Origin of the sequence: Neorhizobium tunisiense, assembly GCF_039631515.1 — a bacterium.
Lineage (GTDB): Bacteria > Pseudomonadota > Alphaproteobacteria > Rhizobiales > Rhizobiaceae > Neorhizobium.
In genome coordinates, this window is sequence record NZ_JBDIUU010000002.1 from 897268 (window position 1) to 1009528 (window position 112261).

Genomic DNA, 112261 nt, shown 5'->3' on the forward strand with positions numbered 1-112261 from the left:
ATCGTCCAGGTGACGGCATGGACGGTCAGCCAGTAGCCGAACCGGACGCCGAGGGTCATGCGCTCGAACGTGCCGTAGGGGCCGGTGACGACGAAGATCAGAACGACGAGCGTAAACGTCGTCCAGAAGCGCCAGGAGCGGGTGAAGAGCTGCAATTCACGAAGCGTGGAGCTCAAAAACGGGTGATTCACGAAATTTATCCGTCGTCTGCGCCATTCCGGTGGAGGATGGACGAGTCATGGCGGAAACAGGCGGCTAATTCAATCGCCTCACGGTTTCTCGATGCTTTCGACAGGTATTTCTCATGAACCTTCAGCCGCTCCTCGATGCCCCGCTTGCCGTCCAGATCCATGTCGCGGCCGTCCTGCCGGCCTCCGTGCTCGGTGCCTATATTCTGCTCAATCGCAAGGGAACTCCGGTACATCGCCTGCTCGGCAAGATCTGGATGGCGCTGATGGTGATCAGCTCGCTCTCCAGCTTCTTCATCCACGAGCTCAACCTCGTCTACGGTTTCAGCCCGATCCATCTCCTGTCGGTTTTCGTGCTCGTCGCGGTGTGGCGGGCAATCAGTGCTGCCCGCGCCCATAATATCCGGGCACACAAGGCGGCCGTCATCGGCATGTATTTCGGCGGTATCGGGATCGCCGGCCTGTTCACGGTGATCCCGGGGCGGATCATGAACGCGGTCGTCTTCTCCGGCGGCCCGAGCTGGATCCTGATCGTGACGCTGCTCGGCATTGCCGGAACGCTGTTTCTGCAGCGCCGGCTGGCGAGGCGCCAGCCTTGATCATTACATCAAGAATTTCCTCAAAAGCGTACCGTTCGGCGCCATGCTGTCATGGACAGGCCCGGCTTACGGGGCTAGAGCTGCGCTCAAGAAACTTGCAGCAACGGCCATCCGCGATGACGACCGCTTGCGCGGAGGAAATTCCATGGCCGATGCAACGTCCAAGCCCGTTTCCGTAACTTCAGCCGAAGTGACGATCCTGCCGATCATCCTGGCGGTCAGCTTCTGCCACATGATCAACGACATTATGCAGTCGATGATTTCGGCGATCTATCCGATGCTGAAGACGGATTATGCGTTGGACTTCTGGCAGATCGGCATCCTGACGCTCGCCTTCCAGTGCACGGCCTCGCTGCTGCAGCCGGTGATCGGCATCATCACCGACAAGAAGCCTTTCCCCTATTCGCTGCCGGTCGGCATGGGCTCGACCTTCATCGGCCTGTTCATGCTGGCGAACGCGCATTCGTATGTGGTGCTGGTCATTTCCGCGTCGCTGATCGGCATCGGTTCGGCCGTCTTCCATCCGGAATCATCGCGTGTCGCGCGGCTGGCATCGGGTGGACGCTACGGGATGGCGCAGTCGGTCTTCCAGGTCGGCGGCAATTTCGGCCAGTCGATCGGCCCGCTGCTTGCAGCCTTCATCATCGTGCCGAACGGGCAGGGCAGCGTTGCCTGGGTCTCGGTCGGCGCGCTTGTCGGCATCGTCATGCTCGCGGGCGTGGCGCGCTGGTACAAGGCGCACATGCTTGCCAACCAGGGTCGCAAGCGCGTGCTGAAGGCCCATGACCTTTCAAGGCGCACGGTCGCCATCGCGCTCATCGTGCTGACCATCCTGACATTCTCCAAGAATGCCTACATGGCCTCGATCAGCAGTTATTATACCTTCTTCGTCATCGAGCGCTTCCAGGTGACGGTGCAGCAGTCGCAGGTCATGCTGTTCATCTTCCTCGGCGCCGTGGCGCTCGGCACGGTGATCGGCGGGCTGGTCGGCGACAGGTATGGCTCCAAGGTGGTGATCTGGTTCTCGATTCTCGGCGTGCTGCCCTTCACGCTCGCCATGCCGTTTGCCAACCTGCCGATGACGATCGCGCTTTCGGGCATCATCGGCTTCATCATGGCTTCCTCTTTCCCGGCAATCGTGGTGATGGCGCAGGAACTGGTGCCGGGCCGGGTCGGCATGATCGCCGGCATTTTCTTCGGGATCGCCTTTGGCATCGGCGGCATCGCGGCGGCGGTACTCGGCGTCTTCGCCGACAAGTACGGCATTGGCTTCGTCTACAACGTCTGCGCCTTCTTGCCAGTGCTCGGGCTGCTGACGGTTTTCCTGCCGGGGAAAAAGGCTCTGCGGGTCGCCTGAGGAGGAATCTTCGGCTATGTGATGCGGGACGGATCGCTTTTGCGTCCGTGAGCGTTATATCGGCCGAAGGTACGGTCGAACAGGAGGGCACGGCATGGAATGGAAAGGGCGGCGGCAATCCGACAATGTCGAGGACCAGCGTGGCGCTTCCATGGGCGGCAGCCCGATGGGCCGAGGCGGGTTCCGCATTCCGGTCGGCGGTGGTGGCCGACGCGGGGGCGGGCTCGGCATCGGCGGCATCATCGTTATCCTGATCATCTGCTGGATCACCGGCATCAACCCGCTTTCGCTGCTCTCCGGCGAGCTCGGCATGGACGGTTCGGGCTTCGAGCAGCAGCAGACGACCCAGGGCACGCCCGCCAACGATGAGACGACGGCGTTCGTGCGCACCGTGCTTGCCGAGACGGAAGATACCTGGAACGGCATATTCCAGGCCAACGGCCAGCAATACCAGGAGCCGGTGCTGGTGCTGTTTTCCGGCCAGGTGAACTCCGCCTGCGGATTTGCGTCTTCCGCGACCGGGCCGTTCTATTGCCCCGGTGATCACAAGCTTTATCTCGACACCAACTTCTTCAAGGAACTCGAACAGCGGTTTGACGCGGCCGGCGATTTTGCCGAGGCCTATGTGATTGCCCACGAGGTCGGCCATCACGTGCAGAACCTGCTCGGCATCCTGCCGAAGTTCAACCAGGCCCGCCAGCGGATGAGCGAGGCGGACGCCAACCGCATGTCGGTGCGCGTCGAGCTGCAGGCCGACTGCTTTGCCGGCGTCTGGGGCAAGTTCACCCAGCAGAAGGGCATTCTCAACACCGGCGATCTCGAAGAGGCGCTGAACGCCGCCCAGCAGATCGGCGACGATACGCTGCAGAAGCGCAGCAAGGGTTATGTCGTGCCTGAAAGCTTCAACCACGGAACGTCGGCGCAGCGCGCGCGCTGGTTCAAGCGCGGGTTCGACACGGGCGACATGAAGGCCTGCGATACGTTTTCGGGGAATGTGTAAGGGGCCGGCTTCGGCGTTTGCTGTCCTTTAGAGAGACAATGGAGGGGGCATCGCCGGGATGCCCCCTCCGCCCGGCAGGGCAGAGGGGGCGATCTGGCTCCGTCCCCTCGATGTTTACCGGTTTCGGGAGTAGCGTAACTCCCGAGCAACGATGAGCGGTCCCCAGGGCCTATTTATACATCCCCTCGCGCAGGTTGATGCCGTATTCCACATAGGCCTTCATGGCGCAGAGCATCTGCGACCAACCCTGGCAGTTGCCATAGGAGGCTTCGAGCCCGCCCTTCGTTTCCCGCCAACCTTCCTCAGCGATCGTCACCAGTGTGCGGTTTCCGTCAAGCGGCTCGAAGGTCATGGTGACCGTCGTCTTGTAATCGGCGAGGACGACGTTTTCCGGCCCTTGTTCGGCGGCATTGCCCTCCGTCGCATCCCAGCGCAGCACGATCTTCCTGTTCTTTTCCACCTCGACCACGTCGACCGGGAAGGCGCCCGGAAAGTCGTGGAAATCCCAGGTGACCGTCGCGCCGGGTTCGAGCCGTCCCTTGGCGCCGCCTGTGGTGAAATAACCCGACAGTTTCTTCGGGTCGGCGACGGCCTCGAACACTTCCTCGACCGGTTTTGAAATTCGGCCGGATACCTTGAATTTCAGTTCCATGATCTTTCTCCCTTGTTTCTCCCCCTATCATGTTATAAAAATATAACATGTCAAGCGGCGAAAAAAACGACCTTATTTTCAAGGCCCTGGCGGCTCCGGTTCGCAGGGAGATTCTGGACGAACTGAAGGATCGGCCGCAGACGACGGGCGATCTCTGCGCCCGTTTTCCGAACCTCGACCGCTGCACGGTCATGCAGCATCTGAAGGTTCTGGAAAGCGCCGACCTCGTGCTGGTGAAGCGTGAGGGCAGGGAGCGTTGGAACCACCTCAATCCGCTGCCGATCAAGGCTATCCATGACCGCTGGATCGGCGCCTATGCGGCGCGGGCGGTCGACATGCTCGACCGGATGAGGCGGGATCTGGAAGACTAGCGGATCAGCAGCGCGGTGCCGTAAAGCCCGAGCGCGAAAACGGTGTGGGCGGCGAAGTTGAGGAGACGCACCTTGTTCGGCTTCGGCGTTTTCGAAGCGGCCCAGCCAAGACCGAGGCCCGGCTGCATCAGAAACCAGCCGGCGCCGATGGTGACGATGCCGAAGATCCAGGCGGGAATGAAGGTCGGGACGGCGAACCAGTTCGGCCCCATGATCAGGGCGAGGATCACCCCGTAGAGAAGGCCAATGGCATAATGGCCGGCCCAGCCGAGCGCCAACTCATGTTCGTAGGGTTCAGCCGCCGCGATGCTGTCGTGAAAGACCTTTGCGCGGCGCAGGTGCCAGAACCAGCGACCGGCGGGCGCCCAGTTTGCCTTGGGCTGGGCGAAGACCTTGTTCAGGACGATCGCCCAGAGATCCATCAGGATGGTCGCGCCGAGGCCGATGAGAATGCCGCGCAAGAGAAGTTCGATCATGGGTGAGGTCTGCCGGAGAGAGGGAGGTCACCCAGTCTCTAAGGGCTCCGGTTCGGGCTGTCGAGATCTTCCGGACTTAAGGAAACATCTTGTCGGCGGTGGCGCTCGCCAGCGTCTTGCCGCCGGCATCGAGTGCCTTCACCGTGAAGCGGTATTTGTGCTTGCCGGACGGTGGGCAAGGGCCGGTATAGCTGAAGGCACCGTAGGCGAGCGATTTCTGGCCGGAAAAATCTACCTTGCCGCCGCCGTGGTTATAATCCGGCACGTCCATATCCTTCATACGGATATCGAGCGTCTTGGTGCCGGCGGGTACGCCCGAGAGCGAGATCGGCGGCGATTTCGAATCGAAACATTTCTTCGTCGGCCCCCAGTCGAAGGAGACCTTCATGTCCGCCATCGCGGCGGTACCCGATGCCAAGAGGAATGCGATCGCAATCAACCCGCGCATGATAATCCCCCAATCGATCATGACCGAAACAACCGGACGCCAGCCTATGTGTTTGCTTGCGGCTGTCAACGGAGATCGCGCAAAAATGGCGGAAGGGCAGGCGGCAGAGCTTTTCATCGCCGGCGCCATTGCGTGCATTCGTTGATTTTCTCGAAGCCAACTGGCGTGGAGCCGGCTGGCCGATGTGTAACGGTTGTGCCTTTCATCAAAAATTTTGAAATGTTCACGGATTGTTTCGGTTTTCTTTTGCCGTTATGTAAGCACCCGGCGAGTTGATCGTCTTTCCAGAAAACACCATTGCTAGAGAGACATTTTTAATGCTCGACCCGAAATTTGTGCGCCGCGGCCTTTTCCTCGTCTTCATGATCCTGTTCCTCGATATCATCGGGATCGCGATCATCATGCCGGTGCTGCCGGCCTTCCTGCGTGAACTGACCGGCGACGACCTGAGTGCGGCGGCGGTCGATGGTGGCTGGTTGCTGCTCATCTATTCCGCCATGCAATTCCTGTTTGCGCCGTTGCTCGGCAATCTCAGCGACCGTTTCGGCCGGCGGCCGATCCTGCTGGCTTCAGTCCTTACCTTCGCGCTCGACAACCTGATCTGCGCGGCCGCCACCAGCTTCTGGATGCTGTTCGTCGGTCGGGTGCTCGCCGGCATTTCCGGCGGTAGTTTCGCCACCTGCTCGGCTTACATTGCCGACATCAGCAATGACAATAACCGCGCCAAGAACTTTGGCCTGATCGGCATCGCCTTCGGCGTCGGTTTCACGGTCGGGCCCGTGATCGGCGGGCTGCTCGGCGAGCTCGGGCCGCGCGTGCCGTTCCTGGGAGCCGGGTTGCTGTCGCTCGCCAATTTCGCAGCCTCCTGGTTCCTGTTGCCGGAAACGCTCGACAAGGCGAACCGCCGCAAGTTCGAGCTGAAGCGCGCCAACCCGCTCGGGGCGTTGCGTCAGATGCGCCACTATCCGGGTGTCGGCTGGGTCATGCTGGTGATGTTCCTCTACTGGCTGGCGCATGCGGTCTATCCGTCGGTCTGGTCCTTCGTGTCGGCCTATCGCTACGGTTGGAGCGAAGGGCAGATCGGCCTTTCGCTCGGACTGTTCGGCATCTGCGCCGCATTTGTCATGGGGTTCATCCTGCCGAAACTGGTGCCGGTGCTCGGCGAGTGGAGGACCGCGGTGCTCGGGCTTTGTTTCTCCTGCCTCGGCCTTACCGGTTATGCCTTCGCGTGGCAGGGGTGGGTCGTCTATGCCGTCATCCTTGTCACGACGATCGAGAACGTCGCCGACCCGGCACTTCGCAGCATCGCCTCGGCGAAGGTGCCGCCGTCGGCCCAGGGGGAGCTGCAGGGCGCGATGACGAGCCTCACCAGCCTGACGACGATCGTCGGGCCGGCGATCTTCACGCAGCTGTTCAGCGCGTTTACCGGAGGGAATGCAACAATGGAGTTCGCGGGGGCGCCATACATGATGGCGGCGATTTTCATGGCCTGTGCCATTTTGGTGTTTTTAGCCCGGATTTCACGAAGAACGGCTGGGGTTCCGCTCGCAGCCGAGCTTGAGCATCAGATTTCTTGAAGAGTCGTCCAAAAATTCTGCTGAATCGCCTGTAAGTGTTGCCGCATGCTTGATGCTCCTCTATAGGCTGCACCTGCGCCGCTCACCAGTTTCTGGAAGCGGCTTTTTTCGTCTGAGGAGGAGTGTCATGTCGAGCCTTTCCACCACAATGGCAATGACGACGACGGACAATTCCTGGTCTGCGCATATGCGCGCGACGTTTGCGCTTGGGGTCCCCTTCGTCGGCGCACAGCTTGCCCAGATGGCGATCAACACGACCGACGTCATCATGGTCGGATGGCTCGGCACGACCGAACTTGCGGCCGTGGTTCTCGGAAGCCAGATGTTCTTCATCGTCTTCATCTTCGGCTCGGGATTTGCCGGCGCCGTCGTGCCGATGGTTGCCCAGGCGCTTGGCCGAGGTGATGGAGCCTCGGTGCGCCGCTCCGTGCGCATGGGGATGTGGGTGGTGATCGCCTATGGCATCCTCACCGCTCCGCTTCTATGGTTCTCGCAGCCGATCCTGATCGGACTTGGCCAGGATCCGGAGATCGCCGGAATGGCGCAAGGTTACCTGCGCGTCATCCAGTGGGGCATTTTCCCCAATCTGATCCTCATGGCGATGCGGGCGTTCCTGAGCGGTCTCGAGCGTGGCGGCATCATCCTCTATGTGACCCTTGGCATGTTCGTCACCAATGCGGTGATGAACTACGCCTTCATCTTCGGCAATTTCGGTGCCCCCGCATGGGGGCTGGAAGGGGCTGCGTTCGCTTCGATGTTGTCCGCAACTGTCGGCTGCCTGTTGTCTATCGCCTATATTGAAGCGAAGGGAGAAACGCGTGCCTACGAGCTTTTCGTCCGCTTCTGGCGAGCGGACTGGATTGCCTTCCGTGAGGTCATCGGCCTCGGGCTGCCGATCAGCTTCACCATCCTTGCCGAGACCAGCCTGTTTGCCGCGGCCTCGCTGCTGATGGGGATGATCGGCAAGGTGGAACTCGCCGCGCACGGCATAGCGTTGCAGCTTGCCGCGATCGCCTTCATGATCCCGCTCGGTCTCTCCCAGGTCGCGACCGTGCGCGTCGGGCTTGCCTATGGGCGAGGGGACCATCTCGGGGTCCGGCGGGCGGCCATGTCGATCCTGCTGATCAGCATCTGCTTCACATTGACCGGCAGCGTGCTCTTCGCGCTTTTCCCGCATGAACTCGGTTCGCTCTTCGTGGATATCCGCAAGCCCGATACGCAGATGCTGCTCGGCCTTGCCGCGCCGCTCGTGGTGATCGGCGGGGCGTTCCAGGTGGTCGACGGTCTGCAGGCGGTCGGCGCCGGCCTGTTGCGCGGGCTCAAGGATACGCGGGTGCCGATGGTGCTGGCGCTGATCGCCTACTGGCCAATCGGCTTTTCCTGCGCCTGGATCTTCGCCTTTCCGCTCGGGTTCGGTGGCGAGGGCGTCTGGTTCGGCTTCGTCACCGGCCTTGCGGCCGCCGCGGCTCTGCTTTGCGGCCGGTTCTTTCTGCTGGTGAGACGCCAGGCCAAAACGACCCGCTGAACTTCAATGGGCTGTCTGCGTTGATCAGGCCGGCAGGAGCTCCTGTAAAACCGCGCTGTGGTAGAAGCCGATATCGGTCTCTACGCCGAGACGCCGGCTCAGTGCCTGCCTGTCGATTCCCGCCTCCTCATCCGATTTCGCGACTGCGGCGATGACCGGCTGAAGGACGTGCTCGCCTTCGAACTGAAGGATGGAGAGGACGTTGAACGGTCCGGCGCTCGAATGCTGTTCCAGGATCAGGTCGTCGACGACGCCCGGTTGGGTACGGATCACCTCATGCGTCCTGTGGACCAGCATCATGAATTCTTGGCGCCCTTCGGCCGGGACTGCAAACCTGTTGACGCGAAAGATGCGTCGCTTCTGTATTTCGCTCATATGAAAAACCCCTGCTCGATCTTGAACAGGGGCGTTTATGGGACCTCAACCAAAGTTGAGGTCAATAGGGTCGCTGGATTTTTTCGAAGCGTCGAAATCAGCGTTCCGCAAGGGCAGGTTCGCCCTTCTTCTCGCGCACCATGTTGATGAAGCGACGGAAGAGGTAGTGGCTGTCCTGCGGGCCGGGCGAGGCTTCCGGGTGATGCTGCACCGAAAAGACCTGCTTGCCGGTGACGCGCAGGCCGCAATTGCTTCCGTCGAAGAGCGAAATGTGAGTCTCCTCAACGCCTTGCGGCAGAGACTTCGAATCGACCGCGAAGCCGTGGTTCATCGAGACGATCTCGACCTTGCCGGTGGTGTGGTCCTTGACCGGATGGTTTGCGCCGTGGTGGCCCTGGTGCATCTTCTCGGTCTTGGCACCGAGCGCGAGACCCAGCATCTGGTGGCCGAGGCAGATGCCGAAAGTCGGGATATCCGTCTTGATGACGTCTCTGATGACCGGCACGGCATATTCGCCGGTTGCGGCCGGGTCCCCGGGGCCGTTCGACAGGAAGATGCCGTCCGGCTTCAGCGCCATGATGTCCTCGGAGGAGGTCTGGGCCGGCACCACGGTCACCTTGCAGTCGAGGCCGGCGAACAGGCGCAGGATGTTGCGCTTGACGCCGTAATCGACGCAGACGATGTGATATTTCGCGTCTTCGGGCCGAAGTTCGCCGTAACCTTCGTTCCAGACCCAGGGCTTCTGGCTCCACTGCGACGACTGGCCGGAGGTTGCTTCCTTGGCGAGGTCAAGGCCTTCGAGGCCACTCCAGGCCCGAGCCTCGGCCTTCAGGGCTTCGATGTCGAAGACGCCGTTCGGATCATGGGCTATGACAGCGTTCGGGGCGCCGTTCTGGCGGATCCAGGCGGTCAGCGCGCGGGTGTCGATGCCGGACAGGCCGATGATGCCGCGGGCCTTCAACCAGCCGTCGAGATCCTTGGCAACGCGGTAGTTGGAGGGCTCGGTGATGTCGGCCTTGAAGATCGTGCCGACCGCGCCGCGCCTTGCCGCGGGCGTCAGGTCCTCGACGTCTTCCTCGTTGGTGCCGATGTTGCCGATATGCGGGAAGGTGAAGGTGACGATCTGGCCGAGATAGGAGGGGTCGGTGAGGATTTCCTGGTAGCCGGTCAGCGCGGTGTTGAACACCACTTCCGCCGGCACCTTGCCGGTCGCGCCGATGCCGGTTCCTTCGATCACGGTGCCGTCGGCCAGAACGAGCAATGCGGTGGGCTTCTTGATTGTCCAGGGGGCGGTCGCGGTCATATCCATCCTTCTGCCTCGCCGGTCCCGTCCCTTGAAGAGACAGGCTGCGGGGCCATCTATGGTCGTTGAGAGACGGGCGCGCGGAAATCCCGGCGCAAGCCCAAACCTCTAAATCTCGTGCAGGTGCCGGAAAATAGACAAAGCGGGCGAGGTGGTCAATCTCGCCGCTCAAGAATTCCACGAGGATTATAGTCCATGGGATTCAACGGTTTGGGTGATTTGATTTGATCGGCCCGGACCTGTCGTCTATGACAACGGTGTGAATGCCAAGGAAAAGCCACAATTCACCATGCCTGCGGCCGGCTTTTTCCCAAGGAGAAAAAAAGATGATGCGCGACAAGCTTTCCGATGCGCTCAAGGAATCCATGAAGGCCAAGGACACCCGCCGGCTTTCGACCGTGCGGCTGATCCAGACCGCGATCAAGGATCGCGACATCGCCAATCGTGGTCTCGGGAAGGATCCGGTCAGCGATGACGATATCCTGCAGATCCTGCAGAAGATGGTGAAGCAGCGCGAGGAATCGGCAAAGATTTACCAGGATGCCGGACGCGCCGAGCTTGCGACGCAGGAGCGCGATGAAATCGAGGTCATCAAGGGTTTCATGCCCGAACAGCTCTCGGACGATAAAGTCCAGGAACTCATCAAGGCGGCGATCGCGGAGTCAGGTGCCCAGGGTCTGCGCGACATGGGCAAGGTCATGGCGGTGCTGAAAGAGAAATATCCGGGCCAGATGGATTTCGCCAAGGCATCGGGGTTGGTGAAGGACCTGCTAAAATAGGTCTGACGACAAGTTGCCTGGCTGGGTGGGGTCGGTATCCGCCGGCCTCCTGCTTCATATCACCTGATCCTCATCATCCTGGTCCGCCCGCCTTTCCGCTATCTGGCGGCTTTCATGCTTGATCGGGCGAGCGACCGGACACACGTCCTGGACGAACCCGTTCAACGTATTGACCAGGTTGTTCGGCACGATCGAATAATGGATGAACTGTCCCCGACGTTTTTTTGCGATCAGCCCCGCGTTCTCCAGCACGCTCAGGTGCTGGGAGATCGACGGTTTCGACATATCGAAGCGACTGGCTATTTCGCCTGCGGTCATCGAGGTGTGGGCGAGATAGGCCAGAATACGCCGCCGTGGCGCCGACGCGAGCGCTTCGAAGACGCGCTGAAAAGAGCCGTCGGGGCTTAGCGCTTCTTCTAACAGATCGACTTTTTCGCTCTTCGTGGTTCGGTCCACAGTACTGCTCCCGCCGCATCGGTAAATAGGCTATTGCCTAATTACCTAAGTTCTGGATATAGATATTTAGCTTATTAACTAATAATTGCTTACCCAGTCGCGCGCAAGGCGGTGTGGATGATTTCCGGGAGATTTGCGATGACCCGTGCGAGCCTCATCCTCACTCTGTCCACGGAACGGATGAATTCCAGTCGGAAAAGCAATGCGACTGATGGCGATGTCGTATGGGTTCCGGCAAAGTCAATCTGGACAATGTCGCTCACTTTTATTGCCGTCTTATTCGGTCCGCTGACGTTTACCTGGGATGCGCTGCTGCTCTTCGTCGCGACGACCGCGATCACCATTTGCGCCGGTCATTCGGTGGGCATGCACAGGCTGCTCATCCATCGCTCTTTTACAACCAGCCAGATCGTCGAGCATATTCTGGTCTATCTCGGCGTTCTGGTTGGCATGGCAGGGCCTTTTGGAATGATATACGCGCATGACATCCGCGACTGGGCACAGCGCCAGCGGGAATGCCATCCGCTGCATGCGCATCGTCGCTGGTTTTTGGGCGATGCGTGGTGGCAGATGCATTGTGCTGTGAAGCTTCGCCATCCGCCCCGCTTCGTGATCGAGTCGCGCGTCCGGGAAGACCGCTTTTATCGGTTCCTGGAACGCACATGGATGGCACAGCAACTGCCATGGGCGCTGCTTTTCTTCGCGCTCGGCGGCTGGAGTTTGGTAGTCTGGGGGATCGCGGTGCGCGTCTCTGTCTCTCTCACGGGGCACTGGATGATTGGGCATTTCGCCCACCGTCGGGGGTATCAGGGTTGGAGCGTCGACCATGTCGCGGTGCAGGGTTACAATCTCCCGGCTTTCGGACTCGTGACCTTCGGCGAGGCTTTCCACGGCAATCATCACGCATTTCCGCAGTCTGCGCGCCTGGGGCTGGAGCCCGGCCAGATCGATCTCGGCTGGAGTTTCATCCGGGCTCTCGTGTGGCTCGGTTTGGCGAGCGAGTTGAAATTGCCGGAAAACACGCAACCGCGGGCAGGGCTGCGTCGCGAGCCGGGGGCTGGGCCTTACGTTCCGCGTACCTGTGGGCGCAGCTGCAAGGGCTGCCCGAGGTCCGCTGTCAGGGACGGTAATCGCCTTTCGGAAATGCCGCCTGGCGGCTCGAGGGCAGATTGAATTGTGCAAGTCTCGCGCGCTGCCGTGACAAAGCCAGGATGTCAGGCCTATATGTTAGAAATCCTGACAGAGGTGAAGATGCGCTTTTCCAACAGTTTCCTCGACGAGATCCGCGACCGCGTGCCGATATCGGCCGTCGTCGGCCGTCGGGTGACGTGGGATCGCAAGAAGACCAATGTGTCGCGCGGCGACTATTGGGCCTGTTGTCCCTTCCACGGCGAGAAGAGCCCAAGCTTCCATTGCGAGGACCGCAAGGGTCGATACCACTGCTTCGGCTGTGGCGTCACGGGCGATCATTTCCGCTTCCTCACCGAGCTCGAAGGGCAGAGCTTTCCGGAAGCCGTGCAGACGGTCGCCGACATGGCCGGCATCGCTATGCCGCAACCGGACCCGCAGGCCGAGAAGCGCGAGAAGGAACGCACGACGCTGCTCGACGTCATGGAGCTGGCGACGCAGTTCTTCCAGGATCAGCTCCAGAGCGCCGTCGGGGCCAAGGCGCGCGCTTACCTGCGCGACCGCGGGTTGACGGGCCGCACCATCGAGACCTTCCGTCTCGGTTACGCACCGGAAAGCCGGAATGCGCTGAAGGAACATCTGGCGGCCAAGGGCGTGCCGAAAGACCAGATCGAGGCCTGCGGCCTCGTCGTGCATGGGGAGGGGATCGCGGTCTCCTACGACCGTTTTCGCGACCGCGTGATGTTCCCGATCCTGTCGTCGCGGGAAAAGGTGATCGCGTTCGGTGGCCGCGCGATGGCGCCGGACGCGCCCGCGAAATACCTGAACTCCAATGAGACCGAGCTCTTCCACAAGGGACAGGTGCTCTACAATTTCGCCCGCGCCCGGCGCGCGGCGCAAGTCGGTCCTGGCCAAGGGGGAGCAAAGAGCGAAGGCGGCACGATCATCGCCGTCGAAGGTTACATGGATGTCATCGCGCTGCATCAGGCAGGCGTCGAGAATGCGGTGGCGCCGCTCGGCACCGCGCTTACCGAAAACCAGCTTGAGCTTCTCTGGCGGATGACCCCGCAGCCGGTGCTCTGCTTCGACGGCGACGGCGCGGGCCTGAGGGCCGCAAGCCGCGCGGCCGATCTGGCGCTTCCATTCCTGAAGCCTGGAAGATCGGTGCGTTTCGCGCTTTTGCCCGATGGCAAGGATCCGGACGATCTCGTCCGCCATGAGGGCCGCGCGCCGTTCGACAAGGTGCTCAACGATGCAAAGCCGCTGGTCGACATGATCTGGCAGCGCGAGGCGTCGTCGGCAAGTTTCGATACGCCGGAAAAACGCGCCGAGCTCGAGGCGCGGCTGAAGCAGATCGTTTCCGTCATCGCCGACGAAAACGTGCGCCGCCATTACCAGCAGGCCATCCGCGACCGGCTGAACAGCTTTTTCGCACCGGCACCGCGCGGCGGCGGCGACCGGCGCCAGAATTTTCAGCGCGGTTCGGGCGGCGGCAGGCCAGGCCAGGGCGGTCCGCCGCAGGGACCGCGCGCCGCGGGACGGGCTGCCGGCGTTTCGGATCGGCTCGCGCGCTCCGGCCTCGTGCGCGGTTACAGCGACCTGCCGGCGCTTCGCGAAAGCGTGCTGGCGCTCACCATCGTCAACCATCCCCAGCTTCTGCTGGAGGAATATGACGAGATCGCCGCGATCGATTTCGAGAACCGCGACCTGCAGCGCTTCTGGTCGGCGATGCTGCCGGCAGCGGCGACATCGGGCGCCAACCTTTCGCGCGAATACCTGATGCATCGGCTTGCCGGCGAGGGGTTCGACGTAATGCTGAAATCTCTCGACCAGCAGGTGCGCAACGCCCGGCTCTGGACAGCGACCGAGATCGCCGCGCTGGAAGACGCGCGCGAAGGCTATCGGCAGGCGCTGTCGCTGCACAAGCGCACCAAGGCACTCAGGCTGCAGAAGATCGAGCTGGAACGGGAGATCGCCGAAACCACGGAAGCGGGCGATGCGGGCGAGATCGAGCCGCTGCTGCGCGCGCTATCCGAAGTCCAGCTCGAAATCCTCCGGATGGAAAACCAGGAAGCGATCATCGACGGGTTCGGGGTGCTTTCGGGCCGGGTGAAGGGAGCCGCCGTCAGCCACGGCTGACAAGCGGCCGTCGTGAGACGCTGCCCTTGCGACGCGTGGCGTGGAGACGGCGGCGATCAATCTGAGATGCGTGCCGGAAATCGACATTGCCACGCTGACGGTAACCCAGTATGACGGTGCTTCCCGCTAGGGAATATGCCGGACGAAAAGCGTAGGCCTTTATGTCTACGCAAACCCTTGTCTTTCAGGGCCTACCGCCTACATATCGGTTAAATCTGGTGAGCGTACCCCTATTAGGGCCCCTCAAAGGGCATATTTTCGACTTTTCCTGGGTATCACCCATGGAAGGGCTTGACGGGGCGTTAATTTGTGGGAATCACCATTTCAAGGCAAAATAGGCGGAGTGGGTCAATAGCACCGAACATGACCGGTGATCCTCTTGTAGGACGGTCCTGAGTGAAAAACGGCCGCCGAATGGTAATCGGGAATTAAAGGTCATTCCGTTACGTGTTGGACAGTGATTCGCGACTAAGGCGGTCAACCCCGTCTTCAGCCGGTGGCCACGAAGCGCGGCGAAAGTAGCGTTCAGGGAAAGCGACTAAATACATGGCAACAAAAGTCAAAGAAAACGAAGAAGCAGAGAACGAACGCGAAGGCTCGCACGACGGTCCGCTTCTCGACCTTTCTGACGACGCCGTCAAGAAGATGATCAAAGCCGCAAAGAAGCGCGGCTATGTCACCATGGACGAGTTGAACTCGGTGCTGCCATCGGAGGAAGTCACCTCCGAGCAGATCGAAGACACGATGGCGATGCTGTCGGACATGGGCATCAATGTCGTTGAAGACGAAGAGGCGGAAGAAACCGCCGCCAGTGACGACGACGCCGACGGCGACAGCGACGACAATGAGAGCGAAGGCGGCGAAATCGCCACCACCTCCAGCACCGCGCTCGCGACTGCGAAGAAGAAAGAGCCGACCGACCGTACCGACGACCCGGTGCGCATGTATCTGCGCGAAATGGGCTCTGTCGAGCTTCTGTCGCGCGAGGGCGAAATTGCGATCGCCAAGCGCATCGAGGCCGGCCGCGAAACGATGATCGCCGGGCTCTGTGAGAGCCCGCTGACCTTCCAGGCGCTGATCATCTGGCGTGACGAGCTGAATGAAGGCACCACCCTGCTTCGCGAGATCATCGATCTCGAAACGACCTATTCCGGTCCTGAAGCCAAGGCGGCGCCGCAGTTCCAGAGCCCGGAAAAGATCGAGGCAGACCGCAAGGCCGCCGAGGAAAAGGAAAAGACCCGCAAGGCCCGCTTCTCCGCTGCCAATGACGACGACATCACGGCTGTCGGCGGCGATGGCATGAACCTCGAGGAAGAGGAAGAGGACGACGACGAGTCGAGCCTTTCTCTCGCCGCGATGGAAGCCGAGCTGCGTCCCCAGGTCATGGAGACGCTCGACACGATTGCCGACACCTACAAGAAGCTGCGCAAGTTGCAGGACCAGCAGGTCGAGCAGCGCCTGGCGGCGACCGGTACGCTGTCGTCGGCCCAGGAGCGCCGTTACAAGGAGCTCAAGGACGAGCTGATCACGGCGGTCAAGTCGCTGTCGCTCAACCAGAATCGCGTCGATTCGCTGGTCGAGCAGCTCTACGACATCTCCAAGCGCCTGATGCAGAACGAAGGCCGCCTGTTGCGTCTCGCCGAATCCTACGGCGTCAAGCGTGACTCGTTCCTCGAACAGTACCAGGGTGCGGAACTCGATCCGAACTGGATGAAGTCGATCGCCAATCTGGCCGCCCGCGGCTGGAAGGAATTCGCGCGCGCCGAGAACACGACGATCCGCGATATCCGCCAGGAGATCCAGAACCTTGCGACGGAAACCGGCATCTCGATCGCCGAATTCCGCCGGATCGTGTCGATGGTGCAGAAGGGCGAGCGCGAAGCGCGTATCGCCAAGAAGGAAATGGTCGAAGCGAACCTTCGCCTCGTCATTTCGATCGCCAAGAAGTACACGAACCGCGGCCTGCAGTTCCTCGACCTCATTCAGGAAGGCAATATCGGCCTGATGAAGGCGGTCGACAAGTTCGAATACCGCCGCGGTTACAAGTTCTCGACCTATGCGACCTGGTGGATCCGGCAGGCGATCACCCGTTCGATTGCCGACCAGGCCCGCACGATCCGTATTCCGGTGCACATGATCGAGACGATCAACAAGATCGTCCGCACATCGCGCCAGATGCTGCACGAGATCGGCCGCGAGCCGACCCCGGAAGAACTGGCCGAAAAGCTTGCGATGCCGCTCGAAAAGGTCCGCAAGGTCCTGAAGATCGCCAAGGAGCCGATCTCGCTCGAAACCCCGGTGGGCGACGAAGAGGATTCGCATCTCGGCGATTTCATCGAGGACAAGAACGCGCTTCTGCCGATCGATGCGGCCATCCAGGCGAACCTGCGCGAGACCACGACCCGCGTTCTCGCTTCGCTCACGCCGCGTGAAGAGCGCGTGCTGCGCATGCGCTTCGGCATCGGCATGAACACCGACCACACGCTCGAAGAAGTCGGCCAGCAGTTCTCGGTCACCCGCGAACGTATCCGCCAGATCGAAGCGAAGGCGCTCCGGAAACTCAAGCACCCGAGCCGCAGCCGCAAGCTGCGCTCGTTCCTGGATAGCTGAGCGGTTTCAGGTATGGAAACTACAGAACCCGGCCCGCGAAAGCGGGCCGGGTTTTCTGCTTCTGGTGATCAGATCGGCCGGATCATGGCCTGAACGATCCGTCGCGTCATCGGTAGAGCTCCGAGCAGGGTCGGGAATGCGATGAGCCACGAGACCAGCCAGGCGGACATCCAGCTCAGCAGGAATTCGGGAGCAAAGCCGAGGTTCTTGAGTGTCGCGACACCGGATACGACAAAAGTCATCAGGATGGACAGAACGAATGGCATGAGAAGAGCCGCATAGCGTGCGGGGAGGCGCGTAAGCTTCATGGAGAAGACTTTCCAGAGGAGGATCGTCGATCGATATCGAGCATATGCATCCGATCAAAATCGCCAGTACCGACGATCCGGGGTTGGGATGCGTTGCTTCACGTTAGACGCTTACGGCTGAGTTCAGATCCAGCGACCGCTTCCATAGCGAAAAGTGGACCGCCCTGCAATATCAGGCGGTCACCAGAACCCGGCATTCATTTTTCAATGTCCTACCGAACTCGAGAACACATTGACCACCACGACGCCGGAGATGATCAGGCCGAGGCCGATGATGGCGGCAGTGTCCAGGGTCTGGCGAAACAGGATCAGGCCAACGGCGGAGATCAGCACGATGCCGAGGCCGCTCCAGATCGCGTAGGCTATGCCGACCGGCAGGGTGCGCAAGGCGATCGACAGGAGATAGAAGGCCATCGCATAACACAGCCCCATCAGGATGGTCGGCAATGCGCGGGTGAACTGCTGGCTCTGCTGCAGGAAGGTCGTGCCGATGACTTCCAGCACAATTGCACAGGCGAGCGCGCCGTAGGTGAGGATTGCGGGGTTCATTTTCGTTACTCTTGTTTCGTGAGGCCTTGCAGCTGGTCGCGGAGTTCGGCAAGTTCCGTCGCCGGCAGACCATCCGCCTCCATGAGATTGGCAAGCCAGATGCCATCCGCCGCGTAGCGCGCGAGCTTGAGAGCCGGATGACTGTCGGTTTCAGCATGGCGTTCGAGCCGGTCACGCATCCATTCCGACCAGAGCTGCCTCAGCCGCGCATCGGTCATGCAGGAGATCGACAGCGCCGCCCAGGGGCTTTCGGCCCCATCGCGGGTCACCTGGAAAAAGGCGTCGACATAGGCGCGCGTGAACCGGCCCCGGTCGATTTCGTCCTCGCTCATCAGCCGGTCGATTTCCATATCAAGCTTGCCGAGCAGGTCTTCGAAGACGGCTTCGATCAGGGCCTGCTTGCTCGGGAAATGGTGCAGCAACCCACCCTTGGTGACGGAGGCCGCGTCGGCGACCGCCTGCAGGGTGAGGCTGCCGAGACCTTCGTCCACGGCGCATCGCGCCGCATGATCCAGAAGGGATCTCCGCACCTGTTCGGGTTGTTTTTCGCGCCTGTGAGCTTTCGACATGAATTTAAACATACCGTATAGTCGGTTTGTTTGCAAGCGGCAAGCTGTCTCCGAACCCCATCGGAGAGGGGCAGCCGCGCAACTCGCTGCCGGAAAGCTGGATTATGCGTTGTTTTGATCGCTCGGGGACTCGATCCGGCCGGCTTTCCATCTTACATCCGCTGCCATGACGGATTTATCTGGAAAGCCGCGCGGCGACATAAGATGGGGCATTCCTGCCTCCATCCTGGTGCATGTCGTTTTCGTGGCGGCCCTGTTCTTCCACCTGCCGGTCGATCAGTCCGAGCCGGAGAAGGAGGAGAGCGTCCAGGTCGAGATCGTGCCTCCGCCGGAAGAGCCGGAGAAGAAGCCGGAAGAGCAGAAGGCCCAAGAGAAGAAGCTGGTCGAAGAGGCGAAGCCGGAAGAGAAGAAACCTCCGGAACCTTCAAAACAGGAGGAGGCGAAAAAGCAGGAGCCGCCACCCCCGCCGCCCGAACCGCCGAAACAGGAGGAGGCTAAGAAGCAGGAGCCGCCTCCGCCCGCGCCTGAAGAAAAGCCCGCCGAGCCGCCTTCTGCCAAGGAGGCTAAGGGGCAGCCTTTGCCGGTTCTGCGCCCTGTCTTCGAATTCGGTGAGAAGGACAGCGGACCGAAGAAATCTCTGACCGGCAATGCATCGAGGGAAACGACCAACCCGCCGGCCGAAAGCAAGGCGGATGCGGAGGCCGTCGAGCCGGTAAAGCAGGCAAAGGAAGCGCCTGCCGTGGTGGAGGCACCACCGGCCAATCCGATGCCGGACGATATTAAACTGCCGGAGGTCGGCATTGCGGCGGCCAACGGATTGCAGGACGGTCCCATTGCCGGCACCTCGCCGGATGCGACCAAGACCGAGATCGTGACGGCGCCGCCAATCGCTTCGCCCAAGAACGACCCTTCCAAGACGCCGACCCCTGGCAAGCCGGTCGAGCTGACCGAGGCAAAGACGCTGTTTTCGCAGAGCGAGACGGGCGATGCGGCCGCCACGACGGCGATGGGCAATGTGCCGCGAGGGGTGCGTGCCGGACAACTCTGCTCGACGGAACTACAGGAGCAACTGCGCCATGCCTCGCCGCCTTTCCGAGCGGAATGGGTGCCGATGTACAATCTGCCAACCGGCAATGTCCTGGAAGCTAGGCGCTCTGCCTTTCCGGCGCAGGGCCAATGGTACAATCTCAGTTTCCGCTGCGAAATTGACGAAAATGCCACCAAAGTTCTGTCCTTCGCATTCGAAGTCGGCGCGCCGGTGCCGCGAAGCGAATGGCGCAAGCGCCGTTTTCCGGAATTGTGACGAGGCCTTTTCGGGCCCGATCTACAATAGCGGTGACCCGATACCTCTCGCCGAGATCCTGTAGAATACCTCCGTCAAAGATGGCATTTGGGGATTACTAAGACCACCGCATGGGTTGATTGACCCGCGAGCCGCATCGACTATGCTGCGGCCACATTCAAGATGAGACCTGCCATGAAAGCCATGTTCTACGATGCCTTTGAAAAGGCGCCGGAAATCCGAAATGTTCCCGATCCGGAGCCGACATTTGACGGCGTCGTGGTCAAGGTTGGCGCGAGTGGGCTCTGCCGCAGCGACTGGCATGGCTGGATGGGGCATGATCCGGATATAAAGCTGCCGCATGTGCCGGGCCACGAGCTGGCCGGCAAGGTGGTGGCGACCGGCAAGGGCGTCATGCGCTTCAAGATCGGCGACCGGGTGACGGTCCCGTTCGTTTCGGGTTGCGGTCATTGTTCGGAATGCCATTCCGGCAACCAGCAGGTCTGCCCGAACCAGTTCCAGCCGGGCTTTACCCATTGGGGCTCGTTCGCCGAATATGTGGCGATCGACTATGCCGATACCAACCTCGTGCACCTGCCCGAAGAGATCGACGACGCGACGGCGGCGAGCCTCGGCTGCCGGTTTGCCACCTCCTTCCGCGCGGTTGCCGACCAGGCCCGCACCGGGCCCGGCGACTGGGTTGCCGTGCATGGCTGCGGCGGCGTCGGCCTGTCGGCGATCATGATCGCTACCGCGCTTGGAGCCAACGCCATCGGCATCGATCTTTCCGAAGACAAGCTGGCGTTTGCCCGCCAATGCGGTGCGGTCGCAACCATCAATGCGAGCACGGTTGCCGATGTGGTCGAGGCGGTTCGCGAGATCACCGGGGGTGGCGCGCATGTGTCGATCGACGCGCTCGGCCATCCCGTCACCTGCTTCAATTCGATCAAGAACCTGCGCCGCCGCGGCCGGCACGTGCAGGTCGGGCTGATGCTCGGCGAACATGCAACGCCCTCGATCCCGATGGCGCAGGTGATCGGCCACGAGCTGGAGATCTACGGCAGCCACGGTATGCAGGCCTGGCGCTACGATGCGATGCTCGCCATGCTGAAGGCCGGCAGGATGAAGCCGCAGCAGTTGATCGCCAAGCGGATCACCCTCGAAGAAGCGGTGCCGGGCCTGATGACGCTCGACAAATCCGAAACGCCCGGAATCAGCGTCATCACGACGTTCTGACGGGTGTCCCCCGGATTGTTCGCCATCGATGGCCGGAGCATTCCGCTTCGGCCGCTTGGTGGCGTTTCGGGACGCCCTATATCGGGCGCATGCGTCGAACCCGAAAGGACGAACCATGAATGTCAGGGCACAGAAAATTCCAGGACCGGATCATCCAATCACCGTTGCGCACAATCCGGCGCGGGTGGTGGTGAAGCTCGGCGGCAAGGTGATTGCCAACAGCATCAATTCGCTCACCTTGCGCGAGTCCTCCTATCCGCCGGTCCATTATATCCCCCGCAAGGACGTGGATATGCCGCTCCTTGAGCGGACAGACCACCAGAGCTATTGCCCGTATAAGGGAGAGGCATCCTATTTCAGCATTCCGGCTGGCGGCGACCGTTCGAAGAATGCCGTCTGGTCCTACGAGAACCCCTACGAAGCCGTCTCCGGGATCAAGGAACATGTCGCCTTCTATCCCGACCGGGTCGATTCCATCGAGGAGTTCGGCGCGCCTGAAGCGGGTCAGTTCTGACAGGCGGATGGGCGGCCGAGGGTGCGTTTGCCGCCCTTTGGCGCTTTGCGGGTGAAAGCCCTGGAGGGCGAAGAAAAACCCGGTGCCCTTGTCGGCTTTGCTTTGCCTCCCACGTCCTTGGGGTATTGACACAACAAGGAGGAAAATCATGCCCTATGTCGACGGGTTTATTCTTGCCGTCCCCAAGGCCAATCTCGAACGCTACAAGGACATGGCGCGCCTTGCCGGCTCCGTATGGATGGAAAACGGCGCACTGTCCTATGTGGAATGCTTGGCCGACGACGTGCCCTATGGAGAGCTCACCTCCTTCCCGCGCGCGGTGCAGGCCAAGGAGGACGAGATCGTCATCTTCTCCTGGATCACCTATGAAAGCCGGGCCCGCCGGGACGAGATCAATGCCAGGGTGATGAAGGACGAGCGGTTTTCCGGAGACGAGTGGACGCAGGTCTTCGACGGCAAACGGATGATCTTCGGCGGCTTCGAGCCGTTCCTGACATTGTAGCCCGCCAGTGATAGGAGTGCCGTCTCCCTGCCGGTGCTTCCACTTTTGCTGCCGGCGCTTTTGTCGATGAGGACCCCATGCCCCAGACCGTGATCTCGATCTCCACAAGCGGCCAGGGCCTCTACGAATTCACCGACGCGGCGCAGGATTTTTTGCGCCGCACGCAGGTGGGCGAGGGGCTGCTCACCGTGTTCGTGCGCCATACGTCCTGCTCCCTGATCATCCAGGAAAATGCGGATCCGGATGTCCGCCGCGACCTGAAGACCTTCTTCTCCCGGCTGGTGCCGCCGACCACCGATCCCGACATGCGCTGGGTTACCCACACAACCGAAGGGCCTGACGACATGCCGGCCCATATCAAGGCGGCGCTGACCGCCGTCTCGCTCGGCATTCCCGTCAGGGACGGACGGTTGATGCTCGGCACCTGGCAGGGCATCTACCTCTTCGAACATCGCGACCAGCCGCATGTCCGCCAGGTCGTGCTGCATCTTTCGCCGTGACCTTTCGGCTCCGAGCGGCAGATGAATACCGGCTGAATGACCGGTTAGGATGTTGTTCAGACCCCTTGGGCTAGGGTCGCGCCAATCGCTCGGAAAGGCGAGAGCAACAACCTTTGGGGCCGCAGAACCTGGCCCGGATTTCGGAGAACATTCTATGACCAGCATGATCATCAAAGCCGGTGTGGCCGCCCTCATCGCGCTCACCGGCCTTTCCGCAGCGGCCCCGACGGCTGCTGCCGCCGGCCCGGAATTCGCTATCCAGGTGCAGTATCGCGACCGTGATGGCGATTGGCGTCCGGATCGCGGCGGTGACCGTGACTGGCGTCCGGATCGCGGTCCGCGCGGTTGCTCTCCCTGGCTGGCAGAAGAAAAGGCAAGCCGGATGGGCCTGCGCCGCGCTCGCGTCGTGGATGCCGGCCGCCGCGTCGTGATCGTTGCCGGTTTCGGCCGCCGCGGCCCCGACCGCATCGTGTTCGCCAACGAGCGCGGCTGCCCGGTCATCCGCCGCTAGGCTTCATTCCAAAGAACCCTTCCGTCTCCATCGCCCGTTGACGGAGGACAAGCGCCCCCGCCAAGTCTCACCGACCTGGCGGGGGCGTTTATTTTTACGTTACTGCTCGAGGGCAAACGTGACGTTGACGGTCACCGTATAGGTGTTTTCGCCGCCGGCGACGGGAACCGCTTCGGCGGCCATGTCCTTGGCCATCGCCATGCGCATCATCGGCTGCGGCACGGGGCGCATGGAGTTCTCGCTGATTTCCAGGATCCGGCCGAGCTTGACGCCGGCCGCTTCCGTCAGCGTCCTTGCCTTGGCGAGCGCCTCGGCGACCGCCTTCTTCCGCGCCTCGGTCATCACCTCGTCGGGCTTGTCGTTGGTGAAGGCGATCTGGCCGCCCTGGTTGACGCCGAGCTTCACCGAACGGTCGATGAGGCCGCCGAGTTTCTGGAGATCGCGGACCTTGAGGGTGAGCGTGTTGGAGACCTCATAGCCGATGACCTGCGGCGGCTCGATGACGCCTTCCTTCGGTTCGGGATGGCGATATTGCGGATAGATCGAGAAATTGCTGGTCTGAATATCGCGATCGGCGATGCCGTCGCTCTTTATGGCCGAAAGCACGTCCTTCATGGCGGCGCTGCTGGCCGAAAGTGCCGCTTCCGCGGTCTTGCCGTTGCGAACCACCGAGAGCGTCAGGATGGCCATATCGGGCGCCACGGAGGCCTGACCCTCACCGAGCACATTGATGACCGGCTCGCGGGGACGGATATCCTGGGCCAGAGCCTGGCCCGCGGAAGAGACGGCGACCGCTCCGGCAAATGCGGCTGCAAGGACGAGACGTGACGACGAAAGCGCAACGCGCATGGATGTTCTCTCCGATCTGTCAGGGCGAAGGGAATGCTGTTCCCGGTCCCGCCCGTGATGTTCCATCTGCCGCGCGAACCCGCCGAAACGGGAATCGGCTCGGCCTGTTCGCGCCAGACGAGCCTACCTGCCGGTTGATTGTGAAGCTATTGCGGCAACGGCTTGTAGCATCTCGTGAATTGCGTTAGAGCGGACCTCCAGGTGACGGCGGACCATTGCGCCCCACTTCTGCTGCATCGGCGGGCCTGTAGCTCAATGGTTAGAGCCGGCGGCTCATAACCGCTTGGTTGGGGGTTCGAGTCCCTCCGGGCCCACCAGCATTTCCAAGGTCTTCGGCTGTCGCCTGTCGTCGGATAGTGCAAAGGCTAAGTGAGTTTTTGCAACATTTTGACGAGGCGATCATGGCGACCGGTCTAACTCTGCTCCTCACGGCGATCGCAGCAACCATTGCGTTCATGCAATGGTTTGTAGCCAGACAGAAGTTCGTGCTCGATCTCTTCGACCGACGCTTCAAGGCTTATAATGATGTTCTATATGCAGTCCGCCCCATCATTAGTGCGGGCGCGGTAGCCAATAATCAGCTTTTCGAGCTTCAGCTTGCCATACAGAACGCCAAGTTCCTTTTTGGAAGCGACGTCAACGACTACCTGGAGGAGATCCGAAGAACGACGATCAGGCTTCAATATTGGAACGCAATCTACAACACCCAAAATCCTCAGGCTCCAGAGGCACCACAGGGGATGGCAACCTGTTTGATGGAGCTGAATGACTTTTTCACGAAGTACCCTAAGTTGTGCCAAGCATATATGATGATGCCGGAAAAGCGCGTCCGTACCCCGATTGAATGGTTCAATGATCGTAATGAGCTACGGAAGAGTTATGGCGCGGAGCCGCCCAAGATTGACACATAGTAGGCAGAATGGATCGAATAGCGCCGGACATCCCACGTCGTAAGTCATACGCCGACGATTTTGAGGGACAATGGAGCCTCTCTTCGAGACCAAGCGGAGATGCGTTCGCCGTATTACATGACGCGGATCGCCGACCTGCCGGTCGCCAAATCATAGGTATGCCAAATCTGGCTGCGTTGGCGATACGCGGATATGGAAGCCCGACAACTTGCTGATTTTGGTCACGCGTTCGCTGGATTGAAGGTTGCCAGCACGTCGCCAAATGGTGGTCCTCTTGCAAAGGCGGCCTCACTGGAGTATCCATGGTTCAATATTTCAAGGATTGTATGAATGTTGAATCAGCGGCAGGCTCTGGGAGCCTTTGGTGCTCTCTCGCAGGAAACGCGACTGCACATCGTCCGGATGCTGGTCGTCGCCGGGCCTGAGGGCATGGCCGCGGGTTTGATTGCCGAGCGGGCAGGGGTGTCGCCGTCCAATATTTCGTTTCATCTCAAGGAGCTCGAACACTCGGGCCTGGTCCTCCAGCAGCGTGAATCGCGCTCAATCGTCTACAGGGCGAATATCGAGGTGCTGGGCGATTTGGTGCGCTTCCTGATGGAGGACTGCTGTGGCGGCCATCCGGAAATTTGCGCCCCCGCCGCAGAGGTTGCCGCCTGCTGCGCTCCCGCAGCAGTGAAGGCATGACGGCTCGAAATCGCCGGTGCCGGCGTCCTCGGCGGTCGGTCCGGAGCATCTGAAGCGGAAAATAGAAACAAGCCAATCGGAACAACGTCACCAGGGACAATTGTCATGTCTGATCGCACCTACAACGTCCTCTTCCTCTGCACCGGGAACTCCGCCCGCTCCATCATCGCCGAGGCCATCCTGAACAGGGTCGGCCAGGGCAGGTTCAAGGCCTATTCGGCCGGCTCCCAGCCGAAAGGCGAGGTCCACCCTTACACGCTCCAGCTCCTGAAGACCCTGAACTACGACACCAGCTTCGCCCGCTCGAAGAACTGGGAGGAGTTCGCGGGTCCAGGCGCTCCGCAGATGGATTTCGTGTTTACCGTTTGCGACAACGCCGCCAACGAGGCGTGCCCGGTTTGGCCGGGACAGCCGATGACCGCCCACTGGGGCGTTCCCGATCCTGCCGCCGCCGAAGGGACTGAAGCCGAGAAGCACTTCGCTTTCGACGACACGTACAGGATGCTCAACAACCGCCTCTCCATCTTCACTAGTCTGCCGATGACAAGTCTCGACAAGCTGGCGCTCCAGAAGCGACTGGACGAGATCGGCCGCAGCTCCCAGAGGGCCGAATGAGCGTGACGGTCGATCTTCGACGCCGCCTGGTCGCGGAGGCCCTCGGCACAGCGATCCTCGTCGCAACCGTTGTCGGTTCGGGCATCATGGCGGATCGCCTCACCGACGACACGGCCATTTCCCTCTTGGGCAATACGATCCCGACTGGAGCAATCCTGTTCGTGCTGATCACGATCCTCGGCCCGATCTCGGGAGCGCACTTCAATCCCGTCGTGACAATGGTTTTCGCCGTGCGTCGGGAATTCAAGGTCTCTGCGGTCACTCCTTACATTATGGCGCAGATAGCGGGCGGTGTGTCCGGAACGATGGTCGCTCACGCGATGTTCGACCTTTCGCTCCTCCAGACGTCCGGAACGATCCGTACGGGATCGGCTCAGTGGATCGCGGAAGCGGTTGCGACTTTCGGCCTGCTACTCACCATTCTCGGCGGTTTGCGCTTTAGGGTCGATGCAATCCCTCTGCTGGTGGGCCTCTATATCACGGCGGCCTACTGGTTCACGGCATCGACATCCTTCGCCAATCCGGCGGTCGCCATTGCGCGGAGCATCACAGACACTTTCTCCGGCATTCGCCCAACCGACCTGCCGGGCTTCATTGTTGCCCAGATCCTCGGAGCGCTCGTCGCCGCCGCTTTGGCCGGATGGCTGTTTTCCGAACGAGGCAACGAAGTTCCCCCTATTACCGCTCAAGGAGCCGATTGATCATGGACGTCACCATCTATCACAACCCCGCCTGCGGGACCTCCCGAAACACTCTGGAGCTGATCCAGCACGCAGGCATCGAGCCAACTGTGATCGAATATCTGAAAACCCCACCGACCCGCGAGCAACTCGTCAGGATGATTGCCGACGCCGGACTGACCGTCCGCCAGGCGATCCGCGAAAAGGGCACACCCTATGCGGAGCTCGGCCTCGACAATCCCGAGCTGAGCGACGACCAGCTGCTCGACGCGATGCTGAAGGACCCGATCCTGATCAACCGGCCGTTCGTCGTCACGCCGATGGGTACGCGCCTGTCGCGGCCGTCCGAGCTGGTCCTGGATATCCTGCCTGCGGACGCGTTCAAGGGGCCGTTCACAAAGGAAGACGGCGAGCGCGTCCTCGACGACGAAGGAAAGCGTATTGCCTGAAACCTTTCCTGCGGCATCGCCCGACCACTTCCGCATGCCTGATCCGGGTGCGCTGCGCCCTGCTGTCTCGACGCACAAGCCGCGCATCCTGATTCTCTACGGCTCGGCGCGCGAGGTATCCTACAGCCGATTTCTCGCTCATGAGGCGCGGCGTCTTCTGGAGCATTTCGGATGCGAGGTCCGGATATACGACCCGAGAGGCCTGCCGCTTCCGGACGAAGCACCCGTCAGCCATCCCAAAGTCCAGGAACTGCGGGAGCTATCGCAGTGGTCGGAGGGCCAGGTCTGGGTCAGCCCGGAGCGCCACGGCGCGATGACCGGGATCATGAAGGCGCAGATCGACTGGATTCCTCTGGCTCTCGGTTCGATCCGGCCGACGCAGGGAAAGACGCTTGCAGTGATGGAAGTCTCTGGCGGGAGCCAGTCTTTCAACGCCGTGAATCAGATGCGCATCCTGGGGCGATGGATGCGGATGATCACCATTCCGAACCAGAGCAGCGTCGCCAAGGCCTACCAGGAGTTCGACGCCGATGGACGGATGAAGCCGTCCTCCTACTACGACCGTGTCGTGGATGTGTGTGAAGAACTGGTCAAGTTCACCCTGTTGACGAGGGATGCGTCGGACTACCTTACCGACCGCTACAGCGAGCGAAAGGAAGATGCCGAAAAACTTGAAGATAGGGTCAAGTTCAAATCAATCTGATGTATTTCGATGATTGTGGAAATAACCTTGACCACTCCAGCTTTCACCGCTATCTTATTTCCATGATCATCGAAAAAGCAGCCTCCCAGCTCGAAGCCCTTGGCAACGTCACCCGCCTCAAGATTTACCGTGTTCTGGTTCGCGCCGGTGAGGAGGGGCTTCCCGTCGGCCGACTTCAGGAAAAGCTGGATATCCCGGGATCGACGCTTTCGCACCATCTGAAGCGTCTGGTCGATACGGGGCTGGTCGTCCAGGACCGGCAGGCGACGACGCTCATCTGCACCGCGAACTACAAGCACATGAATGCACTCATCGGCTATCTCGTCGACGAGTGCTGCGCCGACCAGGGATGCGATAGGCCAGCGACCAGGATCGTTGCCTGACCGCATTTTTTTACATGCTAATTTCGAAATTTCCGGAAATACCGATGGAGATCAAAATGAAGTCGAATGACGCCTTTCCTGTTGCGGTAGTCGGTGCAGGTCCGGTCGGGCTGGCGGCGGCGGCAAGGCTGCTTGAAGCCGGCATGGCACCGATCGTTCTGGAGCGGGGAGTTTCTGTCGGGACGGCCCTGGCGGAATGGGGGCATGTCAGGGTGTTCTCGCCATGGAAGTACAATATCGATGACGCCGCCCGGCGACTGCTGGCGAGCAACGGCTGGGCCGCTCCTTCGCCTGACTACCTGCCGACCGGACGCGAGATCGTCGACGACTACCTGCTGCCTCTGTCGCGCGTTCCGGTCATCGAGCAGGCGACAAGGCTCGGTGCGACCGTCACGGCCATCGCCCGCCGGGGCCTGGACAAGGTTTCCTCCGGGGGGCGCTCGGACGCGCCTTTCGTGATCCGATACCGGGACGGGAACGGGGAGCATGAGGTCGTCGCGCGAGCAGTGATCGATGCCTCCGGCACATGGACGCAACCGAACCCAATGGGCGTAAACGGCATTCCAGTCCTTGGCGAGAGCGCAGGCGGACCGGTTTCCTACGGCATTCCAGACGTTACCGGGGCCAGGCGCTCCGACTTTGTGGGCAAGCGTACGCTGGTGGTGGGGAGCGGCCATTCGGCAATCAACGTCGCCCTTGCGTTGCTGGAGCTCCAGCAGGCCGATCCGTCTACCGAAATCCACTGGGCGCTTCGCAATCACGGCGTCGCCAAGCTGCTGGGCGGCGGTTTGAACGACCAGCTTCCGGAACGAGGCGCTCTCGGCCTTGCGGCGAAGAAGGCCATGGACGCAGGAAAGCTCAAGATGCTCACGTCCTTCTCGGCAAGCGGGATCGCCAGGAGAGATGACAAGGTCGCCGTGATCGCAACCGCCAATGGAGAGGCGATCGAACTTGAATTGGATCAGGTCGTCGTCGCCACCGGGTTTCGTCCGGACTTCTCGTTCTTGAGGGAACTGCGGCTGAGCGTGGATCCGGCTGTCGAAGCGCCACCGGCACTCGCCCCTCTCATCGACCCGAACCTTCATTCCTGTGGCTCCGTTCCCCCGCATGGGATCGATGAACTGTCGCATCCGGAGAAGGACTTCTACATCGTGGGATCGAAGTCTTACGGCCGAGCGCCGACCTTCCTGATGAGGACGGGTTACGAGCAGGTGCGGTCTGTCGTTGCTGAACTGGCTGGTGATCATGCCGCTGCGCGACGTGTCGAACTCGTGCTTCCCGAAACAGGTGTCTGCGCCGCTACTCCCCGGATCTCGACGTCTTCGGGATGTTGCGGAGGTCCGGCCCCTGCTACGGTAGATGCATGTTGTGTCGCTGACGCCGACGCTAAATCTGAAGGCAGGTCTGGCTGCGGCTGCGGCCAGACAAAGGTCGAGACCGAGCACGCATGATGCCCAACGAACAGAAGTTGCCGCTCTGGGCCCTGATTGGCCTCGGAGCCTCCCAGAACATCGGCTACGGCACACTTTATTATGCCTTCAGTATTCTGGTTCCGGAGATTGCCCGCGATGTCGGGCGATCGGAACAGTGGGTGTTCGGCGCGTTTTCGATCGCACTGCTGGCCGGCAGCCTCGCCGCTCCGCTGTCGGGAACCCTTGCCGACCGGATTGGCGCGGGGCGCCTGATGGCCATGGGGTCGCTGCTGGCCGCCGCCTGCTTGGTGATGATGTCCGTGTCGCCGGGGCCGCTGACCTTTGCCGTTTCGCTGGCGTTGACGGAAGTGGTTTCCGCTGCGGTTCTCTACGCGACGGCTTTCACCGCCATCGTGCAGGCGGGAGGAAGGAAGGCCCAGACCTCGATCGTTCACCTGACACTGATGGCCGGGTTCGCGTCGTCGATGTTCTGGCCCCTGACTTCCTGGATGCACGGTTTCCTGTCGTGGCGTGAAATCTACATGGTCTTCGCGGCCATGAACCTGGCGGTCTGCTTTCCCGTCCACCTCGCCCTGGCGCGTCTGACGACCAGTGCGGTATCTGCGTCCAAAGCGACACCTCCGACGGCTGCGCCGGTCCGCGCAGTTGCAAACAGGAACCTGCTGTTCTTCCTGATGCTGTTTGGCTTCGCCATCGAAGGATATGCCTTATCCGCCATCCTCGTTCACATGGTCCCGCTGACCCAGGCGCTCGGTATGGGAGCCGCGGGCCTCGTCGTCGCCTCTCTGTTCGGTCCTTCGCAGGTGGCCAGTCGCCTGATCAACCTCGTCTTCGGCCGCGAATTGCCGCAAAGATGGCTGGCGGTGATCGCCACGGCGCTGATCCCGTCCGGTCTGGCGATCCTCATGTTGACGACGCCGTCCGTCCCCGGTGCCATCCTGTTCGCGGTCTGCTTCGGACTTGGTTCCGGATTGACAAGCATCGTGAGCGGTACCCTGCCGCTGGAGTTGTTCGGCAAGGCCGGCTACGGCAGCCGCATGGGCTGGGTGACGTCGGCCAAGCAGATGATGTCCGCTGTCGCTCCGCTCGCAATGTCGATCTTGCTGGCGGGGATAGGTGTCGTGCCATCGATCTGGTGGACAGTGGCGATCGGGACGATTGCGACCTTGGCGTTTCTTGGAATTGTCATGACAATCCAGTTGCGCGCACGCGCGTCTATTCCGGAGGCCTCCAGCCGATGATGCCTGGCCCTGCGCCAAGGACCAGGAATTTCGGTTAGGCCCGTTCCGTTTTTACTCGGAACAAAGCCTTGGGTCGTGCGTTCCGGCCCAATGTCTGGCTGACGGCCGATGGCGCGATGGGTGCTTGCCGAATGGATGATGACCGCTTGACCGGCACTGGCCGGCCAATCCGATCAGGACGGGACATCGGGCGTGATGGGGTTTCGGGCAGCCATCGGCCGGCAATCCGGGGAGTCACGTTCTTCATTTTCTTTCCGCTGCTGTCGTCGTGTTCCGGCGTGCAGTCGGCACTCGATCCGGCCGGCCGTGAGGCGAGCGATGTCGCAAACCTCTTTTTCGTCATGCTGGTTGGCGGCGTGATCATCTGGGTGGGTGTCGTCGGATTGCTGTTCCACGCAGCGCGCAAGCCTAGACCCCACTCGGAAAAGGGGGCGGGGCAGCTCATCCTCTGGGGAGGGGCCGTTTTCCCGACGGTAATCCTCGCGGCCCTGCTTTCCTATGCCGTCTGGCTGATGCCTAACATCCGGCCCTGGTTCGGGGAGGATGTGGGCGTACGGCGCGTCGAGGTTACAGGCGAGCAGTTCTGGTGGCGGGTGCGCTATCTCGACGAACGCGGCGCGGTCGCCTTCGAAACGGCCAATGAAGTGCGCGTACCAACCGGAGAACGCGTCGTCTTTTTGCTGAAATCGCCCGACGTCATTCATTCCTTCTGGATACCCGTGCTCGGCGGCAAGATGGACATGATACCCGGGCGCGAGAACCGCCTGACGTTACAGGCGGAAAAGCCCGGTACCTATCGGGGCGTCTGCGCCGAGTTCTGCGGTGCAAGTCATGCGCTGATGGCTTTCACCGTCCATGCGATGGAACCGAAGGCCTACGAGGACTGGGTCGTTGCGCGTCGCACAGCGTCCGGCGGGCAGGATGCAGCGGGATTGGCGCTCTTCCTTCGCCAAGGTTGTGCCGCCTGCCATGCCATTTCCGGCACGGAGGCGAGGGGGACGATCGGTCCCGACCTCACGGCCTTCGGCGAGCGGGGTTCGGTGGGAGCGGGGACACTTCCCAATGCGCAAGAGCACATCGCCCGCTTCATACGTGATCCCGGCCGGGTCAAACCGGAGGCACGCATGCCGCACTTCTCCATGCTGGAAGCGGCGGAGATCGAGCGGATAGCGACCTACCTGAAAGGGCTCAGATGACCGTGGAGCTCGGCAGTTTTTCGCCGGAAGAGAGGGCGGCACAGGAGGAACGGCTCCGCAAGGTATGGGAGACGCCGAAGGGCATCCGCTACTGGACGTCTGTCAACAACAGCCAGATCGGGCTTTGGTACGGCGTCACCGCCTTTGCCTTCATGTTGTTCGCCGGCCTGCTGGGGCTCTTGATGCGCCTGCAACTGGCGGTGCCGCAGAACGATTTCATCTCCGCCGAACTCTTCAACCAGGCTTTCACGCTGCATGGCACGGTGATGATGTTCCTGTTCGCGGTGCCGATCTTCGAGGCCGTTGCGATCTTCCTGCTGCCGTCGATGCTTGGCGCCCGGGAGCTGCCGTTCCCGCGGCTGTCCGCCTTCGGCTTCTGGAGTTTCCTCATCGGCGGCGTCTTCGTCTGCGGGTCGATCTTCTTCAATGCCGCGCCGAACGCTGGCTGGTTCATGTATCCGCCGCTTGCCACCGACGACGAATATGCCGGCATCGGCGCGGATATCTGGCTGCTCGGCCTGTCCTTCATCGAGGTGGCGTCGATTGCCGCCGCCGTCGAGATCATCGTCGGTATCATGAAGTGCCGGGCACCGGGCATGCGCATCAACCTGATGCCGATGTTCGCCTGGTACCTCTTGATCGTCGCCGGCATGATCCTCTTCGCTTTCCCGCCGCTGATTGCCGGAGACATCCTGTTCGAGATGGAGCGGATGTTCGACTGGCCGTTCTTCGACGCGAGGCGCGGCGGCGATCCGCTGCTTTGGCAGCACCTGTTCTGGATCTTCGGCCACCCGGAAGTCTACATCATCTTCCTGCCCGCGATCGCGCTGATGGCGATGATCGTGCCGACTTTCTCGCAGCGGCCGATCGTCGGTTATTCCTGGATCGTGCTCGCCGCCGTCGGCACGGGGTTCCTGAGCTTCGGGCTCTGGGTGCACCACATGTTCGCGACCGGCCTGCCGCAGATTTCACTTGCCTTCTTCTCAGCGGCGTCGGAGGCGGTGGCGATCCCGACAGGGGTGCAGATCTTCGTGTTCATTGCCACCATGCTCGCCGGCCGGGTGATCTTCTCGGTACCGATGCTGTTCGGGGCAGGCGGGCTGATCATCTTCGTGATCGGCGGACTGACGGGGGTGATGGTGGCGCTGGTGCCGTTCGACTGGCAGGCGCATGATACGTATTTCGTCGTCGCCCACCTTCACTACGTGCTGATCGGCGGCATGCTGTTTCCGGTTGTCGCGGGCATCTATTACTACTTTCCGTTCGTGACAGGAAAGAAGCTCAGCGATCCCTGGGGCAGGACCGCTTTCTGGCTGATGTTTGCCGGTTTCAACGTCGCCTTCTTCCCCATGCACTTCTCCGGCCTGCGCGGGATGCCGCGGCGCGTCTTCACCTATCCGGAAGATATCGGCTGGGATTGGTTCAACCTCATATCGACCATCGGCGCATTCGTTTTCGCCGCCGGTGTCGCGGCCTTCGTCATCGACATTTTTCGCCCGAAACAGCAAACGGCAGGGCGCGATCTCAATCCCTGGAATTCGGGGACGCTCGAATGGACCAACGATCCGGCGGAAAGCTGGGGCATGCGCTCGGTGCCGATCATCACCAGCCGCTATCCGCTCTGGGATCAGCCGAACCTGCAGGCGGATATCGAGGCCGGGCGCTTCTATCTGCCGGACGCCAAATCCGGCAAGCGCGAGACGCTGGTGACCTCCGTTCTGGATGCAAAGCCGATCCAGTGCCTGCGGGTGGGAGGCGTATCCTACGTGACGATCATCGCGGCAATCGCGCTCGGCGGCGTGTTCATCGCGCTGACCTTCAAATTGTGGATCACCACGATCGTCTTCGCCATCATCACCTTCATCGCCATCATCCATTGGCTCTGGAATGGAACCGCGCCGATACCGGAAGCGCCGGAAATCGATGTGGGGCTAGGCGAGACGCTGCCGATCTATGTCTCCGGCCCGGCCTCTGTCGGATGGTGGGCGATGTTCATCACCATGGTCGGCGATGGCACGGCGTTCGCGAGCCTGATCTTCGGCTATTTCTTCTACTGGACCATCCATGACGACTTCACCACGATCGCCAATGGGCCGGGCGTCCTGTGGCCGATGGCGGCGCTGCTGCTCTACGTCATCGCCTGGGCGCTGACGCTGCTGGCGCGCGAACTCAACGAGAAGGGTTCAACGGGCGCGCGGTTGGCGCTCACCGTGGCCATCGCCGTTTCGATCGCGGCCTCGCTTGCGGGCCTTGCCGGTCCGTACCTGCACGACATGGACCCTACCTCCCATGTCTATCCGGCCGTCGTCTGGATTGTCGTTATCTGGACGGTGACGCATGGCATGGTCGGCGCGATCATGCAGGGCTATTGTCTCGCGCGCAGCATCGCGGGCCGGATGACTGCGGAATACGACCAGGATATTCGCAACGTCGCGCTCTACTGGCACTTCATGGCCTTTACCGCCGTCGTCACCTTCGCGGTCCTCGGCCTGTTTCCTTTGGTGAGCACATGAAGAGCTTCATTCCGCGCGAGGTTGAGACCCTCTGGACCCTGTTCACCGCCCCGACCGTCTGGGCACTGCATTTCCTTGTCTGTTACGCGACGGTGGCGGTCTTCTGCGCCAAGGGCCTCGCCTCCGAGATATCGTTCGATACGGTGCGGATCGGGCTCGGCGTGGTGACGGTGCTGGCGCTGGCGATGATCGTGCTGTCGGCCTGGCTTGCCTGGCGGCAATGGGGTTTCGGCTCCGACGATCCGCCGCACGACGAGGCTACCCGCAACGCCCGGACATTGTTCCAGGGATTCGCGACGCTGCTGCTGTCAGGCCTCAGCTTTGCCGCCGTCCTCTACATGGCCATTCCGATGATCTTCATCGCGGGGTGCCAGCCATGAGAAAGACGGTGCTGATGATCGGCCTTGTTCTGCTGTTCGCCCTGTGGACCGTGCTCCCGCTTGCCGACCAGGCGTCCTTCACGGTGCACATGATCGCCCATATGGGCGTCGTGGCGGGTGCGGCGCCACTGATTGCAATCGGCCTTTCCGGAACGCGTTTCGATTTTCTGTCCAGTCCGCCCTGGCTTACGCCAATCATGGCCTCGCTGATCGAACTGTTCGCCGTGTGGACCTGGCATATTCCTGCCCTCCGCGCCCTGTCCGAGACATCGTCCATCCTTGCGGCGCTGGAGCAGCTCGTCTTTCTCGGCGCCGGTCTCGTTCTCTGGCTCTCCTGCCTCGGCGGAGCGGCGGCGGGCCGGGAGGAGCGGCGGCTCGCCGGCACATTCGGTCTGCTCTTTACCTCCATGCACATGACGCTACTCGGCGCGTTGTTGGCGCTTTCGCCGCGTCCGCTCTACGGTGAGGGCGACGTGAGCTGCCTCGGGGTGATCTTGTCCGCTGCTGTGGACCAACAGGCGGGAGGCGTTGTCATGCTTCTGGTGGGCGCCGCGGTCTATTTGGCCGGAGGCGTGGCGCTACTGGCCCGCACGCTGAATGCGCCACTGCCGGATCGGTGATTCGGCAGGTTCAAGAGGACACCTTCCGCCCAGGCAAGGAACGGTGGGCGATCGATATTGCCGTGTGCATGACGCCGATCGGTGCAGTCTCCCCAGCTATTCGGCACGGCTCCGGCCCTCCTGCCCAAGTTGGCGTTGCAACTTTCCGACTCTGGCTTATTTGATGGAGTGTGAACAACAGATATCGGGGTGTCAGTTGAATCAAACCCGGCCAGCGCTCCTCCTCATCACGGCGTCGCTGATACCGCTCATCATTCTCGCCGCCGTGATGGGCAGGTTCTTTATTCAGGAGCAGCAGAACGCGCTCGACGCCGACGTTCGCAGCAAAGCGACCGCCATGGCTGCGACGCTTCAACGTGAGCTTAAAAGCCAGGTTCAGCTTCTGTCGGTCGTTGCGGATTCGCCCCGGCTCGATCCGCCGATCCCCCGGTCCGCCTTCGCAGAGACTGCTCGGCGTCTGCGTGAGAGAGTGCCTGAATGGGAGCAGATCCGGATATCGGATGAGAAAGGCGAGATCGTGCTGTCCTCGCCGGTTCTGGACGGTTCGGCTGAGAAACAGGTCGTGGACATGGAGAGCCACCGGACCGTGGTTCGCACGGGCGAAGCTGTGATCGGCAACGTTTCCTTGGGGCCCCGGGGGCAGGCTGCCTTTGCAGTGAGGGTTCCGATCGAGAGGAATGACAAGCTGCGAGCCATCCTGTCGGTTGTCATCCGCCCGACGATTGTCACAAACCTCCTCTACGCCAATGGGCTCCCGGAAACTTGGGCGGCCTGGATCGTCGACGGTCAGGATCGCCTTGTCGCTTCGACCGGTGCTCCTGCTCTCGCCGGCAATGCGGCAAGCGAGTTCGCAAGTTTTTCCGGAACGGATTTTGGCATAGCAACGCTCAAAAATGGGCTGGAGCTGCGGGTGGCCGAAGTCGCGCTTGGGGAAACGCCGTGGCGGGTGAGGGTAGGCCTGCCGGTTGCTGAATACGATAGGCTGGCACGCAAGGCGACATTGCTGCTCGCCGCAGCCAGCTGCTTCACGTTGCTGCTCTCAGGTTCGGCTGCGTTTCTCTTTCACCGGGAGGTTCGCGCAAGGAACCGCGAGCGCGAAAGCATGGCCAACTGGCAGCGGATGGACGCGCTTGGAAAGCTGACGGGCCAGGCAGCGCATGATTTCAATAACCTCCTCATGGTGTTTCAATCGGGCGTCGAGGGCATCAAGAGGAGGCGGAATGACGAGCAGCGGGTGACGCAACTCCTTTCGCACATGAGCGAGGGAGTGACGAGGGGAAAGGCGATCACCCAACGGCTATTGTCGTTCTCGAGGCGTTCCAATCAGGGTGCCGGACATGTGGAGCTGGACATCAAGCTCGCCGAATTGAGACCGCTGCTGCGACAGGCCATCGATGACACGATCGTCATGGACATCAATGTTCCGAACGATATCTGGCCCATTCATGTCGATCCCGCGGGTCTGGAAAACGCGCTGATCAATTTCCTTACCAATGCGCGCGAGGCAATGGGCAACGGTGGTCAAGTGACGATTTCTGCCAGAAATGTCCTCGACGGCGCTGCGGAAGACCCGACGCTTCAAGGACAATTTGTTGCCTTGACGATCACAGACACCGGAACGGGCGTCGCATCCGAGCATCTGGGACGGGTGTTCGAGCCGTTTTTCTCCACAAAGAAGAATGGCGGCCCGGGCCTTGGGCTGACCCAGGTTCACAGCTTCGCCAAGGGCAGCAGCGGTGCTGTGAAGGTCGCGAGCGTGGCCGGTCATGGCAGCGCCTTCACGCTGCTCCTTCCCCGGTCAAACGAACAGAGCGTCGCCCGCGAGCCGGTAACGCCGGCGGTAAGCCTTCCGGGCAGGCTTTTGATCGTTGACGATACCCCATCATCACTGGAATCGGTGCGCCTGGCCCTGGAAGGGCTCGTTTCGACGATCTTTGTGGCGACAGGCGGCAGCGAGGCAATTGAGGTTCTGGAGCGTCACCCCGAAATCGAGGCGGTGATCAGCGACATCATGATGCCGGGGATGTCCGGTATTGAGCTTGCCGAGGAAATACGTCGGAAGAATTCGCGGCTGCCTGTCGTGCTGATGACCGGCTATAGCGACAAGCTGGAGGCCGGCACAGAGGTCGGCTGTCCGGTTGTGGCGAAGCCGTTTAAGATCGAAGACCTGGCCGCTTCGCTGGAGGCTGCAAAAACATCGACGGAACAGTCGACAAACGTCGTACGCTTGGAGATCCCGGCGAAAAGCTGACCGGCTCGACGGCGCTTCAGCCTAGCCGACCAAACTGAGCGGCTTATGGACCTGCGGCGGAACGGGAACTTCCAGAAGTCCGGTTAGATATTGTCCATAGGCACTCTTCCCATATTGCCTGGCGAGACATTCGAGCTGGCGGGCGTCGATAAAGTTCTGGCGATAGGCAATTTCCTCGGGGCAGGAGATCTTGACGCCTTGCCGGCGTTCGAGCGTCGACACGAACTCGGATGCTTCAAGGAGACTATCGGGCGTGCCTGTGTCGAGCCAGGCATAACCGCGTCCCATCATCTCGACATGGAGCGTTCCACGATCGAGATAGGCCCGGTTGACGTCGGTGATCTCCAGTTCACCTCTGGCGGACGGCCTCAGGTTGGCCGCAATGTCGATGACGTCCTTGTCATAGAAATAGAGGCCTGTAACAGCCCAGCTGGAACGAGGATGTTCCGGCTTCTCTTCGATCGACGCTGCCCTCATCTGCTCGTCGAACTCGACCACGCCGTAACGCTGCGGGTCGTTGACATGGTAGGCAAAAACCGTGGCGCCGCCTTCCCGCGACATGGCGCTTTTGAAAAGATCGGTAATGCCATGGCCGAAAAAGATGTTGTCGCCCAGGACCAGGCAGGACGAGCTGGAACCGATGAAGTCGGCCCCGATGATATAGGCCTGCGCCAGTCCGTCAGGAGAGGGCTGTTCCGCATAGGACAGCGAGAGGCCCCATTTGGAACCGTCGCCGAGCAGCTGCTGGAAATGCGGCATATCCTTTGGCGTCGATATGATCAGGATGTCGCGAATCCCCGCGAGCATCAGCGTCGACAGTGGATAGTAGATCATCGGCTTGTCATAGATCGGCATCAGCTGTTTCGACAGCACCTGGGTCATCGGGTGTAGCCGCGTGCCGCTGCCTCCGGCGAGAATAATCCCTTTCATCAACTCACCTCCCATATTGTCTGTTTTCAAGGTCGACCGGCTGCAGAAGACGCCTGACGACGTGCCCCGCCGAGCCCCGCCAGTCGGGCATCACGACGCCGTGGCGCCTGTAGAGTTTTGAACAGTCCAGTTGCGAATTGGCCGGTCGCCGGGCCGGCGTCGGATAGGCGCTGGTTGGGATGCGGACGACCCGTGCCGAAGGCCCGCCGTTCGCTCCCGAAATTCTGAAGATCTCTTCTGCGAAATCCGCCCAGCTCGCCGCGCCCGTTCCCGCCACATGGAAGACACCACGCAAGGCTGGATCGTTCGAAGCCAGCAGGTTCTGCCCGACCACCATGATGGCTTCGGCAATATCGATTGCCGAAGTGGGGTTGCCGATCTGATCGTCGACGACCTGCACCTCTTCCCTTGTCTCAGCGGCCTTCAACATCGTACGCAGGAAGTTCCGGCTGAACGGGCTGTAGACCCAGGCGGTGCGAAGGACGGCATGATTTTCGGTTGCCGCAGCCACGTTCCGCTCGCCCACCAACTTGTCGCGGCCATAGACGCCAAGCGGTGCGACCGGATCGGATTCGACATAAGGGGAGGGCTTGCTGCCGTCGAAGACATAGTCCGTGGACAGATGAATGATCGGGACCTGCAGCGTTTCCGCTACCCGAGCCAGTTCCGCCGGGCCTGCAGCGTTGACGGCGAAAGCCGTTGCCCTGTCGATTTCGGCTTGATCGACACCTGTGAAGGCTGCTGCGGAGACGATCAGATCGGGCCTGGCGGCCTCGACCGTCGCCGCGATAGTCTCCGGCTTGGCCAGATCGAGTTCAGGACGGCCGAGCGGAATAATCTCGACCTCGCTTTGCCCGATCGCGGTTTCGATGAGGGATCGGACGACCTGTCCACTAAGCCCGGTTACCACGTATCGCCTGGGTTCGCGCATCATCCGGCCCCGACCTTGAGGAGCCCGAGGCGGCTGCCGTCATATCCTTGCCGGAGCGGCGCCCACCACCATTCGTTGTTGAGATACCAGCGTACCGTCTTTTCGATCCCCGTCTCGAAGCTCTCCTTTGCCCTCCAGCCCAGTTCCGTTTCGAGCTTGGTCGCGTCGATCGCATAACGCACATCATGCCCCGGCCGGTCGGCCACGAATTGGATCAGGTTTTCATGGGAGCGCCCGATCGCATGCAGATCGTCGAGGATCTCGCAGATCCGCTTGACGACATCGATATTGCTGCGCTCGTTGCGGCCTCCAACATTGTAGGTTTCGCCGACCCTGCCTCGCTCGGCGACAAGATCCAGCGCCCGGGCGTGATCCTCCACGTAAAGCCAGTCGCGGATGTTGGCCCCGTTTCCATAAACCGGCAGGGGTTTGCCCTCCAGCGCGTTCAGGATAGTCAGCGGAATGAGCTTTTCCGGGAAATGGTACGGGCCGTAGTTGTTCGAGCAGTTGGAGACGATGACCGGCATGCCGTAGGTTCGGACCCATGCCTTGGCGAGATGGTCGGACGCTGCCTTCGATGCCGAATAGGGCGAGCTCGGATCGTAGGGCGTTGCTTCCGAGAATAGTCCCTCCGCTCCCAGGGAGCCGTAGACCTCGTCGGTCGAGACATGCAGGAAGCGAAAGCGGCTTCGGTCTCGGGGAGGAAGTGCCTGCCAATAGGCTCGCGCGCATTCGAGCATGGTGAAGGAGCCGAGTATGTTGGTTTCAACGAATTGCCGCGCACCGAGGATGGAGCGGTCGACATGGCTTTCGGCAGCCAGATGCATCACCCGGTCCGGTCTGAACGCCGACATCGCGGAAGCAATCGCGGCGGCATCGCATATATCGATCTTGAGAAACCGGTAGGACGGCTTGTCCTCAACCGACTTGAGCGAGCTCAACGTGCCGGCATAGGTCAGTTTGTCGACGTTCAGGACCTCGTACCCCTTGTCGAGCACGAGGTGGCGGACGACCGCCGAGCCGATGAAACCTGCCCCACCCGTTACAAGCACGCGCATGCGTTCGATTACCCCCCAAAAGTTCTCGTCACCGGCTCCGACTGCGTCTGCCGAGTTCATCGTTGACGGCATAAATAAAGTTGGATTGAAGCTCGGAGAGCCTAGGCTGCCCCCGATCTTTCTCCGACAGGATTGCCTTGTCTGCAGCGACTGGCCATTCGATCCCAAGCGCCGGATCGCTCCAAAGCAGGCCGCGTTCGTGTTCGGCGCTGTAATAGTCAGTCACTTTGTAGGTGATGATCGTATCTGCCATCAGCGTGCAAAACCCATGCGCGAAACCTGGCGGCAGCCAAAGCTGAAAAGCATTTTCGGCCGATAGCTCCACCGCGACGAATTTCCCGTAGGTCGGCGATCCGGTCCGGATATCAACCGCCACATCCAGAAGTGCGCCGCTCGAACATGACACCAGTTTCCCTTGTGAGTGAGGGGGGATTTGAAAGTGGAGACCACGAACAGTCCCCGCCTGTGCCGAGTAAGACCGGTTATCCTGAACGAACGTGAAGGAACCAACTTCTGACTCAAAGAGGTTCTTTCGAAACGTCTCCATGAAATAGCCTCGAGGATCGCCGAATTTCTTCGACACTAAAAGAAGTACATCCTCAATGTTCGTATCTTCGAAGCGCACAAATTCCTCATGATCCTGAAGTTCGGGCTGTTTAGTTATAAAGCCATACGGATATTCTGAGCGCAATTCTGATGCGGCTCATCAGATGGGCGATGGGATAGTCAATAAGCGGTAGACTGAACCCTACGCCCGTTCTCTGGTTACCCAAGCGACTATGCTGCTCTCACCAGAACAACGCCGTTCGCCGCCAGCACAGGACCTGGCCGGGCGTCACGGAATCGGGCGGGCAAATGGGCACGGCCGCAAATCAATGCGTGGCGTTCAAACGAGATCAGGATCGCTACCTGGCTACGGCAAACAGGTGGCCTGCGGAGTTACGATTTGCCGGTTCAAGCACCAATGAATGATTGAACGGACCCATCAAAAATTGGCTGGGGCGCCTGGATTCGAACCAGGGATGACGGTACCAAAAACCGTTGCCTTACCGCTTGGCGACGCCCCACCATGATGGCGGCGATGACGCCGCTCAGGGAATGCGAGTTGCTCTAGCAAAGCTTCATTCGGCGGGCAATCACGGAGCGGTCGTTTTTTGTTAAATGTCGTAGTTTCATTCGGCTTTGGAAGTTTACTCAGGGCTGGTGTGCTCCCGCTGCCCGCCCCGGCTGCCAGCGTTCACCTTTCACAAAGCCTGCGCTCGCCGCGAAAAGGTTGATAGGTGCAGTCGGAGGCCCGGAAAGATCGGTAGCTGCGGGAGCAGGCAGTGATATTGCAGGAGGGCGCGGTCCCCGGCTCACCTGCCGCCTGACCCTTGTCCAGATCGAAGTCGGGAGCGGGCTCGGCCATCGCCGCGCGGATGAAGTCCCGCCAGATCCGGGCCGGAAGCGAGCCACCCGTCACGCCTTTCATCGGCGTGTCGTCGTCATTGCCGACCCAGACGCCGACGACCAGCGGCTCGGTGAAGCCGACAAACCAGGCATCGCGATTGTTCTGGCTGGTGCCGGTCTTGCCGGCGGCAAACGTGCCGGGATCCGCATCGCGGCCGGTGCCGCGTTCGACGACGAGCTGCAGCAGGCCAAGGAGGTCGGACTGATAGGGTGAGAGATCGATGGAAGGCGATGTCTTTTCGCCCACTCTGAAGGCCTGGGATTGGCCCGCCGCCTGAAAATCGATGATCCCCCAGGGCTCGACCGGTGCCTTCCCCAGACGAACCGATGCATAGGCGCTGGTGAGATCGAGCAGATTGACCTCCGAAGTGCCGAGCGCGAGGGACGGCGTCGGCGCAAGCGGCGTGTCGATGCCGAGTTCCTTGGCGGCCGCGATGACGTTATCGAGCCCGACTTCCTGCGCGAGGGCGACGGTTGCGGCATTCAACGAACGGGCGAAAGCTTCCGCCAATGTGACCCAGCCCCTGTAACCGCCGCCGGAATTTTCGGGCGACCAGCCGTCAATCTCGATCGGAGCGTCGAGGACGCGGTCGAAAAGGGTCAGTCCTTTTTTCAAGGCCGCGTAATAAACGAACAGCTTGAACGTGGAGCCGGGCTGCCGCATTGCCGTAACGGCGCGGTTGAACTGGCTCGTCTTGTAGTCGTGCCCCCCGACCATGGCGACGACCGCGCCTTCGGGTGTCATCGCCACCAGCGCCGCCTGGCTTGCTCCGAGCGTCTTCCCGTCTTCATCCAGAGCCTGTGCAACAACCCTTTCGGCAATGCGCTGCAGGCGCGGCACGAGCGTCGTGCGCACCGTCGTCGACCCCGGCGAGGTGCCGGCGATCTCGCTTGCCTGCGGCGATATCCAGTCGGCGAACCAGCTTCCCGAGCGAGGCGTCGGTGTTGTGGGGCGAAGTTTGCCGAACTCCGCCTTTGCGGCCGCGGCTTCGTCGGGCGTCAGCTTGCCGTTGGCGACCATTGCGGCGAGCACCGTCGCCGTTCGCTGACGGGCGCCTTCGAAATTGGCGATGGGGTTCAGTTGGCTCGGCGCCTTCAGGAGACCGGCGAGCATTGCAGACTCCGAGACGTTGAGGTCCCCGATGTCCTTGTTGAAATAGACCCGCGCGGCGGCCGGCATTCCGGTAGCACCCGAGCCGAGATAGGTGGCGTTCAGATACCGGGTCAGGATTTCCTGCTTGCCCAGCTTCCATTCGAGCCAGAATGCGATGACCACTTCCTGGATCTTCCGCTTCAGCGTCCGGTCGCTTTCCAGATATTGCACCTTGATCAATTGCTGCGTGATCGTGCTGCCGCCCTGGGCGACCGAGCCTGCCTGAAAGTTGCGGATCAGGGCACGGCCGATACCCTGTGGATCGATACCGTAATGGTCCATGAACCGCCTGTCCTCGATCGACAGGACGGCGTCGATCAGGGACTGCGGAAACTGGCCGTAAGCCGCATACGGTCCCTGATAGGGTCCTTGCCGGACCAGCGGCGCTCCGTCCGCCGTTTCCAGCACGATGACCGGCTTCAGCGTGCCAGCGGCAATCTCCCGCCATGGCACGTCCTTCAATGCCCATGTCAGAACGCCCGCCAGGACGAGGACGCCGGCGAATGATGCGAGTGCGGCCACGGTTATCCACGACCATCGCCCGGATGGCCGGTCCTGTCGTGAAAAGCGCCGCCGATGCCGCAAGGCTTTTATTTGGAAAAGGGCTTTGCCGCGGAAGGCTGAAAAGCGTTCCGCCGCCGATCCGGATGTCGGGTTTGGTTCTTGCTCTTTCGGCCCTGTGTATCTCTCCCGAAGAGCGGCAGCGGCTTTCCTTATCAGGAGGGAACCCGATTGCCACGAGGTTCCGAGATCATGCCGGAGCGCGGCCAGCAATTCACGGACAGCCCGTCCGCTTTGCCCAAAAGCCGGAGCAGAATTGTCGCTCGCTTTCGGCTCGCCCGAACTGGAGCGTTCTTCGCGACGCCCGCCAGTCTCCGGCGCGCCTTCTGGTGCTGCCTCTACCTCAGTCACGCGCCCAGGGTCGCTGGGGGCATGTTCATCCGGGTTCTTGGAGCGGTCCTCAGGGCGGGTCATTCACTGCGTAGCGGTTGGATTTTGAAAAGGGAACTAGAGCATCTTAGCGCAAAAGGAAGATGCCGTGGCACCTGTCGGTAATCACAGGCAGCGATGCCCTACTCCCAATGGGGTAAGTCAGGTCAAATAGATAGACGGCGGAAGCCGTGCCACACTCCGATCCGCAAGTTTTTATCTGCAGGCGGAGGAAATGCATGAAAAAACGGGTGAAAAGCGATCCGAACTGGCCGGAGCCGGTGGTCGTGGCAGTGGGGCGGCGATCTCCGGAGATTATTCGAACTCCCGCAGAGGCCTTGATCTATCTCACCAACAAATGGCCGGCGGCGCGCAACGAACGCTACAAGGTGGCGACCGAGGTCTGCTCCGCCGCGCTACGCAGACAGATAGACGCGGCAGCTGCACGTGAGACGTTTCTATCCGCCGCACTCGAGGCGGGAATGCTCCAATAAGCCTGCCGGGAGTGAACGGCATGAAATCCGGAGCACCCATGCTGCGGTTGTGTCATCCGTTCGGAATCGATTTCCACATCGTGGCTTTCCGGGAGGCTTCGCGCCGGAGCAGCATGCCGAAGAGGTCGCGCGGCTCGTCGGGGTCTGCGAGGAGATCGAGATTTTCGTAAAGCCCAGTGCCGGCGAGCTTGTCGCGGATATAACGAAGCGCCGAAAAATCCTCGGTCGCAAACCCGACGCTGTCGAACAGCGTCACCTGAGCGCTGCTCGTCCTGCCCGTCGCAAGGCCGGAGATCACCTTCCATAGCTCGGTGACAGGATAATCCGCCGGCATCTGCTGGATCTCGCCTTCGACACGGGTCTGCGGCGGATATTCGACAAAGATGTCCGAGCGCAGCAGGATATCCTTGTGAAGCTCGGTCTTGCCGGGGCAGTCGCCTCCGACGGCATTGATGTGGACACCGGGTCCGACCATGTTGTCGGTGAGGATTGTGGCGTTCTGCTTGTCTGCCGTCGCAGTGGTGATCACATGGGCACCCTCGACGGCCTCCTGGGAGGAGTGGCATCGGATGATTTCAAAGCCCATCCCGGAAAGATTCTTGGCGCATCGTTCGGTCGCATGGGGATCGATGTCGTAGAGCCGCAGTTTCTCGATACCGACCACTGCCTTGAACGCGATCGCCTGGAACTCGCTCTGCGCGCCGTTGCCGATGATCGCCATGCAATCGGCACGTTCCGGCGCCAGATATTTGGCCGCCACGGCCGAGGTCGCCGCGGTGCGCAGTGCTGTCAGGATGGTCATTTCGGAAATGAGGAGCGGGTAGCCGCTGTCGACATCGGAGAGCACCCCGAAGGCGGTAACGGTCTGGCGGCCGGTGCGGGTATTCTTGGGGTGGCCGTTGACGTATTTGAAGCCATAGAGCTTACCGTCGCTGGTCGGCATCAACTCGATCACGCCTTCCTGCGAGTGGGAGGCGATACGCGCCACCTTGTCGAATGCCTCCCAACGGCGGAAATCCGCCTCGATATAGGCTGAAAGCTCCGTGAGGAAGTTCTCCACGCCGACGTTCAGGACGAGATCCATCATGTTCTCGACGCTGATGAACGGCACGATGTTCAGGTTTGGCAAAGCTGGCATGGTCGTCTCCTTGGGGAGATCATATCCTTTTCAGGCAACGCACGCCATGCATGCCATAGCTGCTCCCGTCATTCACCCCCTGTCACTCACCCCTTGTCGTTCATCGCGTCACGGAGCGCATCGTTGATGCGATCCTGCCAGCCGGGGCCGTCCTCCTGAAAATAGGCGAGCACATCGCTGTCGAGCTTCAGGGACACAAGTTCCTTGGCGTTCGGCGGCGCGCGCCGCTCGACGGCAGGAGCCGGGGCGGTCTTCTTGGCCGGCGCGAACAGAGCCTCTGCGGCCTCGAGCGGATTGACGGGCCTGCGCGGGGGACGTGTCATGATCATCTCCATATAAAGGGAAGGGGGCTGTCGCAGGTCCGGCCTGCAGAGGCGGCTCCCGTCCCGAACTATCAGCAAGCATGGGGAAATAGCAATCGCCGCACCGGAACGACCCGATGACTGCTCGATCCGGATGCCCGTCGAGACACCTTGGTGATCGAACCGGAAGACGTCTTATTCACTCGGGAAGCTCATTCTCGTCATTCGAAAACGCGGGGAGGACACGGCTTCATATCCTGATCTTATCCGATCAGGGCAGCCTCAGGACGACAAATGGTGTGCGCTGCGGCATCGGCCGAGGCGTAGTCTCGGGATCAATGCGCATGATGCATGGGTGGCCTGAGGTATTGTTGCTTTTCAGGGCAGTTCCGGGCCTCTATATGACTGTCATCGAACGACGCCGGAGCCAAGAACGGTCGCTGACGTCAGACAGTCTCAAGAAAGGGACCCGATCATGAACGTAGCACGCTCTTTCAACAACTGGCGCAAGTATCGTCAGACCGTCTCCGAACTCGGCCGCATGACCAGCCGCGAGTTGCAGGACCTCGGCATCGACCGCGCCGACATCCGCAACGTCGCCCGCGCAGCCATCGGTCGCTGACCGCAGTATCCCTGCCTGGAATTTGCATGACGCCCGCCATTGCCGCGGGCGTTTTCGTGTCGGAAGCCCTGCCACGGCCCGGACCTCTTCGGCTTTATATTCCGGTATGCATTTTACGTATAGCTGCACTGCAACATAATGGGTATCAATCGAGCCGGATGGCTGTATAGTCATACTTATCGAAGCGATGCACCTCCTCCCGCAGAGCTTCGTGTTATCAGGCGGCCCACTCCTCCTCCCAGGGACGTCTGTAGGAATAGCGGCACTCCTCCTCCCAGCCGCTGTTCGGTTCTTTTCGGAAAGCCTGCCGCACCTCCTCCCGCGGCAGGCTTTTTCGTTTTGGGGCTGAGGGTTTCTGAGAATCAAGTTGCGCGTGTTCGGTCGTGTCCGCCCGGTGCGGTATCCGGCGATCTCTATCCGTGCCTGAAAGTCGGCTGGGCCAGGGAGGCGATTCATCGCCTCGGAAGGCGGCGCCTGGCGAAAGCGTCCTTCGAGTCGCAGGAAGCTGCCTGCGGATACTCATGGAGAGACCGAATCCCCTGTAACGCGACAGAATCGCAACCGCCAGACGAGAGGGTTCGTGCGCTGCGGGCGGTCGTTTTGGCGTACCTTTTTCTCCTTGCGCCTGTCATTTTCTTCATCGCGAAGCCAATGTCCGCCGAGGCGAGCTCGATGGAGAGGAAGATCGTAACGATCGGTTAAAACCAGGCTCTTTGCGGGGCCTTTGTTTACCATTTGTTAACCATGTCGGCGCTAGAAATTAGTCAACGATTTCTTTACGCAGATGACCAAAATGCTAACAGACGCTCGCTCTATCCGCATCAAGGGCCGCTCTTTTCTGGCGGTTGTCCTTGCCCCTGATCTTCCCTTCGATGACTGGCTCATCCGGCTGGACGATCTTGCGGCACGTTCCGCGGGTTTCTTTCTGGGTCGGCCTGTCGTGCTCGACGTGACCGATCTGCCGATCGACCGCGCCCAACTGAAGGATCTCATCACCGAACTGGCCGGGCGCAACGTCAACATCATGGGCATCGAAGGCGGTCGTCCCTCGATCCTCGGTCCCGGCATGCCTCCGGCGCTTAAAGGCGGTCGTCCGGTCTCCGACGAGGCCGTCGCCAAGGAGCCGATCATCGAGCTGCGCAACGGCGAGCCGAAGCCGGTCGCGCCGGAGGTTCGTTCCGCGTTGCAGTCGATGGTCATCCGCGAGCCGGTCCGCTCCGGCCAGTCGGTCATCTTTCCGGAAGGCGACGTGACGATCATCGGCTCGGTCGCTTCAGGGGCCGAAATCATCGCCGGTGGATCGGTGCATATCTACGGGGCGCTACGTGGCCGGGCCATGGCGGGATCGCTTGGAAACGCGTCGGCGCGCATCTTCTGCCGCAAGCTCGAAGCCGAGCTGGTGGCAATCGACGGCATCTACAAGATGGCGGAAGACATGGCCCCGGGCCTTCGCGGACAGTCAGTCCAGCTTTGGCTCGAAGGGGATTCGATCATTGCAGAGAAACTTATTTGAGCCGAAGCCGGCCAGCAAACAGGAGAGCAAGATGGGGAAAGTCATCGTAGTCACTTCAGGCAAGGGCGGGGTTGGCAAGACGACTTCGACTGCCGCATTGGGAGCGGCTCTGGCGCAGCGAAACGAACGGGTGGTCGTCGTCGATTTTGACGTCGGGCTGCGCAATCTCGACCTGGTGATGGGCGCGGAGCGCCGGGTCGTCTACGACCTGATCAACGTCATTCAGGGAGAAGCCAAGCTTTCGCAGGCGCTGATCCGCGACAAGCGGCTGGAGACGCTGTTCCTGCTGCCGGCTTCGCAGACCCGCGACAAGGACAACCTGACACCCGAAGGCGTCGAGCGGGTCATTACCGAACTGAAGCGGGTCTTTGACTGGGTCATCTGCGACAGCCCTGCCGGGATCGAAAGCGGCGCCACGCTCGCCATGCGCCATGCCGACATGGCGGTGGTGGTGACCAATCCGGAAGTTTCGTCGGTTCGCGATTCGGACCGGATCATCGGCTTGCTCGACTCGAAGACGATGAAAGCCGAGCGCGGCGAGCGCATGGAAAAGCACCTGCTTCTGACGCGCTACGACGCCAACCGCGCTGAGCGGGGCGACATGCTGAAGGTCGAGGACGTGCTGGAGATCCTCTCCATCCCGCTCATCGGCATCATCCCGGAAAGCATGGATGTCCTGCGGGCATCGAACATCGGCGCACCGGTCACTCTGGCCGACGCACGCAGCGCACCGGCCATGGCATATTTCGATGCCGCCCGCCGGCTTGCAGGAGAGGTTCTGCCGATCACGATCCCCGGGGAAAAGCGGGGGATATTCGGCAAGATCTTCGCACGGAGGGCCGCATGACTATATTCAACCTTTTCCGCAAACAGCGTTCCGCACCCACGGCCCGCGAACGCCTGCAGGTGCTCCTCGCCCACGAACGCTCGTCGAACGGTTCAGACCTCGTATCCCTGCTTCGGGAAGAGATTCTTGCCGTGATTGCCAAACACGTACAGGTCGATAGCGACAAGGTGCAGGTCAAGATGGATCGCGACGAGAACGTCACGATCCTCGAGATCGACGTTGAGATCCCGTTGGATGCCGTCAGCCAGGCCGCTTGAGGTCATAGGCTGTCCTGAGCTTCGGTTCGAAACGCGGATAACCCTGTTGTCCGCGTTTTCTCTTGAGTGACGAAGCCAGCGTGTCTGGCACGTCGCTTGCTTCGTTAAACGGTTGTCCCTGCAAGAGGAAACGGCCGTGTACGCGAACATAAATCCCTCCATCGACGTCAGGTTGCTGCGCACCACCTATCTGCTGCTCAAGGAGCGCAATGTCTCCAAAGTCGCGGTGCTGCTCGGACACAGCCAGCCGGCGGTGAGCGCCTGCCTCAAGAAGGCGAGGGAAATCTTTGCCGATCCGCTTCTCGTGCGCAGCGGCCAGAAGCTGGTGCTCACCGAGCGTGGCGAAGAGGTGATGACCTCGATCGCGGCCATGCTCGAAGGCCTGCTGGACACACTCAACCGCAGCAGCCAGTTCGATCCCGGCATGGTCCACAGCCGGATGCGGATCGCTGCGGTCAACTGCTTCGGAACCTTCCTCATCCCGCCGATCGCCACGAGCATCCGAAACGAGGCGCCCGGCATTTCGGTCGATTTCTTCGCGCCCTCCGAACAGAGCGACTTGATCGAGGACCTGGGTTCCGGCCGGGTCGACATGGTGATCGGCAACTGGCCGGCGCCGCAGCAGAGCCTGAAGTCGAGCACACTCCTGCATTGTGATATCGCCTGCGTGGTGCAGAAAGCCAATCCGCTGGCGCGGCGCGGACGCCTGCCGCTCGATGCCTATCTCGACGCGGATCATGTCTCCCCGACGCCCGGCTCGAATGCCGTCTACAGCCCGATCGACGGCCGGCTGGCGCAGCTCGGGCATCGTCGGCGCATCGCCATGTCGGTGCCGGAATATGCTTTGATTCCAGCGATTCTCGCGGAAACGGATCTGATCTTCACCACCGCGCGGCCCTATGCTGAATATATCGTAGCCAACGCGCCGGCCAATCACCTGCAGCTCGTCGAAGCGCCGCGGGAGTTCGACCAGATGAATCTCTACCTCCTGTGGCATGAACGGGCCCATAACAGCGGCGCCAACCGCTGGCTGCGGAACGTCATCCGCACCGTGGCACGCCGGTTCGACCAGACGCTGCATCCCGTGCCATCCGCAATTCCGCTGCGGGCGGTCTCCTGAGGTCTTTCGGTATAAGCAAACGGATATACCCGCTATCGACGACCATGGCATTCACCCGGGGAATAAATTTGCCCATGCTGCAGGCAGGATTTACATCTGCCAAACAATTGAGCAGGCAGATTTAGCGCCGGGGAATTTCGAATGTTGATGCACACCCTTCTCGTGGATGGCGCCAATCGCGATCCGGATCATGCATGTTTCCACTGGGTCGATCGCGACAAGAGCCTGACATATGCCGAGGCCGTCGATGCGATGGAACGAGCTGCGGGCGCCCTGTATAGTTTCGGCGTCAAGCCGGGCGACCGGGTGACGATCTTTGCCCATAACGGCATGGATTATCTGACGACGATGCTGGGCTGCTGGCGGCTCGGCGCGATTTCAGCCCTCGTGAACGTCAAATTTGCAGACGAACTTGCCTATTATTTCGGCGATCACCAGCCAAGTGTGGTCGTTTATACCCATGACAAGCATGAGCAGGTGAGTGCGGCGGCTGCGGGCGTGCCGACAATCCGGGCATTGATCTGTATGGATGGCCCGCAACCGGGCGCTCATTCCCTGCCGGACCTGATGGCTTCTGCCCTGCAGGCGCCTGCCGATCCGGGCAATGAAGACGCCATCGCGCATCTTTCCTACACCTCCGGGACCACCGGCAAGCCGAAGGGCGCCTGCCTCAAGCATGAGCCGACGGTTCGTGCAGCGCGCTGCATCGCCGAGCGCCTGCAGATCACGGCGGATGACGTTTCGTTCGGCCCGAGCGCGCTGTCGAGCTCCTACCAGCTGGTCGGCAATCTTCTGCCGCAGCTTTCGCGTGGTGCTGCGATCAACGTCATGGGCCGCTGGACGCAGGCGACCGGTTTCGATGCGCTCGAAGCACGCTGCGCCACCATGCTGATCGCCAATCCGCCTATTCTAACCGATGTGCTCAACGAGGTTGCCATTCGCGGCCATGCGCCGCCGACACTGCGCATGAGTATGTCCGGCGGCGGTCCGGTTCCGCCGGTTCTCAAGGCCGGCTGGCAGGAGAAGCTGAAGCTGCCGCTGGTCGAAAGCTACGGCCAGTCCGAACTCGGCGGATTCGTGGCGCTCGGTTTCCCGAAGCTCGATGCGGCCGATATCGAGACCCGCCGCGCCGGCATGCCGCTGCCGGACAAGGAAGTGCGCATCCTCAATTCCGACGGCACCGAACTGCCATGCGGCTCGGTTGGCGAGATCGCCCTTCGCGGCGGCTTCATGTGGGGTTACTGGGGCAAGCCCGAAAAGACCGCCGAGACGCTGCGCGACGGATGGCTGTGGACCGGCGATATAGGCACGATGGACAGGCACGGCTTTGTCACCATGATGGGACGTCGCTCCGAGCTTCTCGAAGTCGGCGGCAAGACCTGGTATCCGCGCGATGTGGAAGAGGCGCTTTCGACGGTGGCCGGTATCGAGCAGGCGGCCGTCGTCGGCGTACCTGACGCGACGATGAAGACCCGGCCGGTCGCTTTCGTGCAGGCCGCCGCACCCGTCGACGGCGAGGCCGCCAAGGCTGAGATCGCCGCCACGCTTCCCTATGACCTCTCCGTCATGACGGTCATTTCCCTGACCGAACTGCCCATGACCCCCACCGGCAAGATCGCCAAGGCGGAGCTGGCGGCACGCGCCGCCGCGGCCTGACTTGAAATCGAGGACACGTCCATGAAGCTGAAATCGCATTGGTGGTGGGATCATACCGCAAAGGATTTCTCCGAATTCGAGATGGAGAAGTTCGTCGCGATCCTGCCGATCGCCGCCGTCGAGCAGCACGGGCCGCATCTGCCGGTTCGCGTCGATGCCGCGATCAATGCCGGCGTCGTCGCCCGCACCGTCGAGCTGATGGAAGACGACCTGCCGGTTCTGGTCCTGCCGATGATGCCGGTCGGCAAGTCGGTCGAGCACACCGCCTATCCGGGCACGCTGACCTTCAACTACGACACGCTGGCAAAGATGTGGTTCGAACTCGGCGAAAGCGTCAACCGGGCCGGCTGCCGCAAGATCATCTTCGTCAATTCGCATGGCGGCCAGCCGCAGGTGATGGACATCGTCTGCCGCGAGCTGCGCATCAAGCTCGACATGTTCGCCGTCAGCGCTTGGGCGAGTGCCGGCGCCGATTTCTCCGACCTGTTCAGCGCCCACGAGATGAAACATGGCATTCACGGCGGCGAGGCGGAGACCAGCGTCATGCTGCATCTGCATCGCGAGCTGATCGACATGCAATATGCCGAGGATTTCGTGCCGGTCTCCGTCGAGCTCGAAGCGGCCGGTGGCTTGCTGATGCCGGAAGGCCGGATCGGCTACGGATGGCAGACACAGGACGTGCAGCCCTCCGGCGCCTGCGGCAATGCGGCGGCCGGCGATGCCGAGCGCGGTCGGCTTTATGTCGAGCGCAGCGCCGCCAACCTCCTGAAGCTGATCAAGGAAGTGCTTGATTTCCCGCTTGACCGGATCACCTCCAAAACCATGTACAGGGGCTGATCAGTTGACGACACCCCGCGCACCATACGGCGTTGCCGGCCCCGAAAGGGGCGAGCTTCTGCTCGATGACGGCGTCGTGCTGGTGTCCGATATCTATCGTCCGCAAGGTGAGGGTACATTCCCGGTCCTCTTGATGCGCCAGCCTTATGGACGTGCCATAGCCTCCACTTTGGTGCTGGCGCACCCCTCCTGGTACGCCTCGCATGGCTACATCGTCGTCATCCAGGACGTGCGGGGTTGCGGCGATTCCGGCGGTGTCTTCGAGGCCTTCGTCAGCGAGATCGCGGACGGGGCGCGAACGCTGGAATGGGCAGCCGCATTGCCGGGAAGCAACGGCAAGCTCGGCCTCTACGGCTTCAGTTACCAGGCGGTGACACAGTATTTCGCCATTGCCGGCAAGGGGAGTGTGCGGCCGGATGCGATTGCGCCTGCCATGGGCTCGTGGATGCCGCGTGACGACTGGGCTTATGAAGGCAATGCCTTCCGGCTCGGACTCAATGCCGGCTGGGCGGCGCAGATGGCGCAGTTGACCGCGGTACGGCGGGAGGATGCCCAGACCTATGCTGCGATTGGCGCGGCCAGAGACGACGCTGATCTTCGCGACCTGCTCGTCTCAAGGCCCGACATATCGCATCTCGGCAAATGGATGGCGGACGAAAAGGACTATTGGGACGCGGTTTCGCCCGGCGTGCTGCTGGCCGATGATCCGCTCGACATTCCGGTCCTCCACACCGGTGGCTGGGCCGATTTCCTGCTCCAGGGCACCTGGGCCGCCGACACGGCTTTCCGGCGCAAACATCGGGACAGCACCCATCTGGTGATCGGCCCCTGGGCGCATGCGCCCTGGAACCGCGCCGGCGGCGGCACCGACATGGGGCCGGATGCGGAATTTTCGATCGACCGCGCGCAACTCGCCTTCTTCGATTTCTATCTCAAGGGTTTTGGCGAACGGCCGCAGCCGGTCCGGTTCTTCGACATGGGGCGGCAACGCTGGCTCAGTCTTTCCGGCCGATCAGAGGTTTCGGAGGCCGATTTTTTCCTCTCTTCCTCCGGGCTCGGCGCGGCAATGGTCAGCGACGGCAGGCTGCTTGGCGAAACCGGCGGCGAGATGCGGGATACGTTCGTTCACGATCCGACGCGGCCGACGCCGCTCGTCGGCGGCCATCTGGGGGTGCCGCAAGGCTTTGCCGACCGTAGTAGCCACGATAACCGCGCCGACGTTACCGTCTACACAACCCTGCCTTTCGAGGTGGCACGGTTCTTCGTCGGCGAAGCCGCGGCCGAGATCGAGGTGGATACACGCTCCGAGGGCTTCGATCTCTGTGCGACGCTGTCGCTCGTCGCGCCGTCCGGGGAGGCGAGGGTGCTGAGCACCGGTTATGCCCGCTTGAAAGGCGGCCGGCGGTTGTCAGTGCGCATCAGCCTGCGCCCTATCTGCGTCACTGTGTCGGAAGGGTTCGCCTTGCGGCTTTCGCTGCAGGGCGCCGGCGCGGCGGCCTTTGAAGTTCATCCCGGCAACGGGCCGTTCGCTTCCGTGCCCGAGATGGCGCGGCGCCCCATCACGATTTCCATCTGCCATGGCGGGGCGACGCGCTCCCGCCTGATCATGCCCGAGGCTCCCGAAAATGTCGCATAAGCACTACCTGACGCTCGACAACATCACGGCCATTTACGGCGATTCCGTCGCCGTTAGCGGCCTTACGATCGAGGTCGCGAAGGGAGAACTCCTGTCGCTGCTGGGGCCTTCCGGCTGCGGCAAGACGACGACGCTCCGGATGATCGCCGGTTTCGTGCAGCCATCCGAAGGCCGCGTCATCCTCAACGGCGAAGACATCAGCAAGCGCCCGGTGCATACCCGCAATATCGGTGTCGTTTTCCAGTCCTACGCACTGTTCCCGCATCTGACGGCGCTCGACAATGTCGGTTTCGGCCTGCGCATGCGCCATGTCGGCAAGGCGGAATGCCGCGCGCGTGCTGCCGCAGCTCTCGATACCGTTGGTCTCGGCGCCTATTACGACCGATATCCGGGCCAGCTTTCCGGGGGGCAGCAGCAACGCGTGGCGCTTGCGCGCGCTTTGGTGATCGAGCCGGACGTGCTGCTGCTCGACGAGCCGCTTTCCAACCTCGATGCCCATCTTCGCGCCGACATGCGCACCGAAATCCGCACGCTGCAGCAGCGGCTCGGCATCACAACCGTGTTCGTTACCCATGACCAGCAGGAGGCGCTTGCGATGTCGGACCGCGTCGCCGTGATGAACAAGGGGCTGCTCGCCGAGATCGGCACGCCCGTCGCGCTCTGCGACCGGCCGCATTCGCCGTTCACCGCCTCCTTCCTCGGCGCCCGCACGGTGATCGAGGGGCGGACCGAGAATGGATTGTTCAGCGCGCCTGGGCTCACCTGCGAAGGCGCGCCTTCCGGTGCGACCCGCCTCGTGCTGCGCGCCTCGCGCCTCAGGCTTTCCGACGAACCGGGGCCGTTGCATCTCTCCGGCACACTCGTCAACGCAGCTTTCCTCGGCGACACATACGAAGCCGATATCCAATCCGCATGCGGCACGATCCGCCTGATCGTGCCTTCGGATATGCCGCCTCCGCCCCTCGGGACGCCGTGCAGCATCCAGACCCAGCCGGGTGGCGCCACATTCATCTGACCGAAAAAGGGGAACCAAGACATGAACGTCTCGCGTCGTACATTCAACAAGCTGATTGCCGGTGCCGGCCTAGCCGCACCGTTCCACATCATCCGTCCCGCCTCCGCGCAGGAGCCCAAGAAGGGCGACGAACTCGTCGTCGGCATCTGGGGTGGCGCGCAGGAAAAGATCGTCAAGGAACATGTCGAGAAGCCGCTGGTCGAGAAATACGGCTGTAAGGTCAGCTACGTCCTCGGCGGCACCGGCGATCGGCGCGCCCGCGCCTATGCGGAGCGCGGCCGCCCGAGCTTCGACGTTCTCTACCTCAACATCTTCGAAAGCCGCCAGGCCGTGAAGGACGGCGTGACCCAGGCGCCGACGCCGGCCGTCAAGAACTTCGAAGCGCTTTACCCGAGCGCCCGCAAGGGTGGTTATGGCGTTGCCTTCAACCCCTGCACGATCGTCTACGACAAGACCAAGGCGTCGAAGCCGATCACCTCCTGGAAGGACATGTGGAACCCGGAGTGGAAGGGCCGCATCGCCTGGCCGGACGGTCTCGGCGCCGAAGGCATTTCCGCGCTGATGATGGCGGCCCGCGTCTGGGGCGGTGATGAAAAGAACGCCGACATCGCCTTCGAAAAGGTCAAGCAACTGAAGCCGTTTGCGGCGATCCAGGGCAGCCAAGCGCAGCTTTTCGAAATGTTCGACCAGAAGCTCGCCGACCTTTCCGTCGAGTTCGGCAGCTTCACGCAGTCCTATGTCGAAACTCGCAATCCCAATATAGCGATCGCCAAGCCGGTCGAGGGGCAGGCGCTTTCGATGAACGTCGCCTGCATCACCGAAGGCACGAAGAACCAGAAGCTCGCGGAAGAGTGGATCAACCTGCATCTCTCCGAGCCCTGCATGCTCGCCTATGCACGCCAGATCTATTACTCGCCGACCGTCAGCAACATCACTGTCCCGGACGACCTCAAGTCGAAGCTCGTGCTCGGCGACGAGCAGGTCAGCAAGCTCGTCGATTTCGATTGGGACGTGATCAACGCCAGCCGCGCCAAGTGGCAGGCGAAATACGATCGGGAGATCGCGGGATGAACCGTTGGATCGGGCCGGCGCTTGCAGCGCCGGTCACCCTTTGGCTGCTTCTGTCCTTTGCGGCGCCGATGTTCGTGGTCCTCGTGCTCTCCCTGCACGAGTATCCCGATCCTTTCGGCCCGCTGTTCCTGGCGCCGTCGATCGCCCAGTTCCGGGATATCGTCTCCGACAGTTTCTATTTCGGCGTCGTTTCCGAAACCATCCTGCTCGGCCTCGGCGTCACCGTCATCACCGCGCTTCTCGGTTATCCGCTCGCCCACTGGCTGGCGCGCATGCCGGTGAAATACCGCGCGGCCGCGTTCGCGGTCATCCTCATTCCGCTGCTCACCAATGTGGTGGTGCGCTCGCTCGGCATCATCCTGCTGCTCGCGCCGGAGGGGCTGATCAATTCGGTCACCGGCCTCGTCGGCATTCCGCCGGCCCGGTTCATGCTGTTCACGCATGGCGCGGTTGCAGTCGCGCTGGCGCAGGTCTTCCTGCCGTTCATGGTGCTGGCGCTTTACGACAACCTGCAGAACACGTCTCCGCGCGTGCACGAGGCGGCTCAGAGCCTTGGGGCGTCTCCGGCGGTCCGGTTCCTCACCGTCGACCTGCCGCTCTCGCTGCCCGGCCTGCGCTCCGGCGCCGTCATCGTTTTCCTGATGGCGACCACGGCCTATGTCTCCGCGTCGCTGCTCGGCGGCAAGAAGGTCTGGACGACCGGCATGCTGGTGCTGCAGGAGGCGATCAAGAACCTCAACGCGCCGCTTGCCGCAGCCCTTGCGATCATCATGACCGTCACCGGTCTCGCCTTCGCGGCGCTTTGCGCGTATTCGCTCAACCGCCTGATGCCGTGGCTGAAGGGCAAGCCCAGCAATCCGTGGAGCATTCCGCGCTGGATCGTGCCTGTCATCAATATCCTCGGCCCGATTGTTTCGAAACTGCTGCTCGCCACCTCGCTGCTGCTCCTGCTGCTGCCGCTGGTGCTCGTCTGCATCCAGAGCTTCAACGACGTGCCGCAGGCGACGGCTTCCGGTTTTCGTGGCTTCACGCTGAAATGGTACGAGGCCGTATTCTTCGCGGGCACCTATGCGGATGCCTTCTGGGTGTCGGTGCGGCTCGCCGTCAGCTCCATGCTGGTGGCGCTGGCGCTCTCGCTGCCGGCAGCCTTCGCGCTTGCCCGCTATCCCTTCAAGGGCCGGTCCGCGCTGCTGACCTTCTGGCTGCTGCCGATGTCGCTGCCGCATGTGGCTATCGGCGTCGGCATGCTGCGGCTCTTGCAGATCTATCTGATCGTGCCGCCGTTCCTCGGCCTCGTGGCGATCCATGTGATCGTCATCCTGCCCTTCGCGATCACGCTGCTGACCACCTCGGTCATGGGCCTCGACCGGGCGCAGGAGGAAGCGGCCGCAAGCCTCGGGGCAAGCCCCGCGCGGCGGTTCTTCCTGGTCATCATGCCGGGACTGGCGCCAGGGCTGTTTGCGGCCGGCATCGTCGGCTTCCTCCTGAGCTTCGGCGAGGTGACCGTCACGAGCTTCCTCACCACCGCCCGACTGACGACCCTGCCGGTGCGCATCTACTCGGAATCGACCTTCAGCCTTGAGCCGACCGCGCATGCGATCTCGGCGGTGCTGATCGTCTTCACCGTCATCGCGCTGGTCCTGGTCGGCAGGGTGGTTCGCCTCGACCGTCTCTACGCACGATAAATGGGAAACGACAGCGGGCCGGTCGTCCGGCCTGCTTGACAGGCATACTGAAAACCGACAGTTATCGTCTCAATTCCGAGGGGGGCATCTTGACGATGCTGAGATGGCGGTGAGCCGGACCCTTGAACCTGATCCGGGTCATGCCGGCGTAGGAACGGAAATAGGCGTCGCCCGACGATTTTTTCTCTTCTCCGCTTCACCTGGATCTCCGTGATTGAGCTGATCTGGAGATCGACCGATGACATCCATTCTTTCCGTATCCCCCCGCGCGTCTGTGGTCGTCACGCGTAGGTCCGGCGCCTAGCATCATGCGCGCGTCTCACGCGGTGATCGGCCTCGTCCTGCTTGTCGCTCTCTGGCAGGCCGGCGTCTGGCTGTTTACTCCACCCCGCTACATCCTGCCGTCTCCGATTGCGGTGGTCTCCGCATTCTCGCGGCAGCCGGGTTTCCTGCTGCAGAATAGCGCCGTGACGCTGACGGAAATCGCGCTCGGCTTGGTGATCGGTGCTGGCCTCGGTGCCGCCACCGCCTTCGGCGTTGCGGCGCTGCCGCGGCTGGGTCGTCTCGTCTGGCCGATGGTGCTAATCCTGCAGGCTTTTCCGGTCTTCGTGCTGGCGCCGATCCTGGTTCTTTGGCTCGGTTTCGGGCTTGCCTCGAAAGTAGCGATGACGACGATCATCATCTTCTTTCCCGTTGCGTCGGCCTTTGCCGATGGTCTTCGCCGCACCGATCAGGAAATCCTCGACGCCGTCTCCCTGGAGGGTGCAAGCCACTGGCAGACGCTGGTCTCGATGCGGGTGCCGCTGGCGATCCCGAGCCTCGTCTCGGGCCTCAGGGTCGCGGCCCCGCTGGCCCCGCTCGGTGCGGTTGTCGGCGAGTGGGTCGGCGCCTCTGGCGGGCTCGGTTTCGTCATGATCCAGGCCAATGCCCGCATGCAGACCGACACGGTGTTTGCGGCGATGGTCATACTCGCCATACTCACCCTAACCTTAAGGCTTCTCATCGACCGGCTGACCGCCGGTCTCGCCCCCTGGGCCAGCGAAGCCGATCCAGCACCCTCATCCGCATCAAGGAGTTCCGTCCGATCATGATCCGTATCCTCACCGCGTCCTTCATCGCGCTCGCCAGTCTGGCCGCGCCCGCTTCCGCGCAGGCGGCCGACAAGCTCAGCGTGCTGCTCGAATGGTTCGTCAATCCGGACCATGCGCCGATGGTGATCGCCCAGCAGCGCGGCCTGTTTGCCGATGCCAATCTGGACGTCGAGCTCATCCCGCCGTCCGACCCTTCCGCGGTACCGCGTCTTGTCTCGGCCGGTCAGGCGGATATCGGCATCCATTACCAGCCTAATCTCTATCTCGACCACGAGGCTGGCCTGCCGCTGGTGCGGTTCGGCACCCTGGTCGAAACTCCGCTGAATACCGTCACGGCTCTGGCGGACGGTCCGATCAAGAGCCTCAAAGACCTCAAGGGCAAGAAGGTGGGCTTTTCCGTCACCGGCTTCGAGGATGCCATGCTGAAGCGCATGCTGGCTTCGGAAGGCCTTTCCAACGACGATGTGGAACTGATCAACGTCAATTTCTCGCTGTCGCCCTCGCTGATCGGCGGAAAGGTGGACGCGACGCTCGGCGGGTTCCGCAATTTCGAACTGACCCAGATGAAGCTGGAAGGCCATGCCGGCCGCGCGTTCTTCCCGGAGGAGCATGGCGTTCCGGCCTATGACGAGCTGATCTTCGTCACCCGTCGTGATTTGGCCGCCGACAACCGGCTGCCGCGTTTCCTGCACGCCGTCGAACAGGCCTCGATCTTCATCACCAATCATCCGCAGGAAGCCTGGCAGCTTTTCATCAAGGCCTATCCGAACCTCGACGACGAGCTGAACCGCACGGCCTTCTTCGATACGCTGCCGCGTTTTGCCAAGCGCCCGGCCGCACTTGACCAGGGCCGTTACCAGCGTTTCGCCGCCTTCATGCAGGAAATGGGGTTGATCAAGGCCGTGCCTCCAATCGCAGACGTCGCGGTCGAAATCAAATAGGCCAAGTCGCTGATATCGTTTGATTTGAACTTCGGGGTTCGCGTAACGTGATTTCCATGCCAGATAGGCTTTCAACGTTACGTACCCCGGAGTTTTCTTGGCCATCGGACTTGCTCATGCGGAACTGATCGCGGTTTTGTCCGCCGTCACCGGCGACGAGCCGCGTGTCATGACGGTTCGCTCCGGAGATGCGCTGCCGTCGGGGCCTTTCGAGCTCGGCCACAGGAGCCTGCAGGCCGGGCTTCGCGAATGGGTGGGGGACCAGACGGGCCATCCGCTCGGTTATCTCGAACAGCTCTACACCTTTGCCGACCGCGACCGGACCCATGAGGATGCCGAGGGGCGGACGATCTCGATCAGCTATCTCGGCCTCGTCCGCGAACAGGCGGCACCCGGCGCCGGAAAACCCGGCTGGCATGGCTGGTACGAATATTTCCCCTGGGAGGATCATCGCGGCGGGACGCCGGAGATCCTCACAGCCATCACCGGCCGTCTGCAGGATTGGGTTGCGGCCGAACCGGCGCGACGCGAGCACCGCCGGCGCCGCGTCGATTTCGCCTTCGGCCTCGACGGTGCCGCCTGGAACGAGGATCTCGGCCTGCAGCGCTACGAGTTGATGTACGAAGCCGGGCTCGTCACCGAAGCGGGCTGCGCGCCGGCCAAAAGTTTCGGCCGTTCGATGTTTGCCGATCACCGCCGCATCCTGGCGACCGGGATCGCGCGGCTGCGCGCCAAGATCAAATACCGCCCGGTCGTCTTCGAATTGATGCCGGAGAGTTTTACGCTGTCTCAATTGCAGCACACCGTCGAGGCGCTTGCCGGCCTTACCCTGCACAAGCCGAATTTCCGCCGGCTGATCGACCAGCAGGAGCTGATCGAGGAAACCGGCGAGACCACCAGCGAGACTGGCGGCCGGCCAGCCAAGCTTTTCCGCTACCGCCATGCCGTGCTCGAAGAGCGCGCGCTTTCGGGTTCGAAACTTCCGCTTTCACGCAATTGACATAAACTCGAATCGAGAATATCTCTTTGCGCCGGATATACTCACTTCGAGTATAAAAGGAGCAGATCATGAATTCTCCGCTTTCGGTTTCCTCGCTTTACGATCGTGTCAGCCGCGTCATCCCGAAAGCCGAGTGGATGAGCTACGAGGCGGATGTCGCGGCGATCCTTGAACTCAAGCGCACCCGCAATGCCGTCATCCTTGCCCACAATTACCAGACGCCGGAAATCTTTCATGGCGTCGCGGATATCGTCGGCGACAGCCTGGCGCTCGCCCGCAAGGCGATCGACGTGGATGCGGATGTCATCGTGCTCGCCGGGGTGCACTTCATGGCGGAGACGGCAAAGCTGCTCAACCCCGGAAAGACGGTGCTGATCCCGGACATGGGGGCGGGCTGTTCGCTGGCGGATTCGATCACGCCGGAAGATATTGCCCTGCTGCGGCAGGCGCATCCCGGAGTGCCGATCATCACCTACGTAAATACGTCTGCGGCGGTGAAGGCCGCATCCGACATCTGCTGCACCTCCGGCAATGCCAAGCAGGTGGTGGAGTCGCTTGGCGTTCCGAAAGTGCTGATGATCCCGGACGAATACCTGGCCCAGAACGTGGCGCGGGAGACGAATGTCGAGATCATTGCCTGGCATGGCCATTGCGAGGTGCACGAGCTGTTCAACGCGCAGGACGTTCGCGATCTGCGCGAGGCACATCCGGGCGTCGTGGTTCTGGCGCATCCCGAATGCCCGCCGGAAGTGGTGGCCGAGGCCGACTTTGCCGGTTCGACCGCCGTCATGTCGGACTATGTCGGACAGAAAAAGCCGGCCCGAGTCGTGCTTCTGACGGAATGTTCGATGAGCGATAATGTCGCCGTGCATCATCCGGATGTGGAATTCGTGCGGCCCTGCAATCTCTGCCCGCACATGAAGCGGATCACGCTCGGCAATATCCGCAAGGCGCTGGAAGAGAACCAGCACGAGGTAATGGTCGATCCGTCGATCGCCGTTGCTGCCCGCCGTGCGGTCGAGAGGATGCTCGCCATATGACCGAGATCCTCGACCATCTCTCCGGCCGCGTCGCGATCGTCGGCAGCGGTCTGGCGGGGCTGGTGACGGCGTTGACGCTCGCCCCGCAGCCCGTCGTCCTGATCACCCGCGCGGCGCTGGGCGCAGAAACCTCCAGCGCCTGGGCGCAGGGCGGCATCGCCGCAAGCCTCGGTGCCGACGACAGCGCGGACCTGCATCTTGCCGATACGCTCGCAGCGGGTGATGGACTTTGCGATCCGGCTGCGGCGGCATCGATCCTGAGGCAAGCTCCAAATGCCATCGCCATTCTGGAAAAATTCGGCGTGCGTTTCGACCGGGCCGCCGACGGCTCGCTTTCGCTCGGGCTGGAGGCGGCCCATTCGCGCCGCCGCATCGTGCATGTGGCAGGCGACGGTTCGGGTGCGGCGATTGTCCGGGCTCTGGTCGAGGCCGTTTCCGGGACACCGTCGATCACGGTCTTGGCAGGCGTCGAGGTGCGGCGGCTTCTGACGAACGACGGTGCTGTGTCCGGCCTGCTTTGCGCGACGGCCAGCGGTGCGGTCACCCTCCCGACCTCGCAGGTGGTTCTCGCGACCGGCGGCGTCGGTGGCCTTTATGATGCGACCACCAATCCCACCGGCAATTTCGGCCAGGGCGTAATGCTTGCGGCGCGTGCCGGAGCGATGCTTGCCGACATGGAATTCGTGCAGTTCCACCCGACGGCGCTCGATTCCCCAAGACGGCCGCTGGCGCTGGTGAGCGAAGCCGTGCGGGGGGAAGGGGCGGTGCTCGTCAACGAAAAGGGCGAGCGTTTTCTTGCCCGCGAACCGGGCGCCGAACTGGCTGCGCGGGATATCGTGGCACGTGCCATCAGTGCCGAGATCGCCCGGGGCGGGCGCGTTTTCCTCGATGCCCGGCCGGCGCTTGGAAGCGGCTTTTCCAGCCGGTTCCCGTTGATCGACGCACTCTGCCGGGAGGCAAGTGTCGATCCCAATTCGGATCTCATCCCGGTCCGGCCTGCCGTTCACTATCACATGGGTGGTGTTGCGACGGACGGGAGCGGCCGCAGCTCGGTGCCCGGCCTCTGGGTGGTTGGGGAGGCGGCCTCGACCGGCCTCCACGGCGCCAACCGGCTGGCCAGCAACTCCCTGCTCGAAGCGGCGGTCATGGGCATGCGGGCAGCGCAGGATCTCTCGGCAACCTCCGCTGAAACGCCTCACCGGGCCGCTGGTGCCGAGCTGCCGGCGCCGGCGGATATTTCCGCCGTACGGCCGATCGTGTCGCGGCATCTCGGCGTTCTGAGAAACGCCGGCGCCATTCATGGTGCGATCACGAGCCTGCTGCCGCTCGTCGAGGGCGAAGGATCCGCCGCCGATCCGGCGATCGTCGCTTTGCTGATCGCAGTCTTCGCCTCGCTGCGCAAGGAATCCCGCGGAGCCCATGCCCGCACCGATTTCCCATTGAAGCTCGCCTATGCGGAGCGGCGGCAGATGTGCCTTGCCGACGCGCTGGACATTGCCCGCGCGACCGCCTCCCATCCCCTTGCCTGGAGTGCCTGACATGACCCTTGCCGCCCTTCCGCGACTGCTCGTCGAACCGCCGGTGCGCGCAGCACTTATGGAAGACCTCGGCCTTGCCGGCGACGTCACCTCGACGGCGGTCATTCCCGCAGGCCATCGCTCGACGGTGGTGATGGCGGCCCGCAAGACGGGTGTCATCGCCGGTCTGGACGCGGCAGAACTTGCCTTCCAGCTCGTCGATCCGAAGATTGTCATGACCCGCCACATCGAGGACGGGGGGGCGGTGGAGCCGGGGGACGTGATCGCGACGATCGAAGGTCCTTCGCGTAGCCTTCTGACTGGGGAACGAACCGCACTCAATTTCCTCGGCCACCTCTCCGGCATCGCTAGCGTCACGGCCGGCATCGTCGCGGCGATCGAAGGCACGAAAGCTTCCGTTGTCTGCACCCGCAAGACAACGCCGGGGCTCCGCGCGCTCGAAAAATATGCCGTTCGCGCCGGCGGCGGCATGAACCACCGCTTTGCGCTCTATGATGCAGTGCTGATCAAGGACAATCACGTGGCGATCGCCGGCTCTATTGTCGAAGCGATCCGCCGCGCCAAGGCGGGCGTCGGCCATATGGTGAAGATCGAGGTGGAGGTGGATACGCTCGACCAGCTTCACGAGGCCATGGAGGTCGGTGTCGACGCGGTGCTGCTCGACAACATGACGCCGGGTGAGCTGCGAGAGGCTGTCGGCATCGTCGCGGGCCGGGCGATCACCGAGGCGTCGGGCGGGATCACGCCGGCGACTGCCGCGGCCGTGGCTGCCTCTGGCGTCGATCTGCTCTCCGTCGGCTGGATCACCCACAGTGCGCCGACGCTGGATATCGGGCTCGATTTCCGCTCTGCAAATTAGCGGCGCCCGAGTGCTTTCGGAGCCGTTGAAAACAGTGCTACATCCTTGATCCGAAATAGCGAACGGGCAAGGAGTGCGAGATGCCGACCATATCCAAGGACCAGATCGATACGGTGTTGGCGCTTGTCGATGCCGATATCGAAGCGAGCCTTGAGCGTCTCTTCGACCTGATCCGTATTCCGAGCATCTCCACTGATCCCGGCTATCGCGACCAGTGCAAGGCGGCCGCCGATTGGCTGAGCCGCGATCTCGCCTCGATCGGCTTTGATGCCTCCGTCCGGCCGACGACGGGCCATCCGATGGTCGTCGCTCATCAGAAGGATGCGGCCGGGCCGCACCTGCTGTTTTACGGTCATTACGACGTCCAGCCTGTCGATCCGCTGGCACTGTGGACGAGCGATCCGTTCGAGCCGCGGCTGGAGCCGCTGCCGAACGGCGATACCGCGATCGTCGCGCGTGGTGCCTCGGACGACAAGGGGCAGATGATGACCTTCGTCGAGGCCTGCCGCGCCTGGAAGGCGGTGACCGGCAAGCTGCCGGTGCAGGTCAGCATCCTTTTCGAAGGCGAGGAGGAGGCGGGCAGCCCAAGCCTTGCGCCGTTCCTCGATGCGACCGCCGCCGAGCTGAAGGCCGACATGGTCTATGTCTGCGACACCGACATGTGGGACCGTGAGACGCCGGCCATAACCACCATGCTGCGCGGGCTCTACAGTACCGAGATCGAGATCACCTGCGCCGACCGCGACCTGCATTCCGGCATGTTCGGCAATGCTGCCCGCAATGCGCTGCAGGTCCTGTCGGATGTCGTCGCGAGCCTGAGGACCCCGGATGGCGGGGTGGCCGTCGAGGGTTTTTACGACGGCGTCAAGGAACTGCCGGAAGCCATCAAGGCGCAGTGGCAGCGGCTGCCGTTCAACGAAAAGGGTTTTCTCGCCGATATCGGGCTCACCATACCGGCTGGCGAAGCGGGGCGGTCCATCCTCGAACAGGTCTGGGCGCGGCCGAGCTGCGAGATCAACGGCATGAGTGGCGGCTATACCGGTGAGGGCTTCAAGACCGTCATCCCGTCCAAGGCGACCGCCAAGATCTCGTTCCGGCTGGTCGAGGGCCAAGTGCCGGAAAAGATCCGCGATGCCTTCAAGGCGCATGTTGAGGCGCGCATCCCCGCCGACTGCTCGGTGACGTTCAAGGATTTCGGCCTGGCGCCGGCGACCGTCATGCCGATCGAGAGCCCGTTCCTGACGAAGACGCTCGCAGCGCTTTCCACAGAATGGGGCCGCGAGGCAGCGCTTGCCGGAACCGGCGGCTCGATCCCGATCATCGGAGAGTTCAAGCGCCGGCTCGGCTGCGATGCCCTGCTGGTCGGCTTTGCCCGCTTCGACAACCGCGTTCACAGCCCGAACGAAAAATACGACCTGTCGAGCTTCCACAAGGGCATCCGCTCCTGGGTTCGTATTCTCGCTGAGCTTGCCGAGTGATCCAGTCGCCGTTCAGGCTTTTTCGAAGAGCGGCGAGATCACCATTTCCGGCACCAGGACAAGTCCCTTGTCGGTGATGCGGATTTCCGGAATGACCGACAGCGGGATGAGGTTGAAGCCCATATAGGCGATGGTGCAGCCGGCCTTTTCCCATTCGAGCTTGAGGGCCTTCACCTCGTCTGCGACCTCGTGGACGCGCTTGTCGGAAAGCAGGCCCGCGATCGGCAGCGGCACCATGGCGGTCACCTTGCCATCCATCACGACGCAGACGCCGCCCTGCGTTTCCTCGATCGCGTCCAGCGCCACCTGCATGTCCGTCTCGTTGGTGCCGGCGACGATGATATTGTGGCTGTCATGGCCGACAGAGGAGGCGACGGCGCCCTTTTTCAGGCTGAAACCGTTCAGCAGCCCGTGCGCCACGTTTCCGGCCGATTTGCCGTGCCGCTCGACGACGGTGACGAAGCAGAGGTCGTGGCGGTCGAAATGCGCCTGCCAGTCGTTGGCGGGTTCGAGCGTCACCGTCACGTGGCCGAGCGTGATGCCGGGGAGCTCGGTGCGGATCGTATGGGCGACCACGGTGTCGGTCGGAAGAGCGGGCGACAGTTTCAGGTTCTTCGGCAGCTTGACGGTGTGATAGGCGGCCTGCGGATAACGATAGGGTTTCGAAAGCGCCTCATCGAGGATCGGCGTGATTTTGCGGTTATCGACCACCAGTTCGCCGCCATACCAAGTGCTGACCGGTTTCAGGTCGTCGTTCAGGAGCACGAGATCGGCGCGGCGGCCTCCGCCCATGCCGCCGATCTCGCCTTCCATGCCGAAACGGGTCGCGCCATGCAGCGAGCCCATCGCCCAGGCCTGTTCCGGCGTCATGCCGGCCTTGACGGCTTCGCGCGTCACCCAGTCGAGGCCGAAGGCGAGCAGGTCCTCGGCATCCCGGTCATCGGTGCAGACCGCAACGCGCTTGTGCGATGCGCCGAGTTCGGTGATCGTCTTGATCGCATGCGGCAGCGAATGCCACGGCGTCGTCGGTGGGCCGCCGCGCAGGAAAAGCCAGACGCCGGCCTCTAACAGGTCGTCGGCGATGTCGCGGTCGATTGCCTCGTGGGTATCGGTAACGCCTGACGCGGCATAGGCCGCGACGAATTCTCGGCCATACACATGCCCTGAGACCGGCCGGCCGCGCTGCAGCGCTGCGGCCAGGATCGCGTGGCTGCGCTCGTCGCCCATGGCGACGGGGACGAAATCCATCTTCTCGCCGAGCGCCACCGCTTCCGGCCATTTGTCGAAAAGCGCGGCGATCTTCTCCGGCGTCAGGTCGCCGCCAGCGGTTTCGAGTTGCGGGGAGGTCGCCGGCACGGTGCTGGGGACGGTGAGGAAGATCGATAACGGCGCCTGGCGTGCGTCTTCGAGCATCGCTTCGACGCCCGCGACATCCATGACATTGCCGATCTCGTGACTGTCGCAAAAGATTGTCGTGGTGCCGTTGAGGAGTGCTGCCTCGGCATAGGCGCAGGCCGTGACCATCGAGGATTCGATGTGAATATGCGGATCGACGAGGCCGGGCGCGATGATGCCGCCTTTGGCGTCGTAGAGCTTTGCGGAACCACTCCTGTAGCTGCCGGCCGGCTTTACGGCTGCGATACGGCCGCCGGAAACCCAGACTTCGCGACCGTCGAGAATGCGTTCCGAATAGGTGGACAGCACGCGTGCACCCTGGATGACCAGATCGGGATCGCGACGGGCGGAGGCGACATCGGCGAGACGGCGGGTCATGGTCGAAAGCGGCTGAACGGAGAAGCGGGTGAGGGTGCTCATGAAAATCTCATTTTCAGGACTCGGAAGGACAGGTGAGATTGTAAGGAAAGCCGCCGAGGCAAGGAAGCGCCAATAGGGCGGGAAGATTGTTGCAGCGTTGCCGAAATTCGAACTCTTGCGGCGAAATATGCTGCTTTTCAGCAACGCCCCGGTCTGGGATAGTGCGGTAGAGGCAATGAGAGGCAGACAATCCGATGGCCTATATCATCACCGAACCCTGTATCGACGTGAAGGACGGTGCATGCACCGCAGCCTGCCCCGTCGACTGCATCTACGAGGGCGGGCGGATGTTCTATATCCATCCGGACGAGTGCATCAATTGCGGCCTCTGTCTCTCCATCTGTCCGGTCGACGCCATCGCCTATGACGAGGAGGCGACCGAGGCGCAGATGGCGTTCATTCCCGTCAACCGGGATTATTTCGGGCCTGAGGTCACCGGGTTGGGGTCGCCCGGCGGTTGGGACAAGAGCAGGACGCGATCTGTCGATCACCCGGTGGTGACATCGGCGCCGGTGCGCGAGGCGGCTCACTAGGCGTTGGGCCAGCTTCCATAGTAGGCGCGGGTGGCAGTGATCAGCTTGCCGCATCTTTCCCGCTCGATCGTGAGCCGCGGCAAGTCGGCCCGGGCCTGCGCCAGCAGTTCCTTGCGGGCCGCATCGAAATCGGCATTCACGAGCCTGCCGTCCCGCATGACCGGGCGGCCGGCGACATAGACCGCCTTGGCATGCGCGGCGGACATGCGGTTCAGCAGCACCTCGGCTTCGTCGAGATCGTCGAACACGCTGTCGGCGATCAGGGCGTCGTAATCGATGACCGTGAAATCTTCGCCGAGCGGGGCGTTGACGACGGCGGCACCGGTGCGGATCGCGGCGCCGAAGATGTCGGCTGCCGTGAAGCTTCGTTCCAGTTCGCGTCCGCCATGCAGGAAATAGAGGAGCCGCATTTCGCGCCATAGGTCCTGGTCGTCGTCGAAGGCGCTGCCGTCCAGCCCGATGCCGAAGCGGAGGCCGCGTTTGACGGCGTTCGCCAAGGGCGCAACGCCGGAGCGCAGGCGCAGGTTGGCGGATGGATTGGAGACGAGCTGGACGCCGCGTTCGGCCAGCAATTCGTATTCGTCCGGCCGGAGTTGCACGCCATGCGCTACCGCGAGGCGCGGAGAGAGGAAGCCGATCTCGTCGAGATAACGGACGATGCCCTGTGGGAAACGCCGGTCCAGCCATGCCCGCTGCCTTGGGCTTTCGAGCAGGTGCATATGGATGCGGCGGTTGTTTGCGGCCGATGCCTCGGCAATCGCTTCGAGCAGGGCATTCGAGCACCATTGCGGGCCGATCGGGCCGTATTGGACATCGACCAGCGGATTGGAATTCGCGGCAGCGACGGCCTCGGCGGCGGCAAGCTGGTCTTTGAAGGGCGCGTAGCGCGGCGCAAGGGGTGAAAGGGCCTCCCAGTCCACCGCGCTCAGAAACGGCTTCAATCGCTCCGGGCCGCCGTCATAGGCCCAGGCGTCGTGATCGAGCAGGGGGCAGGAGAGGCCGAGACGTATGCCAACATCCGTGGCCGCGCGGATCACCTCCAGGGCCTCGTCGACCATGCGAGCCGCATTGAGGGAGTTGTGGCAGTGGATGGTCGCGGCGACGCCGGTCTTGGCCAGGCGGCCGAAGGCGACCAGGGCTTCGAGATAGGCGTCGGTGCGGGGGCGGAGCCGCATGGTCGGAATCCAGGCCTCCAGCGCGTCGTCCAGGCTGCCGAAATCCAGAGTGCGGATGCCGTAGCCGTGGTCATGGGCGTTCACCGGCATCGGCAGAAGAAGGTCGCCGGCCGCAAGTGGGATGGCCGCGGCCGACGGGGGGAGGGCGGTGCATGCCGCCTCGCCGCGCAGGGCCTTTTCGCGGCCGGGAGCCTCAAGAAAACGCCAGTCCTTGTTCGATGTCACCGCCTGATGACCTCCGCGATCTGATTGCTGAATTTTTCGAGATCGACGCTGAGTGCCTCGATCACGGCTTCGGTGGCGTGGGTGAGCTGCCGGTTATGAGGGGCAACGATGCCGACCTCCATGTTCTGCAGGCGGGAGCCGGCGATCGGCAGGGCCACCACGTCGCCGGCCGTCAGTTCCTTCAGCAAGCCGAGCGGGGTGAAGAAGGCGACGCCTTCACCGGACAGGATCAGCGGCTTCAGCATCATCTGGTTGTTGGTCGCGACAAGGGTGCGGCCGACCCGATCGAGCGAGGCGAGTTCGACGGCGATCATCGAGCTCATCACCTCATTGTCGAGCTGCAACAGTAGCTTGAACTGGGCACATTCCTGAAGGGTGGCGCTTTTCTGGCGGGCGAGCGGATGATGTCTGGCGACCATCACCATCAACGGCATCCGCACGCCATGTACCAGCTTGATATCGTGCGGCCGGGCAAGGTCGAAGGTGATGCCGATATCGCAGTCACCGTCGGCGACGAAATGAAAAATGTTGTTGAAGTTGTCGGCGCGGATGCGGAAATCGACGGCGGGATTCTTGTGATGAAATCCCATCACGAATTCCGGCATGAACTGGACGGCCAGACTGTCGAGGCAGGCGATGTGGACGCGGCCGGTGCGCTTGCCCTGGAGGTCGCCGAGATCGGATTTCATGATCTCGTAGTGATGGATCGTCTCCTTGGCGTGCTTCAGCACCACCTTGCCGGCGGAGGTGAGGCGCAGGCCATCGGAGAACCTTTCGAACAGCGGCGTGCCGAGCTCGTCCTCGAGCTTGCGGATCTGGCGGCTGACGGCGGAGGTCGCGACATGCAGTTCTTCGGAGGCCTTGCGGATCGAGCCCGAGCGCGCGACTTCGACGAAATATTTCAGGATACTGGCGTGCATACTCATCCCCCAAGCTCCTGAAATTCATAGCATGCCTACCGGCCCTGCCAAACCGGCGCGCGTTTTTCGCGGAAGGCCGTGACACCTTCGACGGCGTCCTCGCTCTGCAGCGCACGGATCAGCGCGGGGGTGCGCAACCCTTGGGCTTCCGAGGGGCTGAGATGACCGGTGCGATTGACCGTCTGCTTGATCGCCTTCAGCGACAGTGGCGCGCAGGCGACGATGTCCTTCACCCATTTGTCGACGGCTGCATCCAGCTGATCGAAGGGGACGGTTTCGTTGACGATGCCGAAGCCCTGCATTTCGGCGGCTGTGAATTGCCGGCCGGTCAGCATCACGGCCATGGCAAGGTTGTGGGGGATTTTCCGCTGCAGGAGCACCATGCCGCCATCGAGCGGCATGCGTCCGACGCGGGCTTCCGGCAGGCCGAACTTGGCGGTATCGGCGGCAATCACGATGTCGCAGCCGAGCACCATTTCGAAACCGCCGCCGAGTGCATAACCGTTGACGCGGGCGATGACCGGCACGTCGAGCGTCTTGCGAAAGGCGAGGCCGCCGAAGCCGTTGGTGCGGCTCTCCGCCCAGTATTCGAGGCCGGATTTGGTGGCGCCACCCTTGAGGTCGGCGCCGGTGCAGAAGGCCTTGCTGCCGCTACCGGTGAGGACCACGCAGGAAATATCGTCGCGGGCCTCGATCTCCGACCAGATGGCTTCGAGTTCCTTTTCGGTCGCGGCATCGACGGCGTTCATGCGGTCCGGGCGGTCGAGCGTCACCCGCGCGACGCGGTTCTCGACGGAAAATCCGACGGTCATGCCGCGTCTCCGCGACGAGCGTCCAGCGAATCGAGGATCTCGTCATTGTGCTGGCCGAGGCTCGGCGGGGGGATGCGAACCGAAACCGGGGCCGCCGACATGTCGATCGGCGAACCGATCAGGCGGATCGGGCCTGCTGCTGTCTCGCCGGCTTCGAGGATCATCTTGTTGATGACCGTCTGCGGGTCCTGCAGCGCTTCGGCGAGGTTGCGGACCGGGGCGCAGAGGATATCGACCTCCTCCAGGCGCTTCAGCCAGTGGGCGTTGCTGTTCCTGGCAAAGTTTGCGCGGAAAATCTCCTGCAGTTCGGGGCGATGCGCCATCTGGGAATCGAAGTCCTTGTAGCGCGGCTGGGCGGACAGGTCGTCGATTTCGAGCGCATTGCAGATGTCCTGCAAGGGGTTCTGCTTGAAGGCACCGACCATGACGATCGCGCCGTCCGTGGTGTCGAACACGCCGGTCAGCGGGAAGGCGCCCCAGTTCAGGTCCTTCTCGCGCATCATGTGGGCGGCACCTTCCTGCATCTGCATGGCGAGCATGGAATTGTAGAGGCTGACGGCCACGTGCTGGCCTTCGCCGGTCTTTTCCCGCTGCAGGAGCGCCAGAAGGATGCCCTGCACGAGGTGCATGCCTGCGGAATAGTCGGCGAGCGGAGTGGCATAGATCGAGGTCGGGTGGGCGCTGTCCGACTTGCGGCGCATGACGCCCGAGAGCGCTTGGGCGAGGATGTCCTGGCCGCCCTTGTGCTGGTAGGGGCCGGTGAGGCCGAAGCCGGTGCCGACCGCATAGATCAGCCGTTTGTTGATCTTCTTCAGGTCCTCGTAACCGAAGCCCATGCGCTCCATGACGCCGGGGCGGAAGTTGTTGACGACCACATCTGCGCCAGCGATCAGGGCGAGCACGGCGTCGCGGGCTTCGGTGAGCTTCAGGTCGAGCGCCAGGCTCTTCTTGTTGCGGTTCAGCGAGCAGAAGACCGGGTTGTTGAGGCCGTCCGGATCGGAGCCGAGCGACCAGCGGGAGAGGTCGCCGATCTTCGCCTTCTCGATCTTGATGACTTCGGCGCCGTAGTCGGCAAGCGTCTGGGTGCAGCAGGGGCCGAGCATGACCTGCGTGAAATCGATCACGCGGATGCCGTCGAGGGGTAGAGAATTCATTCCGCAGCCTCCAGGAATGTTGCATTGTCGGACGGGATATCGCCGGGATCGGCGCCCTGGGCCCGCATCTGTTTCTGGATTTTGCCGATATCGGCTTTCCGAACGGTGGTTCCGGCATTGAGCGCCACGACGGCGGCGACGCCTGCGGCCTCACCCATGGCCATGCAGGGCGGGATCTCGCGGCTCGATTTCTGGGCCTGCGGTGTCGCCGAGTAGTGACGTCCGGCGACGATCAGCTGGTCCACTTCGCGCGGCAGCATCGACCGGTAGGGCGTGTAATAGTCGCGGCCGCGGCAGACGGTGTCGGAGAAGTGGATGCGGTTCATCACGTCGTCCTTGGTGACGACGTATTCGCCTTCCAGCAACCGCGTCTGGCGCACGCCGGTCTGCGGCGCGAAGTCCACCACATAGGCCTTTTCGAAGCCGGGCATCTTTTCGCGGGTGAAATCGAGCAGGCGGGCGATGCGGTTGCGGCCTTCGAGCTCGGCCTTGGTGAGGTCCTCGGTCTTGAGGCCGGAGAGGTTCGGCATATGCGGGCAGTTGAGCCAGACGACGCCGGGCAGCGGCGTCTTCAGCCACCAGAAGGACCAGCAGCCGCCGATCAGGCGTTTCGCCTCATGGTCGATCTTCTTGAAGGCTTCCGGCTCCTCGAACTCGAAACGTTCGGCAGCATCCGTATCGACGCCGCCCCAGCGGGAGACGGTGGTCAGGATGAAGTTGGATTCCACATGCGAGGCGCCGGCCGATGCCGCGACATCGAGGTCGCCGGTCGTGTCGATGACGACGTCGCCGAGGATCGCTTCCATACCCGATTTGGTCTGGCAGATGACGCCCTTGATGGCCTTGCCTTCCATGATGGCGGAGGAGAACCAGCTATGGGTCCGCAGTTTTACGCCCGCTTCAGTCAGCACGTCATACGAGGCGCGCTTGAAACCGTCCGGATCGAAGGCGGCGGAAAAGCAGATCGGGTGCGGCATGGACTGGGTATGGAAATCGAACAGGCCCCAGCGCGCCCAGCGCCGCCAGGCTTCCGGTGTCTCGCGGATGTCGAGTTCGCGGTCGCGGCCGGTCGGGGTGACGCAGAGGTCCCATTTCTTCATCCGCTCGATCATCTCCATGCAGATGCCCTGCACGGTGATTTCGAGGTTGTTGATCATGTCGTCGAGCACCAGCACCATGCCGCCGGCGGCGAGCCCGCCAACGTAAGGGTAGCGTTCGAGGAGGGTCACCTTGGCGCCGTTGCGGGCAGCGGAAACGGCTGCGGAAATGCCCGCCGGTCCCCCGCCGACCACGACCACATCGGAACGGTCGACCACTGCGACGTTGCGCGCCGCCTGAAGAATTGTCTGTTGCATTGGTTCAAACTCCCAAAGAACCGGTCTGAGGACTGTTGGCTCAGTGTGTAGGGCTCAGTGCGATCCGGCCGGCTTCCAGCGGATCATCCTTGCTTCGATCACCGAGACGATGAAGAAGAGGACGACGGCCAGGACCGCGGCGATCACGACGGTTGCGTAGAGCAGGGGCGATCTGAAATTATAGGTCGCCTCGATAATGAGGGCGCCGAGACCGAAGCTCGAGCCGATCCATTCGGCGACGATGGCGCCCATGACGCTGCTGGTCGCGGCAATCTTGAGGGCCGCAAACAGGAACGGCATGGAACTCGGCAGCCGCACCTTCCAGAGGATCTCGGTGTTGCTGGCCGAAAGCACGCGCATCAGGTCGAGCATGGCGGGGCTCGCGGATTTCAGGCCCTGGACCATGTTGACCAGCGTCGGGAAGAAGCAGATCAGCCCGGCGATGATGATTTTTGGCGCAAGCCCGTTGCCGAAGATCAGGACGAGGATCGGGGCGAGCGCGATGATCGGGATCGCCTTGATGAACACGGCGATCGGGTAGAAGGCTTTTTCCGCCGTCGAACTGTGGACGAACCAGATCGCCAGCAAGATGGCGACGAGATTGCCGAAGACGAAGCCGAGGAAAGCCTCGAGGATGGTCGGCAGCATGTTGGTCCAGAGTATGCCGGCATTCTGCTGGAAGGCGTAGGCGACATCGACCGGGCTCGGGGCCATGAAGGTCGGGATCTTGAAGGCCCAGACGACGAACTGCCAGAGGACGACGAGCCCGACGGCGGCTGCGATCGCCGGCATGTGTTTGGCGAGCACGCCGGCGGTGGCATCGAGAAGCGCGATCTTGCGATCGGCCTCGGTCTTGCGGGAAGAGGAAACGACGTGGCTCACAGGCATTCCTCCAGAAGGCGGCGCAGATGCGCGGTGACCCCGATGAATTCGACCGTGTCGCGGACGGCAAGCGAACGCGGGAAGGGCAGGTCTACCTTCATGAACTCCTTGACGCGGCCCGGATGGGCCTGGAGCATCAGCACGTTCTGGCCGAGGAAGGCCGCTTCCGGGATGGAATGGGTGACGAACAGGATCGTCGTTCCCGTCTCCTGCCAGACGCGCAGCAGTTCCTCGTTCAGCCGGTCGCGGGTGATCTCGTCGAGCGCTCCGAAAGGCTCGTCCATCAGCAGGATGCGCGGCCGCGTGATCAGCGCGCGGGCGATCGCCACGCGCTGGCGCATGCCACCGGAGAGCTCGTGAGGGAGCGCATTTTCGCGCCCCTTCAATCCGACCATGGCCAGCAGTTCATGCGGGTCCGCATGGTCGCCGGTTTGGGCGTGTTTTCCGACTTCCAGCGGCAGGCGGACATTGTCGATCACGTTCCGCCAGGGGAGCAGTGTGGCGTCCTGGAAGACGAAGGCGAAGTCGCGGGCCTCACGGGCCTGCTGCGGGCTGCGGCCAAAGACGGAAATCGAACCGTCGCTGATGTGGACGAGATCCGCCACGCATCTGAGCAGGGTCGATTTTCCGCAGCCGGAAGGCCCGAGCATGGTGACGAAGGCGCCTTCCGGTATGTCGACGGAAACGTCGGAAAGGGCCGTGAATTCGTTGTTCCTGTCGCCGAACCGGACGGAGAGGTTTCGGATCGAAACCGCCGTGGCCGCCGGTTCTGCCTGGGGAACGCTCGGCATCAACTTCGCCGCTCCTGACATGGCCATCACCCCACCTGTTTGCGGATGTCGCTGGTGGCTTCGAGGATGGAGAAGTTCGCGACGTCGTCGACCGTCGGAACGGTACCCTTGAACTGCTTGAGATCGGCATAGGCCTTGATCTGCGCCGTCCAGTTCTCACGCGACATGGTACCCCAGCCGGATGCCTTGGTAGTGGGGCCGAAGGAGAAGTCGACGCAGGGGGCAACGGCCTTCATTTCGCTTGCCTTGTCGAGGATCGGGTAGGCCTCACAGAGCATCTCGACCGCTTCCTTCTGGTTGCTGCGAACGTAACCCCAGCCCTTGGCGGCGGCGCGGGTGAAGCGTTCCAGAACATCGGAATGTTTGGCGATCTGGTCGTCGGTCGTGTAGTAGACGTTGGCGTAGAGCTGCAGGCCGCTGTCCCAGAGCATCATGTCGACGCGGTTGTCGCCGAGCACGTCGAGAGCGTTGACGTTGGTAAGCCAGCCTGTGACCGCATCGGCTTGGCCGGTGATCAACTGGTTCATGTCCGATCCCATGTTGACCATCTTCACCTGGTCCTCGGCGATGCCGTTCTGGGCGAGAAGCGCGCGCAGCAGGATGAAGGCGGTCGGCTGGGTGGCGATCGTCTTGCCGATCATGTCCTTCGGGGTCTTGATCGCCTTGCTCTTCAGCGAGAAGTAGGTGAACGGGTGTTTCTGGTAGCCGGACAGGAAAGCCTTGACCGGCAGGCCGGCCGAACGCGCCAGCATCACGGACGGGCTGGACGAAATCTGGCCGGTTGCGGACTGGCCGGATGCGACGCCCGCGACGCCGTCGACGCTTGGTCCGCCAGGGACGATTTCAAGCTCGATGCCCTGTTCCTGGAAGAAACCCTTCTTCATGGCGGCGACTTCGCCGAGCACGCCGTTCGAGACGAGCCAGCCGAGCTGCATGCGCACTTTGGCCACATCCTTGGCATTGCCGGCCCGGATGCCGAGGAAGCTGGAAGTGGCGGCAAGGCCGCCCAAGGCCGCGGCATTGGAGATGAAGCGGCGGCGATTCAGTGTGAAATGAGACATAGCGTTCCCCTGTTGGCCTTTTGGCCTGATACATTTTCGCTTGACTTAGCCGGTCTCAACTGCCGGATTAAGGAGAGGATGGCGCAATGTCGCGTTCTAATAAAGAACAATAATTCGCATATTTCGTTGCCGAAAAGGCAACGCCAACGCGTCGCCGACTTCCGCGAGCTGACAAGTGGAAGGCGACTTCGCGCACCACAGCCTCAGTCGCGATACCGGAAACGCCGCGGGGACCGGCGTTCATGGTGGACGATCTATTTATTTATCCACTCAAGATAGAAAATGCTTAAAGGGTACTCGGCAACCTATCGATGATAGGATACAAATAACACCTATGTATCCTAGCCCCGGAGAGATGGTCCTGCAGTGAGCAAAGCACCGAATGCCGCCGACAGAGAGGTTGGAAAGCGGATCCGCCTCTACAGGCGGGAGAAAAAACTAACCCAGCCGCAACTCGCCCACCATGTGGGCATCACGTCTCAGCAGCTTCAGAAATATGAAAACGGCATCAATCGGATTGCCGTCGGCAAGCTCGTGGAGATCGCAACCGCGCTGAGGGTCGAGATGGTGGCGTTCTTCGACCGCATCCCAACGGTCGAACCGTCGAACGACAATCAGGCCGAAGACCCGCAATTCGACTTCACGCATGAAGCGCTGCTGATGAGCACGGCATTCATGAGCATTTCGAAGCCAGTTCTTCGCAGACGCATCCTGGAATTGGTTCAGGCGGTTGCCGCCAAGGAATTCGAGGCGGAAGCGCTTTTTGCCGAGATCGAAAGACAACCGGCCCAGTGAGCGGTCCCTGACGGTTTAAGGCCTGGGACCATCCTCATCGAGGGCCAGCTTGGTCTTGTGGCGGAATATCGCATTCAGTTTCACGCTCCTCTCGTTTTCGGGGCTGACGCCCTCCCAATCGAGCGAGAGTTGAAGAAGTGCCATGTTCGTCAGGTGGACGACCGTGGAGAGACGAAGCGATTCCGCCTCCTTGTTGACCGCGGAAAGCATACGGAACAGGCGGGCGTATTCGTCGCTGGCGACGTCATTTGCGAGATCAATCATTTCATGGATCCTTGCGCCGAGTCGACTTCGTCGCGCAGTTTTTCCCAATGGGCGGTCTGCGCGAACGTCCACTTGGAGTGTTTGTTGGAACTGCTGATACCGTTTAGCCAGACGAGAACGGCTCTCGCATCCTCACGCTTCAATTCTACCTTGTTGCGTTTGATGTCGTGAAGGATCACTGCACTGCGCTGGGGATCGCTGAAATCGCATCGTTCGAGAATGGCCTGGTAGGTCCGCTCGGTGTAGTGCATGAAATTGGCGGCGAGGAAAAATCTCTCCCGCTCGGCAGCGGAGATCAGCCCCATCCGCCCAAGCTTGCGGATCGTCGCCTCGTAGTCGACGCGCGGCACCGAGAGAGGCATCCAGCCGAGTTCCTCGGGGCCGTGGATCAGAGCGACAGCTTCGTCGTCGATCAACCGGCCGGCGGCATAGTCCGAATAGATCCTGCCGATGCCGACCATCCCGAATGCCTCGCATTCGGCAGCGCGCAATGCTCCCATGCTTGATCCACCGCCGACGGAAACATCGCAGCTCAGCGCGTAAAGTATCTCCTTGTGCCATACGGAGGCGGACTCGCCGAAATAGCCGTCGATCAGGGCGATCGCTTTGGCGCCGTCCTCGACCGCCTTCAGGATGTCGCCACGCGCCGCAGGCCCGCGAAAGGTCAGCGAGGGAAACCGTTGCTTCATCTGGTGGGTCGAGGACCCGAGACTTGGCCCGACAAAAACGACTTTCAATGCCGTGACCTCCTTATGGAGTTTGCAGCGCGGATACCGAGCTGCAAATATTGGCCTGAAAGTTCGACTTCCAAGCCGGGAACCACGACGCGGACGACCGACACAGGAAGTCCGGCATCCTGCATGGGAACCGCAATGACCTGCCTGATGCCGGCAAGCTTCAGGCGACCGAGGATATGATCGATCGTGCCGTTGATGGAGTGGCGGGTTGCGTCAAGTTCGCGATACTGGACCGGGCGCCTGTCCAGCGACGACAGGGCGACCAGGCGGCTGAGAGCGTTGTCCGCCCGTATGTGCTGGTAGATTCGGGGCGAAAAGTCGTCGCGGCTGCCGGCAATCGCAGTCAGGCGGCTCTGGGCGGCCTCGGTGATGGCGCGCAGCATTGCGCGTACCGGATCGGGATGGCAGCCGCAGCCCCCGCAAACCTGGCTCCAGCGCGAGTCTGATCGGTTTGCCGTGGAGTCCGGGATAAGTACCGCCAGGAATGCCGGAACCTGGAGATCCGTCGTCATGTCGAGGAGGAGGAGCTGCATGCCCGCATTGCGAAGGCGGCTCACCATGAGGTCGAGCACGGCATCCTCGACGCTGGCTGGATCGACGAGGCAGGCATTCAGCTCCTGCTCGGATTTGAGCTGGACAAGGGTCCAGGCATCACGCTCGACGAGTTCGCACAACCCGTGGAGGAGTGCCTCGGCGTGGGTGTTTCCAGATGCGAGGCCATCGCTGGACTGCTCGAACCCGGCCGGCCGTTCGCCTCGGTGATCCATCCCGGCGAGCCACCAGGGCACCATGACCTGATTGCCGGAGAGGATGTCGAGACCCGTGACCCAGGGTATCTGGCGGTCGCCGATTTCGGATGGCACGCATCGTGCGGTCGAATGCAGGTCGATCATCCCCGCTGCGGAGCCCGCAACGTCGTTGACGGTCGCCCAGGTGAGCGATGCTGGTTCGACTTCCGCGACCCGCGTCTCCAAGGCCTCCATGGCGGCCGACGTGCGTGCCGCATCGGCATCGACGCCTTTGCCTTGGAAGACGGAAAGAGTGTAGCTGTTCGGCCGCGTCGCAAAGGCGACGGGAATGCCAACCCGGTCGAGGCCGGTCAGGAAGCCAACCCGGGTGATGCCGAGATCTCTGAAAAACGGGCTGATCGCGTCGAAGGTTTCCGCCGGCGAAATGCGCCGATCGTGATACGTGCTGAAACCCTGTTCCCGCTGCGTAAGGGAGGCTGCGAACGTCTGGATCGTCTGTGTCGATGACTGGATCCGCATCATCATTTCCGGCTGCCGAATTTCAACGGACCCTGACCTGGAACGGGCGGGTGACTGCCGGGTCTGCAAAAGTGGTTGCGATGCCGAACTCATCTCGTCGAATCGTCCTCTCTAAGGGTCTCTATGGGAGAAGAGACCAAAGGCACCGTGACTTGGGCGTGACAGGCATGTTTAGAGGGCTCGTCTGGCTGCTTGAACGTTCTTTTGCTTGGCGGCATGGTTAAGCCCAAGGCAGCCGTCGGCACCTTGGGCTTCCAGGCTCATTATTGATATCTCATGGCATGCGTGACCTGAGAGAGCGCATTCGGCGCAATTTCGGTCCGGCGGCCGAGCACGGCTTCGGCCGCGGCGGAAAACCGCAGGGTCGGGGCCGAGGCAGTGGCTTCAACAGGCTTGGAGGTCTTGAACTTCGTTTCCATGCTTTCTCTCCGCGAATAGGCAGCGTGTGCTGCGTTGCGTCGAGAAAGGACCACACCGGGTGTTATTCCGGCGTGACAGGCATTTTCACGCCTGTTTACGGCAGCCCGGCGAGCCGGAGGCCATGAATGAGAAGCTCGGCATGGGCCGGATTGCGATCCGGCACGAAGTAACGGATATCCTCGCTGCGGAAGTCCGGGAAATTTTCCCTGACGATTGCCGCATATTGACGCGCGGCGGACATGTCTCCGGCCATCGCGTGACTGGCGGCGAGCAGCCGCGCGGTGGCGTGCTGGGTCTTGACCGGGTCGATCGTATCGATCGCTTTCGAATATTCCTGGCGGACGTAATAGGTGGAGCCCAGGATCCAGTAGTAATAATCCGGCGGCAGCGGGTTCAGCTTGAAGGCCGCGAGCCCGAGATCGAGAGCCTTGTCCAGGTCGCCGGCATGCGACAGCGCGTCCGAATAATCGACCAACACGTCCGCATCGCTCGGATTGAGGTTCTGAGCCTCCTGAAAAAGATCCAGGCTTTCATCGAAACGTCGGCGGTAGAGGGAGATGAAGCCGAGCTCGCGGAAGGCGCGGCCGCTGCCGGGATCGAGATCGCGGGATGCGCGGGCGGATTGATTGGCCACATCCAGCAGCTCATTGTCCTTCATGCCGCGAACCAGCCATTCCATGCCGAGCGAGCGTGAAATTCCGGCATGCGCCGGAGAAAAGCTGTCACACCGCTTGACCGACGATTTGAACCACTTGCGCGCCTGGCGCAGATGCTGCAGGTCCGTGCCGGACAGATAGCGCTTCCCTTCGAGGTATAGTCGGTAGGCGGAGGGATCGACGTCGTCGAGGGACTTGGCAATTTCATGCCGCTCGATGACATCGGTCAGCGACATCGAAATGCGCCGCGCCAACTGGCCGAAAGACGCCCTCATCTGCTGGACGTCGAGCGGCAGGTTGATGGCCCAGAGCACTTCGCCGGTGCCGACCCTCGTCAGCCTGCAGGTCGCAAAAATCTCGTCGCCTTCGCCCTGGATCGTCACGAACACGGAATAGTCGAACTGAAGGTCGCTAAGGGCCGACTGGCCCTGATTGGGATCGGCCGAGCGATTGAGCAGTTCAAAACTCGTATGGGCGGCTATGATCTTGAAAACACGCTGATGGCTGAGGCCGATCGTGACATCTTCCAGCAGAGCTCTGCCGAGGCGCTGGACCAGCGCATCCTGGACGATCGTTTCGGGCGGCAGGATCACCACGCGCGGCTGAGCCGGCATGACGTCCCTCGGGCGTACCTCCGCCGGTGGCGTGCGGTCCGAACCGGGCCTGCTCAGGATGCCGAGTTCGTGGGCGAGCGCAACCGTCTCCGGTGTCGGCGGCGTGCCGTAATCGGCCCTGAGCTGGTCCCGGCATCGGCTATAGGCCTGGCGAGCGGCGGCGAAGTCACGATGGCCGACGTGATACTTCATCAACGCTCGCGCGGCGCCCTCGTGAGAGGCATCCAACTCGATCAGGCGATTGGCAAGCAAGGGCAATGACGGGGACTGCTGGTGGGACGATATCGCCAGCAGGCTTTCGATGTGGCTCGATCGCCAGTCCCCAACCTTGCGCCGTGCGTCCAATAACCAGTCTTCCGCGCCGCCGGTCGGAGCCTCCACGGCTTCGAGCAGTTCGCCTCGAACAAGGTCCCAGTCCTCTTCCCTTAGGAGGCCTGGCGCCATCAAGGCGAGGAGATCGATCTCGGACGGATCGCAATCGAGCCTCAGCGCTTCTTCGTCGGTGACAAGGATGGCCGGGGCATCCGGGCCGACAGCCTTGGCTATGCGTGCCAAAAGCTGACGCAGGCTGTTTGCACGCTTCTCCGAGTCATGGGAAGGCCAGAGAAGCCGCCGTATCGTTTCGCGGTCGACCGTCAGTCTCGGCGCCATCGCAACGACAGCAAATAGAAAATACGCTTTTTCCGGCAGAGCGATGCTCACGCCGTCCAACTCCAGCGAGGGGCGACCGAGCAACCGGATTTTGAGCGTCGTATTTTCGAGCATTGTACTGTTGTTCGGAACTACGCGTTGTTGTCGGAAATATGTATCGTTATGGCGACTGCCTGTACATGCATTTCTTCAGACTTTGGTCCAGTAAGATACAGCTATCGCGCGCTTCGTCAAACCGGCTTTTATCGCAATGGTCGAAATTCGTTCCTATTACCATCTTTGGATTGAAGGTAATACGCCGAAAGCAACAGGGCGATCCGCGTGTCCAGAATGCCGGTGCCGGTTCAACCAAAAATCCAGGCTTACGTCGGGTTTCCGAGGAACTGGAAATACGCCCAGGCGAGAACAAGGCACACGATCACGGCTGCAACAACCGCCAGCTTGCGCAGCAGCGGGTTCGGCTCCCGCGGCGGCGGTTCCGGGCGTCGGAATTTGATGACGTTGTCGTTCATGGATCTGCTTTTACCGCTGAACTTCTTGAACCGCCATGGGGTTGCGATTGTTTTGTGGTGTTGCGGGTGCGAGCGGCATCCGAGACGTGCATAACAGCACATCGATCGGCATTCAACGTGCCATATTCGCGGCAATCCCTCCGTTCGCCTGCCATTGCCAGCGCGCTTCTCTACCGCTTTACTTCACCGCTCCCGCCGTCATGCCGTTGATGAACTGGCGTGACAGGATGATGTAGACGACGATGACCGGAGCCGAGGACAGCAAGAGTCCGGCAAACAGCACGCCCCAGTCGGTCGTGTACTCGCCCATGAAGGTCGTCAGCCCCTGCGGCAGGGTCTTCAGGTTATCCTTCTGGATGAAGATCAGCGGAAAGAAGAAGTCGTTCCAGATCGGCACGACGTTCTGGATACCGGCGATCACCATCGCGGGCCTGACCAGAGGCAACATGATAGACCACATGATCCGTGGCTCGCTAGCGCCGTCCATGCGGGCCGCGTCCTCCAGTTCGTTCGGAAGCGTGGCGATGAAGCCGGTCATGATGAAGACGGTGGTCGGCAGGCCCATGGCCACATAGATGACGATCAGCGACAGCTGGGTGTTCAGGATGCCGAGGTCGCGCATCAGGATGAAGAGCGGGATGATCGCGAGCTTCAGGGGAAGCGTCAGGCCGGCCAGGAAGAACATCAGCACGAAGCTCGAGCCCCGAAACTTGTAGCGCCCAACGGCATAGGCAGCCATCGTCCCGAGCGTCAGGATCACCACGATCGACGCACCGGTGACGATCACCGAATTCAGGAGATAGCGCAGGAAGTTGGTCTGGCTCCAGATCTTGGTGATGTTGGCGAAGTTGGAAAAATCCGGCAAACCGAACGGCGACTGGAAGATCTGCGCATTGGTCTTGAACGCGGCAAACAGCATGATGACGATGGGAGCGAGCATCACCACGGTATTCAGGATCAGGATGATCTGGATCAGCCCATCCTTGCCGAGCGTGGCGAGCATGCCGCGCCGATCGTAATAGCTTTGCGAAGCAGTGTTCATATCTGAATTTCCCTGGCCCGCAGCTTGAAGGTGATGACGCCGGCGATAAGGGCGATGAAGACGAAGATCAGTACGGCAAGCGCGCTGCCGGCGCCGAAATCCTGGCCGGAGCCCGACATGTTGCCGAAGGCGGTGCGGTAGAAATAAAGCCCGAGCACGTCTGTCGCGCCGTGCGGAGAGCCTTCAAGGCCGACCATGACGTAAGGGATCTCGAACCAATTGAAGCTGCCGACGAAAAGAAGCGTGAAGACGACCGTGGCGCTTGGCGCAACCAGCGGCCAGACGATCTTGGTGATCTTCGTCCATTCGCTTTCGGTTTCCATTCGTACGGCATCGAGGATCTCGCCCGGAATCCGCTGCATGCCGGCGAGGAAGACCAGTGTCGGGAAGCCGACCATGTGCCAGGCGTTGGCGACGATCAACGACCAGAGCGCGGTGGAATCCTGTCCCAGCCATGGCTGGGCAAGCCCGCCAAGGCCCAGGCCGCGGAACGAGATGTTGACCACGCCGAAGAGCGGATGGAGGAAGAGCTTCCAGAGAAAACCGACGATGATGGTCGACAGCACGACCGGCAGGAAGACGGAAATCCGATGGAAGGCCGCACCCGGCAATTCGCGCCAGAGGCAGTATGCAAGCAGGAAACCAAGACCGTTCTGCAGCACCATCAGCGCGAAGAAGACCCAGACGTTGTGAAGGAACGCGTTGACGGTCCAGTCGGCATAAGGCTGGGTGAACAGAACCTTGTAGAAGTTTGCGAAACCCACGAATTCCCCGCGCGCCAGCCCGTTCCAATGGAAAAAGGCATAGGCGAAGGCGGAAATGATCGGGTAGACGACAAACAGCGCCACGAAGGCAAGTGGCGGCACGATCAGGGCCGAAATCCAGAGCCTTCGCGAAACAAGGGGCGATCCGGGCATCACAACTCTCTTGAGGTTGGAAGCGGGGCAGCTTCCACGCCGCCCCGCCGCTTCAGGTCACTTCTTGAACGGGGCGTACCAGGCCGCAAGGCCGGTCGTCAGGTTCTTGCCAACCTCTTCCGGGGTCGCCTTGCCGCCGAGCAGCTTCTGGATCTCGCTCTGCAGCAGGACCGAACCGGACGGCTCGCCGTAACGGAAATGGACCAGCATCAGGTAGGGGATCGAGTGCTTGTTGAGGTCGGCGACTTCGCCGAGCAGCGGGTCCTTGAACGTGACGCCCGGCACGGCCGAGATGTTGTTCAAGTCGTTGGCGAACATCTGGCCGAATTCCTGGCTGGCGAGGAAGTTCAGGAACTTGACCGCGGCTGCCTGGTTCTTGCCCTTGGCATTTGCCGCATAACCGCCGTCGAAATAGAGGGCGACGAGCTTTTCGTCCTCGGGCTTCAGGCCGGGAGCGGCGAAGATGCCCATCTTCATGTTGGGATTCTGCTTCTTGAAGTTGGCAAGCTCGTAGGAGCCGCCGACGAACATGCCGGCCATGCCGGAGGAGAAGAGCTGCTGGGCGGAAGCGTAATCAAGGCCGATGAAGCCGTCTGGGAAATATTTGGTGATTTCCTTGAGCTTCGTGAGGGCGCCGACATAACGCTTGTCGGTGAAGTCTGCCTTGCCGGCCATCAGGTCGTCGTAGAAGCTGCGGCCCATGATCGAGGAGACGAGGCCGCCGACCACGACTTCGTTCTGCCAGGCGGTCGCCGTGCCGTTGGCAAACGGCATGACGCCGGCAGCCTTCAGCTTTTCGGATGCCTTGATGAAGTCGTCCCAGCTCTGCGGCTCGCTCAAGCCGTTCTTGTCGAAGATGTCCTTGTTGTAGATGACCAGCATGGTCTGGCTGGCGAAGGGAACGGCATAGGTGGTCTTGTTCGAGCGCATCGTTTCCGAGGCAAGGGCCGGCGCGGTGAAGGTCGAGAGGGCAGGGACATTGGTCTTGTCCAGAGCCAGAAGATAACCGCCGCTCGCGACTGTTTCCATACCGCCATAGGTGCGGGTGAACATCAGGTCCGGTCCCGAACCGCCGGCAAGCGCGGTCGACAGGATGGTGTTGTAGTTCGTCGCTTCGAACGTCTCGAACTTCACCGTGATGCCCGGGTTCTTCGCCTCGAAAACGTCGATGAACTTTTCGTACTGGGCCTTGTCTTCCTGGCGCCAGCTCCAGAAGGTCAATTCCTGCGCCATTGCCGGCAAAGCCGTCGCCAGGGCTCCCAGGGCTATTATCGTGCTGCTAACTAGCTTTTTCATCCGGTTCCATCCTCTTGGTATTTATAGGAGACGAAAAGTGCTCTCAGGCCGCCAACCTCTCCCTTGTTGCGCGGCTGAAATAGTGGATTTGCTCTGATGCGACGGTGATGACGACCGGCGTGTCCGGGGGCAGGTCGACCGAGGCGGAGGACCGGATGCCGACCAGCGTGCCGTCGCCGAGGCGCACATATACATAGGTGTTCTCGCCCAGGTATTCCGTGTAGACGACGCTGCCTTTGAAACCCTCTGTGTCCTTGTCCGTGGAGACCGTCATCGCATCCGGCCGGACGCCGATGACCAGGTCCCGTTCGTCGGAATGGGGGAGGCGGGAGGCGCTGACCGCGCCTGATCCGGCAAGCGCCAGATGATTGCCGTTTCGCTCGACATCGAGAAGCGACATGCGCGGCGAGCCGATGAAGGTCGCGACGAACGTGTTCGCAGGTCGCTCATAGAGTTCGCGCGGGCTGCCGAACTGCTCCACCTTGCCATTGTTCATGACGACGATCCGGTCGGCAAGCGTCATCGCCTCGACCTGATCGTGGGTGACGTAGATGGTGGTGCCGCCGATCTCCCGGTGAAGCCTTGCAATTTCCAGGCGCACGTCGGAGCGGAGCGCCGCGTCGAGGTTGGAAAGCGGCTCGTCGAGAAGCAGGACCTTCGGTTTCCTGACCAGCGCGCGGCCGATCGCCACACGCTGGCGCTGGCCGCCGGAAAGCTCTCGCGGCTTGCGCTTCAACAGCGGATCGAGCCGCAGCATCTTGGAGGCTTCGTCGATGCGCTTTTCGACCTCGTCCTTCTCAAGGCCCATCAGCCGCGCGCCGAATGCCATGTTTTCGTAGACATCCATATGCGGATAGAGCGCGTAGGACTGGAAAACCATGGCGATACCGCGGCGCGACGGAGCGACCTCGTTCATCCAGCGGTCGTCCAGGTGAAACTCACCCGAGCTGATCGTGTCGAGGCCGGCGATCAATCGCAGCAGCGTGGATTTTCCGCATCCCGACGGGCCGACGAAAACGACGAACTCCCTGTCGGAAATTTGGAGGTCGATCCCGTGCAGTACATCGACAGATTTGAAGCTTTTCTTGATGCCGCTGAGGGTCATTCGAGCCATGCCGAAACTCCGTACTCGTCAATTCAAAGTCTGCTCGGCGACGAGCGCCATGAGCAATTTTGCCGTTTCAACCGAATCGTGATGGACGATGCAATGCTGCCATCCGACTTCGCGAGCCGACAGAACGTTTTCCTCTATGTCGTCGATGAAGAAGACGTCCTTTTGCGAACATCCCTCCGCCTGCGACACGGCCTCGAAGATCATGCGGTCCGGTTTCTCAAGGCCCATTTCATGGGAAAGGTATTCGCGGTCGAAATAACCGGCGCCCAGAAGGTTCTTGCTGATATGGCGCCAATGGATCGCCTGATTGTTGCTGAGGCAAACGACGCGATGGTTTTCCCGGAGCTTGCGGACAAACTTGATGAACTCGTGAAAACCTTCGGCGACATACGCATGTTCGGCCGCGTAGATACTTTCGGACGGGACATCGAATATGCTGGTCAGCGCCTGCACGTAGTCGGGTTCGGTCGATCGCCCCAGCCGGAAATCCCGGAAGACCGCTTCCGGGACGTCACCGTAACGCAGGGAGGGGCCTGCACCGCCAGCCTTGGATACCGCTTGGTCACGGGAAGCCGGATCGAGCTTCACGAATACTCCGCCAATATCAAAAATGAAGAGTTTTTCGCGTTTCTTCATGAGCCGGTTCCAGCGCCACTCCCTCACCCCTCGAGCGTTAACAACCTATTAGATAATTCCGCCCTGTCAATTAAGTATGGAATTTTTTATTCGTACCGAATGTTTTCAACAGGCCGGTGTGGCCTTGGCTTAATTTCGATGTCGAGTCTGCTATGGGCATCGGTAAGGGATGTCGTAAGCCGCAAGCGGTAAGGTCTTAGAAATGCGCCTTATTTGGGAACGCGCCGGGCATGCCGCAGTGGCAATGCCGCGAAGCGGATTGGAATATAAAATTCGTCGTATGGTTTGCGCTGGGAATTTTCTATCGGAACTGTTCGGCGACTGGGACTGCGAAAACCGAACGATTGAGGGGAAACCCCATATCTTCCGGGCGACCGATATCATCGTGGCAGGCGATTGATTGTGTTCGAGTACGCGCGGCCACTCGGATCTTCCCGGTAGCACGGTTGCCTGTGGTATTCGCCCGCAGACGTCGCGGTAGAGATGGCATGTAGGATGCCCGGACCGGTACAGTCGAGCCTCAAAGGGGAAACGCTGCTTCTCTGCAAGGTCGGCAGCATCAACGCCGCGGTCTCTGCCGCAGGCGTCACGGTAGGGCAGGGCGGAGATACCCTGAGCTACCCGATCGCCTGTATCTCCAGGCGATCGGAAGGCGGCTTTGACAGCGGCTTTATCGAGGGGCTGTTACGCCGCGACCGGCTGGGCAGGCGCCTTGGCGCCGGTCATGAAGGCGACCGCGTCGGACATCGTGTATTCCTTGGGATCGATCACGGTCAGCCGTCGTCCAAGCCGATGAATATGGATGCGGTCGGCCACTTCGAACACATGCGGCATGTTGTGCGAGATGAGCACGATCGGGATGCCGCGCGAACGCACGTCGAGGATCAGCTCCAGAACTTTCCGGCTTTCCTTGACGCCGAGTGCGGCGGTTGGTTCGTCGAGAATGATAACCTTGGAGCCGAACGCTGCAGCACGCGCCACCGCGACGCCCTGGCGCTGGCCGCCGGACAGGGTTTCCACTGCCTGGTTGATGTTCTGGATCGTCATCAGCCCGAGTTCGGTGAGCTTGTCTCGCGCCTGCTTTTCCATCGTCGGGCGGTCGAGCATGCGGAACCACTGTCCGAGCACGCCCCGCTTGCGGATTTCGCGGCCGAGAAACATGTTGTCGGCGATCGACAGGGCGGGGGAGAGCGCGAGGTTCTGGTAGACGGTTTCGATGCCCGCGTCGCGGGCTTCGAGCGGCGACTTGAAATGCACCGGCCGGCCTTCCAGCGTGATTTCGCCTTCGTCGGGCCGCACCGCGCCGGAGATCGCCTTGATCAGCGAGGACTTGCCGGCGCCGTTGTCGCCAATGACGGCGAGAATTTCGCCGGGGTAGAGATCAAAGTCGGCGTTGTCGAGAGCGGTCACGCGTCCGTAACGCTTGACCAGGCCGCGGGCTGTGAGAATGGGTTCGACGCTCATGATTACACCGAGACCTTTCTGATCCACTGATCGATTGCGACGGCGGCGATGATGAGCCAGCCGGTCAGCATGACTTTCCATTGGGGATCGGCGCCGAGCATGTTGAGCCCCATCGACATGACGCCGACAAGCATGGCGCCGAACAGCGTGCCGAGGATGGAGCCGCGTCCGCCGAACAGCGAGATACCGCCGATCACCGTCGCGGTGATCGCCTGCAGGTTGAAGTCGGTCACTGCCGAGGAAGGCGAGATCGAGCCATTGCGGCCGATCGACACCCAGGCTGCGAAGGCGGCGATGACCCCCGCGATCGTGTAGACGCTGAGCAGAACCTTGCGGGTCTGAATGCCGGAGAGTTTTGCAGCTTCCGGGTCGTCGCCTACGGCGTAGACATGCCTTCCCCAGGCCGTATGGTTGAGAATGTACCAGAGCACCGCCACCAGCAGGACCATGGCGATGACGCCAAGCGTCAGGATGGCGCTGCCGATCTTGAAATTGAGCGCGAAGAGATGGAGAAGCGGTGCCTTTTCATCCACGTCGCTGTCGCGGATCGTCTCGTTGGCGGAATAGATAAAATTCGTCGCCATGATGATGTTCCAGGAGCCGAGCGTCACGATGAACGGCGGCAACCGCATGACCGCAACGAGGAACCCGTTGAAAAAGCCGCAGGCGCCGCCGGTGATCAGGCCGACGAGGATCGCGATGCCGGTGGGCATGCCGTAGGTCACGGCGAAATTGCCCATGATGACGGCCGATATCACCATCACCACCCCGATCGAGAGGTCGATGCCGGCGGTGAGGATGATCAGCGTCTGGGCTGCGCCGAGAATGCCGACCACTGCGATCTGCTGGAGGATCAGCGTCAGCGTGTAGGACGAGAAGAACCGCCCGCCTATGGCCACGCCGAAGATGATGATGGACAGGATCAGCACGATCAGCGGCACGGCAGCGGGTGTCGAGTGCAGAAAATGCTGCGCGCGTTTTAAGAGAGAGACGTCCTGGCTCTCGAACGAGGCAACGTTTTTGTCGCTGCCGTCGAGAACACGCTCGAATTCCTGGGTTTCGCTCATGTTTCCTCCTCCGCGCGCCGAATGCGCAGGAACCGTCCGCTGAGTTTGACCGGTCTTCGCCGGTTGTTCCCCAGCGGCGCATCATTGGTCGAGAATGGCCGGGGATCTCAGCCCCCGGCCGGGATTGGCTATAGGGTGGGGATCAACCCCAGCACTTGGCCGTACCTTCCTTGACGTCGATCGACTTGACGCCGGGGACCGGCTTGTCGGTGACGAGCGCGACGCCGGTGTCGAAGAAGGACTTGCCTTCGGTCGGCTTCGGCTTTTCCTTGGTGTCGGCGAACTTCTTGATCGCTTCGATGCCGAGCGAGGCCATCAGCAGCGGATATTGCTGCGAGGTGGCGCCGATCACGCCTTCCTTGACCGACTTGACGCCTGGGCAACCGCCGTCCACCGAGACGATCAACACGTTCTTTTCCATGCCGACGGCCTTCAGGGCCTGATAGGCGCCGACGGCGGAGGGCTCGTTGATCGTGTGGATGACGTTGATGCCGGAATCCTTCTGGAGGAGGTTTTCCATGGCCTTGCGGCCGCCTTCCTCATTGCCGTTGGTCACGTCGTGGCCGACAATGCGCTTGTCGGTTTCGTCACCGATCTTGTCCGGGTTCTTGGGGTCTATGCCAAAGCCGATCATGAAGCCCTGGTCGCGCAGCACGTCGACAGTCGGCTGATCCGGGGTCAGGTCAAGGAAGCCGACCTTGGCGTCCTTGGCCTTGTCGCCCATGGTTTCCTTCGCCCACTGGCCGATCAGCTTGCCGGCGAGAAGGTTGTCGGTCGCGAACGTCGCATCGGCGGCATTGATCGGATCGAGCGGGGTGTCGAGCGCGATGACGAGGACGCCGGCGTCGCGGGCCTTCTTGACCGTCGGCACGATACCCTTGGTGTCGGATGCGGTGATCAGGATGCCCTTCGCCCCATCGGCGATGCAGCTTTCGATGGCTGCGACCTGGCTTTCGCTGTCACCATCGATCTTGCCGGCATAGGATTTCAGCGTCACGCCGAGTTCCTTGGCCTTGGCCGAGGCACCTTCCTTCATCTTGACGAAGAAGGGATTGGTGTCGGTCTTGGTGATCAGGCAGGCGGATACGCCTGCGGCCTGCGCGGGGGCGGAAAACGCGACGCCCAGGACAAGGGCGCCGAATGCGGCGGACAATACGGATTTCTTCATGGTCTCCTCCCAGAGTTAAGACTGTCCGCCATGCGGACCAACGTTCGGACACCGGTGCCACCGAGTTCGACAGGCGTCTCCTCCAAGCCGTCCTGTGCCCTTGCACCCTAATTAAGAACGAGTTGAAATAGCCTGTCAATAATTAATTCCGATTGAATTATTTATTTCTCATGCCATAGTTTGCCGAAGTGGAGGTTCGGAATCTGGCGATCTATGTGCGGTGTGCCTTCGGGTTTAACTCGGAATATCAGGGAGATACCGTGCATTCCCGAATGAGGTACTCTCGTCGGTTCCATGCTTCTGGGAGGAAGAGCCATGTCAGTTTCAGATAGCGTGGCGCAAGGCCACGCGCTGCTGGGCAATTTCACCGGCGGGTCAAATCAGGTGCGGGTCAGGGCCTATAACGAGCGGCTCGTGCTTTCGCTGGTGCGGCTGAACAGCTCCATGTCGAAGGCGGATATCACCCGGCGCAGCGGGCTTTCGGCCCAGACCGTCTCGGTCATCATGCGGGCGCTCGAAAAGGACGGCCTCCTGTTGCGCGGTGAACCGGTACGTGGCCGGGTGGGGCAGCCCTCGGTGCCGATGCGCCTCAATCCGGATGCGGTCTATTCGTTCGGCGTGAAGATCGGCCGGCGTAGCGCCGACCTGGTGCTGATGGATTTTGTCGGCCGCATCCGGCTGCAATATCACGAATCCTACGCCTATCCGCTTCCCGGGAAAATCATCGAGATCATCACGTCCGGCATTGCGCGGCTCGAAGGCCAGCTGAACGAGGTGCAGCGCGGCCGCATCGCCGGGATCGGCATCGCCGCGCCGTTCGAACTCTGGAACTGGGCCGAGGAGGTGGGCGCGCCGCAAGGGGCGATGGAAGTCTGGCGCGGGTTCGATCTGCAGGCGGAAATCGCAGGCCAGGTCCAGCACGCGGTCTACCTGCAGAACGACGCGACAAGCGCCTGCGGCGCCGAACTGGTGTTCGGCGTTGGCCCCTCCTATCCGGATTTCGTGTATTTCTTCATCGGATCGTTCATCGGCGGCGGGATCGTTCTGAATTCGGCGATTTTTTCCGGCCGGACCGGGACCGCGGGCGCGGTCGGGCCGCTTCCCGTGCGCGGCGGCGACGGCGGGACACGCCAATTGCTCGACATCGCCTCGATCTTCGTTCTGGAGAATCTTCTCAAAGAGCGGAACATCGATCCGCAGCCGCTCTGGTATTCCGCCGACGACTGGATCGATTTCGGGGAACCGCTCGATCTCTGGATCCGGCAAACCGCGGATGCGCTTGCCCAGGCGATCGTTGCGGCAGCCTCGATCATCGATTTTGGCGCGGCCGTGATCGATGGCGGTTTTCCGGCCTGGGTCAGGCAACGGATCGTCGCATCGACCATCGATGCGGTGGCGCGGCTCGACCTTCAGGGCGTCATCATCCCCGATATCATCGAGGGAATGGTCGGCTCCCAGGCGCGGGCGATCGGCGGGGCCAGCCTGCCGATCTTTGCTAAGTACCTCTCCGACCAGAACGTGCTTTTCAAGGACCTGCGCGAAACGGCGGCAGGTTCGTAGGCGGTTGGATGTCGGCCAGATGTCGCCTCAGCGGCCCTTCGCCTGACGCCAACGGGCGAAATCGGTCTTGGTCTCTTCCTTGGTCGCCGGATAGAGGCCGATGATCGAGCGGCCGTTCAGGACTTCCTCGGTCACGAAATCCTCAAACGCGGTCATTTCGACCACCTCGTCGGCGATTTCGTCGGCGATATGCGCGGGGATGATGACGACCCCCTCGTTATCGCCGACCACCACGTCGCCCGGCCAGACAGCGACGTCGCCGCAGCCGATGGGCACGTTGATGTCGAGTGCCTGGTGTAGCGTGAGGTTGGTCGGGGCGGAGGGGCGGTTGTGGTAGGCACGGATGCCGAGTTCGGCGATTTCGGGGCTATCGCGAAACCCGCCATCGGTAACGACGCCGGCGACACCGCGCACCATCAGGCGCGATACGAGGATAGAGCCGGCGGAGGCCGCGCGGGGATCCTTGCGGCTGTCCATGACCATGACCTGGCCGGGTGGGCACTGCTCGACGGCGGCGCGCTGCGGATGCTCCGGGTTCTGAAACGCCGAGAGCGGGTTCAGGTCTTCGCGCGCCGGGATGTAGCGCAATGTGAAGGCCTGGCCGACCATGTTTTTGGGTTTATGGGAAAGCGGCCGGACATCCTGGATGAACTGGTTACGCAGGCCGCGCTTGAAGAGCGCGGTGCAGATCGTCGCGCAGCTGACGCCTTCGTATTTCTGGCGTGTGGCGTCGGAAAGAATGTAATCGGTCATGGGGGTCCACTCGGAGATGTCGGGTCAGAAAATGTCGGGCTCGCCGGCGGTGGCGCCGAATTCCCGTTCGAGGAAGTCGAAGTCGCAGCCTTCGTTGGCCTGCTTGATGTGCTTGGCAAACATCCAGCCGTAGCCGCGTTCGTATTTGTCGGCGGGTGCAACCCATTCGGCGCGGCGCCTGGCGAGCGTTTCTTCGTCCACCAGCATGTCGATCGAGCGGTTCGGCAGGTCGACGCGGATGATGTCGCCGGTGCGCACCAGCGACAGTGGGCCGCCGATATGGGCTTCAGGCGCCACATGCAGGATGCAGGCGCCGTAGCTCGTGCCGGACATGCGGGCATCGGAAATGCGCAGCATGTCGCGAAAACCCTGTTTGAGGATCTTTTTCGGGATCGGCAGCATGCCCCATTCCGGCATGCCGGGACCGCCCTTGGGGCCTGCGTTGCGCAGAATCAGCACGTGATCGGGGGTAACGTCGAGGTCTTCGCGGTCGATCATCGCCTTCATTTCGGGATAACTGTCGAAGACGAGGGCAGGGCCTTCGTGGACCCGCAGGCGCGGTTCGCAGGCGGAAGGCTTCATGACACAGCCGTCCGGCGCGAGGTTGCCCTTGAGGACCGCCAGCGAACCCTCATGATAGATCGGGTTCGACAGCGGGCGGATGACGTCGCTATTGTAGACTTCGGCGCCTTTCAGCGTCTCGCCGAGCGGGTAGCCGCTGACGGTCATGGCGTCGAGCTTCAGGAGATCCTTGATCTCCGACATCAGGGCGCGCAGGCCCCCGGCATAGTAGAAGTCTTCCATCAGATATTTGTCGCCAGAAGGACGGATGTTGGCGACGACTGGCGTCGTGCGTCCCGCCTTGTCCAGATCGTCCAGCGTCAGCGGCACGCCGGCGCGGCGGGCCATCGACAGCAGATGCACGACCGCGTTGGTGGAACAGCCCGTCGCCATGGCTACCGTCGTCGCATTGTGGACTGCATCCGGCGTGATGATCTTGTCGGGCGTCAACTCGTCCCAGACCATTTCGACGATCCGGCGGCCGCAGCGCGTGCTCATGCGGATATGGTTGACGTCCGCGGCGGGAATCGAGCTTGCACCGGGGAGGGTGAGGCCGAGCGCCTCGGTAATCGCGGTCATGGTGCTTGCGGTGCCGAAGGTCATGCAATGGCCGTAGGAGCGGGCAATGCCTTCCTCGACGCCAGTCCATTGTTCTTCGGAAATCGTGCCGGCGCGGCGCTCGTCCCAGTATTTCCAGGCGTCCGAGCCGGAACCCAGCCATTCGCCCTTGTAGTTGCCGCGCAGCATCGGGCCAGCGGGCAGGAAGATCATCGGGAAACCGGCGCTGATGGCGCCCATGACGAGGGCTGGGGTGGTCTTGTCGCAGCCGCCCATCAGCACGGCTCCATCGACCGGATGCGCGCGCAGAAGCTCCTCGGCCTCCATGGCAAGGAAGTTGCGATAGAGCATCGATGTCGGCTTCAGTGCGCTTTCGGACAGCGACTGGACCGGCAGTTCGACCGGGAAACCGCCGGCCTGAAGCACGCCGCGCTTCACGTGTTCGACGCGATCCTTGAAATGGGCGTGGCAGGCGTTGAGGTCGGACCATGTGTTGAGGATGGCGATGATCGGCTTTCTGCCCCAATCCTTCTCGTCATAACCCATCTGCATCATTCGGGACCGGTGTCCCGACGAACGGAGGTCATCCGGCGCGAACCAACGGGCGCTGCGGAGATCGGCTGCTTCCTTAGTCATGCTTGCTCTTCCAGAATCCTGCCATCGTTCCGGGATCGATTCTGTTGCGATCCCAGGGACGGAGCTCCTCCCGCCCGGCGCCAACTTAAACACGCTCGTTTTAAATTGATATATCAAATTTCAGGTGCTAGATCGGCGAAAGGGTCTAAGGTGGAGGACGCGGATGGGAAGCGACAACGCGCTTCTGCCGGTGGCGCCGGTTTTTCTGAAAAGCCTGCGCGATCACGTTTACGGGCTGGTACGCGATGCCATTCTTTCCGGCCGGCTGAAGAGCGGCGAGAAGCTGAACGAACGCCACCTCGCCGGCCAGCTCGGTATAAGCACGACACCGCTGAAGGAGGCTTTGCGCGTGCTTGAGGCCGAAGGGCTGGTACGGTCGGAGCCTCGCCGCGGGATTTATGTCACCTTCAATGCCGGCCAAGCGGAAGAGATGATGCTGGCGCGTGCCGCACTCGAGAGCATGATTGCTCGCCAGGCCGCCAAGCGGGTGAAGGATGAGGACGTCGCCCTGATGCGCGAGCTCATCGTCGAGATGCGGGCCGGCCTCAAGACGGTGGACGTCCTGCAGCTCATCGCTCTCAACGAGCGCTTCCACAACGTCATCCATGAAGCATCCGGCTGCGGTTATCTGCGTCGCCTGCAGGGCGGCCAGAGCATCTACACCCATGCGGCCCGTCTCAGCGTGCTGTCGGAGGAGCGGGAGCGCTTTCTGGCGGTCGAGGAGCATGAGGCCATTGCCAATGCGATCGCCGACCGCGACCCCGATCTCGCCGAGCGTCTGATGCGCGATCACGTTATTCGCTCGGGTGAGAAGCATCTGATTCGCGTGTCTCAGGCGTGAAGTGGAGGGAAGCGAGGGGTTTGGCGGAGGGCAAATCTTATAAGCTAGATCGTTCGGCAGAGAAAAATGCACCGCACAAAATATTTGCCGGATGCGCCCTTCCAGAACTCGCACATTGCACAAGTCGCCCTACATAACAGTGGCTTTTATGTGTTCCAGGCCAAGTCAAACGAGGTGGTGACTGGCGATCCGGAGGGAAATTCTGTCATGTCTTTGAAAAAGAAGCTTTTAGGCATTGCTTTTGCGCTTGGCGTTTCGGCCACCATGGCGAATGCCCAGGTCGTCGTCTCGTCCAAGATCGACACGGAGGGCGGCGTGCTCGGCAACATTATCCTTGCCATGCTGAAGGCAAACAACATCCAGGCCACCGACCGCATCCAGCTCGGCGCGACGCCGGTGGTGCGCAAGGCGATCACCGCCGGCGAGATCGACATCTATCCGGAATATACCGGCAATGGCGCGTTCTTCTTCGAGAAGGGCGACGATCCTGCCTGGAAGAACCCGCAAAAGGCCTATGAAGCGGTCAAGAAGCTCGATTACGATGCCAACAAGATCGTCTGGCTGACGCCGTCTTCGGCCAACAACACCTGGGCGATCGCGGTGCGCAAGGATGTCGCGGATGCCAACAAGCTGAAGACGCTGACCGATTTCGGCAAATATGTCACGGGCGGCGGCAAGATCGTACTGGCGGCCTCCTCCGAATTCGTCAACTCGGCCGCAGCTTTACCGGCCTTCCAGACGACCTACGGCTTCAAGCTGAAACCCGACCAGCTGATCACGCTTTCCGGCGGCGATACGGCGGCAACCATCGCGGCGGCCGCCAACCAGACCAACAATGCCAATGCTGCCATGGTCTACGGTACTGACGGCGGTATCGCGCCCTCTGGCCTGGTGGTTCTCGAAGACGACAAGGGCGTCCAGCCGGTCTATCAGCCGACCCCGATCATTCGCGAAGCGGTGCTCAAGAAGAACCCGAACATCGAGGCGGTGCTGAAGCCGGTCTTCGCCAAGCTCGATCTCGTCACGCTGCAGGACCTGAACGGTCGCGTGCAGGTGGGCGGCGAGCCGGCCAAGGCGGTTGCCGAGGACTTTCTCAAGAAAAACGGCTTCCTGAAGTAATTCCTTTTCGGAGCGGTTTCGTGTCAACATGGGCCGGGCGCTCCAGCGTCCGGCTTTTTCATCGGTCACAGGTGGCTTATAGGCAGGGACGGTTTGAGAGTTCGGTTCGATAAGCTCGGCATCGTCATCGCCCTTCTAGCCGCCTACGGTGCGCTCTGGTCGTCGTTTGCGACGCTCAAGCCCAATCGCATCGTGCAGGGCAGGGCGGGATCGATGCTCGATTCATTGCCGGCCTGGGCAGGCTGGGGACTGATCGGCTTGCTGGTTCTTGCGATCACGGCAGCACTCTTTCGCATGTCTCCCTGGATCAAGTTGATCGCCGCCGTCGCAGCACTTGCGGCGCTGACGCTTTCGATCGGACACGCCGCGACATTCCTGACACCGGTCGGCAATTCCTATGCCCGGGTCTCACCCGCTTCAGGCTTCTGGATCCTGCTGTTCGCCTTCGCGCTTCTGGCTGCCGATGCGATCACGCGGCTCGATCCGCCGCCGGGGATGCGGGTCCTGTTTTTGCTTCTGGCGGCGGTGGGGATCGGTGCGCTGCTGATGTCGGGGAGCTGGAACGGGCTGTCGATCATGAAGGAATATTCCGGCCGCGCCGATGTCTTCTGGATCGAGGCGGGCAAGCATGTGGAGTTGGCGCTCGGCTCGCTGTTTGCGGCGGTCCTGGTCGGGCTGCCGCTCGGCATTCTCTGTCATCGGGTGGCACCGCTGAGGGATGGCGTGCTGAACACGCTGAACCTCGTCCAGACGATCCCGTCGATCGCGCTTTTCGGCGTCCTGATCGCGCCACTCGGCTGGATCGCCGCCAATGTGCCGGGGGCGGCCGCGATCGGTATCCGCGGCATTGGGGTGGCACCGGCCTTCGTCGCGCTGTTTCTCTATTCGCTGCTGCCTGTCGTCGCCAATACCGTCGTCGGGCTCGCCGGCGTGCCGCGTGCCGCCAATGACGCGGCCCGTGGCATCGGCATGACCGGTCGCCAGCGGCTGTTCAAGATCGAGTTTCCGCTGGCACTGCCGGTCATCCTGACGGCGATCCGTATCGTGCTCGTCCAGAATATCGGCATGGCGACGATTGCCGCGCTGATCGGCGGCGGCGGCTTTGGCGTGTTCGTCTTCCAGGGCATCGGCCAGACCGCCATGGACCTCGTGCTGCTCGGCGCCGTGCCGACCGTGGCGCTTGCGTTTGCCTCAGCGGTCGTTCTCGACGCGCTGATCGAAATGAACTCCCGCGTTCCGAACGGAGCCAGATCCGCATGATCGAGATCGACGCCATCACCAAGCGCTACGATGGGGTAACCGTCGTCGACAACGTCTCGATGGTGATCGAGCCGCGCACCGTCACGGTCGTCGTCGGCACCTCGGGCTCCGGCAAGACGACGCTGGTCCGGATGATCAACCGGCTGGTGGAGGCAAGCGAAGGCGCCATCCGGCTCGACGGCGAGGACAACCGGTCGATCCCCGGTTACGAATTGCGGCGCCGGATCGGTTACGCGATCCAGGGGCACGGGCTTTTCCCGCACCGGACGGTGGCGCAGAATATCGCGACCGTGCCGGGCCTGCTCGGCTGGAAGAAGGCCCGTATCGATGCCAAGGTCGAGGAATTGCTGACCCTCTTCCAGCTCGAGCCGAAGACCTTCGGGCCACGTTATCCGCACGAGCTTTCCGGCGGCCAGCAGCAGCGCGTCGGCGTCGCCCGGGCGCTTGCAGCCGAACCCAACGTGCTTTTGATGGACGAGCCTTTCGGGGCGCTCGACCCGATCATCCGCGCCAAGGCGCAGGAGGATCTGCTGGCGATCCAGAAACATTTCGGCACGACCATCGTGCTGGTGACCCATGACATGAACGAGGCCTTTCATCTGGCCGACAAGATCGCGGTGATGGACAAGGGCAGGGTGGTGCAATACGGGCCGCCGGCCGAGCTGGTGCGCGCGCCGGCCACGCCTTTCGTCGAGACGCTGATCGGCGATGCGGAGCGGCCGTTCCGGCTGCTCTCGATCGCAAAGACCGGAGCGGCGGCGGAGCCGGGCGAGGCGGAGGGCGAGCCGATTAGCGAGGACAGGAGCCAGCAGGAGGCGCTTGCCGACCTGATCTGGAGCGGCCGGGATGCGCTGCCGGTCATCTCGAAGAGCGGTATCCCGATGGGCCGGGTCACGCTGGACGCGATCCTCAAGCGTGCTGCGAGGCCGCGATGAGGGCTTGGGCGCCGACCATCCTGCGCGGCCTGCTGCTTGTGGTGCTGATCGCCTTCCTGCTGTCGCCGGGAAGTTTCGAGCCGTTGCTGAAGCCGCTCGTGCAGCAGAACGCGCCGGCGATCTACAACCAGGGCAGCCTGCTCAGCCTGGCGCTCCTGCATTTGCGGACGGTCTTTATCGCGACGCTGGCTGCGACGATCATCGCCGTGCTTCTGGCGATCCTCGTCACGAGGCCGTTCGGGACGGAGTTCCTGGCGCTCTCCCGCAGCCTCGTCAATATCGGGCAGACCTTTCCGCCGGTCGCGGTCCTGGCGCTTGCAGTTCCGGCCGTCGGTTTCGGCGAGAAGCCGACGTTGATCGCGCTGTTTCTCTATGGCCTGCTGCCGATTTTCGAAAACACGCTGACGGCGCTGACCAACCTGCCACGCTCGGTGATCGAGGCAGCACGAGGAGCGGGCATGACCAATTTCCAGCGTCTGATTCAGATCGAACTGCCGCTGTCGCTGCCGGTGATCGTCGCCGGCATCCGGCTTTCGGTGGTGATCAGCCTTGCCACCGCGACGATCGGTTCGACGGTCGCGGCAAAGACGCTCGGCGAGGTGATCATCGCCGGGCTGCAGTCCAACAACCTTGCCTTCGTGTTGCAGGGCGGCCTGATCGTCGGAGCGCTGGCCGTGCTGATCTATGATGGGCTCTCGGCTGTCGAGGCGATGATCGCCCGCCGGACGGGTGCCGCCTAACCGTGGCTGGAATCGGTCGGCACGACCGGTTCCGCGTCCTGTTTCAGGTTGCCGCGATGGAAAATGAACAGGCCTGCAATGACGATGATGCCGGCGCCGATCCAAGTCTGTGCATCCGGCAGGTCGCCGAAAAACAGCCAGCCGAGAATGACCGCCCAGACCAGCAGCGTATATTGCAGCGGCGCCAGCACGGAGGCCGGCGCGAGCTTCAATGAGCGGGTGATGAGGAGATGCGCGATGCAGGCGACAACGCCGAGCAACAGCAGTGCCAGCAATTCGCCGGTATTGAACGGGCTCCAGTGGCCGATGCTGAGGAAAATCCCGGCGACCAGGCCGGCAATCGTTTGCCAGGTGACGAGTGTCGCATCGGTCGTGGCGCGCAGCCTGCGGTTCAGGACGAGGGTGAGCGCGAAGGAGAGGCTGCCGACAAGGCCGAAGACGGAGGGCCATGCGAGCATTTCCGACGAGGGGCGCAGAGCAATCACCACGCCGACGAAGCCGATCAGGACCGCGAGCCAGCGTCGCCAGCCGATCCGTTCGCCGAGCAGGAAGTGCGAAAGGGCCGCCACATAGATGGGCCCTGCCATGTAGAAGGTCATCACGTCGGCGAGTGGCAGGTAGGCGACGGCGGCGTAGAACAGCGCCAGATCGCCGGTGGCGAACAGGACGCGCAGCACCTGGAGCGGCATCCGCTCGACCTTATAGAGAGCCGAAATCGGCTGGCGGGCGATCATCGGACCAAGGATGAAGAAGGCCCCGAACGAGCGGATCACCAGGACCTGGCCGACCGAAAAGCTCGCGACCAGCCACTTGCCCATGGCGTCGTTGAGCGAAAACATGAAGGCGCCGAGCAGGAACAGCAGGACGCCGGCCATTGCGGCATTGCCGCCAAAGGCGGAAGAGGCTCTTTTGTCCATGGTATTTAAGAGTCCCCCCAACTCTGAAATTGCAAATGTGATGGCCGGTCAGCCGGCGAGCCGTCCACCCAGCATCGGCTTCGGTGCGCCGGTCGTTGTCGGAAAGCTGATCGGCAGGCCGCGCAGCACGCGCACCGCGAGGAATGCAAAACATTCCGCCTCGACCGCATCGCCGCGCCAGCCAAGCGTGTCCGCTGAAACGGCTTTGACACCGGCTCGGCTTTCGATCATCGACATGATCGTCGGGTTGTGACGACCGCCACCGCTGACGATCAGCCGCTTCGGCCGGTGCGGCAGGAGATCGAGCGCCTTACCGACGGCGGAAGCCGTGAACGCCGAAAGCGTCGCCGCGCCGGTCGCGTCGTCGAGACCGTCTGCCATTGCGGCAGTGAAATCGAAGCGATCGAGAGATTTCGGGTAGGGTGCTGCAAGATAGGGATGCTGGAGAAGCTTGGCGAGGCGTTCCTCATCGACCTTTCCGGAAGCGCCCAGCGCGCCGTTGCGGTCCATCTCGCCGAGGCCGCGCGCCTTGATGAAATCGTTGAGCGGCGCGTTGGCCGGGCCGGTGTCGAAGGCGATCACCAGGTCCTCGCCGTCCCACCAGGTGATGTTGGCGACGCCGCCGAGATTGAGGACGGCCGTATCGCCGCTGGTATCGACGCCCCGCAGGAGAGCGGAATGATAAGCGGCGGCAAGCGGCGCGCCCTGGCCGCCGGCGCGGACGTCCGCCGAGCGGAAGTCGTAGGCGACCTTGGTGCCGAGGATCGAGGCCATCAGCTCGCCATCGCCAAGCTGGCGGGTGTCGCCGAGCCGGTCTTTATTCGGCGCGCGATGCAGAACGCTCTGGCCGTGGAAACCGACGATTCCGATATCCGCCATGGTGAGCCCCGTGCTCTCGACGAGCTGCCTGACGGCGTAGGACTGCGCCTTGGTCAGCGCCTGTTCGGCCTCGCGGAAGATCGCCGGATCGGGTCCTTCGAAATTCCAGACGCGGGCCTGCGCCAGCGTCTCCTCCAGGAGGGAGCGGATCTCCGGCGGGTAGGGGGCGAGCGTATAGGCGCCAAAGGTTTCGATCGTCTCGCCGTCGGTCTTCAGCAGCGCCACGTCGATATTGCCGTCGAGAACGGTTCCGGTCATCAGGCCGACGGCCCAGATTGGCTCCATGGTCTAGCTCCTCTCAAGACTGGTAGACGAGATTGCCGACCGCCTGCCGCAAGGCGAGGATTCCGCTGTCGAAATGGCGGGTCGGATGAACGCGGTTGGTGAGCAGCGTCACGGCGCGGCCCTTGTCGAAATCGATCATCAGGCTTACGCCGGTAAAGCCGGTATGGCCGATCGTGCCGGCACCGCACAGCTCGCCGCCCCACCAGTCGGTAAAGGGATGTTCCCAGCCGTGGGTGCGTCTGTTGGAGAGCGGCGTGCGCATCAATGCGATCGCGTTGCTGGAGGCGCCGGTGCCGTCGAGCAGGCTTTCGGCGAAGTCCAGAACGGAGGTCACGGTGCCGAACAGGCCGGCATGGCCGGAACCCTGCAGCGCCGCGCAGTTTTCGTCGTGCACTTCGCCGGAGAGGACCCGGTGCCGCCAGGCGCAGTCTTCGGTGGCGGCGGCGTTTTCCGGATCGGCGGACCAGGCAAAGCCCGGGCCGGGGTCGATGTCGCGGATCGTCTTCTTCGCCAGCCGTTCGAGCGCGAAGCCGAGCAGGATGAAGTTGATATCGGAATAGACCGGCGGGCCGGCTTTCCATTCGCGCTGCAGGATGAAGGCGCGCAGCAGGTCCGGGTCGCGGCCATAGGTATAGATCGGCTCGACGCCCGGAAACGGGGTCTGATGGCCGAGGCACTGGCGGAAGGTGATCTTCCGCTCCCAGGCGTCGGCATTGTACTGGCGCAGGTCCGGCAGCAGTGTGGTAAGCGGCGCGTCCAGATCGATCACGCGGTCGTCCGCGAGCTTCAGGATGCGCCTCGTGGTGAAAATCACTTTGGTGAGCGAGGCGAGGTCGAACCAGGTTTCCAAGGTCATCGGACGTCGAGCGGGAACGACTTGGGCCGAGCCGATGGCGCGGGTCATGCGGCCATGTTTCAGATCGACGATGCCGAGCACGCCGCCCGGGATGCGACCGTCCGTGACGGACTTCGCGAGCGGGGCGAAGGCCCGTTCGAAGACGGTGGCAAGTTCGGGGCTGGCGGACGCTTTGTCGTTCATGATCGTTACATCCTCAGGCTTCCGCCCGTGCCCGGTGATCCTGTCCGTAGGTTCGCCATTCGGCGGGTGGCGGTTCGAAACCCTGAGGCCGAACCAACGACGGGACCTGGCGCGTGTCGAGTTCGAAATGCTGGTTGCGGCGCTCGATGCTCGGCACTGCGGAAATCAGCCGCTTCGTATAGGAATGCTGCGGGTCGGACAGAACCGATGCGGCATTACCGATCTCTACGATCTGGCCAGCATAGAGCACGGCGATGCGGTGTGCGATACGTTCGACGACGGCCATGTCGTGTGACACGAACAGATAGGCGAGGCCATATTCGTGCTGCAAGTCTACCAGCAGTTCCAGTACCTTGGCCTGAACCGAAACGTCCAGCGCCGAAACCGCCTCGTCAAGCACGACGATCGATGGATTAAGCATCAGCGCGCGGGCGATGCATAGGCGCTGGCGCTGGCCGCCGGAAAATTCGTGCGGATAACGCAGCAGGCTGTTTTCGGGCAAGCCGACCCGCTTCAGCAGCGCCACCATTTTCGCGCGCGTTTCGGCATCGATCCGGCCGGCGGCGGCGATCACCGGTTCGGCAAGGATGCTGTCGATCCGCAGACGCGGATTGAGCGAGGCGTAAGGGTTCTGGAAGACCATCTGCACGGAAGGATCGCTGCCGTCTACGATCGTTCCGTTGTTGGCGGAAAAGCTGCCGCGGGTCGGCTTCACGAGACCCAGGATTGCGCGGGCCGTAGTCGATTTGCCGGAGCCGCTTTCGCCGACGATCGCCAGCGTCTCGCCCGGCATCAGGTCGAAACCGACATTCTCGACCGCGTGGACCGAACCCGGCGAGCGGCTGAGAATGCTGCCGGCCACCTTGAAGCGCACCGTCAGGCCATCGACCGTCAGGGCAGGGACAATCGCCTCGGATTTTTCCCGGCTGAAATCGGAACGGGCGGCGCGGCCGGATTCGAAATGTGGCACGGCCTTCAGCAGATGCTGGGTATAGGGGTGTTTCGGCTGATCGAGGACGTCGCCGAGTGGTCCCTGTTCGACCGCTTCGCCGGCCTGCATGACCATGACCTTGTCGGCAATGCCGGCTACGAGGCCGATGTCATGGGTGATGAAGATCATCCCCATGTCGGTCTCGCGCTTCAGCTCGCCGAGCAGCGCCATGATCTGCGCCTGCACGGTCACGTCGAGCGCGGTCGTCGGTTCGTCGGCGATCAGCAGGCGCGGATTGCAGGCCAGTGCCATGGCGATCATGACGCGCTGGAGCATGCCGCCGGAAAGCTGGTTCGGAGTGTATTTGAGGCGCCGTGCCGCGTCAGGAATACGCACCCGGTCGAGCGCGTCCTTCGCGGCGGCCGTCGCCTGCCTGCCGGTCAGGCCGCGATGCAGGCGAAACGATTCCTCGATCTGGCGGCCGATCATCAGCACCGGGTTGAGCGAGGTCATCGGCTCCTGGAAGATCATGCCGATCTCGGAGCCGCGGATCTTTTCGAGCACCGGCTCGCCGGCTTTGGTGATGTCGAGAACGCTGCCGTCGGCGCGTTTCAGGGTGATCGAACCGGCAATGATGCGGCCGCCGCCGAAATCCACCAGCCGGTTGATGGAAAGAGCGGTAACGGATTTACCGGAGCCGCTTTCGCCGACGATCGCCAGCGTTTCGCCCGCATCGAGGTCGAAGCTGACGCCCTTGACGATCTCGTTGGCTTCAGGATTGCGGCCGAAACCGACGTGCAGGCTCGATACCGAGAGAAGCGGCGTCATGGGGCGGACCTCCGCGTCTTGGGGTCGAGGATGTCGCGCAGGGCATCACCGAGCAGATTGAAGCCGAGAATGCTGATCATGATGGCGACCGCCGGGAAGATCAGCATCCAGGGCGCATTCTCCATCAGGTTGCGGCTGTCGGCGAGCATCAGGCCGAGCGAGGAGGCCGGCGGCTGGGTGCCGAGGCCGAGGAAGCTCAAGCCGGCTTCGGTCAGCAGCGACCATGCGAGCGCCAGCGTCACCTGAACGGTCAGTGGTGCGACGAGATTGAGGAGCAGGTGCCGGGTCAGGATATAGCGGCGGCTGGAGCCGAAGGTGCGCGCCGCATCGACGAATTCGCGGGCCTTGATTGAGAGGGCCGGACCGCGCACGACGCGGGTGAAGATCGGCGTATAGACGATGGCGATTGCAGCCACGCTCGTCCAGGTACCTGGGCCGACAACGGCGATGATCAGGAGCGCTAGCAGGATGGCCGGGAAAGCGAGCAGCACGTCCATGATGCGCATGACGAGGCCGTCCCAGGCCTTGCCGAACCAGGCAGCGGTAAGGCCGAGGATGGTGCCCGCAAATGTCGCGATCGCCACTGAGCAGAAGGCAACGAGGAAGGACTGGCCGATGCCGTTCATCAGCCGGCTCGCGACATCGCGGCCGAACAGGTCGGTGCCCATCCAGTAAACCGCGTTCGGCGCGTGCAGCCTGTCGATGCGGAACTGCTGCAGCGGATTGTAAGGGGTGACGCCAAACATGCCGAGCAGTGCCACGATGACGTAGATCACCACGATCGTCCCGCCGATCCTGCCGCTGGAATGGCTGAAAATTGCACGCAGCATCGACATCAGTTGCCCTCACCGAGCCGGATGCGCGGATCAAGCGTCACATAGGCGAGGTCGACGAGCAGGTTGACCACCATGAAGTTGAAGGCGATGAACAGCACGCAGCCCTGCACCAGCGCGTAGTCGCGCTGCAGGATCGCTTCGAGGACGAGGCGGCCGAGGCCGGGCAGGGCGTAGATCTGTTCGACCAGCACGGCGCCGCCGAGCAGATAACCGAATTCGACGCCGCTCAACGTGACGACCGGGATCAGCGCGTTCGGCAGGGCGTGGCGCCAGATGACGCTGCGTTTCGGTACGCCCTTCGAGCGGGCGGTGCGAACATAGTCGTCGCTCAAGACATCGAGCATGGCGGAACGGGAGATGCGGGTGACGGAGGCCGCGAATGCAAAGCCTAGCGTGATCGCGGGCAGGATCATCTGTCCTAAATTGCGAAGCGGATCGGTGAACAGCGGCGTGAACTCACCCATCGTCGGCAGGATGCCGAAGCCGGCCGACAGCGCATAGATGATCAGCAGGCCGACGACGAAATTGGGGGTCGATTGACCGATCATCGCGAAGATGCGTACCGCCAGATCGGACATTCTTTCGTTGCGGGTGGCGGCGAATACGCCGGCAGGCAGGCCGACGAGCAGCGCCACGCACATGGACATCAAGGCAAGCTGGAGCGTCAGCGGAAAACGTTCGAGGATGATGGTGAGAGCCGGCTTGCCGTGGATGACGGAAATGCCGAGATCACCCTGGAGGACGCCCAGAAGCCAGCTCCAGTATTGCACCAGGATGGGCTTGTCGATGCCGAAATAGGCGGCGAGCGCCGCCCGCTGGTCGGGTGTCAGAAGACCCGCCTCGGTGCCGAGCATCGCGGTGATCGCGTCACCCGGCACCAGTCGAATTGCGACGAACACGAGGATGGAAACCCCGAGCATCACGAGCGGAAACGTCAACAGCCGTCGCGCCAGGTAACTCATTCGCCCACCAACCTCGTATCCGTCATGCTTTCGCGATTACTGCAACGTGACCTTGCTCAGGCCGAACAGAGAGCCTTCCGGCGTCGGCACGAAGCCCTGAACATTCTTCTGCTGTGCGGTATAGCTGTAGGACGTGTAGAGCCAGACCCAGGGCGAGACTTCGACGAGGTGCTTTTCGAAGTCGGCGAAGATGGCCTTGCGCTTGGCCGGGTCGGTCTCGACGCGGCCCTTCTGCATCAGGCTATCGAGCGTGTCGTCGATGTAGTTGGTGACCTTCTGCAGGTTGCCGGTCTTGGTCCAGTAACGGTTGTACATGGAATAGGGATCGGCACGGCCGCCGTTCAGTGCCACCGCCATGTCGAAGTCGCCCTTCAGCCAGGCGTCGACATAGACGTTGAGCTCCATCATCTTGATGTTGAGCTTGACGCCGATTTCGGCGAGCTGCGACTGCAGGACCTGCGCTTCGGCGGCTGCGGTCGCGGGTTCGCCATTGGCGGCGATCACGGTGGCGGTAAAGCCGTTCGCAAAACCGGCGTCGGCCATGAGCTTCTTCGCCTTGGCGATATCCTGCTTGTAGCAAAACAGCGCGCTGGCATCGGACGTGTAGCCGGGCATGGTCAGCGGACCGGTGACCTTGCCTTCGCCGACGGAAGCCGTGTCGAGCACGTCCTTGCGGTCGATGGCGCAGGAGATTGCCTGGCGCACGGCAAGCACGTCCATCGGCTTGCGGGACGGGTTCATCTGCAGCACGTGGTAGGCGAGAACCGGGGTGCGGTTGAGCACCAGGCTGGCTTCCTTCGGCACGAGCGTGGCGACCAGCGGATCGTTGATCAGCGCGAAATCGACCTGCTTGGTGCGAAGCGCCGCAAGGATCGCGGTCTCATCCGGCAGGACGCTGATGTCGATGCCGTCGATTGCGACCTTGCCGCCGGCCCAGTCCTTGTTGGCGGAGAGTGTTTCCTTGGAATTCGGCTCCCACTTGTCGAGCTTGAACGGGCCGGAGCCGAGCGCCTTGGTGCCGATCGTGCCGGCGGTGATTTCAGCTGCTGGTACGATCGCGGCGTTGATGCTTGCCATGGCGGTCAGCAACGGCACGTCCGGCTGCGACAGCTTGAAGACGACGGTCGCCTGATCGGGCGTCTCGATCGAGGCGATCGACAGGAAGTTGGCGCGCGCGGCGGCGGCGGTCTTTTCGTCGAGAAGGCGCTCGAAGGAGGCCTTCACGTCGGCTGCCGTCACCGGCTTGCCGTCCTGGAATTTTGCATTGGGGTTGAGCTTGAAGGTGATCTGCTTGGCGTCGGCCGCGAATTCCCACGAAGCTGCGACCGCCGGGACGATCTGCAGGTCCTTGTCGAAGCGCACGAGCGGCTCATAGATCAGTTCCAGCAGGCGGATCGAGGAAAATGCGGTTTGCTTGTGCGGGTCAAGGCCGGTCGCATCCTGCTTCCAGGCCATTTTCAGCGAGGCGGCGGATACCGGCGAGGCGATTGCGGTCGCGCCGATGGCGACCGCCAGCGCAAGGCCGGACAGCAATTTAGTCGAAAGATGTCTTCCCATTTTTATTCTCCCTCTTTTGATATCTGTTCGTCGTCTCGACCCAGCCACATTTGAGCAGCGGCCGTCATTCAGCAGCTTTACGCTGTCTTCCCATCAATTGCCTTGCGGAGGAAGCCTCCGGCATCGTCGAGCGCCACACGCGCCGTGTCGACATCCATTCCCGTCAGCGCGATCAGGATCGCAAGTTTGACGTCGTTGCCGGTCAGGTCAAGCACGCGGCGCGCCTCTTCCGTCGTGCAGCCGGTCGCCTGCATGACGATGCGGGCGGCGCGTGCGACGAGCTTCTGGTTGCTGGCATGCAGGTCGACCATCAGGTTCTGATAGCTCTTGCCGATGCGGATCATGCTCGCCGTGGTCAGCATGTTGAGCACGAGCTTCTGGGCCGTGCCGGATTTCAGCCGCGTCGAACCGGTGAGGATTTCCGGACCGACCACCGGCGAGATGGCGATGTCGGCGATATCGGCGATGACGGCGTCCGGATTGCAGGAAAGGGCGACGGTCTTCGCCCCGATCTCCCTGGCGTAGTTCAGGGCGCCGATAACGTAAGGGGTGCGGCCGCTGACGGCGATGCCGACAACGACGTCGTCCGCGGTCAGGGCGATATCGACGAGATCCTGCTGGCCCTGTTCCGGACTGTCCTCGGCGCCTTCGACGGCGTGCTGCAGGGCGTGGCTGCCGCCAGCGATCAGGCCGACGACCATGCCTTCCGGGACGCTGAAGGTCGGGGGGCATTCGGAAGCATCGAGCACGCCGAGGCGGCCGCTGGTGCCGGCGCCGATATAGACCAGCCGCGCGCCCTTCTGGAAAGCCCGAACGATCTCCTCGACGGCCTCGGCGATCTGCGGGATCACCTTTTCGACGGCTGCGGGAACGCCCTGATCTTCCTCGTTGATCTCGCGCAGGACATCGACTGTCGGCAGGAGATCAATGTCCATGGAGCGGGGATTGCGGTCTTCCGAAACCAGTCTTTCCAGTTCGGATATCAGCCGTTCGTCGCTCATGACCCTGCCTTCGAGATCGGGGTGCGGTGCAGCGCTTCGCAGAATCTGCGTCATACGATGTTGCTCCTCACCCTTCGTTACCCTTTCCTCAAAGGATTAGGATCATCCATTCCATGAGTCAATTGAAAATTGGAATATATTATTCCATGTGGCTCGGCTTTTTCAGAACGCGGGTCGCGGTTCAGGGGACTTTGACAGCTTGGCGGGCGAGGATGATCGCGCCTGAGACGGCATCGCCGTCGGCGGGCTTCAGGCGGCGGCGGACGTCCGGCGCCAGCCAGGCCTCGAGCGGACTCGACAGGCCGCCGAGCAGGGTAACGCGCGGGGCGCCTTGATCGAACAGTGTGCGGACCAGCGTGTCGATCTGCTCGGCAGCGCTTTGGACGATGCGACGGCCGGCAGAATCGCCCTGGTCGGCATGGCGTATGACCATCGGCGCAAGCGAGGCATAGTCCGTGGCAGAGGAACGGTCCATCCAGGCTATGGCTTCGAAAGGATCGTTCTGGAAGCGCTGCATGACCTCGATCAGCAGAGCGGTTTTCTCGATCCGTCCATCATGAGCGCGAAGCGCCAGCTGCACGGCTTTGAGGCCGAGATCGGCGCCGCTGCCTTCATCGGAAATGGGAAAACCGTAACCGCCGACGCGCAGGCTCCGCCCTTCGACGAAGCCCAGTCCGATGGAGCCGGTACCGGCGATCACGATCGCGCCGTCGCGGCCTGAATGGGCGCCGAGGCAGGCACCCATGCCGTCGCTGACGAAATCGATGCTGGCGAACGGATGCGGGATCGCCTTCAAGGCCTCGACCGACCCCTTGCGGCCGGTGCCCGCGAGGCCGACGCCCACATGGGTGCGGGCCAGTTTGTCAGGTCCGAACCCGGCTTCTTCGAAGGCGGCGTTAAAGGCGCGCGAGATCGATGCCCAGGCCTCTTCGATGCCGAGCCGCGTCGTGGCGGGGCCGGAAAGACCCTGTCCGAGCACGGCGCCGGATTCGTCTTCGATACGGGCGCGGCAGCCGGTACCGCCGCCATCGATACCCAGGAAAAAGCGTTCGGTTCCGGCCGTCATGCGCTGATCCGCTCGATATCGGCTCCGCATTGGCCAAGCTTGCGGTCGAGCTGTTCGTAACCGCGGTCGAGATGATATACCCGGTTGATGGTTGTTTCGCCTGACGAGACCAGCCCGGCGAGTACCAGCGAGACGGAGGCGCGCAGATCCGTCGCCATCACCTGCGCGCCCTTCAACGGCGCGCCGCCGCGTACCAGTGCGGTCGTGCCCTGTAGTGCGATGTTGGCGCCAAGGCGCATCAGTTCCGGCACGTGCATAAAACGGCTTTCGAAGACGGTTTCGCGGATCAGCGAAGCGCCTTCGGCACAGGCGGCAAGCGCCATGAACTGTGCCTGGAGGTCGGTCGGGAAGCCCGGATAGGGTTCGGTGGTGATATCGGTTGCCCTTAGCGGACCTTCGCGCGAAACGACAAGGCCGCGATCGCTCGGCCAGATGCTGACGCCCATCGCCTCCAGCACCTGCACGATGGAGGCCATGTTTTCCAGCCGGGCATTGGTGAGCTCCAGCATGCCGCCGGTGATGGCGGCCGCCACGGCATAGGTGCCAGCTTCGATCCGGTCGGGAATGCCGTGATGTTTCGCCGGCTGCCAGGTGGTTGAGCCCTGGACCAGGATGCGATGGGTGCCGGCGCCTTCGATACGTGCGCCCATGGCGACCAGGCAGGCGGCGAGATCTGCGACTTCAGGTTCGCGGGCGGCGTTGAGGATTTCGGTTTCGCCCCTGGCGGCGGTGGCGGCCATCATCGCCGTCTCCGTGGCCCCGACGGAGGGGGAGGGAAGCACGATGCGGCCGCCCTTCAATCCGCCCGGTGCCGAAGCGACGATCAGGCCGTTCTCGATATCGATGTCCGCCCCCAGTGCCGCGAGCGCCTTGATATGCATGTCGACCGGACGCGCACCGATGGCGCAGCCGCCCGGAAGCGATACGCGTGCCTGACCGAAGCGGGCGAGCAGCGGTGCAAGGACGAGCACGGTGGCGCGCATCTTGCGAACGGTGTCGTAGGAGGTTTCCTTCGAGACGATTGCCTTCGCATCGACGATGGTGGAATGGCCGGTGCGGGTGACGGCGGCACCATGCAGCTCGACGACGCCGAGCATGTTCTCCACGTCGCTGACCTGCGGCAGGTTGGTGAGCTCGACCGGGTAGGGGCTGAGCAGCGTCGCCGCGATCTGCGGGAGCGCCGCGTTTTTCGCCCCGGCA

At 62.1% G+C, this 112261-nt stretch carries 111 protein-coding genes, 2 tRNA genes and 1 riboswitch (2 of these 114 running past the window's edge); of the genes, 59 read left to right on the plus strand and 54 right to left on the minus strand.

The annotated features are described in order from the left end of the window. Positions 1-191, minus strand: partial view of a LytTR family DNA-binding domain-containing protein gene (locus tag ABCW43_RS13515; RefSeq protein ID WP_345925136.1) — the 5' end (the start) only. It extends 628 nt beyond the left edge of the window; the window shows 191 of its 819 coding nt (coding positions 1-191); its start codon is at positions 189-191; its stop codon lies off the left edge, out of view. A gap of 113 nt (positions 192-304) precedes the next feature. Between ABCW43_RS13515 and ABCW43_RS13520 the strand changes: the two genes are divergently transcribed. The 3 genes from ABCW43_RS13520 (at position 305) to ypfJ (ending at position 3144) form a co-directional block, all read left to right on the plus strand. Next, the gene (locus ABCW43_RS13520; protein WP_345925138.1) at positions 305-787 is read left to right on the plus strand and encodes a DUF2306 domain-containing protein; all 483 of its coding nucleotides are present in this window, start codon (positions 305-307) and stop codon (positions 785-787) included. A gap of 145 nt (positions 788-932) precedes the next feature. Further along, positions 933-2144 carry an MFS transporter gene (locus ABCW43_RS13525; RefSeq protein WP_345925140.1) on the plus strand — a complete coding sequence of 404 codons (1212 nt, stop codon included), beginning with the start codon at positions 933-935 and terminating at the stop codon, positions 2142-2144. Between the two features lie 151 nt (positions 2145-2295). Beyond that, positions 2296-3144: a KPN_02809 family neutral zinc metallopeptidase gene (gene ypfJ / locus ABCW43_RS13530; protein ID WP_445738944.1), complete on the plus strand. Its 849-nt coding sequence runs from the start codon at positions 2296-2298 to the stop codon at positions 3142-3144. A 169-nt stretch (positions 3145-3313) separates the two neighbouring features. Here ypfJ and ABCW43_RS13535 read toward each other — a convergent pair whose 3' ends face one another. Beyond that, positions 3314-3796, minus strand: a complete 483-nt coding sequence (locus tag ABCW43_RS13535; protein ID WP_345925144.1) for an SRPBCC family protein — start codon at positions 3794-3796, stop codon at positions 3314-3316. Positions 3797-3843: 47 nt separating this feature from the next. Between ABCW43_RS13535 and ABCW43_RS13540 the strand changes: the two genes are divergently transcribed. Beyond that, positions 3844-4167, plus strand: a complete 324-nt coding sequence (locus ABCW43_RS13540) for an ArsR/SmtB family transcription factor (protein ID WP_345925146.1) — start codon at positions 3844-3846, stop codon at positions 4165-4167. Here ABCW43_RS13540 and ABCW43_RS13545 read toward each other — a convergent pair. Next, entirely contained in the window at positions 4164-4643 is a 480-nt protein-coding gene (locus tag ABCW43_RS13545; RefSeq protein WP_345925148.1) for a DUF2938 domain-containing protein, read from the minus strand. The two genes, ABCW43_RS13540 and ABCW43_RS13545, sit on opposite strands and share 4 nt — an antisense overlap. A 76-nt stretch (positions 4644-4719) precedes the next feature. Then, positions 4720-5040, minus strand: a complete 321-nt coding sequence (locus ABCW43_RS13550; RefSeq protein ID WP_345925150.1) for a YbhB/YbcL family Raf kinase inhibitor-like protein — start codon at positions 5038-5040, stop codon at positions 4720-4722. Here ABCW43_RS13550 and ABCW43_RS13555 point away from each other — a divergent pair. The 3 genes from ABCW43_RS13555 (at position 5030) to ABCW43_RS13565 (ending at position 8193) form a co-directional block, all read left to right on the plus strand. After that, positions 5030-5236, plus strand: a complete 207-nt coding sequence (locus ABCW43_RS13555; RefSeq protein WP_345925152.1) for a hypothetical protein — start codon at positions 5030-5032, stop codon at positions 5234-5236. The two genes, ABCW43_RS13550 and ABCW43_RS13555, sit on opposite strands and share 11 nt — an antisense overlap. A gap of 172 nt (positions 5237-5408) precedes the next feature. Beyond that, positions 5409-6668, plus strand: coding sequence for a TCR/Tet family MFS transporter (locus ABCW43_RS13560; protein ID WP_345925154.1), 1260 nt, complete (start codon positions 5409-5411; stop codon positions 6666-6668). Positions 6669-6795: 127 nt separating this feature from the next. Further along, positions 6796-8193: an MATE family efflux transporter gene (locus ABCW43_RS13565; protein ID WP_345925156.1), complete on the plus strand. Its 1398-nt coding sequence runs from the start codon at positions 6796-6798 to the stop codon at positions 8191-8193. A gap of 24 nt (positions 8194-8217) precedes the next feature. On the opposite strand, the gene ABCW43_RS13570 is transcribed toward ABCW43_RS13565, so the two are convergent. Beyond that, positions 8218-8568 (minus strand): antibiotic biosynthesis monooxygenase, encoded by a 351-nt coding sequence (locus ABCW43_RS13570; RefSeq protein WP_345925158.1) that lies wholly within the window; start codon positions 8566-8568, stop codon positions 8218-8220. A 97-nt stretch (positions 8569-8665) separates the two neighbouring features. After that, complete coding sequence (carA, locus tag ABCW43_RS13575) at positions 8666-9871, minus strand: glutamine-hydrolyzing carbamoyl-phosphate synthase small subunit (protein WP_345925161.1); 1206 nt, start codon at positions 9869-9871, stop codon at positions 8666-8668. Between the two features lie 326 nt (positions 9872-10197). On the opposite strand from carA, the gene ABCW43_RS13580 reads away from it, so the two are divergent. Beyond that, positions 10198-10650, plus strand: a complete 453-nt coding sequence (locus ABCW43_RS13580) for a GatB/YqeY domain-containing protein (protein ID WP_445738935.1) — start codon at positions 10198-10200, stop codon at positions 10648-10650. A gap of 54 nt (positions 10651-10704) precedes the next feature. Here ABCW43_RS13580 and ABCW43_RS13585 read toward each other — a convergent pair whose 3' ends face one another. After that, positions 10705-11073, minus strand: a complete 369-nt coding sequence (locus ABCW43_RS13585; protein ID WP_345925477.1) for a metalloregulator ArsR/SmtB family transcription factor — start codon at positions 11071-11073, stop codon at positions 10705-10707. Between the two features lie 189 nt (positions 11074-11262). Between ABCW43_RS13585 and ABCW43_RS13590 the strand changes: the two genes are divergently transcribed. The 3 genes from ABCW43_RS13590 (at position 11263) to rpoD (ending at position 16983) form a co-directional block, all read left to right on the plus strand. After that, positions 11263-12279, plus strand: coding sequence for an acyl-CoA desaturase (locus ABCW43_RS13590; RefSeq protein ID WP_445738945.1), 1017 nt, complete (start codon positions 11263-11265; stop codon positions 12277-12279). Between the two features lie 78 nt (positions 12280-12357). Further along, positions 12358-14373, plus strand: a complete 2016-nt coding sequence (gene dnaG / locus ABCW43_RS13595; protein WP_345925481.1) for a DNA primase — start codon at positions 12358-12360, stop codon at positions 14371-14373. Positions 14374-14919: 546 nt separating this feature from the next. Next, positions 14920-16983 (plus strand): RNA polymerase sigma factor RpoD, encoded by a 2064-nt coding sequence (gene rpoD, locus ABCW43_RS13600; protein WP_345925163.1) that lies wholly within the window; start codon positions 14920-14922, stop codon positions 16981-16983. 68 nt (positions 16984-17051) lie between these two features. On the opposite strand, the gene ABCW43_RS13605 is transcribed toward rpoD, so the two are convergent. The 3 genes from ABCW43_RS13605 to ABCW43_RS13615 all read right to left on the minus strand — a co-directional run bounded on the left by ABCW43_RS13605 (position 17052) and on the right by ABCW43_RS13615 (position 18421). Further along, positions 17052-17291 (minus strand): DUF2798 domain-containing protein, encoded by a 240-nt coding sequence (locus ABCW43_RS13605; protein WP_345925166.1) that lies wholly within the window; start codon positions 17289-17291, stop codon positions 17052-17054. Between the two features lie 204 nt (positions 17292-17495). Next, positions 17496-17828: a DMT family transporter gene (locus tag ABCW43_RS13610; protein WP_445738946.1), complete on the minus strand. Its 333-nt coding sequence runs from the start codon at positions 17826-17828 to the stop codon at positions 17496-17498. A 17-nt stretch (positions 17829-17845) separates the two neighbouring features. Further along, on the minus strand, positions 17846-18421 hold the full coding sequence (locus ABCW43_RS13615; RefSeq protein WP_345925170.1) for a TetR/AcrR family transcriptional regulator: 576 nt from the start codon (positions 18419-18421) through the stop codon (positions 17846-17848). Between the two features lie 154 nt (positions 18422-18575). Between ABCW43_RS13615 and ABCW43_RS13620 the strand changes: the two genes are divergently transcribed. The 6 genes from ABCW43_RS13620 to ABCW43_RS13645 all read left to right on the plus strand — a co-directional run bounded on the left by ABCW43_RS13620 (position 18576) and on the right by ABCW43_RS13645 (position 22954). Then, complete coding sequence (locus tag ABCW43_RS13620; RefSeq protein WP_345925172.1) at positions 18576-19712, plus strand: DUF930 domain-containing protein; 1137 nt, start codon at positions 18576-18578, stop codon at positions 19710-19712. Between the two features lie 174 nt (positions 19713-19886). Continuing rightward, positions 19887-20927 (plus strand): zinc-dependent alcohol dehydrogenase family protein, encoded by a 1041-nt coding sequence (locus tag ABCW43_RS13625; protein WP_345925174.1) that lies wholly within the window; start codon positions 19887-19889, stop codon positions 20925-20927. Between the two features lie 115 nt (positions 20928-21042). Further along, positions 21043-21441 carry a DUF427 domain-containing protein gene (locus ABCW43_RS13630; RefSeq protein WP_345925176.1) on the plus strand — a complete coding sequence of 133 codons (399 nt, stop codon included), beginning with the start codon at positions 21043-21045 and terminating at the stop codon, positions 21439-21441. A gap of 148 nt (positions 21442-21589) precedes the next feature. Next, positions 21590-21943 (plus strand): DUF1428 domain-containing protein, encoded by a 354-nt coding sequence (locus tag ABCW43_RS13635; RefSeq protein ID WP_345925178.1) that lies wholly within the window; start codon positions 21590-21592, stop codon positions 21941-21943. Between the two features lie 77 nt (positions 21944-22020). Then, positions 22021-22443, plus strand: a complete 423-nt coding sequence (locus tag ABCW43_RS13640; protein WP_345925180.1) for a secondary thiamine-phosphate synthase enzyme YjbQ — start codon at positions 22021-22023, stop codon at positions 22441-22443. A 154-nt stretch (positions 22444-22597) separates the two neighbouring features. After that, the gene (locus ABCW43_RS13645; protein WP_345925182.1) at positions 22598-22954 is read left to right on the plus strand and encodes a hypothetical protein; all 357 of its coding nucleotides are present in this window, start codon (positions 22598-22600) and stop codon (positions 22952-22954) included. Positions 22955-23053: 99 nt separating this feature from the next. Here ABCW43_RS13645 and ABCW43_RS13650 read toward each other — a convergent pair whose 3' ends face one another. After that, complete coding sequence (locus ABCW43_RS13650; RefSeq protein ID WP_345925183.1) at positions 23054-23803, minus strand: SIMPL domain-containing protein; 750 nt, start codon at positions 23801-23803, stop codon at positions 23054-23056. A 241-nt stretch (positions 23804-24044) separates the two neighbouring features. Between ABCW43_RS13650 and ABCW43_RS13655 the strand changes: the two genes are divergently transcribed. From ABCW43_RS13655 to ABCW43_RS13725, 15 genes are all read left to right on the plus strand, one after another. Further along, positions 24045-24120 (plus strand) — tRNA-Ile (locus ABCW43_RS13655). Positions 24121-24204: 84 nt separating this feature from the next. After that, a complete protein-coding gene (locus tag ABCW43_RS13660) occupies positions 24205-24714 on the plus strand; it encodes a hypothetical protein (RefSeq protein WP_345925185.1) in 510 nt (169 codons plus the stop codon). Between the two features lie 333 nt (positions 24715-25047). Further along, positions 25048-25398 (plus strand): ArsR/SmtB family transcription factor, encoded by a 351-nt coding sequence (locus ABCW43_RS13665; protein WP_345925483.1) that lies wholly within the window; start codon positions 25048-25050, stop codon positions 25396-25398. 105 nt (positions 25399-25503) lie between these two features. Beyond that, positions 25504-26013 carry an arsenate reductase ArsC gene (locus ABCW43_RS13670; protein WP_345925186.1) on the plus strand — a complete coding sequence of 170 codons (510 nt, stop codon included), beginning with the start codon at positions 25504-25506 and terminating at the stop codon, positions 26011-26013. Continuing rightward, positions 26010-26714: an aquaporin gene (locus ABCW43_RS13675; protein ID WP_345925188.1), complete on the plus strand. Its 705-nt coding sequence runs from the start codon at positions 26010-26012 to the stop codon at positions 26712-26714. Before ABCW43_RS13670 ends, ABCW43_RS13675 begins: the two co-directional genes overlap by 4 nt. Positions 26715-26716: 2 nt before the next feature. Then, on the plus strand, positions 26717-27142 hold the full coding sequence (gene arsC, locus ABCW43_RS13680) for an arsenate reductase (glutaredoxin) (protein ID WP_345925190.1): 426 nt from the start codon (positions 26717-26719) through the stop codon (positions 27140-27142). Continuing rightward, positions 27135-27845 (plus strand): arsenical resistance protein ArsH, encoded by a 711-nt coding sequence (arsH, locus tag ABCW43_RS13685; RefSeq protein WP_345925193.1) that lies wholly within the window; start codon positions 27135-27137, stop codon positions 27843-27845. Before arsC ends, arsH begins: the two co-directional genes overlap by 8 nt. Positions 27846-27907: 62 nt before the next feature. Further along, positions 27908-28228, plus strand: coding sequence for an ArsR/SmtB family transcription factor (locus ABCW43_RS13690; RefSeq protein WP_345925195.1), 321 nt, complete (start codon positions 27908-27910; stop codon positions 28226-28228). Between the two features lie 56 nt (positions 28229-28284). Continuing rightward, the gene (locus ABCW43_RS13695; RefSeq protein ID WP_345925197.1) at positions 28285-29679 is read left to right on the plus strand and encodes an NAD(P)-binding domain-containing protein; all 1395 of its coding nucleotides are present in this window, start codon (positions 28285-28287) and stop codon (positions 29677-29679) included. Beyond that, positions 29676-30902 (plus strand): arsenite efflux MFS transporter ArsK, encoded by a 1227-nt coding sequence (arsK, locus tag ABCW43_RS13700; protein ID WP_345925199.1) that lies wholly within the window; start codon positions 29676-29678, stop codon positions 30900-30902. The genes ABCW43_RS13695 and arsK overlap by 4 nt, the downstream gene beginning before the upstream one ends. A 131-nt stretch (positions 30903-31033) precedes the next feature. Beyond that, positions 31034-32098, plus strand: a complete 1065-nt coding sequence (gene coxB, locus ABCW43_RS13705) for a cytochrome c oxidase subunit II (protein ID WP_345925201.1) — start codon at positions 31034-31036, stop codon at positions 32096-32098. Continuing rightward, entirely contained in the window at positions 32095-34611 is a 2517-nt protein-coding gene (gene ctaD / locus ABCW43_RS13710; protein WP_345925203.1) for a cytochrome c oxidase subunit I, read from the plus strand. Before coxB ends, ctaD begins: the two co-directional genes overlap by 4 nt. Next, positions 34608-34991 carry a hypothetical protein gene (locus ABCW43_RS13715; protein WP_345925205.1) on the plus strand — a complete coding sequence of 128 codons (384 nt, stop codon included), beginning with the start codon at positions 34608-34610 and terminating at the stop codon, positions 34989-34991. Before ctaD ends, ABCW43_RS13715 begins: the two co-directional genes overlap by 4 nt. Continuing rightward, on the plus strand, positions 34988-35611 hold the full coding sequence (locus tag ABCW43_RS13720) for a cytochrome c oxidase assembly protein (protein WP_345925207.1): 624 nt from the start codon (positions 34988-34990) through the stop codon (positions 35609-35611). The genes ABCW43_RS13715 and ABCW43_RS13720 overlap by 4 nt, the downstream gene beginning before the upstream one ends. 196 nt (positions 35612-35807) lie before the next feature. Beyond that, positions 35808-37862, plus strand: coding sequence for a response regulator (locus ABCW43_RS13725; protein WP_345925209.1), 2055 nt, complete (start codon positions 35808-35810; stop codon positions 37860-37862). Between the two features lie 21 nt (positions 37863-37883). Here the strand turns inward: ABCW43_RS13725 and rfbA are convergent, their stop codons facing one another. The 6 genes from rfbA to ABCW43_RS13755 all read right to left on the minus strand — a co-directional run bounded on the left by rfbA (position 37884) and on the right by ABCW43_RS13755 (position 44295). Continuing rightward, positions 37884-38792, minus strand: a complete 909-nt coding sequence (gene rfbA / locus ABCW43_RS13730; protein ID WP_345925210.1) for a glucose-1-phosphate thymidylyltransferase RfbA — start codon at positions 38790-38792, stop codon at positions 37884-37886. 4 nt (positions 38793-38796) lie between these two features. Next, positions 38797-39726: a dTDP-4-dehydrorhamnose reductase gene (gene rfbD, locus ABCW43_RS13735; protein ID WP_345925212.1), complete on the minus strand. Its 930-nt coding sequence runs from the start codon at positions 39724-39726 to the stop codon at positions 38797-38799. Further along, positions 39723-40781, minus strand: coding sequence for a dTDP-glucose 4,6-dehydratase (rfbB, locus tag ABCW43_RS13740; protein WP_345925213.1), 1059 nt, complete (start codon positions 40779-40781; stop codon positions 39723-39725). Before rfbB ends, rfbD begins: the two co-directional genes overlap by 4 nt. Before the next feature lie 28 nt (positions 40782-40809). Beyond that, complete coding sequence (rfbC, locus tag ABCW43_RS13745; RefSeq protein WP_345925215.1) at positions 40810-41406, minus strand: dTDP-4-dehydrorhamnose 3,5-epimerase; 597 nt, start codon at positions 41404-41406, stop codon at positions 40810-40812. A gap of 368 nt (positions 41407-41774) precedes the next feature. Then, positions 41775-41848 (minus strand) — tRNA-Gln (locus ABCW43_RS13750). A 170-nt stretch (positions 41849-42018) separates the two neighbouring features. Continuing rightward, entirely contained in the window at positions 42019-44295 is a 2277-nt protein-coding gene (locus ABCW43_RS13755; protein ID WP_445738936.1) for a PBP1A family penicillin-binding protein, read from the minus strand. A gap of 257 nt (positions 44296-44552) precedes the next feature. Between ABCW43_RS13755 and ABCW43_RS13760 the strand changes: the two genes are divergently transcribed. Next, entirely contained in the window at positions 44553-44807 is a 255-nt protein-coding gene (locus tag ABCW43_RS13760) for a DUF982 domain-containing protein (RefSeq protein ID WP_345925217.1), read from the plus strand. Between the two features lie 52 nt (positions 44808-44859). On the opposite strand, the gene ocd is transcribed toward ABCW43_RS13760, so the two are convergent. Beyond that, positions 44860-45945: an ornithine cyclodeaminase gene (gene ocd / locus ABCW43_RS13765; protein WP_345925219.1), complete on the minus strand. Its 1086-nt coding sequence runs from the start codon at positions 45943-45945 to the stop codon at positions 44860-44862. Positions 45946-46031: 86 nt separating this feature from the next. Continuing rightward, positions 46032-46268 (minus strand): BrnA antitoxin family protein, encoded by a 237-nt coding sequence (locus ABCW43_RS13770; RefSeq protein ID WP_345925221.1) that lies wholly within the window; start codon positions 46266-46268, stop codon positions 46032-46034. A 454-nt stretch (positions 46269-46722) separates the two neighbouring features. Between ABCW43_RS13770 and ABCW43_RS13775 the strand changes: the two genes are divergently transcribed. From ABCW43_RS13775 to ABCW43_RS13860, 18 genes are all read left to right on the plus strand, one after another. Next, positions 46723-46869: a DUF1127 domain-containing protein gene (locus ABCW43_RS13775; protein WP_210009004.1), complete on the plus strand. Its 147-nt coding sequence runs from the start codon at positions 46723-46725 to the stop codon at positions 46867-46869. A 784-nt stretch (positions 46870-47653) separates the two neighbouring features. Beyond that, positions 47654-48382: a septum site-determining protein MinC gene (gene minC / locus ABCW43_RS13780; protein ID WP_345925223.1), complete on the plus strand. Its 729-nt coding sequence runs from the start codon at positions 47654-47656 to the stop codon at positions 48380-48382. A 31-nt stretch (positions 48383-48413) separates the two neighbouring features. Then, positions 48414-49229, plus strand: coding sequence for a septum site-determining protein MinD (gene minD, locus ABCW43_RS13785; protein ID WP_038543948.1), 816 nt, complete (start codon positions 48414-48416; stop codon positions 49227-49229). Further along, positions 49226-49486, plus strand: coding sequence for a cell division topological specificity factor MinE (minE, locus tag ABCW43_RS13790; protein ID WP_038543946.1), 261 nt, complete (start codon positions 49226-49228; stop codon positions 49484-49486). Before minD ends, minE begins: the two co-directional genes overlap by 4 nt. Positions 49487-49622: 136 nt before the next feature. Next, positions 49623-50606, plus strand: coding sequence for a LysR family transcriptional regulator (locus ABCW43_RS13795; protein ID WP_345925228.1), 984 nt, complete (start codon positions 49623-49625; stop codon positions 50604-50606). A gap of 141 nt (positions 50607-50747) precedes the next feature. Continuing rightward, positions 50748-52262 carry a class I adenylate-forming enzyme family protein gene (locus tag ABCW43_RS13800; RefSeq protein WP_345925230.1) on the plus strand — a complete coding sequence of 505 codons (1515 nt, stop codon included), beginning with the start codon at positions 50748-50750 and terminating at the stop codon, positions 52260-52262. Between the two features lie 21 nt (positions 52263-52283). Next, positions 52284-53099, plus strand: a complete 816-nt coding sequence (locus ABCW43_RS13805; protein WP_345925232.1) for a creatininase family protein — start codon at positions 52284-52286, stop codon at positions 53097-53099. 4 nt (positions 53100-53103) lie between these two features. After that, positions 53104-54735, plus strand: a complete 1632-nt coding sequence (locus tag ABCW43_RS13810) for a CocE/NonD family hydrolase (protein WP_345925234.1) — start codon at positions 53104-53106, stop codon at positions 54733-54735. Further along, the gene (locus ABCW43_RS13815; RefSeq protein ID WP_345925237.1) at positions 54725-55750 is read left to right on the plus strand and encodes an ABC transporter ATP-binding protein; all 1026 of its coding nucleotides are present in this window, start codon (positions 54725-54727) and stop codon (positions 55748-55750) included. The genes ABCW43_RS13810 and ABCW43_RS13815 overlap by 11 nt, the downstream gene beginning before the upstream one ends. Positions 55751-55771: 21 nt before the next feature. After that, on the plus strand, positions 55772-56821 hold the full coding sequence (locus ABCW43_RS13820; protein WP_345925239.1) for an ABC transporter substrate-binding protein: 1050 nt from the start codon (positions 55772-55774) through the stop codon (positions 56819-56821). Then, on the plus strand, positions 56818-58506 hold the full coding sequence (locus ABCW43_RS13825; RefSeq protein WP_345925241.1) for an ABC transporter permease subunit: 1689 nt from the start codon (positions 56818-56820) through the stop codon (positions 58504-58506). The genes ABCW43_RS13820 and ABCW43_RS13825 overlap by 4 nt, the downstream gene beginning before the upstream one ends. Before the next feature lie 68 nt (positions 58507-58574). Beyond that, a riboswitch (TPP riboswitch) is annotated at positions 58575-58678 on the plus strand. A 136-nt stretch (positions 58679-58814) separates the two neighbouring features. Continuing rightward, positions 58815-59597 (plus strand): ABC transporter permease, encoded by a 783-nt coding sequence (locus ABCW43_RS13830; protein ID WP_345925243.1) that lies wholly within the window; start codon positions 58815-58817, stop codon positions 59595-59597. Continuing rightward, on the plus strand, positions 59594-60538 hold the full coding sequence (locus ABCW43_RS13835; RefSeq protein WP_345925245.1) for an ABC transporter substrate-binding protein: 945 nt from the start codon (positions 59594-59596) through the stop codon (positions 60536-60538). Before ABCW43_RS13830 ends, ABCW43_RS13835 begins: the two co-directional genes overlap by 4 nt. 97 nt (positions 60539-60635) lie before the next feature. Continuing rightward, positions 60636-61538 carry an NUDIX hydrolase gene (locus tag ABCW43_RS13840; protein WP_345925247.1) on the plus strand — a complete coding sequence of 301 codons (903 nt, stop codon included), beginning with the start codon at positions 60636-60638 and terminating at the stop codon, positions 61536-61538. Between the two features lie 68 nt (positions 61539-61606). Continuing rightward, positions 61607-62578: a quinolinate synthase NadA gene (gene nadA / locus ABCW43_RS13845; protein WP_345925249.1), complete on the plus strand. Its 972-nt coding sequence runs from the start codon at positions 61607-61609 to the stop codon at positions 62576-62578. After that, positions 62575-64116, plus strand: coding sequence for an L-aspartate oxidase (locus ABCW43_RS13850; RefSeq protein WP_345925251.1), 1542 nt, complete (start codon positions 62575-62577; stop codon positions 64114-64116). The genes nadA and ABCW43_RS13850 overlap by 4 nt, the downstream gene beginning before the upstream one ends. Position 64117: 1 nt before the next feature. Next, a complete protein-coding gene (gene nadC / locus ABCW43_RS13855) occupies positions 64118-64975 on the plus strand; it encodes a carboxylating nicotinate-nucleotide diphosphorylase (RefSeq protein ID WP_345925254.1) in 858 nt (285 codons plus the stop codon). A gap of 80 nt (positions 64976-65055) precedes the next feature. Next, positions 65056-66453, plus strand: a complete 1398-nt coding sequence (locus ABCW43_RS13860) for a dipeptidase (RefSeq protein WP_345925256.1) — start codon at positions 65056-65058, stop codon at positions 66451-66453. 12 nt (positions 66454-66465) lie between these two features. Here ABCW43_RS13860 and ABCW43_RS13865 read toward each other — a convergent pair whose 3' ends face one another. Next, a complete protein-coding gene (locus tag ABCW43_RS13865) occupies positions 66466-68268 on the minus strand; it encodes an adenine deaminase (protein ID WP_345925257.1) in 1803 nt (600 codons plus the stop codon). A 194-nt stretch (positions 68269-68462) separates the two neighbouring features. Here ABCW43_RS13865 and fdxA point away from each other — a divergent pair, with 194 nt between their 5' ends. After that, positions 68463-68801: a ferredoxin gene (fdxA, locus tag ABCW43_RS13870; protein WP_345925260.1), complete on the plus strand. Its 339-nt coding sequence runs from the start codon at positions 68463-68465 to the stop codon at positions 68799-68801. On the opposite strand, the gene ABCW43_RS13875 is transcribed toward fdxA, so the two are convergent. From ABCW43_RS13875 to ABCW43_RS13910, 8 genes are read right to left on the minus strand one after another with little or no spacing between them, the layout of a single operon-like run. Next, positions 68798-70201, minus strand: coding sequence for an amidohydrolase family protein (locus tag ABCW43_RS13875; protein ID WP_345925262.1), 1404 nt, complete (start codon positions 70199-70201; stop codon positions 68798-68800). The genes fdxA and ABCW43_RS13875 overlap by 4 nt on opposite strands. After that, positions 70198-71121, minus strand: coding sequence for a LysR family transcriptional regulator (locus ABCW43_RS13880; RefSeq protein WP_345925488.1), 924 nt, complete (start codon positions 71119-71121; stop codon positions 70198-70200). The genes ABCW43_RS13875 and ABCW43_RS13880 overlap by 4 nt, the downstream gene beginning before the upstream one ends. Before the next feature lie 35 nt (positions 71122-71156). Further along, positions 71157-71933 (minus strand): enoyl-CoA hydratase-related protein, encoded by a 777-nt coding sequence (locus ABCW43_RS13885; protein WP_345925264.1) that lies wholly within the window; start codon positions 71931-71933, stop codon positions 71157-71159. Continuing rightward, a complete protein-coding gene (locus ABCW43_RS13890; RefSeq protein WP_345925266.1) occupies positions 71930-73087 on the minus strand; it encodes a CaiB/BaiF CoA transferase family protein in 1158 nt (385 codons plus the stop codon). Before ABCW43_RS13890 ends, ABCW43_RS13885 begins: the two co-directional genes overlap by 4 nt. Next, a complete protein-coding gene (locus ABCW43_RS13895) occupies positions 73084-74442 on the minus strand; it encodes an FAD-dependent oxidoreductase (protein WP_345925268.1) in 1359 nt (452 codons plus the stop codon). The genes ABCW43_RS13890 and ABCW43_RS13895 overlap by 4 nt, the downstream gene beginning before the upstream one ends. 54 nt (positions 74443-74496) lie before the next feature. Beyond that, complete coding sequence (locus ABCW43_RS13900; protein WP_345925270.1) at positions 74497-75324, minus strand: ABC transporter permease; 828 nt, start codon at positions 75322-75324, stop codon at positions 74497-74499. Then, entirely contained in the window at positions 75321-76115 is a 795-nt protein-coding gene (locus ABCW43_RS13905) for an ABC transporter ATP-binding protein (protein WP_345925271.1), read from the minus strand. The genes ABCW43_RS13900 and ABCW43_RS13905 overlap by 4 nt, the downstream gene beginning before the upstream one ends. Before the next feature lie 26 nt (positions 76116-76141). Beyond that, entirely contained in the window at positions 76142-77176 is a 1035-nt protein-coding gene (locus ABCW43_RS13910) for an ABC transporter substrate-binding protein (protein ID WP_345925274.1), read from the minus strand. A 366-nt stretch (positions 77177-77542) separates the two neighbouring features. Here ABCW43_RS13910 and ABCW43_RS13915 point away from each other — a divergent pair, with 366 nt between their 5' ends. Next, complete coding sequence (locus ABCW43_RS13915; RefSeq protein ID WP_345925276.1) at positions 77543-77971, plus strand: helix-turn-helix domain-containing protein; 429 nt, start codon at positions 77543-77545, stop codon at positions 77969-77971. A 15-nt stretch (positions 77972-77986) separates the two neighbouring features. On the opposite strand, the gene ABCW43_RS13920 is transcribed toward ABCW43_RS13915, so the two are convergent. The 14 genes from ABCW43_RS13920 to ABCW43_RS13985 all read right to left on the minus strand — a co-directional run bounded on the left by ABCW43_RS13920 (position 77987) and on the right by ABCW43_RS13985 (position 91797). Further along, positions 77987-78235, minus strand: a complete 249-nt coding sequence (locus tag ABCW43_RS13920) for a hypothetical protein (protein ID WP_345925278.1) — start codon at positions 78233-78235, stop codon at positions 77987-77989. Then, on the minus strand, positions 78232-78972 hold the full coding sequence (locus ABCW43_RS13925; protein ID WP_345925280.1) for a TfuA-like protein: 741 nt from the start codon (positions 78970-78972) through the stop codon (positions 78232-78234). Before ABCW43_RS13925 ends, ABCW43_RS13920 begins: the two co-directional genes overlap by 4 nt. Next, on the minus strand, positions 78969-80240 hold the full coding sequence (locus ABCW43_RS13930; protein ID WP_345925282.1) for a YcaO-like family protein: 1272 nt from the start codon (positions 80238-80240) through the stop codon (positions 78969-78971). Before ABCW43_RS13930 ends, ABCW43_RS13925 begins: the two co-directional genes overlap by 4 nt. Before the next feature lie 263 nt (positions 80241-80503). Further along, positions 80504-80659, minus strand: coding sequence for a hypothetical protein (locus ABCW43_RS13935; RefSeq protein WP_210009030.1), 156 nt, complete (start codon positions 80657-80659; stop codon positions 80504-80506). Between the two features lie 95 nt (positions 80660-80754). After that, positions 80755-82632 carry an AfsR/SARP family transcriptional regulator gene (locus ABCW43_RS13940; RefSeq protein WP_345925285.1) on the minus strand — a complete coding sequence of 626 codons (1878 nt, stop codon included), beginning with the start codon at positions 82630-82632 and terminating at the stop codon, positions 80755-80757. Positions 82633-82943: 311 nt separating this feature from the next. After that, complete coding sequence (locus tag ABCW43_RS13945; protein WP_251090300.1) at positions 82944-83093, minus strand: hypothetical protein; 150 nt, start codon at positions 83091-83093, stop codon at positions 82944-82946. 178 nt (positions 83094-83271) lie between these two features. After that, positions 83272-84135 carry a carbohydrate ABC transporter permease gene (locus ABCW43_RS13950; protein WP_345925288.1) on the minus strand — a complete coding sequence of 288 codons (864 nt, stop codon included), beginning with the start codon at positions 84133-84135 and terminating at the stop codon, positions 83272-83274. Further along, positions 84132-85052: a carbohydrate ABC transporter permease gene (locus tag ABCW43_RS13955; RefSeq protein WP_345925290.1), complete on the minus strand. Its 921-nt coding sequence runs from the start codon at positions 85050-85052 to the stop codon at positions 84132-84134. The genes ABCW43_RS13950 and ABCW43_RS13955 overlap by 4 nt, the downstream gene beginning before the upstream one ends. 57 nt (positions 85053-85109) lie before the next feature. Then, positions 85110-86348, minus strand: coding sequence for an extracellular solute-binding protein (locus ABCW43_RS13960; protein WP_345925292.1), 1239 nt, complete (start codon positions 86346-86348; stop codon positions 85110-85112). A 43-nt stretch (positions 86349-86391) separates the two neighbouring features. Further along, positions 86392-87462: an ABC transporter ATP-binding protein gene (locus ABCW43_RS13965; RefSeq protein ID WP_345925294.1), complete on the minus strand. Its 1071-nt coding sequence runs from the start codon at positions 87460-87462 to the stop codon at positions 86392-86394. 18 nt (positions 87463-87480) lie between these two features. Continuing rightward, entirely contained in the window at positions 87481-88098 is a 618-nt protein-coding gene (locus ABCW43_RS13970) for an HAD-IA family hydrolase (protein ID WP_345925296.1), read from the minus strand. Between the two features lie 684 nt (positions 88099-88782). After that, positions 88783-89562, minus strand: coding sequence for an ATP-binding cassette domain-containing protein (locus tag ABCW43_RS13975; RefSeq protein WP_046633225.1), 780 nt, complete (start codon positions 89560-89562; stop codon positions 88783-88785). Between the two features lie 2 nt (positions 89563-89564). After that, the gene (locus ABCW43_RS13980; protein ID WP_345925300.1) at positions 89565-90629 is read right to left on the minus strand and encodes an ABC transporter permease; all 1065 of its coding nucleotides are present in this window, start codon (positions 90627-90629) and stop codon (positions 89565-89567) included. A gap of 142 nt (positions 90630-90771) precedes the next feature. Continuing rightward, a complete protein-coding gene (locus ABCW43_RS13985; RefSeq protein ID WP_345925302.1) occupies positions 90772-91797 on the minus strand; it encodes a sugar ABC transporter substrate-binding protein in 1026 nt (341 codons plus the stop codon). Positions 91798-92112: 315 nt separating this feature from the next. On the opposite strand from ABCW43_RS13985, the gene ABCW43_RS13990 reads away from it, so the two are divergent. Beyond that, on the plus strand, positions 92113-93357 hold the full coding sequence (locus ABCW43_RS13990; RefSeq protein ID WP_345925304.1) for an ROK family transcriptional regulator: 1245 nt from the start codon (positions 92113-92115) through the stop codon (positions 93355-93357). 27 nt (positions 93358-93384) lie between these two features. Here the strand turns inward: ABCW43_RS13990 and ABCW43_RS13995 are convergent, their stop codons facing one another. Beyond that, complete coding sequence (locus ABCW43_RS13995) at positions 93385-94110, minus strand: ribonuclease activity regulator RraA (protein ID WP_345925305.1); 726 nt, start codon at positions 94108-94110, stop codon at positions 93385-93387. A 24-nt stretch (positions 94111-94134) separates the two neighbouring features. Further along, on the minus strand, positions 94135-95865 hold the full coding sequence (gene araD / locus ABCW43_RS14000; RefSeq protein WP_345925307.1) for an L-arabinonate dehydratase: 1731 nt from the start codon (positions 95863-95865) through the stop codon (positions 94135-94137). Between the two features lie 163 nt (positions 95866-96028). Here araD and ABCW43_RS14005 point away from each other — a divergent pair, with 163 nt between their 5' ends. From ABCW43_RS14005 to ABCW43_RS14025, 5 genes are all read left to right on the plus strand, one after another. Beyond that, positions 96029-96706, plus strand: coding sequence for a GntR family transcriptional regulator (locus tag ABCW43_RS14005; protein WP_105424160.1), 678 nt, complete (start codon positions 96029-96031; stop codon positions 96704-96706). A gap of 207 nt (positions 96707-96913) precedes the next feature. After that, a complete protein-coding gene (gene osmF / locus ABCW43_RS14010) occupies positions 96914-97825 on the plus strand; it encodes a glycine betaine ABC transporter substrate-binding protein OsmF (protein ID WP_345925310.1) in 912 nt (303 codons plus the stop codon). 93 nt (positions 97826-97918) lie between these two features. After that, the gene (locus ABCW43_RS14015) at positions 97919-99085 is read left to right on the plus strand and encodes an ABC transporter permease (RefSeq protein WP_345925312.1); all 1167 of its coding nucleotides are present in this window, start codon (positions 97919-97921) and stop codon (positions 99083-99085) included. Further along, positions 99082-100020 (plus strand): ABC transporter ATP-binding protein, encoded by a 939-nt coding sequence (locus ABCW43_RS14020; protein ID WP_345925314.1) that lies wholly within the window; start codon positions 99082-99084, stop codon positions 100018-100020. The genes ABCW43_RS14015 and ABCW43_RS14020 overlap by 4 nt, the downstream gene beginning before the upstream one ends. Continuing rightward, the gene (locus ABCW43_RS14025; protein ID WP_345925317.1) at positions 100017-100760 is read left to right on the plus strand and encodes an ABC transporter permease; all 744 of its coding nucleotides are present in this window, start codon (positions 100017-100019) and stop codon (positions 100758-100760) included. The genes ABCW43_RS14020 and ABCW43_RS14025 overlap by 4 nt, the downstream gene beginning before the upstream one ends. Here ABCW43_RS14025 and ABCW43_RS14030 read toward each other — a convergent pair. From ABCW43_RS14030 to murA, 10 genes are all read right to left on the minus strand, one after another. Then, a complete protein-coding gene (locus ABCW43_RS14030) occupies positions 100757-101677 on the minus strand; it encodes a DMT family transporter (RefSeq protein ID WP_345925319.1) in 921 nt (306 codons plus the stop codon). The two genes, ABCW43_RS14025 and ABCW43_RS14030, sit on opposite strands and share 4 nt — an antisense overlap. A 48-nt stretch (positions 101678-101725) precedes the next feature. Further along, positions 101726-102841 carry an anhydro-N-acetylmuramic acid kinase gene (locus ABCW43_RS14035; protein ID WP_345925321.1) on the minus strand — a complete coding sequence of 372 codons (1116 nt, stop codon included), beginning with the start codon at positions 102839-102841 and terminating at the stop codon, positions 101726-101728. A gap of 13 nt (positions 102842-102854) precedes the next feature. Beyond that, the gene (locus ABCW43_RS14040; protein ID WP_345925323.1) at positions 102855-103880 is read right to left on the minus strand and encodes a serine hydrolase domain-containing protein; all 1026 of its coding nucleotides are present in this window, start codon (positions 103878-103880) and stop codon (positions 102855-102857) included. Between the two features lie 13 nt (positions 103881-103893). Next, entirely contained in the window at positions 103894-105639 is a 1746-nt protein-coding gene (locus tag ABCW43_RS14045) for an ABC transporter ATP-binding protein (RefSeq protein WP_345925325.1), read from the minus strand. Beyond that, entirely contained in the window at positions 105636-106475 is an 840-nt protein-coding gene (locus ABCW43_RS14050) for an ABC transporter permease (protein WP_345925327.1), read from the minus strand. The genes ABCW43_RS14045 and ABCW43_RS14050 overlap by 4 nt, the downstream gene beginning before the upstream one ends. Continuing rightward, positions 106475-107437 carry an ABC transporter permease gene (locus tag ABCW43_RS14055; protein WP_345925329.1) on the minus strand — a complete coding sequence of 321 codons (963 nt, stop codon included), beginning with the start codon at positions 107435-107437 and terminating at the stop codon, positions 106475-106477. The genes ABCW43_RS14050 and ABCW43_RS14055 overlap by 1 nt, the downstream gene beginning before the upstream one ends. Positions 107438-107473: 36 nt before the next feature. Next, a complete protein-coding gene (locus ABCW43_RS14060; protein WP_345925331.1) occupies positions 107474-108994 on the minus strand; it encodes an ABC transporter substrate-binding protein in 1521 nt (506 codons plus the stop codon). A gap of 77 nt (positions 108995-109071) precedes the next feature. Then, the gene (gene murQ / locus ABCW43_RS14065) at positions 109072-109995 is read right to left on the minus strand and encodes an N-acetylmuramic acid 6-phosphate etherase (RefSeq protein WP_345925490.1); all 924 of its coding nucleotides are present in this window, start codon (positions 109993-109995) and stop codon (positions 109072-109074) included. Positions 109996-110176: 181 nt separating this feature from the next. After that, the gene (locus ABCW43_RS14070; RefSeq protein WP_345925333.1) at positions 110177-111061 is read right to left on the minus strand and encodes a glucosamine kinase nucleotide-binding domain-containing protein; all 885 of its coding nucleotides are present in this window, start codon (positions 111059-111061) and stop codon (positions 110177-110179) included. Then, positions 111058-112261 carry the 3' portion of a UDP-N-acetylglucosamine 1-carboxyvinyltransferase gene (gene murA / locus ABCW43_RS14075; protein WP_345925335.1) on the minus strand. Its footprint extends 53 nt past the window's final position, so the window shows 1204 of its 1257 coding nt (coding positions 54-1257); its start codon lies off the right edge, out of view; its stop codon occupies positions 111058-111060. Before murA ends, ABCW43_RS14070 begins: the two co-directional genes overlap by 4 nt.

Excerpts from the sequence above, each read along its gene's own strand:
- ABCW43_RS13520 (WP_345925138.1), top strand. The coding sequence starts at position 305 with ATGAACCTTCAGCCGCTCCTCGATGCCCCGCTTGCCGTCCAGATCCAT.
- ABCW43_RS13525 (WP_345925140.1), top strand. The coding sequence starts at position 933 with ATGGCCGATGCAACGTCCAAGCCCGTTTCCGTAACTTCAGCCGAAGTG.
- ypfJ (WP_445738944.1), top strand. The coding sequence starts at position 2,296 with ATGGGCGGCAGCCCGATGGGCCGAGGCGGGTTCCGCATTCCGGTCGGC.
- ABCW43_RS13535 (WP_345925144.1), bottom strand. The coding sequence starts at position 3,796 with ATGGAACTGAAATTCAAGGTATCCGGCCGAATTTCAAAACCGGTCGAG.
- ABCW43_RS13540 (WP_345925146.1), top strand. The coding sequence starts at position 3,844 with ATGTCAAGCGGCGAAAAAAACGACCTTATTTTCAAGGCCCTGGCGGCT.
- ABCW43_RS13545 (WP_345925148.1), bottom strand. The coding sequence starts at position 4,643 with ATGATCGAACTTCTCTTGCGCGGCATTCTCATCGGCCTCGGCGCGACC.
- ABCW43_RS13555 (WP_345925152.1), top strand. The coding sequence starts at position 5,030 with ATGTCCGCCATCGCGGCGGTACCCGATGCCAAGAGGAATGCGATCGCA.
- ABCW43_RS13550 (WP_345925150.1), bottom strand. The coding sequence starts at position 5,040 with ATGGCGGACATGAAGGTCTCCTTCGACTGGGGGCCGACGAAGAAATGT.
- ABCW43_RS13560 (WP_345925154.1), top strand. The coding sequence starts at position 5,409 with ATGCTCGACCCGAAATTTGTGCGCCGCGGCCTTTTCCTCGTCTTCATG.
- ABCW43_RS13565 (WP_345925156.1), top strand. The coding sequence starts at position 6,796 with ATGTCGAGCCTTTCCACCACAATGGCAATGACGACGACGGACAATTCC.
- ABCW43_RS13570 (WP_345925158.1), bottom strand. The coding sequence starts at position 8,568 with ATGAGCGAAATACAGAAGCGACGCATCTTTCGCGTCAACAGGTTTGCA.
- carA (WP_345925161.1), bottom strand. The coding sequence starts at position 9,871 with ATGACCGCGACCGCCCCCTGGACAATCAAGAAGCCCACCGCATTGCTC.
- ABCW43_RS13580 (WP_445738935.1), top strand. The coding sequence starts at position 10,198 with ATGATGCGCGACAAGCTTTCCGATGCGCTCAAGGAATCCATGAAGGCC.
- dnaG (WP_345925481.1), top strand. The coding sequence starts at position 12,358 with ATGCGCTTTTCCAACAGTTTCCTCGACGAGATCCGCGACCGCGTGCCG.
- rpoD (WP_345925163.1), top strand. The coding sequence starts at position 14,920 with ATGGCAACAAAAGTCAAAGAAAACGAAGAAGCAGAGAACGAACGCGAA.
- ABCW43_RS13605 (WP_345925166.1), bottom strand. The coding sequence starts at position 17,291 with ATGAAGCTTACGCGCCTCCCCGCACGCTATGCGGCTCTTCTCATGCCA.
- ABCW43_RS13615 (WP_345925170.1), bottom strand. The coding sequence starts at position 18,421 with ATGTTTAAATTCATGTCGAAAGCTCACAGGCGCGAAAAACAACCCGAA.
- ABCW43_RS13620 (WP_345925172.1), top strand. The coding sequence starts at position 18,576 with ATGACGGATTTATCTGGAAAGCCGCGCGGCGACATAAGATGGGGCATT.
- ABCW43_RS13625 (WP_345925174.1), top strand. The coding sequence starts at position 19,887 with ATGAAAGCCATGTTCTACGATGCCTTTGAAAAGGCGCCGGAAATCCGA.
- ABCW43_RS13630 (WP_345925176.1), top strand. The coding sequence starts at position 21,043 with ATGAATGTCAGGGCACAGAAAATTCCAGGACCGGATCATCCAATCACC.
- ABCW43_RS13635 (WP_345925178.1), top strand. The coding sequence starts at position 21,590 with ATGCCCTATGTCGACGGGTTTATTCTTGCCGTCCCCAAGGCCAATCTC.
- ABCW43_RS13640 (WP_345925180.1), top strand. The coding sequence starts at position 22,021 with ATGCCCCAGACCGTGATCTCGATCTCCACAAGCGGCCAGGGCCTCTAC.
- ABCW43_RS13645 (WP_345925182.1), top strand. The coding sequence starts at position 22,598 with ATGACCAGCATGATCATCAAAGCCGGTGTGGCCGCCCTCATCGCGCTC.
- ABCW43_RS13650 (WP_345925183.1), bottom strand. The coding sequence starts at position 23,803 with ATGCGCGTTGCGCTTTCGTCGTCACGTCTCGTCCTTGCAGCCGCATTT.
- ABCW43_RS13660 (WP_345925185.1), top strand. The coding sequence starts at position 24,205 with ATGGCGACCGGTCTAACTCTGCTCCTCACGGCGATCGCAGCAACCATT.
- ABCW43_RS13670 (WP_345925186.1), top strand. The coding sequence starts at position 25,504 with ATGTCTGATCGCACCTACAACGTCCTCTTCCTCTGCACCGGGAACTCC.
- ABCW43_RS13675 (WP_345925188.1), top strand. The coding sequence starts at position 26,010 with ATGAGCGTGACGGTCGATCTTCGACGCCGCCTGGTCGCGGAGGCCCTC.
- arsC (WP_345925190.1), top strand. The coding sequence starts at position 26,717 with ATGGACGTCACCATCTATCACAACCCCGCCTGCGGGACCTCCCGAAAC.
- ABCW43_RS13690 (WP_345925195.1), top strand. The coding sequence starts at position 27,908 with ATGATCATCGAAAAAGCAGCCTCCCAGCTCGAAGCCCTTGGCAACGTC.
- ABCW43_RS13695 (WP_345925197.1), top strand. The coding sequence starts at position 28,285 with ATGAAGTCGAATGACGCCTTTCCTGTTGCGGTAGTCGGTGCAGGTCCG.
- arsK (WP_345925199.1), top strand. The coding sequence starts at position 29,676 with ATGATGCCCAACGAACAGAAGTTGCCGCTCTGGGCCCTGATTGGCCTC.
- coxB (WP_345925201.1), top strand. The coding sequence starts at position 31,034 with ATGGATGATGACCGCTTGACCGGCACTGGCCGGCCAATCCGATCAGGA.
- ctaD (WP_345925203.1), top strand. The coding sequence starts at position 32,095 with ATGACCGTGGAGCTCGGCAGTTTTTCGCCGGAAGAGAGGGCGGCACAG.
- ABCW43_RS13715 (WP_345925205.1), top strand. The coding sequence starts at position 34,608 with ATGAAGAGCTTCATTCCGCGCGAGGTTGAGACCCTCTGGACCCTGTTC.
- ABCW43_RS13720 (WP_345925207.1), top strand. The coding sequence starts at position 34,988 with ATGAGAAAGACGGTGCTGATGATCGGCCTTGTTCTGCTGTTCGCCCTG.
- rfbA (WP_345925210.1), bottom strand. The coding sequence starts at position 38,792 with ATGAAAGGGATTATTCTCGCCGGAGGCAGCGGCACGCGGCTACACCCG.
- rfbD (WP_345925212.1), bottom strand. The coding sequence starts at position 39,726 with ATGATGCGCGAACCCAGGCGATACGTGGTAACCGGGCTTAGTGGACAG.
- rfbB (WP_345925213.1), bottom strand. The coding sequence starts at position 40,781 with ATGCGCGTGCTTGTAACGGGTGGGGCAGGTTTCATCGGCTCGGCGGTC.
- ABCW43_RS13760 (WP_345925217.1), top strand. The coding sequence starts at position 44,553 with ATGAAAAAACGGGTGAAAAGCGATCCGAACTGGCCGGAGCCGGTGGTC.
- ocd (WP_345925219.1), bottom strand. The coding sequence starts at position 45,945 with ATGCCAGCTTTGCCAAACCTGAACATCGTGCCGTTCATCAGCGTCGAG.
- ABCW43_RS13770 (WP_345925221.1), bottom strand. The coding sequence starts at position 46,268 with ATGACACGTCCCCCGCGCAGGCCCGTCAATCCGCTCGAGGCCGCAGAG.
- ABCW43_RS13775 (WP_210009004.1), top strand. The coding sequence starts at position 46,723 with ATGAACGTAGCACGCTCTTTCAACAACTGGCGCAAGTATCGTCAGACC.
- minC (WP_345925223.1), top strand. The coding sequence starts at position 47,654 with ATGACCAAAATGCTAACAGACGCTCGCTCTATCCGCATCAAGGGCCGC.
- minD (WP_038543948.1), top strand. The coding sequence starts at position 48,414 with ATGGGGAAAGTCATCGTAGTCACTTCAGGCAAGGGCGGGGTTGGCAAG.
- minE (WP_038543946.1), top strand. The coding sequence starts at position 49,226 with ATGACTATATTCAACCTTTTCCGCAAACAGCGTTCCGCACCCACGGCC.
- ABCW43_RS13800 (WP_345925230.1), top strand. The coding sequence starts at position 50,748 with ATGTTGATGCACACCCTTCTCGTGGATGGCGCCAATCGCGATCCGGAT.
- ABCW43_RS13805 (WP_345925232.1), top strand. The coding sequence starts at position 52,284 with ATGAAGCTGAAATCGCATTGGTGGTGGGATCATACCGCAAAGGATTTC.
- ABCW43_RS13815 (WP_345925237.1), top strand. The coding sequence starts at position 54,725 with ATGTCGCATAAGCACTACCTGACGCTCGACAACATCACGGCCATTTAC.
- ABCW43_RS13820 (WP_345925239.1), top strand. The coding sequence starts at position 55,772 with ATGAACGTCTCGCGTCGTACATTCAACAAGCTGATTGCCGGTGCCGGC.
- ABCW43_RS13825 (WP_345925241.1), top strand. The coding sequence starts at position 56,818 with ATGAACCGTTGGATCGGGCCGGCGCTTGCAGCGCCGGTCACCCTTTGG.
- ABCW43_RS13830 (WP_345925243.1), top strand. The coding sequence starts at position 58,815 with ATGCGCGCGTCTCACGCGGTGATCGGCCTCGTCCTGCTTGTCGCTCTC.
- ABCW43_RS13835 (WP_345925245.1), top strand. The coding sequence starts at position 59,594 with ATGATCCGTATCCTCACCGCGTCCTTCATCGCGCTCGCCAGTCTGGCC.
- nadA (WP_345925249.1), top strand. The coding sequence starts at position 61,607 with ATGAATTCTCCGCTTTCGGTTTCCTCGCTTTACGATCGTGTCAGCCGC.
- ABCW43_RS13850 (WP_345925251.1), top strand. The coding sequence starts at position 62,575 with ATGACCGAGATCCTCGACCATCTCTCCGGCCGCGTCGCGATCGTCGGC.
- nadC (WP_345925254.1), top strand. The coding sequence starts at position 64,118 with ATGACCCTTGCCGCCCTTCCGCGACTGCTCGTCGAACCGCCGGTGCGC.
- ABCW43_RS13860 (WP_345925256.1), top strand. The coding sequence starts at position 65,056 with ATGCCGACCATATCCAAGGACCAGATCGATACGGTGTTGGCGCTTGTC.
- ABCW43_RS13865 (WP_345925257.1), bottom strand. The coding sequence starts at position 68,268 with ATGAGCACCCTCACCCGCTTCTCCGTTCAGCCGCTTTCGACCATGACC.
- fdxA (WP_345925260.1), top strand. The coding sequence starts at position 68,463 with ATGGCCTATATCATCACCGAACCCTGTATCGACGTGAAGGACGGTGCA.
- ABCW43_RS13880 (WP_345925488.1), bottom strand. The coding sequence starts at position 71,121 with ATGCACGCCAGTATCCTGAAATATTTCGTCGAAGTCGCGCGCTCGGGC.
- ABCW43_RS13885 (WP_345925264.1), bottom strand. The coding sequence starts at position 71,933 with ATGACCGTCGGATTTTCCGTCGAGAACCGCGTCGCGCGGGTGACGCTC.
- ABCW43_RS13890 (WP_345925266.1), bottom strand. The coding sequence starts at position 73,087 with ATGAATTCTCTACCCCTCGACGGCATCCGCGTGATCGATTTCACGCAG.
- ABCW43_RS13895 (WP_345925268.1), bottom strand. The coding sequence starts at position 74,442 with ATGCAACAGACAATTCTTCAGGCGGCGCGCAACGTCGCAGTGGTCGAC.
- ABCW43_RS13905 (WP_345925271.1), bottom strand. The coding sequence starts at position 76,115 with ATGCCGAGCGTTCCCCAGGCAGAACCGGCGGCCACGGCGGTTTCGATC.
- ABCW43_RS13910 (WP_345925274.1), bottom strand. The coding sequence starts at position 77,176 with ATGTCTCATTTCACACTGAATCGCCGCCGCTTCATCTCCAATGCCGCG.
- ABCW43_RS13920 (WP_345925278.1), bottom strand. The coding sequence starts at position 78,235 with ATGATTGATCTCGCAAATGACGTCGCCAGCGACGAATACGCCCGCCTG.
- ABCW43_RS13930 (WP_345925282.1), bottom strand. The coding sequence starts at position 80,240 with ATGCGGATCCAGTCATCGACACAGACGATCCAGACGTTCGCAGCCTCC.
- ABCW43_RS13935 (WP_210009030.1), bottom strand. The coding sequence starts at position 80,659 with ATGGAAACGAAGTTCAAGACCTCCAAGCCTGTTGAAGCCACTGCCTCG.
- ABCW43_RS13945 (WP_251090300.1), bottom strand. The coding sequence starts at position 83,093 with ATGAACGACAACGTCATCAAATTCCGACGCCCGGAACCGCCGCCGCGG.
- ABCW43_RS13950 (WP_345925288.1), bottom strand. The coding sequence starts at position 84,135 with ATGAACACTGCTTCGCAAAGCTATTACGATCGGCGCGGCATGCTCGCC.
- ABCW43_RS13955 (WP_345925290.1), bottom strand. The coding sequence starts at position 85,052 with ATGCCCGGATCGCCCCTTGTTTCGCGAAGGCTCTGGATTTCGGCCCTG.
- ABCW43_RS13960 (WP_345925292.1), bottom strand. The coding sequence starts at position 86,348 with ATGAAAAAGCTAGTTAGCAGCACGATAATAGCCCTGGGAGCCCTGGCG.
- ABCW43_RS13965 (WP_345925294.1), bottom strand. The coding sequence starts at position 87,462 with ATGGCTCGAATGACCCTCAGCGGCATCAAGAAAAGCTTCAAATCTGTC.
- ABCW43_RS13970 (WP_345925296.1), bottom strand. The coding sequence starts at position 88,098 with ATGAAGAAACGCGAAAAACTCTTCATTTTTGATATTGGCGGAGTATTC.
- ABCW43_RS13975 (WP_046633225.1), bottom strand. The coding sequence starts at position 89,562 with ATGAGCGTCGAACCCATTCTCACAGCCCGCGGCCTGGTCAAGCGTTAC.
- ABCW43_RS13980 (WP_345925300.1), bottom strand. The coding sequence starts at position 90,629 with ATGAGCGAAACCCAGGAATTCGAGCGTGTTCTCGACGGCAGCGACAAA.
- ABCW43_RS13985 (WP_345925302.1), bottom strand. The coding sequence starts at position 91,797 with ATGAAGAAATCCGTATTGTCCGCCGCATTCGGCGCCCTTGTCCTGGGC.
- ABCW43_RS13990 (WP_345925304.1), top strand. The coding sequence starts at position 92,113 with ATGTCAGTTTCAGATAGCGTGGCGCAAGGCCACGCGCTGCTGGGCAAT.
- ABCW43_RS13995 (WP_345925305.1), bottom strand. The coding sequence starts at position 94,110 with ATGACCGATTACATTCTTTCCGACGCCACACGCCAGAAATACGAAGGC.
- araD (WP_345925307.1), bottom strand. The coding sequence starts at position 95,865 with ATGACTAAGGAAGCAGCCGATCTCCGCAGCGCCCGTTGGTTCGCGCCG.
- ABCW43_RS14005 (WP_105424160.1), top strand. The coding sequence starts at position 96,029 with ATGGGAAGCGACAACGCGCTTCTGCCGGTGGCGCCGGTTTTTCTGAAA.
- osmF (WP_345925310.1), top strand. The coding sequence starts at position 96,914 with ATGTCTTTGAAAAAGAAGCTTTTAGGCATTGCTTTTGCGCTTGGCGTT.
- ABCW43_RS14020 (WP_345925314.1), top strand. The coding sequence starts at position 99,082 with ATGATCGAGATCGACGCCATCACCAAGCGCTACGATGGGGTAACCGTC.
- ABCW43_RS14025 (WP_345925317.1), top strand. The coding sequence starts at position 100,017 with ATGAGGGCTTGGGCGCCGACCATCCTGCGCGGCCTGCTGCTTGTGGTG.
- ABCW43_RS14030 (WP_345925319.1), bottom strand. The coding sequence starts at position 101,677 with ATGGACAAAAGAGCCTCTTCCGCCTTTGGCGGCAATGCCGCAATGGCC.
- ABCW43_RS14035 (WP_345925321.1), bottom strand. The coding sequence starts at position 102,841 with ATGGAGCCAATCTGGGCCGTCGGCCTGATGACCGGAACCGTTCTCGAC.
- ABCW43_RS14040 (WP_345925323.1), bottom strand. The coding sequence starts at position 103,880 with ATGAACGACAAAGCGTCCGCCAGCCCCGAACTTGCCACCGTCTTCGAA.
- ABCW43_RS14045 (WP_345925325.1), bottom strand. The coding sequence starts at position 105,639 with ATGACGCCGCTTCTCTCGGTATCGAGCCTGCACGTCGGTTTCGGCCGC.
- ABCW43_RS14050 (WP_345925327.1), bottom strand. The coding sequence starts at position 106,475 with ATGTCGATGCTGCGTGCAATTTTCAGCCATTCCAGCGGCAGGATCGGC.
- ABCW43_RS14055 (WP_345925329.1), bottom strand. The coding sequence starts at position 107,437 with ATGAGTTACCTGGCGCGACGGCTGTTGACGTTTCCGCTCGTGATGCTC.
- ABCW43_RS14060 (WP_345925331.1), bottom strand. The coding sequence starts at position 108,994 with ATGGGAAGACATCTTTCGACTAAATTGCTGTCCGGCCTTGCGCTGGCG.
- murQ (WP_345925490.1), bottom strand. The coding sequence starts at position 109,995 with ATGAGCGACGAACGGCTGATATCCGAACTGGAAAGACTGGTTTCGGAA.
- ABCW43_RS14070 (WP_345925333.1), bottom strand. The coding sequence starts at position 111,061 with ATGACGGCCGGAACCGAACGCTTTTTCCTGGGTATCGATGGCGGCGGT.